The sequence below is a fragment of the Kitasatospora sp. NPDC048298 genome, from assembly GCF_043201465.1.
Classification (GTDB): Bacteria; Actinomycetota; Actinomycetes; order Streptomycetales; family Streptomycetaceae; genus Kitasatospora.
In genome coordinates, this window is the sequence record NZ_JBICYZ010000032.1 from 1 (window position 1) to 100,731 (window position 100,731).

Genomic DNA, 100,731 nt, shown 5'->3' on the forward strand with positions numbered 1-100,731 from the left:
AAACGCTCGGCTGGGAAACCCCAGCCGAGCGCCTGGCTAAACTCCTCGCGGCCTAGACAACCGACCACGTGTTGCAACGACCACTAGAAACCACCGGGACGGAGCGGGCCCTTCGTGCGTTTCAGCCGGGTCGGCGGTCGACTACCGCCGGTGCGGCGTCAGTTCTTCCAGCGCGGCTTGCGGTCGTCGCGGTCGAAGCCACCCGAACGGCGGTCGTCGCGGTCACGGCCGCCACCGAAGCCGCCACGGTCGCCGCCGAAGGAACGGCCACCGCGGTCGGACTGCGGACGGCCGCCGGAGCGGTGGTCGTCGCGGCGCGAGAACGGACGGCTGCTGCCGCCGCGCTCGTCGCGGTCCCGGCCGAAGGACGGGCGGTCGCCGAAGGAGCGGGCCGGACGGTCGCCGCCGAAGGAACGGCCGCCGCGGTCGTCGCGGTCACGGCCGCCACCGAAGCCACCACGGTCGCCGCCACGGTCACCGCCGAAGGAACGGCCGCCGCGGTCGTCACGGTCACGGCCGGCGCCGAAGCCGCCACGGTCACGGTTGAAGCCACCGCGGTCGCCGCCGAAGGAACGGCCGCCGCGGTCGTCACGGTCACGGCCGGCGCCGAAGCCGCCACGGTCACGGTCACGGTTGAAGCCACCGCGGTCGCGGTCGAAACCACCGGAGCGACGGTCGTCGCGGTCACGGTCACGGCCGCCACCGAAGCCACCGGAACGGCGGTCATCGCGGTCACGGTCACGGCCGCCACCGAAGCCACCGGAACGGCGGTCGTCACGGTCACGGTCACGGTCCCGGTCACGACCGAAGGCCGGGCGCTCGCTGCGCGCCTCGCGGTACGACGGGGCGCGGTCCTCGGCCTGCGGCGCGGCGGCCTCGGCGGCGGCCGGAGCGGCCTCGGTCTGCTCACCGGACTCGGCCTCGGCCTCGGCGGCCGGCTCGTCCTCGATGCCCAGCTCGGCCCGCTCGCGCGCCGCACGGGCGGCCAGACGGTCGGCCTCCTCGCGAAGCTCGTTGGCGCGGCGCTGCGCGCGCTCCAGCTGGCGGGTCATGTCGGCGAGCTCGCGCTCGGCGGCACCGGCGATGTTGGCGGCGCTCTCGGCCTGGACCTCGGTCAGCGAGCGGGCGCCGGTGATCTTGGCGACCTCCGCGTCGAAGGCGTGGTCCAGGATGTGGCGCGAGGCGTCGACGCCCGCGTCCTCCATCAGGCGGAAGACGCCGCGGCGCTGGTGCGGCAGCACCAGGGTGACGACGGCGCCGGAGCGGCCGGCCCGGGCGGTGCGGCCGGAGCGGTGCAGGTAGTCCTTGTGGTCGCCGGCCGGGTCCACGTTCAGGACCAGGTCGATGCCGTCGACGTGGATGCCGCGGGCGGCGACGTCGGTGGCGACGACGACGTTGGTGTAGCCGTCCTTGAAGTCGCCGAGGACGCGGGTGCGGGCGCCCTGGGTCATGCCACCGTGCAGCGCGTCGGCCTTCACGCCGGCCTCGATCAGCTGCTCGGCGACGCGGTCGGCGCCCATCTGGGTGCGGACGAAGATGATCGTGCGGCCCTTGCGGGCGGCGATCGCGTTGGTGATCGGCGCCTTGTCCTTGGGCTTCACCACGAGGATGTGGTGGGTCATCGTGGTGACGGCGCCGGCCGACGGGTCGACCTCGTGGGTGACCGGGTTCTTCAGGTAGCGCTTGACCAGGGTGTCGATCTCGTTCTCCAGGGTGGCGGAGAACAGCAGGCGCTGGCCGCCGGCCGGCACCTTGTCGAGGATCTCGGTGACCTCGGGCAGGAAGCCCATGTCGGCCATCTGGTCGGCCTCGTCGAGCACGACGGTCTTGACGTCGTCCAGCTTGGCGGAGCCGCGGTTCAGCAGGTCGCGCAGACGGCCGGGGGTGGCGACGAGGATGTCGACGCCGCGCTCCAGCGCGTAGATCTGGTTCGACATCGAGGTGCCGCCGCAGACGACCTTGAGGCGCAGGCCGAGCACCGAGCCGAACGGCTCCAGGGCGTCGGCGACCTGCATGGCCAACTCACGGGTCGGGACCAGGATCAGGCCGCGCGGGTGCTTCGGCTTGGTGCGCTCGCCGTCGGCGAGGCGGGTCAGCAGCGGCAGACCGAAGCTGAGGGTCTTGCCGGAGCCGGTGCGGCCGCGGCCCAGCACGTCCTTGCCGGCCAGGGCGTCCGGGATGGTCGCGGCCTGGATCGGGAACGGGGTGGTGACGCCGCGCTTGGCGAGGGCGCGCACGACGTCGTCGTGCAGGCCCAGGTCGCCGAAGGTGACGGTCGGCTCGGCGGCCGCCTCCTCGGTGGCCTCCACGGCCTCGGCGATCACCTCGTCCGCGGCGGTGTCGAGGGTGTCGGTGGTGTCGGTGACATCGGCGGCGGCCTCGTTCGCGGGCATGGCGAAGCGGGCGTCGTCAACGAGAGACATGCAAAACCTTCCGGAAGTGGCACGCGCCAAAGTCCGGGGTTCTGTTTCACAACCGCCTCTATGCGGTCAGCCACGGATCGCCGGAACGCGCCAAGGGCGCCAGATGGGAGTAGGGCGCCAGTCAAATGGATCAAACGAACGATCTACCACCATAGACGAGCCTGGGGATCGGAGGCAAACGCCCTGCTCAATCCGCTATTGCCCGACCACGCGAGGGCTCGGGGCCGAGGAACCGGAGCTGCCGGAGGACGGGTCCGGAGCCGGCGGGACGGTCGCGGCGGGCGAGCTGTGCTCGGGCGCGGGAGTGCCGGACGGGCGGTTGCTGGGGGTGGACGAGGGCGACCCGGCCGAACCGCCGCCGGAACGGCCCTCGCCGGTGCCGCCCGCCCCGCCGGTACCACCGGAGCCCGCCGAACCGCCGGACCCGCCGACGCCACCGCCCGGATGCGGCACGGGACTTGTGTTCGCACCGCCCGCCGCACCGCCGCCCGCACCGCCGTCGGGAGCGCCCGGCCCCGGCACCGGGACCACCCCGGCCCCCGCGCCGTTCGACCCCGGCGCCGAGTCGCCGGGCGCCGTGGCGGTGGCCCCGTTCGACCCGGCGTCGCCCTGGACGCCCCCCGGCCGCTCGGGGTGGCCCGAGGCCCCGCCGGCACGCCCCGCCCCCGGGGAGGCCGAGGGCCCGCCCGTCGCCCCCGGCCGGACCGCCGGACCGGCCTGCCCGACCGGCGCCACGCCGTGCTTCTCCTCCGCGGCCGGGCCGACCGACATGCACCCCGTCAGCCCGAGCCCGGCCATCGTCAGCAGCGCCGCCGCCCGTACCGCGCGCGAGCGCGGGACCGCCGCCGCCCGCCCCGGAGCCGTACGGGCGGCGGCCAGCCGCACCCGCACCGCCCGTACCGCCCGCACCGTCCGCGCCGCCCGCACCGAAGCCACTGAGGTCCCTCTCTACCGCCCCACCCGGGCCGCCCACTCGCGCGCGGCCGCTTTCGGTGCCCAACGCGCGCCCGGCCCGGCGGGACACGGGCAGCGGGCAAGCTCGCCCGGCGGAGGCGGTGCGGGGCGCGCCCTCCGACGCCCGCTTCGGCTCCCTCTCCGGCGCCCGCGCCGCCGCCCGCCTCGGCGCCCGCTCCGGCGCCCGGTCAGCCCCAGAGCGCCGAGGCCAGCTCCGCGCCCGCGAACACCGCGGCCAGCCCCGCCGCCACGCTGCCGGCCACGTTGGCCAGCGCGTACCGCCCGGCGCCGGTCTCGGCCAGCCGCAGGGTCTCGTACGAGAAGGTCGAGTAGGTGGTCAGCGCCCCGCAGAGCCCCGTCCCCAGCAGCAGCTGGACCTGCGAGGAGGCCGCGCCCGCCGCCACCGCGCCGGTCACCAGCCCGAGGATCAGGCAGCCGACCACGTTCACCGTGAACGTGCCCCACGGGAACACCGAGTCGTGCCGGGACTGCACCGCCCGGTCGGTCAGGTACCGCAGCGGCGCGCCGACCACCGCGCCCGCCACCACCAGCAGCCAGTTCACTCGGCCGTCTCCCCCGGCCCCGCCGTCCCCCCGCGGCCCGAGCCCCTGCCCGGGTCCCGGCCCGGCTCCCGGCCCGCGTAGGTGACCACCTCGCAGCGGTCCAGCAGCACCAGGCCCTCCGCCACCATCCCGTCCAACTGCGGCAGGAACGCCCGCACCCGCTCCTCCTCGTCCACGATCACCACCGCCACCGGCAGGTCCTCGCTCAGCGACAGCAGCCGCGTGGTGTGCACCAGCGACGACGCCCCGAACCCCTCGATCCCCCGGAACACGCTCGCCCCGGCCAGCCCGGCCGCCCTGGCCCGGTGCACGATCTCGCTGTACAGCGGGCGGTGGTGCCACCGGTCGCTCTCCCCGACCAGCACCGTCAGCCGCAGCGCGGGCCCGCCCAGCCGGCTCACCGCGCACCCCGCCCGGCCCCGCGGCGGACCGCCCGGTGGATCAGACGCCGGGTCAGCCCGGCCGCCGCCCACACCGCCACCAGCGCGCCCACCAGCGTCAGCCCGAGGTACGCCAGGGCCGGCCCGGGCCGGCCGCCCTCCAGCAGCCGGCGGATGTCCACCGCGTACGTCGAGAAGGTGGTGAACCCGCCCAGCACGCCGGTGCCGAAGAACGGCCGCACCAGCGGATGCGGCTGGCGCCCCTCGGTGATCACCACCAGGAACACCCCGATCACCGCGCAGCCCACCACGTTGACCAGCAGCGTCGTCCACGGGAAGGCCGTCGGCCCGGTCTGCCGGCCGAGCCCGGCCGCGTACCGCGCGGTCGCCCCGATCGCCCCGCCCGCGGCGACCACCGCCACCGCCCGCCCCTGCCCGCGCAGCACCGGCGGCCGACCGGGACGGCGGCCGGTGCGGGCCCGCGCCACGGCGTCGTCCACGGCGCCCTCCGAGGTCGTCATAGCCCCATCAAACACCGGGCTCCGCCACCTGGCACACCGTCATCCGACACCGGACAATGATCCGGTGGAGATGACCCGGGAAGAGTTCGAAACGCTGGTCAGTGACGCCCTCGACCAGATCCCCCCGCAGCTCGCGGCCATGATGGACAACGTCGCGGTCTTCGTCGAGGACGAACCCGACCCGGGCGACCCGGAACTCCTCGGCCTCTACGAGGGCACCCCGCTCACCGAGCGCGGCGAGTGGTACGCGGGCGTGCTGCCCGACCGCATCCTGATCTACCGCGGCCCCACCCTGCGCCACTGCGAGACCCGCGAGCAGGTGGTCGAGGAGGTCCGCACCACGGTCATCCACGAGGTCGCCCACCACTTCGGTTTCGACGACCACGAGCTCGACGAACTCGGCTGGTCCTGACCCCGCCGCGGACCCCGCCACGGACCCGCACCCCCACCCGGGCGAAACCCGTTTTGGCGATCCGCCCCACATCCCATATGCTTCTCGACGTCCCCGAACGCTGGAAACAGCGGGACAGGCCGCAAGCCCTCATCGTCTAGTGGCCCAGGACGCCGCCCTTTCAAGGCGGTAGCACGGGTTCGAATCCCGTTGGGGGCACGCAGTACACGTAGTAAAGTGCAGTACGCAAGACCGCAAGACCCTGAGTGGTTCGCCACTTCTAGGTCCCGTGGAGCAGTTGGTTAGCTCGCCACCCTGTCAAGGTGGAGGTCGCGGGTTCAAGTCCCGTCGGGATCGCTCGTCTCGCAAGAGACGGTGCAGTACGGCCAGGTAGCTCAGTTGGTACGAGCGTCCGCCTGAAAAGCGGAAGGTCGCCGGTTCGACCCCGGCCCTGGCCACAACCGGGAAGCCCCCGTAGCGAATTCGCTACGGGGGCTTCGTCGTTCACGCTCCTCGTCACCGCCTCACGGGTGACGAGGGCGAGCAGGTGGGCCTGAAGGCTGTTCCTGAGTGGCGGAGCGGTGCCGAGCAGGTGGTCGACGCCCTGCCGCGGGCGTCCGCCACCACCCCGGCCCTCGACCGGCTCCGGACGCCGGCCGGGCCGCGCGTCGCCCGTGGAGGCCCGCCCGGTGGGCGGCTCAGGAGGTCCGGAGCCAGAGCTCGGTGGTGCGCTCCACCGAGCCGTCCGCCTTGTAGTAGGTGACGGCCGCCGCGTCGGTGCCCGGCTTCGCGGCGAGGGCGTAGAAGCGGAACGGGGAGTCCCCGACCGTGACCGCTACCGCCTCGGTGGTGCCGCCGGTCTTCCAGGCGACCACGACCTTCGCGACCTCGGCCTGGACCCCCTCGATCACCACCGCGGGGACGCCCGCGTCGTCGTGGAGGCCGAGCGAGGCCCCCCCGACGGCGGCCGGGAACCCGCCCGGGGCGGACACCGCGGGCAGGGCGTCGTCCGCCTGCCGCTTGCCGTCCACGGTGTAGTAGTAGTTCACCCGGTCGATGCGCGGGTCCCAGTTGATGTCGATGTCCTTCTGGGTGACCGGCTTCGCCTTCGGATCGGTTTCGTGCCGTTCCGCCTGGATCAGCCGGGCCTGCTTGGCGAAGTCCTCCTTGCTGGAGGGGGCGGGCCACAGCGCGGCCCAGGCCTGCCAGGTGTGGCCGTTCGCCGCGCCCTCGGCGAGCTTGACCCGGACGGGGGTGAACGGGTCCCGGGTCGCGGGCACGCCCGCCGCCGAAGGAGCGGCCGAAACGGTGGCCGGAGCGCCCGGGGAGCCGGGGGCGGCCGCCGCGGTGACCGAGGCCGAAGCCACCGCCACGGTCGAGACCGCCTGCCGGCCGCGCTCGCCGAGCACCGCCGTCCCCCCGGCGATGCCCGCGACCAGCACCGCCGCCGCCCCGGCGGTCAGCAGCCGCCGCCGTCGCAGCCGCCGCCGGCCGCCGGCGATCAGCCGGTCGTACGGCACCGCGCCGGTCTCGACGCTCCCGGCCAGTTCGCCCAGCGCCCGTACCGTCGCCGGCTCGTCGCCGCCCTGCGCGTCCCCGGGCAGGTACCCGTCGCTCATCTTGTCCCTCCGATGCTCGTCAGTCCGATGAGTGAGGAGGCCCCGCGGAGTTTGGCCAGTCCTCTGGCGGCCTGGCTCTTCACCGTCCCGACCGTGCAGCCCATCGCCGCCGCGGTCTGGGTCTCGCTGAGGTCCTCCCAGTACCGCAGCACCACGGCCTGGCGCTGGCGCGGCGGCAGGGTGTCGAGCGCGGCGAGCAGCACGGCCCGGTCGTCGGGGTCGGCGCCGGCCGGCGCGGGCCGGTCCGGGAACGCGGTGACCGGGTACTCGACCAGCCGCCGCCGGAACCGTCTGGCGTGCTCGTTGAAGACGATCCGGCGCACGTAGGCGTACGGGTCGTCGGCGGCACGCACCCTGTTCCAGGCCGCGTACGCCCGTTCCAGTGCCTGCTGGACCAGGTCCTCGGCGCCGTGGCGGTCCCCCGCGAGCAGGTACGCCGTCCTGAGCAGCCGTGACCACGCGCTGCCGACGAACGCCCGGAACTCCTCGTCCCGGGCGGTCTTGTGGGCTCCCATGAGCACCTCCTCACCCTCCCGGAGCCCGGGACGGCCGTGGACCGTTGCCCGTCGTTCGCGATTCGTCGCCGACGGCTGTGACACTGGAGGGGCTCGAAAACCGAGGTGCGCTCCGCCGTGCCTCCTTGCGAACCTAGAGGGATGCCCGCAGTGAGTTCTCCCGCAGTCCAGTCCGCCGCCGTACCCGCCGAGGGACCCGGAATCGGCGAGCTGGCCGTCCGTCTGCCCGAGCTGACCCTGCGCGACCAGGTGCGGATCGGGCGCCGGCTGGAGGGGGCCCGTCGGGTCCGCAAGCCCGAGGCCCGGCAGAAGATCGCCACCGAGATCGCCGCCGACATCGACCGCGCCGAGCTGGTCGTCGAGCGCCGCCGGCAGGCCGTCCCGAAGATCGGCTATCCCGCCGAACTCCCGGTCAGCCAGAAGAAGGACGAGATCCTGGCCGCGATCCGGGACCACCAGGTGGTGATCGTCGCGGGCGAGACCGGTTCCGGCAAGACGACCCAGATCCCGAAGATCTGCCTGGAGCTCGGCCGTGGCGTGCGCGGCCTGGTCGGCCACACCCAGCCGCGCCGGATCGCCGCCCGCACGGTGGCCGAGCGGGTCGCGGAGGAGCTGGACAGTCCGCTGGGCGAGGCGGTCGGCTGGAAGGTCCGGTTCACCGACCAGGTCGGCCAGGACACCCTGGTCAAGCTGATGACGGACGGCATCCTGCTCGCGGAGATCCAGACCGACCGCGACCTGCACCAGTACGACACCCTGATCATCGACGAGGCGCACGAGCGCAGCCTCAACATCGACTTCATCCTCGGCTACGTCAAGCAGCTGCTCCCCCGCCGGCCCGACCTCAAGGTCGTGATCACCTCGGCGACCATCGACCCGGAGCGCTTCGCCCGGCACTTCGGCGACGCCCCGATCGTCGAGGTCTCCGGGCGCACCTACCCGGTCGAGGTCCGTTACCGGCCGCTCGTCGAGGACGGGGCCGAGGAGGACGAGGACACCACCGACGCCGACCGCGACCGGGACCAGGTCCAGGCGATCTGCGACGCCGCCGAGGAGCTCCAGGCCGAGGGCCCCGGCGACATCCTGGTCTTCCTCTCCGGCGAGCGCGAGATCCGCGACACCGCCGACGCCCTCGGCAAGCTGAAGCTGAAGAACACCGAGATCCTGCCGCTGTACGCCCGGCTCAGCTCGGCCGAGCAGCACAAGGTCTTCCAGCGCTCGCGCAGCCGCCGGATCGTGCTGGCCACCAACGTGGCCGAGACCTCGCTGACCGTCCCCGGCATCAAGTACGTGATCGACCCGGGCACCGCCCGCATCTCCCGCTACAGCCACCGCACCAAGGTGCAGCGGCTGCCGATCGAGGCGATCAGCCAGGCCAGCGCCAACCAGCGCAAGGGCCGCTGCGGCCGCACCTCGGACGGCATCTGCATCCGGCTCTACTCGGAGGAGGACTTCCTCTCCCGCCCCGAGTTCACCGACGCCGAGATCCTGCGCACCAACCTGGCCTCGGTGATCCTCCAGATGACCGCGGCCGGCCTCGGCGACATCGCCGCCTTCCCGTTCCTGGACCCGCCGGACTCGCGCAACATCAAGGACGGCGTCCACCTGCTGCACGAGCTGGGGGCGCTCGACCCGGACGAGAAGGACCCGCGCAAGCGCCTGACCCAGCTGGGCCGCAAGCTCGCCCAGCTCCCGGTGGACCCGCGGATGGCCCGCATGGTGCTGGAGGCGGACCGCAACGGCTGCGTCCGCGACGTCATGGTGATCGCCGCCGCCCTCTCCATCCAGGACCCGCGCGAGCGCCCGGCCGAGAAGCGCCAGGCCGCCGACGAGCGGCACCGCCGGTTCAACTCCGAGACCTCCGACTTCCTCTCCTACCTGGCGATGTGGCGCTACGTCCGGGAGCAGCAGCGGGAGCTCTCCTCCTCGGCGTTCCGCCGGATGTGCAAGGCGGAGTTCCTCAACTACCTGCGGATACGGGAGTGGCAGGACATCTACGTCCAGCTGCGCACCGTCGCCAAGCAGTTGGGCGTCGCGATCGAGGAGCCGCACCCGGACGCCGAGCCGGACGCCGACCGGATCCACCAGTCGCTGCTGGCCGGCCTGCTCTCCCACATCGGCCTGTACGACGTGGAGAAGCGCGAGTACGGCGGCGCGCGCGGCGCCCGCTTCGCGGTCTTCCCCGGCTCCGGCCTGTTCAAGAAGCCGCCGCGCTGGGTGATGTCGGCGGAGCTGGTGGAGACCTCCCGGCTGTGGGCGCGGATCAACGCGAAGATCGAGCCGGAGTGGGTCGAGCCGCTGGCCGGCCACCTGATCAAGCGCAGCTACAGCGAGCCGCACTGGGAGAAGAAGGCCGGCGCCGTGCTGGCGTACGAGAAGGTGACCCTCTACGGGATGCCGGTCGTCGCCCAGCGCAAGGTCAACTACGGGCGGATCGACCCGGAGCTCTGCCGCGAGCTGTTCATCCGCAACGCGCTGGTCGAGGGTGACTGGGAGACCCACCACCGGTTCTTCGCGGAGAACCGCAGGCTGCTCGGCGAGGTCGAGGAGCTGGAGAACCGGGCCCGCCGCCGGGACATCCTGGTGGACGACCAGACCCTGTTCGACTTCTACGACGCCCGGCTGCCCGAGGACGTCGTCTCCACCCGGCACTTCGACTCCTGGTGGAAGAAGGCCCGGCACGAGCAGCCGGACCTGCTGAACTTCGAGAAGTCGATGCTGATCAACGACGCCGCGGACGGCGTCACCGAGGCCGACTACCCGGACCACTGGCAGCAGGGCAAGCTCCGCTTCAGGCTGACCTACCAGTTCGAGCCGGGCAGCGACGCGGACGGCGTGACGGTGCACATCCCGCTGCCGGTGCTCAACCAGGTCACCGCGGAGGGCTTCGACTGGCAGATCCCCGGTCTGCGGGAGGAGCTGGTCACCGCGTACATCAAGTCGCTGCCGAAGGCGCTCCGGCGCAACTTCGTCCCCGCGCCGGACTTCGCCAGGGCGGCGCTGCGTGCCGTGAGGGACCGCCGGACTGATGGCACGTTCGGCTCCGCCGAGGGGCTCCTCCCGGCCCTGGAGCACGCCCTGAAGCGCCTGACGGCGGTCACCGTGCCCCCGGAGGCCTGGGACGACGAACGGGTGCCCGAGCACCTCAAGGTGACCTTCCGGGTGGTGGACGGCAAGCGCCGGCTCGCCGAGTCCAAGGACCTGGAGGAGCTGCGGCTGAAGCTCAAGCCCAAGCTCAAGGAGACGCTCTCCTCGGCCGCTTCCGGCCAGGGCATCGAGCAGAGCGGGCTGACCGCCTGGCCGGCCTCCCTGCCGGTGCTCCAGCGCACCTTCGAGCAGCGCTCGCGCGGCCACTCGATGCGCGCCTACCCGGCCCTGGTGGACGAGGGCCAGTCGGTCGCCGTGAAGCTGTTCGACACCACGCAGGCGCAGGCCCAGTCGATGTGGGAGGGGACGCGGCGGCTGCTGATGCTGACCACCAACTCCCCGGCCAAGTCGATCCAGGGCCGGCTGGGCAACCAGGCGAAGCTGGCGCTCTCGCACAGCCCGCACGGCTCCATCGGCGCCCTGTTCGAGGACGTCGTGGCGGCGGCGACGGACCGGCTGATGACCCTGGCCGGCGGCCCGGCCTGGGACGAGGCGGCGTTCGGCAAGCTGCACGACAAGGTGCGCGCTGACCTGTACGAGCTGTCCGCGGACACCACGCTGAAGACGGCCACCGCGCTGATCGCCTTCCACAAGGCCTCGACCCGGCTGAAGACGGTGAGCAGCCCGGTGCTGCTGAACGCGGTGAACGACATCCGGCTGCACCTGGCCTCGCTGGTGCACCCGGGCTTCGTGACCGCCACCGGCTGGCAGCGGCTGCCGGACCTCAAGCGCTACCTGCTGGCGGTGGACCGCCGCCTGGAGGCGCTGCCCAACCACCCGCAGCGGGACGCCCAGCAGCTGCTGAAGGTGCAGCAGGTGCAGCAGGCGTACGGGGAGCTGCTGGCGGCCGTCCCGGCCGGGCACCAGCCCTCCGCGGAGGTGCGGGCGATCCGCTGGATGATCGAGGAGCTGCGGGTCAGCTTCTTCGCCCAGTCGCTGGGCACGCCGAGCCCGGTCTCGGAGAAGCGGATCGTGAAGGCGATGGAGGCGGCTCGGGCGACGCTCTGACCCGGGCGGTGCCGCGGCCTTCCCGGGCCGCGGCCGTGAGCTGCGGGTGGGCCTTCAGGAGCCAGTTCGACCTGGGGGCCCACCATGGGCTACAGTCTGTCTTGTTCGCAGCGCGGCAAGCGAGTGAACGAGATCAGGAAAACCTGGTCCCGTGGAGCAGTTGGTTAGCTCGCCACCCTGTCAAGGTGGAGGTCGCGGGTTCAAGTCCCGTCGGGATCGCCGCAACGCGAGAGGCCCGGAACCGTTCAGGTTCCGGGCCTCTCGCGTTTTACTTCTCGGCCCCTTACCCCGGCCAGGTCTAGACCACAAGTGACTGACGGTGTGACAGTCGTCACGGAACCCCCTCCGGAGCCGGCCCTCCGAAGCCCCCTCCAGAACCTCGCTAATTTAATATGTAAAATTGTACAGGTATTCACTGTAAATCCCCCCCACCCCAGGCGCATCAAATCGTTATCCGGAGTTCAACATTCCGACCACTTGACCGACGCCGAACACCCGCGCGCGGGTACGACAAAGGGGCCGCTTACCGGACCCGGCGGAGTCCGGTAAGCGGCCCCTTTAAAGAGCCTTTGGCCTATCAGGCCTCAGTGCGCTGGGCGGGAATCCCAGCAAGCAGAGCGCGCACCTCCGCCTCACGGTAACGGCGGTGACCGCCGAGCGTGCGAATCGACGTCAGCTTGCCCGCCTTGGCCCAGCGGGTGACCGTCTTCGGGTCCACGCGGAACATGGTGGCAACCTCTGCCGGCGTCAGCAGCGGCTCAGCATCAGGGGTACGAGCGGTCATGAGCGGCCTCCTCGGGAGAACCGAACCAGGGCGGTTCTATCCTTCAAATTCTGCACCTTGGCCCGCGATGCCCGAAATGGCATAGACGGGCCGAGTCGGTTATAGGACGAACGGCTTGTCCTGGTGTCTACAACTACACCATCCGTCCAGCCCTATCGACCAAACCGCCAAAATTGACCCCTCACGGGTTCAAGGCCGACGGATGGCGATGGACCACCCCATAGCGGACAGTCACATAGCAATGACATCCGGTTACGAAGGGACCAGACCCTCCGTTTCCCCGCAAAGCACGCATCGACTCCAGAACCACCCAAAAGTGGGCACGCTCACGTGAAGTTGGGCTGGTTGTCCCATTTTTGCACATAGGGGTAAGTTCGCGTCAACGGTGAGTAGTGTCACGTTCGACAGCTATTGACCCGAACCAGGACCTTGGTCATCACCCCTGCAGTGCCAAGGACTCTTACAGTCATACACGCGCGGTCGGACGTCAGTTCGCGTGCCGAAGTGCCAGCACCCGACGCCAGCGCACCGTCAGTTCCCCGTACACGCGCAGTGCCTCGGCCGTGTCCCCCGCCCGCAGCGCGCGCAGCCCCTCCTCCAGTTCCCCCGCCGAACGGTCCGCCAACAACCTTTCCGGACCCAGCAGATGCACCAGGCCCCCGTAGTCCAGCTCCACCAGCGAACGCGGGTGGAACTCCTCCAGCCAGCGCCCGACCCGCTCGGCCCCCCGCACCAGCTCCCCGTCCGGCACCGCCTCGCGCAGCGCCCGGAAGGCCCGTGCCACCCGCCGCCGCGCCTGCGCCATCGGCACCAGGTAGAACAGCGCCGCGGGCCGGCCCCCGTGCTCCCCTCCCCCTTCCCCCACCCCTTCCTTCCCGCCCGGCGGACCGTCCACGCCCCCGTCCGCCGCCGCGCCCGCCGCCGCGCCCCCGCCCGGCACGAAGCAGCGGTCCTCGTCCCCGAACGGCAGGAACCAGCGCACCGGCACCTCCCAGCGGCTGGTCAGGATCCACGGCCGGGCGTCCGGGTGCTCGGCCCGCCAGCGCTCCCGGTCCGCCTCGGCGGCCGCCCGGGCCACCGGCGGCAGCGCGGTGTCCAGCAGCGCCACCGGCGCCCCGGCCCGCAGCTCCTCCAGCGCCTGCCAGCTGCGCAGCCTGGTCGCCCACGGGCAGACGTACAGCACGCCGTCCACCACCCGCAGGTACGCCCGCCCGCTCTCCCGCTCGGGCAGCGCCCGGGGCGTGCGGGCGGCCAGCCCGACGAGCGCCTCCCGCTGCTCCTCCAGCACCGCCGCCGCGACCGGCTGGGCCGGCTCCGCGGCGTCCGGCCCGTGCTCCGCCGCAAAGGCCTGCCAGCGCGCCCGCTCGGGCTCCGGATAGGCGGCCAGCGGCTCGTAGACCCGCAGGTGGGCGGCGTAGGGCGGCTGTACGGAAGTACGTACGACGGTCACGTCCTGCATGGTCGCACGCGCCGCCCGACCGGGGGAGAGCGCGCCCCCGAACCGTTCGCGTCCGCACCCGCGTACCACTTCCCGTCTCACCCCTCGGACGACCGGCCCCAGCTCGGACAAGACAGCGGATCGACGGCGTCCTCGCGGCTACGCTTCGCCCTAGGCGCCCGCACCACAGCAGCGGGCCTTCATTACTGGAGTCACCACAGTGACCGACGTACAGACCCCCGCCACGCACCCCGCACCCGGCGTGCTCAGCAGGATCTTCCGTACCGAACAGGACGGCGCCCCCGGCGACGGTCACGAGCAGGTCGTCCTCTGCCACGACCGCAGCTCGGGCCTGAAGGCGATCATCGCCATCCACTCGACCGCCCTGGGCCCGGCCCTCGGCGGCACCCGCTTCTTCCCGTACGCCTCCGAGGAGGCGGCGCTGGAGGACGCGCTCAACCTGTCCCGCGGGATGTCCTACAAGAACGCGCTGGCCGGACTGGACCTCGGCGGCGGCAAGGCCGTCATCATCGGCGACCCGAACAAGGACAAGAACGAGGCGATGCTCCGGGCCTACGGCCGCTTCGTCGAGTCCCTGCGCGGCCGCTACATCACCGCCTGCGACGTGGGCACCTACGTCCAGGACATGGACGTCATCGCCCGCGAGACCGAGTTCGTGACCGGCCGCTCGCCGGAGCATGGCGGCGCCGGCGACTCGTCCATCCTGACCGCCTTCGGCGTCTTCCAGGGCATGCGCGCCACCGCCCAGGCCCGCTGGGGCCAGCCGACCCTGCGCGGCAAGCGGGTCGGCGTCGCGGGCGTCGGCAAGGTCGGCCACTACCTGGTCGGCCACCTGGTCGCGGACGGTGCCACCGTCGTCGTCACCGACCCCTTCGAGGCCGCGGTCAACCGCGTGCGCGCCGCCCACCCCGAGGTGGAGGTGGTCGCCGACACCGCCGCTCTGCTGCAGGCCAAGCTGGACGTCTACGCCCCCTGCGCCCTCGGCGGCGCGCTGACCGACGACACGGTCGCCGCACTGGGCGAGTTCGGCACCTCGATCGTCTGCGGCGCGGCCAACAACCAGCTGGCCCACCCGGGCGTCGAGAAGGACCTGGCCGACCGCGGCATCCTCTACGCGCCGGACTACCTGGTGAACTCCGGCGGCGTCATCCAGGTCGCCGACGAGATCGACGGCTTCAACTTCGAGCGGGCCAAGAACAAGGCCACGAAGATCTTCGACACCACCCTGGAGATCTTCACCCGGGCCACCGCCGACGGCGTCCCGCCGGCCGTCGCCGCCGACCGCCTGGCCGAGAAGCGGATGCGCGAGATCAGCGCCCTGCGCACGGTGCTGCTGCCGAGCGCCCGCCGCGCCTGATCGGGCCGGCGACCGACCGCGTGACGCGCGGGGGGCAGTCACCACGGCCCCCCGCGCATCACGATGTGGAACCGGATTCTCACTTCTCCGCCCGAACGGGTGATCCGAGGCCCCCTCAGGGGGGATAATCAGTCCTGGAACGACGGACCTCAGACACCTCCGGACAGCGCGAAAATCGCCACAAAACCTCCCTTGACCTGGAAAGACCTCGTCTCGGGTGCGGTCGGTGCGCGCCACGTCACACCGACGACGTACCGTCCAGCGGCGGAAACAGGTACCGTTAATGCTCCAAGGGACGGCTTCTCCCATTCGGGCAGGCGCCGGTCCTGATCATGAACACGTGTCAGACTCGGGGCCGTGAGCCCCATCGTTGAGGGGGTCGACCCATGGGGCGCGGCCGGGCCAAGGCCAAGCAGACGAAGGTCGCCCGCGAGCTGAAGTACAACAGCGGCGGGTTCGACGCTAACCGTCTGTCCAACGAGCTGGGCGTATCGCCGTCCACCTCTTCGATCGAGCCGGAGCCGATCGAGGAAGTGGAGGACGACGACCCCTACGCGGAGTACGCCGCCCGCTACGCCGACCTCGACGACGAGGACGACAGCGGGCCGGGCGCCGGGCCGTCGCAGGCCTCCCGCCGCTCGTAACCACAGCTTTCCCGCAGGCCGGTCCGGACGCCCAGGGCGCCGGGCCGGTCTTCGGCGTTCCCTCGTCCGGGACCGGCCCCTGTCCCCCGGTGGCCCCCACCGCATGCGAGAGGGCCCCTCCGGTGCTCCGGAGGGGCCCTCTCGTCGTCACGTGGCGGGTCAGCTCGCCCGGAAGCCCTCGTAGGCGTTGTAGAGGGCCGCGCCGTCCTCGTGCTCGTCGGTGCGCTCGACGATGTCGCCGAGCAGCCAGGACTCCACGCCGCGGTCCTCCAGGATCGACAGCACGACGTCCACCGAGTGCGGCGGGACGACCGCGACCATGCCGACGCCCATGTTCAGCGTCTTCTCGATCTCCAGGGTGGCCACCCGGCCGACCTCGGCGACGGTCTGGAAGACCGGCAGCGGGGTCCAGGTGCCGCGGTCCAGGCGGGCGTGCAGGCCGGCCGGGATGACCCGGGCCAGGTTGGCCGCCAGGCCGCCGCCGGTGACGTGCGAGAAGGCGTGCACCTCGGTGGCGCGGGTGAGCGCCAGGCAGTCCAGCGAGTAGATCCGGGTCGGCTCCAGCAGCTCCTCACCGAGGGTGCGGCCGAACTCCTCGACCTTGCGGTCCAGCTTCCAGCCGGCCTCGTTCAGCAGCACGTGGCGGACCAGCGAGTAGCCGTTGGAGTGCAGGCCGGAGGCGGCCATCGCGATCACCACGTCGCCGGCCCGGACCCGGTCCGCGCCGAGCAGCGCGTCGGCCTCCACCACGCCGGTGCCGGCGCCCGCGACGTCGTACTCGTCCGGGCCCAGCAGGCCGGGGTGCTCGGCGGTCTCGCCACCGACCAGGGCGCAGCCGGCCAGCGCGCAGCCCTCGGCGATGCCCTTGACGATCGCGGCGACCCGCTCCGGGACGACCTTGCCGACGCAGATGTAGTCGGTCATGAACAGCGGCTCGGCGCCGCACACGACCAGGTCGTCGACGACCATGCCGACCAGGTCGTGGCCGATGGTGTCGTGCTTGTCCATGGCGGCGGCGATGGCCACCTTGGTCCCCACGCCGTCGGTGGCCGAGGCCAGCAGCGGCCGCTCGTAGTTCTTGAAGGCGGACGCGTCGAAGAGGCCGGCGAAGCCGCCGAGACCGCCGACCACCTCGGGGCGGTTGGCCTTCTTCACCCACTGCTTCATGAGCTCGACGGCGCGGTCGCCCGCCTCGATGTCGACACCGGCGGCGGCGTAGGTGGCGCCGTTCTGGTTGCTGGTCACTGCGTGCGGCCCTCTCGGGTCAGGTGGGGGTGGTTCTTCGGAACAGCAGGGGGTGGAACAGCGGTGGGGCCCCGGTTCGCGGGACCCCACCGTCGATTCGTTACGGCCGGCGCAGCGCGTCGGCCGCGCCCGCCCCGCCGAGCAGCGACTGGACGCCGTCCAGGTCGCTGCCGCTGGTCGGCTTGCCGCGGACGGCGGGCTGCGCCTGGCCGCCCTTGATCTCGGCCTCCAGCAGGAGCTTGCCGAGGAGCGCCGGGTCCGGCAGCTCCATCGGGTACTCGCCGTCGAAGCAGGCCCGGCAGAGCTTGTCCTTGGGCTGCTTGGTGGCCTCGATCATGCCGTCGATCGAGATGTAGGCGAGCGAGTCCGCGCCGAGGGTGCGGCCGATCTCCTCGATGGTCATGCCGTTGGCGATCAGCTCCGCGCGGGTGGCGAAGTCGATGCCGAAGAAGCAGGGCCACTTCACCGGCGGCGAGGAGATCCGGATGTGGACCTCGGCGGCGCCCGCCTCGCGCAGCATCTTCACCAGGGCGCGCTGGGTGTTGCCGCGCACGATCGAGTCGTCCACGACCACCAGGCGCTTGCCGGCGATGACCTCGCGCAGCGGGTTGAGCTTGAGCCGGATGCCGAGCTGACGGATGGTCTGGCTGGGCTGGATGAAGGTGCGGCCCACGTAGGCGTTCTTCACCAGGCCGGAGCCGTACGGGATGCCGCTGGCCTCGGCGTAGCCGATCGCGGCGGGGGTGCCGGACTCGGGCGTCGCTATCACCAGGTCGGCCTCGACGGGCGCCTCCTTCGCCAGCCGGCGGCCCATCTCCACGCGGGAGAGGTGCACGTTGCGGCCGGAGATGGAGGTGTCGGGGCGGGCCAGGTAGACGTACTCGAACACGCAGCCCTTGGGCTTGGCCTCGGCGAACCGGGAGCTGCGCATGCCGTTCTCGTCGATGGCGATGAGCTCGCCGGGCTCGACCTCGCGGATGAAGGACGCGCCGCAGATGTCCAGCGCCGCCGTCTCGGAGGCGACCACCCAGCCGCGCTCCAGCCGGCCGAGCACCAGCGGGCGGATGCCCTGCGGGTCGCGGGCGGCGTAGAGGGTGTGCTCGTCCATGAAGACGAGCGAGAAGGCGCCCTTGACCTTGGGCAGCACGACCTTGGCCGTCTCCTCGATGGAGAGGTCCGGGTGGCCGGCGAGCAGGGCCGTCACCAGGTCGGTGTCGTTGGTCGCGGCGGTCCGGCCGGAGCGCGAGACGTGCTCCTCGCCGGGCAGCTCGGCGACCATGGCCGCCAGTTCGGCGGTGTTCACCAGGTTTCCGTTGTGCCCGAGGGCCAGCGAACCGTTGACGGTCGCCCGGAAGGTCGGCTGGGCGTTCTCCCAGACCGAGGAACCGGTGGTCGAGTAGCGGGCGTGTCCGACGGCGATATGCCCGTGCAACGACCCCAGCGAGGCCTCGTCGAAGACCTGGGAGACGAGTCCCATGTCCTTGAAGACGAGAATCTGGGAGCCGTTGCTCACTGCGATGCCCGCGGATTCCTGACCGCGGTGCTGCAGGGCGTAAAGGCCGAAGAACGTGAGCTTGGCGACCTCCTCGCCGGGAGCCCAGACACCGAAGACGCCACAAGCGTCCTGGGGGCCTTTCTCACCGGGAAGAAGATCGTGGTTGAGTCTTCCGTCACCACGTGGCACGTCTTCGAGTCTAGGGCAGTTGACCAGGGCTTCCGGACCCCGGGACTGGGGGTTTGTCCGCCGACCCGGAGTTAACGCGCGTAGACAAAACCCCTTACAGGTCCGGGATTTCGGGTGGGGGGAATTCCGGCGGGTGGCGGTTGGCCTTGTGGTTCGCGCCTGTTGGGAAGTTCGGTGCGTGCGGCGGAGGGGTTCGGGGCACGGAGGAACGTGAGCCTGCTCACCCGGGCTTCCCCCGCCGGTCGCCTGCCGGTCACGTCTCCTTCGCCGGTGCCGTCACGCCGCCGGCAGCAGCAGGCCCCAGGCCCCCGGGTGCACCGTCCAGGTCCGGGCCCGGACCGGGCCGACCGGGTGGCCGTCGGCCTCGTAGCCGAAGCCGCGCCCGACCACCGAGACGCTCGCCGCCCGGGCGCGCACCAGGTCGCCGGAGGCGGCGACCACCACCTCCATCTCGCCCGTCCCGTCCGAGGCGCCGGACGGGAGCGTGACCTGGACCAGCCGGACCGGCCGGTGGACGTCGGCGAGCAGCCGGCCGTCGGCCTCGACCCGGACCCGGGAGCTGTGGTCGGCGCCGTCCGGGGTGAGCACGTTCGCCTGCTCGGCCGCAGCCAGTTTCGCCCATAGCGAACGCCACCCGCCCGTACGGCCCACCGGCCGGCGCGTGCCCCCGCCGGTGATCCGGACCCCGCCCAGGGCCACCCCGCCACCGTCGTCCACCAACAGGTCCAGCCGGCGCGGCGCGCCCGACAGCACCGCCCGCGCGGCCCGGACAGGCTCCCCCGGCACCCCGAGCGCGCGGGCCGCGACCAGCTCCTCCGAGCGCCCGACCGGAACCATCCCCACCGGTTCGGCACCCAGCTCACGCTGGCGATGCAGGGCCTGGAGCACCCTCTGCAACGCGAGGTCGGAACCGATCACGACCGGTCGCCTCCGACCCCGGTGCGAAAGCACCCGGTCGAGCTCGGACGGGTTCTCCGGAAAGGCCACCTTGGCGTCCGCACCCCCGCAGAGCACATCCTTCGCGATCCGCACCGACTCGCCGTCGGTCTGCCGGGCCACCGGGTCGAGGAGCAGCAGGAGCGGCTCCGGGCCGCCGCTAGCAGGCGTGGACAGGGACGACACGACCGGTCCTTCCTCAGGTAATCTCTCGGTGCAAGAGCCCCTTGCGCCATTGCGCCAGGGGCTTCGTCTATCTCGGGGCAGACTGCGGCCTACGCAGGATGCCCCAACCGGAAGGGGTGTACGCCTGTGCCGGCACTCGTGCTCGTTGGCGCTCAGTGGGGAGACGAGGGCAAGGGGAAGGCCACCGACCTCCTCGGCGGTTCCGTCGACTACGTGGTCCGCTACCAGGGCGGCAACAACGCCGGTCACACGGTGGTCATCGGCGACCAGAAGTACGCCCTGCACCTGCTCCCTTCCGGAATCCTCAGCCCGAACGTCACGCCGGTCATCGGCAACGGCGTCGTGATCGACCCGGCCGTGCTGCTCTCCGAGCTGGCCGGCCTGAACGAGCGCGGCATCGACACCTCGAAGCTGCTGATCTCGGGCAACGCCCACCTGATCACGCCGTACCACCGCACCCTGGACAAGGTCACCGAGCGCTTCCTCGGCAAGCGCCGGATCGGCACCACCGGCCGCGGCATCGGCCCGACCTACGCGGACAAGATCAACCGCGTCGGCATCCGGGTCCAGGACCTGTTCGACGAGTCGATCCTGCGCCAGAAGATCGAGGCGGCGCTGCACGACAAGAACCAGGTCCTGGTCAAGCTGTACAACCGCCGCACCATCCCGGCCGACCTCGTGGTCGAGGAGTACCTGGGCTACGCGGAGAAGATCAAGCCCTTCCTCTCCGACACCACCCTCGTCCTGGACCAGGCGCTGAAGGCGGACAAGGTCGTCCTGCTGGAGGGCGGCCAGGGCACCCTGCTCGACGTCGACCACGGCACGTACCCCTTCGTGACCTCGTCGAACCCGACGGCGGGCGGCGCCTGCACCGGCGCCGGCATCGGCCCGACCAAGATCGACCGGGTCATCGGCATCCTCAAGGCCTACACCACCCGCGTCGGCTCCGGCCCGTTCCCGACCGAGCTGCTCGACGAGGACGGCGAGGCGCTGCGCCGGATCGGTGGCGAGCGCGGTGTCACCACCGGCCGCGACCGCCGCTGCGGCTGGTTCGACGCCGTCATCGCGCGCTACGCGACCCGGGTCAACGGCCTCACCGACTTCTTCCTCACCAAGCTGGACGTGCTGACCGGCTGGGAGCAGATCCCGGTCTGCGTCGCGTACGAGATCGACGGCAAGCGGGTCGAGGAGCTCCCCTACAACCAGTCGGACTTCCACCACGCCAAGCCGATCTACGAGACGCTGCCGGGCTGGACCGAGGACATCAGCAAGGCGAAGTCCTTCGCCGAGCTGCCGAAGAACGCCCAGGCGTACGTGAAGGCGCTGGAGGAGATGTCGGGCGCCCCGATCTCGGCCATCGGCGTCGGCCCGGGCCGCGACGAGACGATCCAGATCAACTCGTTCATCTGAGCCCGAGCATCCGAGCCCGAGCGCTTCGAGGGCCCCGCAGGACGCACCGTCCTGCGGGGCCCTTTGCTTCGCCCATCCCCCCAGTTTTGCACTAGTTCAAACATCTATTGCCTCTAGTGCAGAGCCGGGCTACTTTTGGATCATGACCGCGAAGCTGCCCTCACCCGTCGTCCTCACCGGCCGCCACATCCGCCTGGAGCCCCTGGAGCGCCGCCACCTCGCCGACCTCTGGGCCGCCGTCGGCTCCGAGCCCGAGGTCTGGCGCTGGACCATGCACCTCCCGCCGGCCTCGGAGGAGGAGCTCGGCGCGATCATCGACACCCGGATCGCGGAGGCGGCCGCGGGCGAGTCGGTGAACTTCGCCGCCGTCGACCTCGCGACCGGCCGGGCCGTCGGCGCCACCGGCTACCACGACTTCACCGCACAGGACGAGTTCGTGGAGATCGGCGGCACCTGGTACGCCCGCTCGGTCTGGCGCACGGCGGTCAACACCGAGGCCAAGCTGCTGCTGCTCGGCCACGCCTTCGAGGACCTCGGCATGGGCCGCGTCTTCTGGAAGACCGACGCCCGCAACGAGCGCTCCCGCACGGCGATCCAGCGCCTCGGCGCCCAGTACGAGGGGACCTTCCGCCGCCACCGCCGGCGCCCCGACGGCACCTGGCGGGACAGCGCCTACTTCTCGATGCTCGCCGACGAGTGGCCGGCGGCCGAGTCCCGTCTGACCGAACGGCTCTCCCGGGGCTGAGGCGCGGTCCGGCGCCGGGCCGCGACCCGGCGGCCCGGCCCGCAGCGGCTACTTCCGCTTGCCCCGGGCGGCATGGGCCGCGGCCAACTCGCGTTTCGCCGCGCGGAGTTCACAGGGCTGGATGTTCACCAGCCAGACCAGCCAGCCGACGAACAGGACGGCGAGCAGGAGCGCCGACAATCCGGCGACGAGAAGCGCATTCACCGGGACGCGGAAAAGCGCTGGGGAGGGTGGGGCCGGCGGGGAAGGCCTGGTGGCGAGGGGAGGGGCATGGCAGTCTCCGGTCGGTGATTTCGGGCGCCGCGACCATGCATCTGGTGTGTCATGACGGCCGGTCGAGGGCCGATTGACGACTGTTTAGACGGCAACAAGTCAGCGAGTGACACGGATGACCATAGGGTCAAGGTGCCAGAGTTGCTACCGAGCGCGAGGACGTTCACTCCATCGTGGGGTATCCCCCGTTTCAGTAGCTAGGGCCCTGTGTGCGCGGCACACTTCACCGGAAGCATCGACGCCAGCCGCGACCCGGAGAAGAGAGTCATGCCACCCCGCTTGTCGCCGACCGTGCGCCAGCAGCGCCTCGGGATCGAGTTGCGCAGGATGCGCGAACGCGTGGGCGTCACGCCCAAGAGCCTGGCCGCCACCATCGGCACCGACCTGCCCAAGATCTCCCAGATGGAGAACGGGAAGTCGGGGATCAGCGCCGAGCGGCTCCGGATCTGGGCCCGCACCTGCGAATGCGAGGACGGCCCTTATCTGGAAGCCCTGCTGGCGATGACGCAGGACCGGCGCAAGTACTGGTGGGACGGCTACCGCGGCCGGCTGCCGAACGCGATCATCGACATCGCGGAGATGGAACACCACGCGGCCTCCCTGTCCATCCTGAACAGCACCTTCATCCCCGGACTGCTGCAGACCCCGGAGTACGCCGCCGCGGTGTTCGAGCGGCTGCCCCCGCAGTACCGGCAGGAGGCGGAGGTCCGGAAGGCGTTCCGGATCCGGCGCCAGCAGATCTTCGTCGACCACCCGAAGCCGTACAGCGCGTTCCTGCACGAGTCCGCGCTGCGCATGCAGTTCGGCGGTCCGGACGTGCTGCGCGGCCAGTTGCGGAGCCTGCTGGCGAATTCCGAGAGGCCCGGGGTGGAGATCCGGGTGATCCCCTTCAGCGTGCCCACCTACACCGGCTCCGGGGAGAGCCTGTACCTCGCCCGCGGTCCCGTCCCGGAACTCGACACCGTCCAGATCGATCTCTCCCACGGGCCCACATTCGTGCACAACCAGGTCGAACTGGCCTCCTACCGCCGGATCAAGGAGGAGACCGCGGCGATCGCGCTCGGACCGGACGAGTCCCGGGACTTCATCCGGGCCTTGCTGAAAGACTTCGCATGAGTGGCTGGCGCAAGGCCTCGGCCAGCGGTGAGAGCACCGACTGCGTCGAGGTCAGGTCGGCGGGCGAGCTGGTGGAGATCCGCGAGTCGGACCGGCCCGAGGTCGTCGTACGGACCACCCCGCGCAAGTGGGCCGCCTTCGTCCGCGGGGTGAAGTCCGGGGAGTTCGACCGGTACGGCGACTTCACCCGGCCCTGACGTCCGGGCCCGGCGCCCGACGAGGGCTAGGCTTGCAGCCCACAGTGGATCCCTGCGCCTGGCACGGCACTCCGGGTGGGGGTGCGCGTGCGGGAGAAATCGGAGCATCCGAGGATGGCTCGGCACCTGATCACCAGCGCCCTTCCGTACATCAACGGGATCAAGCACCTGGGCAACATGGTCGGGTCCATGCTCCCGGCGGACGTCTACGCCCGCTACCTGCGCCGGCGCGGGCACGAGGTGCTGTTCATCTGCGCCACCGACGAGCACGGCACGCCCGCCGAACTCGCCGCCCAGGAGGCCGGGTTGCCCGTCGCCGAGTTCTGCGCCCGGGCGCACGACGCGCAGCGGGCGGTGTACGACGGCTTCGGGCTCTCCTTCGACCACTTCGGCCGCAGCTCCTCCCCGCAGAACCGGGAGATCACCCAGGAGATCGCCCGCGAACTCCAGCGCAACGGCTTCATCGAGGAGCGCGCGATCCGCCAGGTGTACTCCAACGCCGACGACCGCTTCCTGCCGGACCGCTACATCGTCGGCACCTGCCCGCACTGCGGCTACGACAAGGCCCGCGGCGACCAGTGCGAGAACTGCACCCGGGTGCTGGACCCGACCGACCTGCTGGAGCCGCGCTCGGCGATCAGCGGCAGCTCCGACCTGGAGGTCCGGGAGACCCGCCACCTGTTCCTGCTCCAGTCCAAACTCACCGAGGAGGTCGAGGACTGGGTCGCCGGCCACGCCGACGACTGGCCGGTGCTGGCCTCCTCGATCGCCCGCAAGTGGCTGACCGAGGGCCTCCAGGACCGCTCGATCACCCGCGACCTGGAGTGGGGCGTCCCGGTGCCGGCCGACGTGTGGCCCGAACTGGCCGCCGAGGGCAAGGTGTTCTACGTCTGGTTCGACGCCCCGATCGAGTACATCGGCGCCACCAAGGAGTGGGCGGACGCGGCCCCGGCCGGGCAGCTGCGGGACTGGAAGTCCTGGTGGTACGAGGCCGACGAGACCGTCCGGTACACCGAGTTCATGGGCAAGGACAACGTCCCGTTCCACACCGTGATGTTCCCGGCCACCCTGCTCGGCTCACGCCGCCCGTGGAAGAAGGTCGACTACGTCAAGGCCTTCAACTGGCTGACGTACTACGGCGGGAAGTTCTCCACCAGCCAGCGGCGCGGCGTCTTCGGCAACGACGCCCTGGACCTGCTGCCCGCCGACTACTGGCGCTACTTCATGATGGCGCAGGCACCCGAGTCGGACGACTCCAGCTTCACCTGGGACCTGTTCGCCTCGGTGGTCAACAAGGACCTCGCCGACACCCTCGGCAACTTCGTCAACCGGGTGCTCTCCTTCAGCCGCAAGCGCTTCGGCGACGACGTCCCCGGCGGGCACGCGCCGGGCGAGGCCGAGCAGCGCCTCGGCGAGCAGATCGCCGGCCTGCTCGCCGAGTACGAGGCCCAGCTGGACGCGCTCAACTTCCGCAAGGCGGCGCAGGCCCTGCGCGCGCTGTGGAGCGCGGGCAACGCGTACCTGGACGAGAAGGCGCCCTGGCTCCAGGTGAAGACCGACCCGGACGCGGCGGCGCTGACCCTGCGCACCGCGATGAACCTGATCCACCTGTACGCGGTGGTCTCCGAGCCGTTCGTCCCGACCACGGCCGCGGCGATGCGCGGGGCCTTCGCGCTGCCCGAGGACTCGCCGGCCGCCACCCGCGACTGGATCGCCCCGGAGGAGGCCCGGGCGCTCGACCTGGTGCCGGCCGGGACGGCGTTCACGGTGCCGCCGGTGCTGTTCGCCAAGGTCACGGAGGACGACCTGGCGGCCTGGACGGAGCGCTTCGGCGGCTCGGCGGGGTAGCGGACGCACGGTGGCGGGGCCCGGGACCTCCATCGCGGGCCCCGCCGCCGTCATGCCCCCGCCGTCTCCCCGGCCACCCAGGCGAGGTAACCCGGGCTGCCGCCCGTCACCGGCACGGCGATCAGCTCGGGCGTCTCGTAGGAGTGCCGCCCGGCCACGAACGCGCCCAGCCGGTCCACGAGTTCGGCCCTGGTCTTGAGATCGATCCGCCACTCCCCGGCGTCCTGCACCTCGCCGTCCCACCAGTACACCGACCGTACGGGGTACACCTGGGCGCAGGCCGCCAGCCGCTCCCGCACCACGGCGGACGCCAGGGCCCTGGCCTGCTCCTCGCTCTCGTGGGTCGTGGTCACCACGACGAAGCGCTGCTCGCTCGCTGCCATGCCCCGACGGTACCCGGGCCGCAATCCCGTTGCCCGGCCCGTGGACGGTTGCCACGATCACCCGATGACGACCTTCACCAGCCACGACGGCACCCGGCTCCGCTTCCGGGTCCTCGGCGAGGGCGAGCCGCTACTCGTCCTCGCCGGCGGCGCGATGCGCGACTCCGCGTACCTCGGCGACCTCGGCGGCCTCTCCGCGCACCGCGCCCTGCACGTCCTCGACCTGCGTGGAACGGGCCGGTCGGAGCACCCGGCCGACCCGACGAGCTACCGGGTGGACCGGCAGGTGGCGGACGTCGAGGCCTTCCGGGCGCACCTCGGGCTCGACCGGGTGGACGTCCTCGCCCACTCCGCCGGCTGCTCGCTCGCCGTCCTGTACGCGCTGCGCCACCCACGAGGAGTGGTACCCGGCCGCCCGGGCCGCCGTCCGCACCGCCTTCGCCGGGGGCGCCGCCGACGCGGACGACCTGGCGCCGCTCTTCCACGGCGACTGGAACGCCGTCGCCCGCGCCCACGAAGCCACCCGCGCCGCCCAGAGCCACCCGGCGGCCGCCGTCGTGTACCACGGCGGCGGCTACGAACCCGCTGCCGTTCGCGCCGCCGTCGCCGAACTCGCCTCCCCCGCACTGTTGTTGGCCGGCGCGTACGACCCCGACCCGCGGCCCGGGGCAGTCCGCGCCACGGCCGCGCTGTTCCGCCACGCCCGTACCGCCGTCCAGCCCGCCGCCGGCCACTACCCGTGGCTGGACGACCCGGCCGTGTTCCGCCGGACGGTGGCCGACTTCCTCACCCGCTGACGCCGCGGGCCGGACGGGCCCGCGGCCGGCGGGTCAGTCCCGGCGGGCCGTGTGGACGGTCATCGCGGAGAGGTAGAAGGCGTCCGGGCGGTGCAGGATGCCGGTCGGGGCGTCCTCGGCGAGCAGGGCCTCCAGGGTGGCCCGGTCCTCGGCGTCGAGCTGCTCGGCGAGCTGGTCGTACCGCCGGGTCAGCTGGGTGTGCAGGTAGCCGCGCACCGGTCCGGCGAGCGGGGCCGGGCGGTCGACCAGGAAGGTGCGGGTCCCGGTCGGGGTCAGCCCGGCCCGCCGCAGCATGGCCGGCCAGTCCTCGATCTCCCGGGTGCTGTCGGGCAGTTCGGCCCGCATGGTGCTGAAGCCGTCCTCGTGCGCGGCGTCCATCCGGGCCTGGAAGCCGGGCCGGCCGAGGCCGAAGTCGCGCGGCAGGTAGCGCGCCGACAGGCCGCTCTCGGCGACGGCGAGCAGACCGCCCGGCCGCAGCACCCCGGCGAGCGAGGTGAGCGCGGCCTGCTGGTCACCCAGGTGGTGGATGGCGTTGCCGGACCAGATCAGGTCGGCCTCGCCGAGCTTGCCGAACTCGGCGGGCAGGTCGGCCTGTCGGGTGCCGAGCCGGCCGCCGGAGCGGGTCCGGGCGCGCTCCAGCAGGGCGGCCGACTGGTCGACGGCCACCACCTCGGCCGCCGGGAAGACCTCCGCCAGCAGTCCGGCGATCACCCCCGGGCCGCTGCCGACGTCGAGGACCCGCCGCACCCCGCCCTCCCCGTGCAGGCCGAGCAGCCACCGGCCGGCCTCGGTGACGGCGTCGGCCCGCAGGTCGGCCTCCAGCTCCAGGTGCGCGGCGAGCGCGTCCCAGTCGAAGTCGGCGGCGGGGACGTGCCCGTGGGCGTGGCCGTGGCCGTGGGAGTGCCCGTGCGAGTGGGCGTGGTCGTGCTGGTGCGCTGACATCCGGATTCTCCGATCGTGGGTTGACGAAAGCTTCCCCGCTCAGGCGGGCAGGGCGGCACCGGACGCGCGGTACCGCCGCACCGCCCGGTCGACCTCCTCCGCCACGAGGTCGTGGTCGAGCGCGAAGGCGGCCGCCGCGCCGGGACCGGTGCCGAGCACCCCGAGCGGCCGGTCGCGGACCTCCCAGGCGTGGCAGTACGGGCAGTGCGGCACGTCGCGGCCCACCGCTCGACCAGGCCCGGCAGCTCCGGCGCCGACCACCACCGCGTCGTAGCGCTCGCTCCTCCCGATCCCGGCCGTCTCGCCCACGGCGCTCACCTCCACCGCCAGGCTGCGGCCCGCCTCACGGAACCGGCAAGCTTTCTTGCTGCCTCGGCAAACCCCGACCTCAGCGAACCCCGACCTCGGCGAACCCCGACCTCAGCGCACCCCGGCCGACCCACCTGTCCGCCGCCAGTACGACCGGGCGGCCACCACCAGCGCGACCCCGTACCCGGCGAACCCGCACATCCCGACCCAGCCGACCTCCAACGCGCTCTGCTCACTGGCGAAGGCGCCCAGCCTGATCCGCGTCACCCCGGCGGTGCACAGCGTCAGGTAGCCGATCCCAACCACCCCGTACGGCGCCAGCGTGGCCGCGCCCAGCAGGGCCGGGGTGAGCGGCAGCCAGCGCGGCACCCGGCGGCCGCGCAGCGGCAGCGTCCAGCGCGGGAAGACCTGCCCCCACGGCCGGACCAGCCCCCAGAGCAGGAACACCCCGAGCAGCGCCAGCAGCATCGTGCCGTCGAGCCCCCAGCGCTCCAGGGTGAGCCAGAGCCCGGAGGATCCGTTGCGCACGTAGTCGGCGTACATCCGGTCGCCGCCGACTCCGGCGAAGGAACCGCCGAGCGCCCAGACCAGCTTCATCAGCACGTACGGCGCGAACGCCAGGGTCCCCGCCCAGGCGGCGAGTTGGACGAGCGGCGGAGCCGCCGTGGGAGCGGGAACGGCCCGACCGCCCCGACCACCGCGGGCTCCGGGCCGCAGCCCCAGGGCGGTGCGGGCCAGCAGCACCGCGCCCACCGCCGCCAGGGCGCGCTCCACCGAGTCGGGGACGCTGTCCACCGACTGGCCGAACAGCAGCGTCACCCCGTCCATCAGCAGACCCCAGGCCCCCACCGCGGCCACCCCGCACAGCGCCCACAGCAGCCGCCGGAACCATCGGAGCCGGAGCACCGGCCGCCGCCGCACCACCGCCAGGCCGGCGGCGGCCGAGGCCACCCCCACTCCGGCCACCACCCACCCCGACCGCCCCGCCCCGAACAGCTCCGTCCCGCTCAGCGCGCACCCCAGCCCGAACCCGGCGGACCCGAGGCCCCAGCCGGTCATCGCCCACCCGTTTCTCACCATGCCTCCAGGCTCGCCCGCGCCGCCCGCACCGCCCCTCCCCCGGCGCGGTGATCCGGCTCCCCCACCCGGGGGAACCGGGCGGCCCCCGAAGCGCGACACGATGCTCCACGGCGCGAGACAGTGGCGCCATGAAGACCATCACGCAGCGCGAACTCGCGGCGCGGTCCAGGGCCGTACTCGATGACGTCGAAGCCGGCGAGATCTACCGCATCACCCGCGACGGTGCGGAGATCGCCGAGATCCGGCCGATCGGCAACCGCCGACGCTTCATTCCCGTGGCGGAGCTCCAACGCAGGTGACGGAGCGCTCCCGCGGTCGATGCCGCGCGGATGCGGGCCGAGGCCGACGCCTTCCACGGCGACGAGGACCGAGTCAGCGGCGACCCCTGGGGGCGCGCGTGAACGGACGGCACCGGCCCGGCCGGCTCGACGCCCACACGGCGACCGGTCTTCCTCGGCTCCCACCGGTCGAGGCCGCCGTGGCTTCCGTCCTGCCGGCCGAGTTCTCCCAGGACGTCGCCACGGCCGAGGCCCCGGTACGGACAGCGGCCGGGACCCGACGGCCGGCGGGCGTGGAGGCGGGGTGCGCCGCTCTCCCGGCCGACCGTGAGGCCGCCCGGTCGCGGCGGCCTCGGCGGCCGGGCAAGCCCGGGCTCACCCCCTCGGCGCGGCGAAGCAGTGGACGGTGACGGTCCGCCCGGAGGCCCACCGCTGGTCGCCACCGCCGAGGTGGGTCCAGCCGAGGCGGCGGTAGAGGGCCACCGCGGCGGTGTCGGTGGCGAGCACGTCGAGCACCGGGTGCAGGCCGAGCGCCCGCGCGTGCGCCACGGCGCAGGCCAGCAGCCGGGCGCCGATGAGGCGGCCGCGCGCCCCGGGGGCGACGTACAGCCGGCCGATCACGGTGGCGAGTTCCGGGCGGCCGCCGGTGCGGTGGCTCCACAGGGCGGGGGCGAGGTCGCCCGGGGCGCTGCGGGCGACGCCCACGTGGCCGACGAGCCGGCCGTCCGACTCGGCGACCCAGGCGGCCAGCAGGCCGTCCGGGGTCAGCCAGACGGCGGGGCGGTCGGGCCAGTCGGCGGGGTAGCCGTCGGCGGCGTGGACGTCGGCCAGCACCCGGACGCAGTCGGCGAGGTCGTCGGCGCGGCGCGGTCGGACCACCACCCCCGCCCCGGCCTGCCGTGGGTCGGACGCGACGACGGTGGCGCGTTCTTCTAGGTCTGCCATGCCGGTACGTTACCGGCCGGGCCTCACCGTCGCAGCAGGTCGACGACCCCGGACAGGTCCTCCTCGCCGCTGCCGATCTCCAGTCGACGCTCCATCAACCGGAAGTACGGCTCGATCAGTTCGGGGCTCACCCCCTGCTCCTCGGCGGTGCGCAGCATGGTCCCCTTGGCGGCCACCTGCATCGCCAGGCTGGACACCACGCCCTTGGTGTAGTCGCCGCTCTCCAGCTGTTCCGCGGTCGTGCCCACCGAGTGGGACATCGCGGAGATCCAGCCGCCCAGCAGCGGCGCCAGCTCGCTCGGGGCCACGGACTCGCCCCGGATCAGCGCGAAGGCGTGCGCGACCCCGGCGAACATCCCGTACATCCCGCTGAGCAGCGCCACGTCGTACAGCGCCGCGTGCCCGGCGTCCGCGCCCACGTACCGGGTGCCGGCCGGGGCGGTGAGGGTGTCCCGGTGCTCCTCGAACAGCTCGGCCGAGCCACCGTAGAACACGTACCCGCCGGCGGTCGGGACGCCGATCATCGGCGGGACGGCCATGATCGCGCCGTCCAGGTAGCGGGCGCCGTGCCGCTCGGCCCAGGCGGCGCGCAGGCGGGACTGCCCGGGGGTGTTGGTGACCAGGTTGACCAGGTCCCTGCCGGTCAGGTCGGCGCCGTCCAGCGCCTCCAGCACGGAGTCGTCGTCGAGCAGGCAGACGACGACCAGCCGGTTCGCGGCGACGGCCTCCGCGGCGGTGGCGGCGACGGTGGCACCGCGGGCGGCGAGCGCTTCGGCGCGGGCGGCGGTGCGGTTCCAGACGGTCAGCGGGTGCCCGGCGGCGAGCCAGGCCTCGGCCAGCGCGGTGCCCATCGCACCGAGGCCGAGCAGGGTGAGCGGGGTCTTCGACGGGTCGTCAGCGGGGTTGGTTGCCATGGCAGTCAGCCTCCGTGCGACCCCGGGAAACGATCAAGTACGCACTTCGAAGTGGGCGGTTACCCTGGGGTGAGCATCGAGCTCGCGGGGACCGGGAGGGGTGGGCATGGCGATCGTGCCGAGGCCGGGGGCGCACGTCTGCGGGACGGACGCCGCGATGGACGTGATCGCCGGCCGGTGGAAGGTGTCGATCCTCTGGGCCCTGGGCGAACGCCCGCGCTGCCGCTTCGGCGAGCTGCGCCGACTGCTGCCGGGCATCACCGAGAAGGTGCTGGCCGCGCACCTGCGCGAGATGGAGGCGGACGGCATCGTGCACCGGGAGGCGTACGAGGAGGTGCCGCCGCGGGTCGAGTACGAGCTGACCGAGGCGGGGCGCCGGCTCAACACGGCGCTGGGGCCGCTGGGGGACTGGGGGGAGCAGCACCTCCTGGGCAGGGCGCCGCACCCGGCGTAGCGCCCCCGAACGCCCGGCCCGGCCCGGCCGCCGAACGCCCGGCCCGGCACCCTAGGGCCCGGCCCGGCGCCCGGAGCGGCCGTCAGGCGATCGCGGCCGACACCACCGCCGCCACCGCGATGTTGCAGGCGGCGGAGACCCACACCGCCGGGTGCGGCTCCGGCTCGACCAGGATCGCGCCGAGCTTGCCCGGCGTCAGCAGGTCCACCAGCCAGAACGCGACGGCCATCAGCACCAGCCCGAGCAGGCCGTAACAGGCCGTCGAGACCAGGCCCTTGGCGAAGTCGGCGTAGGTGTACATGATCGCGGTGAAGACGATGCCGCCGATGCCGAGCAGCGCGGAGCTGAGCAGGACGGCGGCGTTGCGGTTGCGCTCGACCCAGATCTGGTGGCCGAGCCTGCCGGGCGTCAGCAGGTCGACCAGGCCGATGCCGAGGAGCAGCAGCACCACGCCGAGGGCGCCGTAGGCGGCCGCCGCGCCGAGCCCGTGCAGGATGTCGTTCATCGTGGTTCCAGCCCCCGGTCCGCTCACGCCGTGCCCCTCGACCGTGCCGGTCAGGGCCCCCGACCGGCACGGTCAAGGGTTGGCAAAAGATACCCCACCCGGGTGAGGGGCGGACCGGGATCCGGAAACCGGGGACGGGTCAGTCCTCCTCCCGCACCAGGTGGTCGACGCAGGCCGCGACGGCCAGCAGCAGACCGGTGTCGGCGCCGTCGGCGATCTCCACCCCGTAGGTGTCCCGGATCCGGAACCACTTGCGGCTGATCCTGGCCAGCTCGTCGCCGTGCTGGTTCTCGATCCGGTAGTCCTTGTCGATCAGGTTGCCGTGGATCTTCAGCTCGCCGCCGGAGGCCAGCTCCACCAGGTACTTGTCCCGGAACGGGGTGAACAGCTTCTCCCGGACGGTGGCGACCACCTCGCCGTCGGCGTCCTCGATCTTCATCGCGTCGCGGACGGTGAGCATCTTCTCCTTCACCACCGCGACCACCCGCCCGTGCGCGTCCTTCAGTTCGAAGGTGTCCCGCAGCCGCAGCACCTTGCCGTCCACCAGGTACGCCTTGTGGCCCCGGTCGTCCTCGATCCAGTAGTCCTCGCCGACCGCGAACAGCTTCTCCCTGACCAGATACCGCACCGTACGACCTCCTCCGTGTCGACGTCCGTTGACGTCGTCCCATTCGACCCCGGGCCCCCGGCCGCGGAAAAGCACCGCCACGGGGACACCGGCCGGAAACCGCGTCGCGCGGCGGCCCCCGATCCCCTTCAATACCGCCATGCACCCCGACCTCACCACCGCCGAACTGCGCAGCGAGCGCCTCGACCTGCTGCCGATCGCCCCCGCGCACGCCGAGGAGCTGGCGGCCGCGCTCGCCGACCCGGCCCTGCACACCCACACCGGCGGCCGCCCGGCCACCGTCGAGGAGCAGCGCGCCCGCTGCGCGCGGCTCGCCGCGGGCTCCCCCGACCCGGCCGAGGCCTGGGGCAACTGGGTACTGCGGCTGCGCGCCGACGGCGCCCTCACCGGCTACGTGCAGACCACCGTCCGCCCCGACGAGGCCGAACTCGCCTGGGTGGTCGGCGCCCCCTGGCAGCGCCGCGGCCTGGCCACCGAGGCCGCCCGCGCCCTGCTCGCCCACCTCGCCGCCGCCGGCGTCCCCACCGCCGTCGCCCACATCCACCCCGACCACCACGCCTCCGCCGGGGTCGCCCGCGCCCTCGGCCTGCACCCCACCGCCCGCACCCAGGACGGCGAGACCCGCTGGCAGGCCGACCTCACCCGGAATGCGGGCCCCCGCCGTGCGGTTTGATTGACGCATGGCATCTCGTGCACGTGTACGCGCCCCCGAACTCGTCGGGGCAGGCGGTTGGCTGAACACCGGCGGCAAGGAGCTCACCCTCGCCGACTTCCGCGGCAAGATCACCATTCTGGACTTCTGGACCTTCTGCTGCATCAACTGTCTGCACGTCCTGGACGAGCTGCGGGAGCTGGAGGAGAAGCACCGCGACACCGTGGTGATCGTCGGGGTGCACTCGCCGAAGTTCGTGCACGAGGCCGACCACGCGGCCGTCGTGGACGCCGTCGCCCGCTACGAGGTGCACCACCCCGTGCTGGACGACCCGGCGCTGGCCACCTGGAAGCAGTACGCGGTACGGGCCTGGCCGACGCTGGTGGTGATCGACCCGGAGGGCTATGTGGTCGCCCAGCACGCCGGCGAGGGCCACGCCCACGCGCTCGCCCGGCTGGTCGAGGAGCTGGAGGCCGAGCACGCCGCGAAGGGCACGCTGCGCCGCGGCGACGGCCCGTACGTGGCGCCGGAGCCGACCGCCGGGGACCTCAAGTTCCCGGGCAAGGCGCTCCGGCTGCCGAACAGCCACTTCCTGGTCGCCGACTCCGGCCACCACTCGCTGGTCGAGCTGGCCGAGGACGGCGAGACGGTGGTGCGCCGGATCGGCGACGGGCGGCGCGGTCTGGTGGACGGCGACGGCACGGACGGTGCCGGCCCGCGGTTCAGCGAGCCGCAGGGCCTCGCACTGCTGCCGGAGGGCTCGGAGTACGACGTGGTCGTCGCCGACACGGTCAACCACGCCCTGCGCGGCGTCCGGCTCGCCGACGGCCTGGTGACCACCCTGGCCGGCACCGGCCGGCAGTGGTGGCAGGGCTCGGCCACCGAGGGCCCGGCCCGCGAGGTGGACCTCTCCTCGCCGTGGGACGTCGCCTGGTTCGACGGCCGGGTGTGGATCGCGATGGCCGGCGTGCACCAGCTGTGGTCGTACGACCCGGCCGCCGGCACGGTCGCGGTCGCGGCCGGCACCACCAACGAGGGCCTGGTGGACGGGCCCGTCACCGAGGCCTGGTTCGCCCAGCCGTCCGGCCTCGCGGTCTCGGCGGACGGCGAGCGGCTCTGGGTGGCGGACTCCGAGACCTCCGCGCTGCGCTGGGTTTCACGTGAAACACGAACGGTCCACACCGCCGTCGGCACCGGCCTGTTCGACTTCGGCCACCGCGACGGCGCGGCCGACCAGGCGCTGTTCCAGCACCCGCTGGGCGTCACCGTGCTGCCGGACGGCTCGGTGGCCGTCGCCGACACCTACAACCACGCGCTGCGCCGCTACGACCCGGCGAGCGGCGAGGTCAAAACGCTGGCCACCGACCTGCGCGAGCCCTCCGGCGCGGTGCTGGTGGACGGCGACGTGGTGGTGGTCGAGTCGGCCCGGCACCGGCTGACCAGGCTGCGGCTGCCGGAGGAGGCGGTGCGGGTCGAGTCGGTGGCGCACCGCACCCAGCGCGCGGCCACCGAGGTCGCCCCGGGCGCCTTCCGGCTGGACGTGGTCTTCGAGGCGCCGAACGGCCAGAAGCTGGACGAGCGCTACGGCCCGTCCACCCGGCTGCTGGTCAGCGCGACCCCGCCCGAGCTGCTGGTCTCCGGAGCCGGCGCGGACAGCGACCTCTCCCGCGAGCTGGTGCTCTCCGCCGAGGTCGCCGAGGGCGTGCTGCACGTCTCGGCGATGGCCGCCTCCTGCGACGACGACCCGGAGATCGAGTACCCGGCCTGCCACGTGCACCAGCAGGACTGGGGCGTGCCGGTGAAGCTGGTCGCCGACGGCGCCCGCCGCCTCCCGCTGGTCCTGGCCGGGATGGAGTAGACCCCCGGAGTACACGGAGCGGAGCAAGCGGGAAGGGGCCCGGCGAACGAACGCCGGGCCCCTTCCGCGAACCGTGCTCAGCCCTCCAGGAAGGCCTTGAGCGCGCTCGCCAGCAGGTACGGGTCCTCCGCCCCGCACAGCTCGCGCGCCGAGTGCATGGAGAGCGCCGCGATGCCGCAGTCCACCGTCCTGATGCCCAGCCGCGCCGCCGTGATCGGGCCGATCGTCGTGCCGCAGGGCATGGCGTTGTTGGAGACGAAGGTCTGCCACGGCACGCCCGCCTTCTCACAGGCGGCCGCGAACACCGCCCGGCCGACGCCGTCGGTCGCGTAGCGGTTGTTGACGTTGACCTTGAGGATCGGCCCGCCGTTCGGCATCGGGTGGTGGCCCGGCTCGTGCCGCTCGCTGTAGTTCGGGTGGACGGCGTGGCCCATGTCCGAGGAGAGGCAGACGGTGCCGGCGAGCGCCCGGGCCCGGTCCTCGGTGGTGCCGCCGCGCGCGTGGATCGTCCGGTCCAGCACGTTGCCGAGCAGCGGGCTCTGCGCGCCGGTGTCGGACTCGCTGCCGGTCTCCTCGTGGTCGAAGGCGGCCAGCACCGGGATGTACGGCAGCCGGGCGGCGCCGTCGGCGGTGGCGACCGCGGCGAGCGCGGCGGTCGCCGCGTGCACCGAGAGCAGGTTGTCCAGGCGCGGGGCGGCCAGCAGCTCGCGGTCGCGGCCCAGGTAGGAGGCGGGCTGGACGTCGTGGGTCATGAGGTCCCAGCCGACCACGTCGGCGGCGGCCAGGCCGGCCCGCTCGGCGACGTAGGAGATCAGCGCGCCCTCGTCGACCGGGCCGAGGCCCCAGATCGGGGTGAGGTGGCGCTGCTTGTCGAGCTTCATGCCCTCGTTGACCTGGCGGTCCAGGTGGATGGCGAGCTGCGGCACGCGCAGCAGCGGCTCGTCCAGCTGGACCAGTCGGGCGGTGCCGTCCTTGAGCGCGAGCCGGCCGGACAGGCCGAGGTCGCGGTCCAGCCAGGTGTTCAGCGGGACGCCGCCGTAGATCTCCACGGCGACCTGCCGCCAGCCCTCCGAACCGGTGTCCGGGACCGGCTTGACCCGCAGGTTGGGCGAGTCGGTGTGGGTGCCGACGATCCGGAACGGCGTCTCGGGGCCCGCTCCCTCCGGCAGGTACCAGGCGATCAGCGCGCCCCCGCGGATCAGGTAGCGCCCGCCGGCCGCGGTGTCCCACGCGTCCGTCTCGGCGACCTGCCGGAAGCCCGCCTTCTCCAGCCGCTCGGCGGCGCTCGCCACCGCGTGGTACGGAGACGGCGAGGTGCCGAGGAACGCGATCAGGTCGTCGCTGTGCGTCCGGTCGAAGAATGCCTGGCGGGCGGCGGTCGACATACTGCTCCTGGGTCGAGTGAGGGCCGAAGCCGGATGGGGAGTCGACTTCGCACCTGAGCATATGCCCGTACACAGACAGGGCATTCGGAACACCTCGTTCGAGATGTGCCCCGGACGTGTCCGCGAACCGCCCTGCGGGACCGGGGGGTTCCGCCCCGGGGCACCACGGCACGTCAGCGGCTCGACGCCGCGGCACGTCGGCACCACGACGCCGAAGCACCACGGCACCTCGGCACCGACACACCGAAGGGCCCGGTGGCAGCCGGGCCCTTCGGTGTGAGGGTGTGTCAGGCGGTCCGGTCAGGAACCGAGGCTCAGAAGGCCTCCTCCGCCAGCTCCATGATCTCGTTGTCGATGCCCTCGGCGATCAGGCGCTGCGGGGCGACGGTCGGCAGGACGTTCTTGGCGAAGAAGCGGGCCGCCGCGACCTTGCCCTGGTAGAAGGGGACGTCCTTCTCCGAGGCGCCGGCCTCCAGCTTGGCCAGGGCCACCGCGGCCTGGCGCAGCAGCAGCCAGCCGACCACGACGTCGCCGGAGACCATCAGCAGGCGGGTGGTGTTGAGGCCCACCTTGTACATGTTCTTGACGTCCTGCTCGACCGAGGAGAGGTCGGCCAGGAGCTTGCCGATGATGGCCTCGAGGTCGCCCGCGGCCTTGGCGAGCAGGTCGCGCTCGGCGGCCAGGGCGTCGCCGCCGGCGGCGGAGCCGATGAACTTCTGGATCTGCTCGGACAGCGCGGTGAGCGCCTGGCCGCCGTCCTTGACGATCTTGCGGAAGAAGAAGTCCTGGCCCTGGATCGCGGTGGTGCCCTCGTACAGGGTGTCGATCTTGGCGTCCCGGATGTACTGCTCGATCGGGTACTCCTGCAGGTAGCCGGAGCCACCGAAGGTCTGCAGGGACTGGGCGAGCTGCTCGTAGGACTTCTCCGAGCCGTAGCCCTTGACGATCGGCAGCAGCAGGTCGTTGAGGCGCTCGGCGGCCTCGTCGCGCTCGCCGCGCAGCTTGGCGGCCATCATGTCGTCCTGGGTGGACGCGGTGAACAGCACCAGCGCGCGCATGCCCTCGGCGTAGGCCTTCTGGGTCAGCAGCGAGCGGCGCACGTCCGGGTGGTGGGTGATGGTGACGCGCGGGGCGGTCTTGTCCAGGAACTGCGAGATGTCGGCGCCCTGCACGCGCTCCTTGGCGTACTCCAGGGCGTTCAGGTAGCCGGTGGAGAGGGTGGCGATGGCCTTCGTGCCGACCATCATCCGGGCGAACTCGATGATCTTGAACATCTGGCGGATGCCGTCGACCTTCTCGCCGAGCAGCCAGCCCTTGGCCGGGTGCTTGGCACCGAAGGTCATCTCGCAGGTGTTCGAGGCCTTGAGGCCCATCTTGTGCTCGACGTTGGTGGCGTAGACGCCGTTGCGCTCGCCCAGCTCGCCGGTCTCCCAGTCGAAGTCGAACTTGGGGACGATGAACAGGCCCAGGCCCTTGGTGCCGGGCTTGCCGCCCTCGGGGCGGGCCAGCACCATGTGGACGATGTTCTCGGACATGTCGTGCTCGCCCGAGGTGATGAAGCGCTTCACGCCCTCGATGTGCCAGGAGCCGTCCTCCTGCTGGATCGCCTTGGTGCGGCCGGCGCCCACGTCGGAGCCCGCGTCGGGCTCGGTGAGGACCATGGTGGAGCCCCACAGGCGGTCGGTCATCCGCTGGGCGACCGCGAGCTGCTCCTCGGTGCCCTCCTCGGCGATGACGCCGGCGAAGGCCGGGCCGGAGGAGTACATCCAGATGGCCGGGTTGGAGCCCAGGATCTGCTCGGCGAAGGCCCAGATCAGCGAGTTCGGGGTGACCTGGCCACCGATCGACTCCGGGATGCCCAGACGCCACCACTCGGCGTCCATGAAGGTCTGGTAGCTCTTCTTGAAGGTGGCCGGGATCGGCGCGGTGCTGGTCTCCGGGTCGAAGACCGGCGGGTTGCGGTCGGTGTCGGTGAAGGACGCCGCCAGGTCGTTCTCGGCGAGGCGCGAGATCTCGCTGAGGATGTTCTTCGCGGTCTCGACGTCCATGTCCGCGAACGGTCCGGTGCCGTACACCTGCTCGCGGCCGAACACCTCGAAGAGGTTGAACTCCACGTCCCGCAGGTTGGACTTGTAGTGACCCATGGCCGTTATCTCCGGTTCGTCGCTTCCGGGAGACCGCCGCTTCCGGCGTCCCGTACCCACCAGTAGGCATCATGATGCTACCCAGCGGTAACTTGGGCAAGCCCCCGCCGGGGAATCCGCCGCTATGAACGTGGTCACGTCCCACAGCCGGGACGGCCACTCCTTGTCAGGATCGGCGCCAGCGGAGGAGGGTGCGCGACCGCTAGCCTGTCCGTGTGTACGGATATGACCAGAACACATACCCGGGCGACCCCTACCAGCAGCAGGCGGGACCGCAACAGGGCATGAACGGCATGCCCGGACCGGACGCCTACGGCGGGCAGGCGCAGGCCCCCCAGCAGTCCCTGTACCCCGAACCCTCGCCGCCCTCACTCGCGGACGCCGTGCGGGCCTTCACCACCGGCTCGATGGCGGTCGAGGACTTCCAGGCGATCTTCATCACCTCGAAGGTGCACTGCCCCCGCGGCGACCGCCCCGGCTTCCTGGCGCTGCACAACACCCCGACGCCGGTGATCCCGATGTTCAGCTCGCTGAAGGAGCTGCGCCGCTACGCCGGCAAGGACTCCAAGCACTTCACCGTCACCGGCGCCGAGGTCCTGGACCTGCTGCCGACCGGCTACGGCTTCGCGCTGGACATGGAGGGCGAGCACCGGATGGTGTTCGACGCCAAGGCCGTCGAGCAGATGGTCGACTTCACGATGCGCCGGATGTACGGCTGACCCATCCTGGACGAGGAGCCCCGCGCTCCTTTGTCACCACATAGTTCAACATTCAACTTGCTTGTTGTTGAGAATTGAACTAACCTCGTGCACGTAGGCCAGACACCCCCCGAAGGAGGCCGACATGCCCGCCGTGACCGTCGACAACCCGCTGACCCTCCCGCGCGTCACCACGCCGGACGCCGCCGTCACGAGCGCCCGGCCGGTCCTCACCGTGGCGACCGCCCCCGAGGGCTTCGAAGGCGAGGGCTTCCCCGTCCGCCGCGCCTTCGCCAAGATCAACCAGAAGTACCTCGACCCGTTCATCATGATGGACCAGATGGGCGAGGTGGACTACGCGGCCGGCGAGCCCAAGGGCACCCCCTGGCACCCGCACCGCGGCTTCGAGACCGTCACCTACATCATTGACGGAACGTTCATCCACCAGGACTCGCACGGCGGCGGTGGCACCATCACCGACGGCGACACCCAGTGGATGACGGCCGGCTCCGGCCTGCTGCACATCGAGAGCCCGCCGGAGTCGCTGGTGATGTCCGGCGGCCTCTTCCACGGCCTCCAGCTGTGGGTGAACCTGCCCGCCTCGGACAAGATGATCGCCCCGAAGTACCAGGACATCCGCGGCGGCAACGTCAAGCTCCTCAGCACCGAGGACGGCGGCGCGCTGCTCCGGGTGATCGCGGGCGAGCTCGACGGCCACCAGGGCCCCGGCACCACCTTCACCCCGATCACCATGATCCACGCCTCGATCAGCCCCGGCGCCCGGATCACCCTGCCCTGGCGCTCCGACTTCAACGCCCTCGCCTACGGCCTCGCCGGCAGCGGCTCGGCGGGCGCGGAGCGGCGCCCCTTCCACCGGGGCCAGGCCGTCGTCTTCGGCGACGGCGACTCGATCACCATCCGCGCCGACGAGAAGCAGGACTCCCGCGACAACAACTTCGAGGTGGTCCTGCTCGGCGGGCTCCCGATCCGCGAGCCCGTCGCCCACTACGGCCCGTTCGTGATGAACAGCCACCGCGAACTCCAGCAGGCCATGGAGGACTTCCAGGCCGGCCGGCTCGGCACCATCCCCGCTTCCGGTCACTGAGGGCTCCGGAGCCGGAACGGGGGGGGGGGGGGGGGGGGGGGGGGGGGGGGGGCGGGCCCCGCCCCCCCCCCCCCCCCCCCGCCCCACCCACCAGCCTGCCCGCCGGAGCGCACCCGTAAATCCGGTGCGCCCGCCGGCCCCCACCCCCGCGGCGGCACAGGGGGGCCGCGGGCCCCGGACCCGGGGCGGGCCCGCGGGGGCCACCTGCGGCCGCTCCGCCGTTCCCGCCGTCCCCCGCTACAGCAGCGCGTAGAGGGCCGAGGCGTCGTCGTGCGTCTTGCCCCGCGGCCAGCGCGCGCAGTCGGCGTCCGCCCGCTCCACCGCCCTGACCTGGGCGATCAGCTCGCCCGGCCCCGACTCGGCGAGCAGTCGCAGTGCGTCGCCCCAACTGCCGAGACCGAAGCGCTCGGTGTAGCGCGAGGCGCCGTCGGTGAGGGCCGCCAGCGCGTGCAGCCGGTCCAGCCGCACGAAGCCGGTCTCGGCGTGCTCGGCCGCCCGCGGGCTGGCGGCGGCGATCCACGGGCCGTTGCCCCGGTTGCGGGCGGCGCGCACGGCCAGCGCGTACTCCAGGTGCAGCGCGGCCCGCTCGGCCGAGCCGGGGACGGTCTCCCAGACCTGGCGGCGCAGCTCCTCCCCGCCGGGGAAGCGCTGGTTGTCCCCGATCACCCTCGGCGGACCGTCCTTGAACTCCAGCACCAGCAGGGAGTCGCCGAGCACCAGGTACTCCAGCGCCTCGCCGTGCCGCCGGGCCGCGACGACCATCGCGGCGGGGGTGTTGGCGTGGGCCAGGTCGCAGCGGCCGCCGTGCAGCGCGGCCGTCTCCACGATGGCGTCGGCCAGGCACTCGGCGATCGAGCGGTCCGCCCGGTCGGTGAGCCGGGCGAGCAGGTGCACGCCCAGCCGGCGCACGTACCAGGCCGTCCCGTGCCGGCACCCGGACTCCAGGCCGGCCGGCGAACTCGCGCCGTCCAGCAGGACCAGCGCCTCCGGCGAGGCCGCCGCGAAGTCCTCGCTCTCGCGGTCGGGCCGCCGTGCTTCCCCTGCGAGCTGTAGCTGCATCCCGACAGTGTGGCCGCCACCCCCGGTCCGCGCCCAGACCCGTGCGCCGGTGTGGCGCGGTCCGGGGCGCGGCGCCCGGTGGCAGCCGGGGCGATTCGGCCATACCGTCGGACAGTGACCGGACGATTCGGCCAATCGGAGCGGGCCGGGTTCGGGATCACCTTCGGGGGTCCGGGCCGCCCGCGACTGACGAGGAGCGGAAGATGTTCTGGGAGTTCATCGTGTTGCTGGCCGCCTCGCTCGGCTTCCCGACCGCCGCCCTGTTCTACCTGATCGGCGGGCCGCGCTTCCCCGACGAGCGGCGCGGCCCCGACACCGCCCGACACGCGGGCACCGGGGCCACCGGCTCTTCCCGGACCTCCTGAGGGGCAGCGCGCCGTTCCGGCTCACCCTGGCGGCCCCGGCGGCGTCCCTAACGCTCCGCCAGGACGCTCTCGAGGAGCGCCGCCTGCGCCAGCAGCCGCTCGTCCCCGCCCTCCGCACCGACCACCTGGAGCCCCAGCGGCAGCCCCCGCGCGGTCCGCCCGGCCGGCAGGCTGAGCGCCGGCCGCCCGAGGAAGCTCCACGGCAGCGACATCACCGCGTCCCCGGTGCTGTGCAGGCCCTCCGGCGCCCCGCCGGTGGCCGAGGGCGCCAGCCACAGGTCCACCCCGGCCGCCGCACCCGCCGCGGCCACCCGCTCGCCCAGCTCCTCCCGGAACCGCAGCCCGGCCGCCCGGTCCTCGGCCGCGACGCCCTGCCCGGTCCGGATGCTCGCCACCGTCTCCGGCCGGTAGAGCCCCCCGAAGCGGGCGAACCAGTCGGCGTGGCTGCGGGCCAGCTCGAAGCGGTTGACCGCCTGCAACTGCCGGGCGATCCCTGCGAAGTCCGGGAACAGCTCGACCCGGCGCACCGTGAACCCGGCCCGCACCAGCCGCGCCAGCCGCTCCTCGAAGGCGCGCAGCGCGGCCGGTTCGGCGTGCTCCAGGTACGTCCCGTCCGGCACCCCGAGCACGGGCGCGGACGGCGCCGCGGGCTCCGCGCGCCAGCCGTCGCAGAGCAGCGGGGCCACCAGGGCCACGCCCGCCAGGTCGGCGGTGAACGTCCCGAGGGTGTCGAGGCTCGGCGCGTTCGGGATCACCCCGGTGACCGGGATCCGCCCGTACGTCGGCCGGAAGCCCACCACCCCGCAGTACGCGGCCGGGCGGATCACCGAGCCGACGGTCTGGGTGCCGATCGCCAGCGGCACCAGCCCGGCCGCGACCGCCGCCGCCGAGCCGCTGCTGGAGCCGCCCGGGGTGTGCCCCGGATGGTGCGGGTTGCGGGTCGGGCCCGGGGCGCTCGCGGCGAACTCGGCGGTCACCGTCTTGCCCGCGACCAGCGCCCCCGCTGCCCGCAGCCGGTCCACCACCGCGGCCTGCGGCCCGGCCAGCACCCCGGGCGGCAGCGCCGAACCGCCGTGCGTGGGCAGCCCGTCCACGTGCACGATGTCCTTGACCCCGACCGCCACCCCGTACAGCGGTGGCCGCCCGCCCGGCTCCGGGTACCGCTCGGCCAGCTCCCGCGCCTGCGACCGCAGCCGCCCGTACCGCCCGGGCTCCGGCACGAACGCGTGGATCATCGGGTCCACCCGCTCGACCAGCGCGCACAACCGGTCGACGTACTCGGGAAGTTCGGGCACACCGGCGCGCAGTCCGGCGGCCTCGTCGGTCAACGGCCGCGGCCGGACGAGGGGTTCCTCCATGCCGGTCACAGTAGACGGCCTCACGCGACCGGCCTCACTCGTGGTGTTCGGCCGCCAAGTACGGTGCCTCGCGCAGGAAGTACGCCCCGCAGGTGTGGCAGCACAGCTCCGTGGTCTTCCCCCAGTCCACCGCCTCCCGCACCCGCGCGCCCGGATCGAGTTCGCGCCCGCACATCGCGACGCTCTCCTCGCCCCGGACCACGTGCCACAGCCGCACCCCCGCGGCCGCACCGCCCTCGCCGTACTCAGCCCGCATCTGGTGCCTCATGCCCCCATCGTCCGGCCCGCCCCCACCCCCGGCAACCGCAGGCCGGGGGCCACGCTCCGGGCTCCGCGCCGACGCCCGCCCGTCCTCAGGACGCCGCGCGCAGCAGGGCGCCGTCCTGCCACTTGAGGATCTTGTCGAAGCTGACGATCGCGCCGCGCAGGGGGTGGTTGCGGAGCTGGACGTGGTCGGTGAGGGCGTGGATGAGGAAGAGGCCCCGGCCGGATTCGGCGGTGAGGTCGGGGAGCGTGTCCAGGTCGACCGGGCGCAGCGTGGGGGCGCTGGGGCGGAACGGCAGGACGTGGGTGTCGTACGGGTGGCCGTCGCGGCGGGGGCGGTGGGCGGCGAGGACGCGGACCGGGACGGTGGCGCGGCCGCGGCGGGTGCGCCGGGCCGCCCGGCCGGCCCCCGCCGGGCGGGCCTCGGCCGGGGCCGCCGGGCGGCGGGCGGGCGCGGCGGGCACCGCGGGGGTGGGCAGGCCGGGCCCGGAGTCGGTGACCTCGATCCGCAGCCGGTCGCCGCAGATCGAGGCGGTGACCTGGAAACCGTCGTCGGGCCGCCCGGTGGCGCCGTGCTCGACGGCGTTGGCGCAGGCCTCGGTGAGGGCGACGCCGAGGTCGTCCGCGATCTGCGGGTCGACGCCCGCGGTCGCCATCGCACCGAGCAGGATGCGCCGGGCCAGCGGAACGCTGGCCGGGTCGCGCTTGAGGTGCAGAGTCCACCAGATGTCCACGGGAGGTCCCTCCTGGCTGCGGCTCCACATACAACTAGGTATCTCCGGGCGTTTCGCGGGTGAACCGTGCCCGGGGCCCGCTACCGCCCGTTCGGCGGATGGACCGGGGGACGTGGTCTGTGCCGGGCGACGCGTACGCCCCTGCGCACGCCGCGGCCGAAAGGGGCATTCGTAGGGATTTCCCACCCTGCCCCTGTCAGCGGCGTACGCAATGAGAGGATGGCCCGGCCATGACTGCCCTCGCCGCCGCCCCGCTCCCGGGCGCCCCCGGACCGGCTCAGCCGGTGGGGTCCGCCGCCTGGGACCTGCGGCTTGCCCGGGCGGTCCCGTTCGCGCTGGTGTGCACCCTGATCGCGGCCGCCGGGCACTCCCTGGCGGGCGGCGGGAACGTGCCGCCGACGGCGCTGGCGCTGGGCTTCGCCGCGGTGCTGGCGTTCGCGGCGGTCTGCGGCGGGCGGGAGCGTTCGCTGGCGGCCATCGCCGGGGCGCTCGGCGCCGGGCAGCTCGGGCTGCACTTCCTCTTCCACGGCTTCGACGGCGCCATGTCCGGCATGCACCACGGCGGTGCCGGTCCGCTGACCGTGCCGCAGGTGGCCGGCCGGCTGATCTGCAACGAGGCGAGGCCCGGCACGCTGGTCGGCCTGCCCGGCAGCCCCTCCCCGGAGCAGCTGGTCTCCTCCGCGGGCCTGGACCCGCACGCGTTCGCCACCGCGCCCTGGTGGCAGGCCGGGCTGTTCGGCATGACGCCGTCGATGCTGGTCGGGCACCTGGGCGCCGCGCTGGTCGCAGGCTGGTGGCTGCGGCGCGGCGAGGCGGCGCTGTGGCGGCTGCTGCGGGTGGCCGCCGCGGCTGCCCGGGAGCACTGGGCGGCGCCGCTGCGCACGGCGTTCGCGCTGGTGGCCGCGCTGCTGCGCGGTCTGTTCGGCGAGGCCGGCCCGGCCCGCCGGTTCGGTGCCCGGGACGGGGAGAGCCCGCTCCCGGCGGGTGCCGTGCTGCGGCACAGCGTGGTGCGGCGCGGCCCGCCGTGCGGGGCCCTCGCGTACTGACCCGACGTTCCTGGCGCCCCGTGCGGGCCGGGTTCGCGGCGTGCGCACCGTCCGGCCGTTCCCCCGACCACCGGGGCGGCCCGAGGCTCTGCCCCCACCTCCCCACGCGCGGCCCCGCGGCACGGCTCACGTCCGTCGCCCGGTTCCGGCCGCCGCCGAGCTCCGATCGGAGACCCGCATCATGCGTTCCCTTCCCACCCGCCGTCTCGCCGCCGTCGCCCTCACCGCCGCCGCCTCCGTGGTGGCGCTGGCCGGCCCCGCCTTCGCGCACGTCACCGTGAACCCGGGCTCGGCCACCCAGGGCGGCTACACGGCCGTCGACTTCCGGGTGCCGAACGAGAGCGACACCGCGAGCACCGTGAAGCTGGAGGTCAACCTCCCGCTGGACCACCCGCTGGCCTCGGTCCGGACCCTGCCGCTGCCGGGCTGGACCGCCACCGTCGAGAAGGCCAAGCTCGACAAGCCGATCAAGGTGCACGGCAACGACGTCACCGAGGCCGTCTCCAAGATCACCTGGACCGCCGACGCCGGCACCAAGATCGCCCCCGGCCAGTTCCAGGAGTTCCGGGTCTCGCTCGGCCCGCTGCCGACCGACACCGAGAGCATGGAGTTCAAGACCCTCCAGACCTACGACAACGGCGACGTCGCCCGTTGGATCGACGAGTCCAAGGAGGGCCAGCCCGAGCCGGCCAAGCCCGCGCCCGTCCTGAAGCTCACCAAGGCCGCCGGGGGCGACGGCCACGGCGTCACCGCCACCCCCGCCGCGGGCGCCCACGGGGACAGCTCCGACCAGGCCGCCTCCGCCGACGCCAAGTCCAGCGACTCCACCGCCCGCACCCTGGGCGTGGTCGGCATCGTGGTCGGCGTGATCGGCACCGCCGTCGGCGTGCTCGGCCTGCGCCGCAAGAGCGGCGGCTCCGCCTCCTGACCCACCGCGCCGGGGGGGGGGGGGGGGGCCGGCCCCCGCCGCGGGCGCCCGCCGGCCCCCCCCCCCCCCCCGCGGGGCCGCGGGGGGGCGGGGGGGGGGGGGGGTCGGGCGGGCGGGGGGGGGGGGGGGGGGCCCGCCCCCCCCGGGGGGGCCCCCCCCCCCCCCCCCCCCCGCGCCGGGGGGCCCCCCCCCCCCCCGGGGGGGGCCCCCCCCCCGGCCGTCCACCGCGCACGATCGGAACCCGCATGTCCCGCACCACCCGCACCACCCGCCTGGCCGGCGCGGCCGCCCTCGCGCTGGCCGCCGCCCTGACCCTCTCCGCCTGCGGGTCCTCCGGCGGCGGGGACTCCACCGCCGCCAAGGTCACCCGGCAGAAGGAGGACACCCCGTACCAGGGCACCAAGCTCGCCAAGAACTTCGAGAAGCCGGACCTCCAGCTGACCGACACCTCCGGCCAGCCCTTCGACCTGCGTCAGCAGACCAACGGCAAGGCCACCCTGCTGTTCTTCGGCTACACCAGCTGCCCGGACGTCTGCCCGACCACCATGGGCGACATCGGCGTCGCGATGAAGGCGCTCCCGGCGGAGGACCGGCAGAAGCTCAACGTCGTCTTCGTCTCCACCGACCCGCAGCGCGACACCCCCAAGGTGCTGCGCACCTGGCTGGACTCGATGGGCAGCGACTTCATAGGCCTCACCGGGGACCTGGCCAAGGTGAAGACCGCCGCCAAGTCGCTCGGCATCATGATCGAGGACCCGGTGGTCAACGGGGACGGCACCGTCACCTCCACCCACGGCGCGCAGGTGCTGGCCTTCCTCCCCTCGGACGACAAGGCGCACGTGCTCTACATGAGCGGCACCGAGGAGAAGACCTACGAGCACGACCTGCCGCTGCTCGCCAAGGGGGTCGCGGCGTGAGCCCGGTCCAGACCGGAACCAGCCGGTTCCGCCGCAGTGCCCTGCTCGGCGCCGTCGTCGCGACCGCCCTGGGCGGCGGCGTGATCCTGGCCGCGTGCGGAACGGGCGGCCAGGACGGCGCCTCCGCCGGCCCGGCCAGGATCAGCGTCGCCGACGAGTACATCCCGCTGCCGCCGACCGGCGGCATGGCGGCCGGCTACCTGACCGTCCGCAACGACGGCGGGAAGGACCAGCTGCTCAAGGTGACCAGCCCGGCCGCCGAGTCGGTCACCATGCACCGCTCCACCGCGTCGACCATGGAGCAGGTGGACAGCCTGGACGTCCCCGCGCACGGCGCCCTGCAGCTCGCCCGCGGCGGCAACCACCTCATGATCATGGGGTGGCAGAAGGCCCCCGCCCTCGGCGACGAGCTGGAACTCGACCTCACCTTCGCCAAGTCCGGCACCATCTCCGTCAAGGTGCCGGTCAAGGAGCTCACCTACCGACCCGGCCAGAGTTAAGGGGACCGCCAGCATGCAGTCGGCCGGCCTGGAGAAGGCCACCCACCGCCGGATCGCCGGGGTGCTCGGAGTGCTCGGCGCGTTGCTCGCGCTGATGCTCGCGGGCGCCGGGCCGGCCTCCGCGCACGCCACCCTGGATTCCACCGACCCGTCGCAGAACTCGGTGGTCGGGACCGCCCCGCGGGCGGTGACGCTGACCTTCAGCGAGTCCGTCTCGCTCTCCGGCGACTCCGTGCGGGTGCTCGACCCGGCGGGCAAGGCCGTGGACACCGGCAACCCGGCGCACGCCGACGGCAAGGGCAACACCGCCCGGGTCGGGCTGCAGGACGGGCTCGCCAACGGCACGTACACGGTGGCCTGGCGGGCCGTCTCGGACGACTCGCACCCGGTCGGCGGGGCGTTCACCTTCTCCATCGGCGCCCCCTCGGACACCACGGTGTCGGCCACCGCGTTCCAGGGCGCCGAGGCCGACGGCCTGGTCGCCGCCCTGTACGGCACCGGGCGCGCCGTCGCGTACACCGCCTTCGCGCTGTTGGTCGGCGTCGCTGCCTTCGTGCTGATCTGCTGGCCGGCCGGCACCGCCCGGCCCCGGGTGCAGCGGCTGCTGATGACCGGCTGGACGGCGCTGCTGGTCTCCACCGTCGCGGTACTGATGCTGCGCGGCCCCTACGAGCGCGGCACGGGGGTCGGGCAGGCCTTCGACCTGTCGCTGATGCGCGCCACGCTGGACGAGCGGATCGGCACCGGGCTGGCCGCCCGGCTGCTGCTGCTCGCGGCGGGCGGGGTGTTCCTGTCACTCCTGGTCGGGCAGTTGGGGCAGGCGCCGCGGCCGGTCGTGCCCAAGCCGCGGGACGAGGACGGGAACGGCACCACCGCCGAGGGCTCCGCCGCCGCCGAGGACGACGCCGAGGCCGCCGAGCTGCGCGAGCTGGAGCGCCGGGCCGCTGAACGGCCGCAGCGCGAGGTCCGGCTGGGCCTCGGCGTGGCCGGACTGGTGCTGACGGTCGCCCTCGCGGCGACCTGGGTCGGCGCCGACCACGCCTCGGTGGGCATCCAGGTCTGGCTGGCCCTGCCGCTCGGCATCCTGCACCTGATCGCCATGGCGCTCTGGCTGGGCGGGCTGGCCGCGCTGCTGGTCGCGCTGCGCGAGGGCGTCGGCGTCGAGGTGGTGGACCGCTTCTCGAAGATCGCCTTCGGCTCGGTGGCCGTGCTGGCCGTGACCGGGATCTACCAGTCCTGGCGGGGCCTGGGCAGCTGGAGCGCGCTGACCGGCACCGAGTACGGGCGGCTGCTGCTGGTGAAGAGCGGCTGCGTGGTCGCGATGCTCGGCGTCGCCTGGATGTCCCGCACCTGGCTGGCCAGGCTGCGCTCGGCCCCGGCCGAGGCGGAGGAGGTCGCGCCGGTCGAACTGCCGGAGCCGGTCGCCGTGGCGGCGAACGGGGAGGACCCGGTCCGGCAGGCGCAGCTGGAGCGCCAGCTGGCCGCCCGGCAGAGCGCCGGACGCGACCGCGGGCTGACCCCGACCCGGGCCGGGCTGCGCCGCTCGGTGCTGGTCGAGGCGCTGGTCGCGGTGGCGGTGCTGGTGGTCACCACGATGCTCACCAACTCCCCGCCCGGACGGGTCGCGGACGAGATCAAGGCCCGGGCGGCCGGCGCCGCGGTGGCCGGCGGGCCCGGGGCGGCGGCGCAGACCGAGCCGGGCCGCACCGTCGAGCTCAAGCTCCCGTACGACACCAAGGGCCGGACGCCGAACGCCAAGGGCACCGCGACCGTCAGCCTCAACCCGGCCCGGACCGGGGCGAACGAGGTGCAGCTCGCGCTGGACGGCGCGGACGGCCAGCCGGTGGACGTCCCCGAGGTGCAGCTCGCCTTCACCCTGCCGGACCGCGACCTCGGCCCGCTGCCGGTCCAGCTCACCCCGGAGGGCACCGGCCGCTGGAGCGGCATCGCGCAGCTGCCGCTGGCGGGCAACTGGGTGGTGTCGGTGCAGGTCCGCTCCTCCGACATCGACCAGACCACCCCGACCCAGCAGTTCAAGATCGGGTGAGCGGGGTGACGGACGTTTCCACGGAGCACGGTCCGACGGCGGACGGCGCGACGGCGCACGAGTCGGCTTCGAACGGGTCGGCTTCGAACGGGTCGGCGGGGTCGGCGGGGTCGGCGGGCTTCACCCGGCGGGCGCTGCTCGGCACCGCCGGGGCCGGGCTGCTGGCGGGAGCCGGCGCGGGCGTCGCCGGGGCGGTCGCCCTGGACGGGCGGGGCGGCGGGACGACCGTCGCGGCGGGCCCGTCCGGCGGGGCGCTGGGCGCGGCCCGGGTGCCGTTCCGCGGCGAGCACCAGGCCGGGATCACCGACCCGGCGCAGGCCAGGGTCCAGCTGGCCGCCTTCGACCTGGCCGAGGGCGTCGGCCGGGACGGGCTGCGCACCCTGCTGCAGCGCTGGACGAGGGCGGCCGAGCGGCTGACCGCCGGGGAGCCGGCCGAGGAGTTCGACGGCCAGGTCGCGCTGGACGCCGGGCCCTGCTCGCTCACCGTCACGGTCGGCTTCGGCGCCGCGCTGTTCGACAAGGCCGGGCTGGCCGACCGCCGCCCGCCCGGGCTCGAACCGCTGCCCGCCTTCCCCGGCGACGCGCTCGACCCGGCCCGCGGCGACGGCGACCTGTTCGTCCAGATCGGCGCGGACGACGCCCTGGTCGCGGTGCACGCCCTGCGGGTGCTCCAGCGGCTGGCGGCCGGGACGGCGGCGCTGCGCTGGCATTCGGCCGGCTTCGCCCGCACCCCCGGCGCCGCCGCGCGGCCGGTGACCGGACGCAACCTGATGGGCCAGGTCGACGGCACCAACAACCCCCGGCCGGACGAGGAGGGCTTCGCCGCCAAGGTGTTCTGCGCCGCCGGCGGGGACCAGCCGGCCTGGCTGGCCGGCGGCTCGTACCTGGTGTTCCGGCGCATCCGGATGCTGCTGGACCACTGGGAGGCGCTGCCGGTGGACCGCCAGGAGCGGGTGATCGGACGGCGCAAGTCGGACGGCGCCCCGCTCGGCGCGCCCGCCGGGGCCGGTGAGCGCGCCCCGGTCGACCTCACCGCGCAGGGCCCGGACGGCACCCTGGCGATCCCCGCCGACGCGCACATCCGGGTCGCCGCCCCGGCGGCCAACGGCGGGGCGGCGATGCTGCGGCGCGGCTTCTCGTACCACGACGGGCTGCTGCCGGACGGCTCGCCGGACGCCGGGCTGCTCTTCCTCGCCTTCCAGGCCGACCCGCGCAAGGGGTTCACCCCGGTGCAGCGCAAGCTCTCCCGGGGCGACGGCCTCTCCCGCTTCCTGCGGCACGAGGCGAGCGGCCTGTACGCGCTGCCGCCGGGCCCGCCGCCCGGAGGCTACCTCGGCCAGCAGTTGTTGGAGGGGTAGTTCCCCCGGGTTCACCCGGTCCACCGCCGCGGTCCCGGCCACTGGAACGCTTTCCTGCCGGGGCCGCGGAATCGTTATGGTGACTGCTTCGGCACACCCTGACCGCGCAGCACCGAGAGCCCCGGAGGCGTCATGTCGGCCACCCGCTACACCTACCTCGGACCGGCCGGCACGTTCACCGAGGCGGCCCTGCACACCCTGCCGGAGGCGGCGACCCGGGAGCTGGTCCCGCTGTCCTCGGTGGCGCTGGCGCTGGACGCGGTGCGCGGCGGGGAGGCGGCCGGGGCGTTCGTCCCGATCGAGAACTCGGTGGAGGGCGCGGTCACCGCGACCAACGACGAACTGGCCTCCGGCGCACCGCTGATGATCTACCGTGAGGTGCTGCTGCCGATCGCCTTCGCGCTGCTGGTGCGGCCTGGCACCGAGCTGTCCGGGGTCAAGACGGTGACCAGCCACCCGGTCGCCCAGCCGCAGGTGCGGCGCTGGCTGGCGGCCAACCTGCCGGAGGCGACGTGGGAGTCGGCCGCCTCCAACGCGGACGGCGCCCGGCTGGTCGCCGAGGGCCGCTACGACGGCGCGTTCGCGGGCGAGTTCGCGGCGCCGATCTACGGGCTGGAGCCGCTGGTCAAGGAGATCGCGGACGCGAAGAGCGCGGCCACCCGGTTCGTGCTGGTCGGCCGCCCCGGGCGGGTCTCCTCGCCGACCGGCGCGGACAAGACCTCGATGGTGGTCTGGCTGCCGGACGACCACCCGGGCGCGCTGCTGGAGCTGCTGCAGGAGTTCGCGGTGCGCGGGGTCAACCTGATGCGGATCGAGTCCCGCCCGACCGGCGAGGGCATGGGCAGCTACTGCTTCCTGATCGACTGCGAGGGCCACCTGTCCGAGCGCCGGGTGAGCGAGGCGATGATGGGGCTCAAGCGGATCTGCCCGAAGGTGCGGTACCTCGGCTCCTATCCGCGCGCCGACCGGCAGGCGTCCACCCAGCGGCGGCCGGGGACCTCGGACGAGGATTTCACCTCGGCGGCGGACTGGCTCTCCCGCGCGCTCGACGGCCGCGGGGACATCTGAACGCCATCTATCGTCATTCCAGCCTTTTCCGACCGTTTTTGATCGACCCGATCGGGCGGGACGAGTGACCTCACCGTCATCCACAGGCGGCCCCCGGCCGGCGGCCGCTGTCCACAGGGGACCCCTACTGTCCACAGCCCGGAGTTATCCACAGGCCTGGGGACGAGTCGACAAACCGGTATAGCCATTGCCCGGATCCGGTCGGACCATCGGTTTGCGTTGCAGAGATGACCAATCGGACCAGAGTCACCCGGTTGCCAGCAAATCACCCGTCCGAGTGGTTCAATTCCCTCACCCGAGAAGGTTGATTGAGGTTTGAAACCTCAATTCCCTGGTTCGTTCACGCGGAAGGCAATCCTCCCCTTTGATCCACAGGTTCGGGGTTCGGCCTGTGGATAACCCTCCGGCGGAGAGTTCCCCACAGAAGTTATCCACAGGCGAGGGTGAGTTATCCCCAGGGGAAAAGCCGTACCGGTGGAGGAACGGTCTCCCGGTACGCTTGGGCCTGTGATTGACCTTCGCCTGCTCCGTGAGGACCCTGACCGAGTGCGCGCCTCGCAGCGCGTCCGTGGCGAGGACGTCGACCTGGTCGACGCCCTCCTCTCCGCCGACGAACGGCGCCGGTCCTCGGGCAGCCGCTTCGACGAACTGCGCAACGAGCAGCGGGTGCTCGGCAAGCAGGTCGCCCAGGCCAAGGGCGACGAGAAGGCCGCCCTGCTCCAGCGCACCAAGGACCTGGCCGCCGAGGTCAAGGCCGCCGACGCCGAGCAGAGCGCGGCCAAGGAGGAGGCCGACCGCCTGCTCCGCTCCCTGGCGAACCTCATCGACCCGGCCGCCCCGGTCGGCGGCGAGGAGGACTTCGTCACCCTGGAGGAGATCGGCACCCCGCGCGACTTCGCCGCCGAGGGCTTCGAGCCCCGTGACCACGTCGAGCTCGGCCAGATCCTCGGCGCGATCGACACCGAGCGCGGCGCCAAGGTCGCCGGTGCCCGCTCCTACTACCTGACCGGCGTCGGCGCGCTGCTGGAGCTCGCCCTGGTCAACATGGCGATCGCCCAGGCCACCGCGGCCGGCTTCACCCCGATGATCACCCCGACCCTGGTCCGCCCGGCCGCCATGGACGGCACCGGCTTCCTCGGTCAGGCCGCCGAGAACGTGTACCACCTCGCCGAGGACGACCGGTACCTGGTCGGCACCAGCGAGGTCCCGCTCGCGGCGTACCACATGGACGAGATCCTCGACGCCGACAAGCTGCCGCTGCGCTACGCCGGCTACTCGTCCTGCTTCCGCCGCGAGGCCGGCACCTACGGCAAGGACACCCGCGGCATCATCCGCGTCCACCAGTTCGAGAAGGTGGAGATGTTCGTCTACACCACTCCGGAGGACGCGGAGAACGAGCACCGCCGCCTGCTCCAGTGGGAGAAGGACTTCCTCAACGCCCTCGAACTGCCCTACCGGGTGATCGACGTCGCCTCCGGCGACCTCGGCGCCTCGGCCGCGCGCAAGTTCGACATCGAGGCGTGGATCCCCACCCAGGGCAAGTACCGCGAGGTCACCTCGACCTCCAACACCACCGAGTACCAGGCCCGCCGGCTCTCCATCCGGATGCGCGAGGAGGGCAAGACCCGCCCGCTGGCCACCCTGAACGGCACCCTGGTCGCCATCCCGCGCACCATCGTGGCGATCCTGGAGAACCACCAGCAGGCCGACGGCTCGGTCGTCGTGCCCGAGGCGCTGCGGCCGTTCCTCGGCGGGCGGACCGTCCTCCAGCCGGTCGGGTAACCCGGTCCGCACCACCCAGCACCACCCGCAACTCCCGGGAGACGCACGGCCCATGAGCACCACCAGCCCCAGCCCCGCCTCCCCCGGAGCCAGCGGCGGTGGCGACCTGCCCTACCGGCTGGTCGCCACCGACCTCGACGGCACCCTGCTCACCAGCGGGGAGACCGTCTCCGAGCGCACCCGCGCCGCCCTGGCCGCGGCCACCGGCGCGGGCGCGCTGCACATCATCGTCACCGGGCGCTCGGCGGTCTGGGCCCGCCCGGTCTTCGACGAGATCGGCTACACCGGGATAGCGGTCTGCGGCCAGGGCGCCCAGGTGTACGACGCCGGCGCGCACAAGCTGCTCACCTCGCTCACCCTGGACCGGCGGCTCGCCGCGATCGCGATCGAGAAGATCGAGGCCGAGACCGGCCCGCTGGCCATCGCCGCCAACCAGGACGGCCTCGACGGCCAGGTGCTGGCCGTCCCCGGCTACGAACTGCTGATCGGCTCCGACCTGCCGGTCGTCCGGGTCGAGCGCGGCGAGCTGTTCGACGCCCCGCTCAGCAAGCTGTACATCCAGCACCACGCCCTCACCGACGACGCCCTCGCCGAGGCCGCCCGCCGCGCCGCCGGCGACCTGGTCGGCGTGGTGATGGCCGGCGCCGGCGTGGTCGAACTGCTCCCGCTCGGCCTGTCCAAGGCCACCGGCCTGGCCGTCGCCGCCCGCCGCCTGGGCGTCCGCGCCGCCGACACCATCGCCTTCGGCGACATGCCCAACGACGTCCCGATGTTCGGCTGGGCCGCCCACGGCGTCGCCATGGCCAACGCCCACGAGGAACTCCTCGCCGTCGCCGACGCCGTCACCGCCAGCAACGACGAGGACGGCGTCGCCGAGGTCCTGGAGCGCCTCTACCCCCAGTAGTTGTCGGGGCCGGCGGCCCTGAGTGCAGCACGGGTGGCCGCGTCCGTCCACGGCTCCAGACTGTCGTCGGTGCCCAGGTTGATATAGAGGGCCTGGGCGTGAATCAGGTACCGGTGGTCGGTGGTCTTCCTGCCGGTCTGGGTGGCCCGGCTGACGTCCACGCCCGCGTCGCACAGTTCGGAGCCCGGCCCTTTGTTCGGGCACCAGAAGTCCCAATCAGTGCTGTACGCGGTGGAGAGGGTGTTGAGGGCCGCCTCGGCGGTCCGGGCATCCGCCATCGGTTTGACCTGGACGATCACCAGGATCTTGGCGTCGGTGTCCCGGTAGGTCCCGACGATCTGGTTCACGCAGCCGCCGTTGCTCAGCACGGTCTGGACGTTCTTGCTCATGTCGGCCGTCACGCAGCTGTGCAGCCCCCCGCTCGCCTTCTCGTAGCGCACCCCCTTGGCGTCGGTGAACGCGTCGGCGAGCAGCGCGGTGTGGGTCAGCGGGGTGCGGTCGGTCCCGGCGTCGTCGAGCGAGGCGGGGTCGAAGGCCGGGGTGCTGGGCGTGTACGTGGGCGTGTAGGTCGGCGTGTAGGTGCGCGTGGGCGTGTACGTCGGGGTGTAGGTGGGCGTGTACGAGGGGCCGGAGTCCGCCATCGGGGAGTCGGACCGGTTGTGGACGACCGCGAACACGATCGCCAGGACGACGGCCGCGAGGACCGCGGCGACGCCGATGCCGGCGGCGTACGGCGTCCTGGTCGGCACCGGCGCGCCCTGACCCCAGCTCGCGGCCGGCGCTCCCACCGTACGAACGGGGGCTGACGGGGCTGACGGTGCGTACGGGATGGACGGGGCCGCGGCCGCCGGGGTGGTGGAGGCGGTGGCGGCGGCCGCCGTGAGGTGCTCCGCCCAGAGCGCCGGGGCGGGCCGGCGGGCGGGGTCCGGGTCGAGTCCGGCCCGGGCGAGCTCGCCGAGGGCGGGGCTGAGCGCGGTCAGCGCGGCCGGGTCGACGGCGCTCTGGTCGCGGGCGAAGAGCCGTACGGCGAGCAGCGCCAGTTTGTGGGCGTCGCCCGCCGCCGTCCCGCGCTCCTCGCCGTGCGGGAGCTGCCAGTCCGGGGTCTCGACCTGGGGCAGGACGGTGGCGCCGCGCAGCCGCACGGCGTCGCAGTCGATGAGGAAGCAGGCGGCCCGGCCGCCGTCGGCTCCGGTGGCGAAGAGCAGGTTCTTCGGGGACAGGTCGCCCACGGCGATGCCGAGGCGGTGCAGCCGGGACAGCGTGGTGGCGAGGTCGGCGAGCAGTCTCAGGCGGTCGCGGTCGCTGACGGTGAGGCCGACCCGGGCGACGTAGTCGTCGTCGTTGAGCAGGAACTCCAGGGTGGCCAGCCGCCTGGTGGGCGCCGTGGCTCCGCCGAGGGCGTGCAGGTCGAAGTGGAAGCGTTCGGGGGCGGCCCCCATCAGGAAGCCGCAGGTGCGGCCCCGCTGCCGGACCAGGGTGGTGGGCCAGGCGGCCCGGTCGAGGAGCCAGCGGGCCTCGGCCGGGCCGAGTTCGGCGAGCAGGGCGACCATCGCGGTCAGCGCGTCGGTGTCGAGCCCGGGGAGGGTCTCGGGGCGGTACTCCTTGTAGGCGACGGCGTGGCCGTCGGCCCGGTCGGCCACCTCGTACACGGTGCCCTGGCCGCCCTGCCCGAGGCGGCGGAGCAGGACCAGGTCGTCGTGGTCGACGGTCCTGACGGAGCGGCCGTCCGTCATCGCTCCTCCCCGGCGGCGTGCGGCCAGACGACCAGGAGGGTCCGGTCGTCGTCGAAGGTCTCGCGGGAGAAGTCGAGCAGGTGGGCGAGCCGGAGCGGGGTGGGCGGCTCGGCGAGGGCGTCCGCGAACAGGGCGCCGACCAGGCCGTCCCCGTCGCCCAGCGGGTCGCCGAAGCCGTCGGTGCCGATCAGCAGGGCGAGTTGCGGGGTGAGCCGGACGCTGGTGCGCTCGATCGGGTCGGGCACGGTGGGCAGCGGGGTCACCTCGGTGCCGACCAGCGGGGCGTCGCCGGCGGACTTCGGGTCGAAGATCGGGTGGTAGCGGCCGTGCGGGAGGTCGAGCAGCCAGGCGCCGGAGTCGCCGATCCGGCAGAGCTCGACGACGGGGCCGGCCGGGTCGGGGTGGACCACGCCGGTGACCAGGGTGGTCGCGTACAGCCGGGAGACCTCGGCCGGGTCCGGTTCCCCGCCGCCCAGCCGCCAGCGGGCGACCTGCCGCAGCCGTCGGGCGGCGTGCCGGGCGACGTCCGGGAAGTCCACCGGGCCCGGGCTCGCGGAGAGCAGGTGGAGCGTGCGGGCGAGGGCGGCCCGGCAGGCCTCGATGGCGCCGAGTTCGGCGCTGGTCGCGGCCGAGACGCCGTCGGCGACGGCGAAGGCGACCGCACCGGTGGGCTGGTGCAGGGCGGCGCGCGCGGCGTCCTGGCGCGGACGGCCGTAGTAGCGGTGCTTGGCGCCCCGGACGGAGGCGAAGCGCACGGCCAGCGCTTTGGTGGACCAGCCGTCGCACTCGGTGTCGGGGAAGTCGTAGGCGGGCTGGCGCGGCGGCCTCGGTTCGAACTCGATCCCGGGCGTGCCCACGGCGATCCGCTGCCAGGGGACGGCGGCGGCCGGACCGGAACCCTGCTCCGGGCCGGGCGCCCGCTCCGGGCCGGGACCGCGCCGGGTCACTGCCCGACCTCGTCGATGGCGAGGACGAACTGGTCGGGCCGGTTGACCACGAGGTGGGGGTTGGCGGAGCCCAGGGCCTGACCCGAGGCGACCAGGCTGGTGGTGAGCGCGTGGAAGAACTCGCCGATGGCCCGGCCGAGGTCGATGCCGGACCGGGCCACGAAGGCGAACTCCGGGCGGGTCGCCACCGCGAGCATGGTCCGGGGCTCGGCCTCGCCGATGCCGCAGGCGATGATGTTGGGGGCGGTCGGGGTCCGCTGGTGGTCGGTGAGGAGGGCGTGCGCGTCCCGCCACTCCTCGCCGTCGGTCGGCTGGCCGTCGCTGAGCAGGAAGACCACCGGGCGGTGCACCTTGTACCCCTGGCCGCGCAGCCACCGGACGTCCTCGGGGATGCGGTCCAGCAGGTCCTCGAAGACCGCCCGGTAGACGGTCAGTCCGCGGATGACCACCTGGGGCAGCCTGGTCTCGGTCCGCATGTCGGTCACCGCGAGGCGGATCCGCACGTCGTCGGAGAAGCCGAGGACGGCCAGCCGCAGTTTCGCGGCGATCATCGGCTCGGCCCGCAGCCCCTCGCACAACGAGACCAGGCCGCCGGAGAGTTCGGCCAGGTACGGTTCCATCGAGGCCGACTCGTCGGCCAGTACGTAGGCGGGCAGCAGGACACCCTTGGTCTCGGCCACCGCACTCCCCCTTCTTGTCGGGTGGACCTCTTCCTTGCGCGGCCGGCCGACGTCCCGCGTCGGCCGGCCGACGGAGCGGCTACGGGAGCAGCGAGCGGACCGCCTCGTCCAGGTTCTGGATCTCGGCGGCCACCGCCGTGGTGGCGACGACGCCGGCCCTGGCCCGGGTGAGGAAGCGCAGCACCTGGTCCCAGCGCCGGGCCGGGGAGGCGACCTCGGCCTGGAGGTCCTCGGCGGCCTGTGCCTGGCTGCTGTCCGGTTCGCTGTCCTGGCGCAGCCGGTCGGCGAGCGCGAGCACCCGCCGGGCGAGCGCCTCCTCGTCGACCTCTCCCGCACCGGAGTTGACCGTGACCGAGGAGTTCCGGCCCGCCGCCACGGGCGAGTCGGTGAAGTGGACGGTGGCGTGGCCGCTGACGTGGAACCCGCCGGAGGTGTTCCGGTCCTCGCTCATGACTTGGCCTTCCCTCCTTCGGGGCCGCGGGGCGCCAGCATGGCGCGCACCCGGCTGCCCGCCCCGGCCGCGACCGGGGAGTTGACGAAGCTGATCCTGGCGTTGCCGGAGGTGAAGATGCCCCCGTTGTAGATGACGCTCTGGCGTTCGCGCAGTTCGGAGATGTCGACCTGGTGCTCCTCCAGGAAGTCGATCAGGCTGTCCAGGATCCGCCGCTCGACGACCTTGGTGTACATCTGGTGGTCGATCTGCTGGTAGTAGCGGTGGAACCTCGAGTCGGCCGCCAGCTGCCGGATGCTGGCCATGGAGCCGTAGTTGAAGGCGCTGTGCCGGATCTGGCGCAGCTGGTCGCCGTCCGTGAGCCGGGCCAGGAGGGGCGCGAAGGGCAGGGCCAGCACGTAACCGGTGCCGCGCACCAGCCTGCCGGGCATGCTGGTGAGGGACATCCGGGCCAGGGCGGTCAGTTGGCGCCAGGTCGGCCGGTCGAGCAGGTGGTCGACCAGGTGGTAGGCCTCCTTGACCGGGGGGAGCATCGAGGAGGCGCCCTCGACGAAGAGCACGTCCTTGGCGGGGCTGAGGCCGAACCGGACGGTGCTGGTGGTCACCACCTCGCTGCCCCAGCCGGACACCGTCGTGACCAGGTAGGGCCGGGCCCGGGCGGCGCCGTCCTCCCGCAGCCGGTCGACGAGGGCGGCCGGCAGCTCGGGGGACGGCCGCTTGGTCGGCCAGGGGAGCAGGAAGCCGCGGACGGCCGGGTCGAGGCCCAGGGACAGGTCGGCGCCGCTGACGAAGATCCGCTCGCGGACGTCGACCCCGGGCAGTCCGAGCGACTCCACCGCCCTGGTGATCTCGGCGGTCAGCTCCGCGATGGAGAACGGCAGGACGCGGTCGGCGTGCTCACCGGGCCGGTCCACCGGGATGGTGAAGTTCCAGGTGTCGAGCAGCCGCCCGTACCCGAGGAAGGGCTCGAAGCCGGAGAAGATCGTGACGTTGCCCCTGTGGTCCAGCCCGGCCAGTTCGCGCAGCTGCGCCTCCTCCTTGGGCCGGGTGGCCACCGGCGCCCGCGCGGGGTCGAACGCGGAGCGGCTCAGCCTGGGCTTGATCACGCCGAAGTAGGCGGTGAGCTGCTCGATGAGCACGACGGCCCAGGCCACCACCAGGAGCGGGACCAGGACGACCGGCAGGTCGAAGGGGAGCAGCGAGGGGTCCGACCGGGGGACGGTGTAGACGCCGGGGTAGCCGGGGAGGGGGACGGGCGCGTCCGTCTGCTCGAAGGGGTGGAGGAAGAACGAGGCGACGATGCAGGCCGCGATCAGGGCGAGCAGCACCTTGGTGGTGGTGTGCCGGGTACGGGCGGCGACGGCGTAGCGCAGCACGCAGGCCAGGTCGACGTCGGGCGAGGAGGCGACGGCCCGGCGCGGCTCGCCGAGGACGGTGTCGATGGCGCGGCGGGCGAGGGCGCTGTCCATCTGTACGGCGGCGCACAGGTAGCGGGTGGCGTCCGAGGCGCGCGGCGGCGGGCCGGGCGGGGACGCCGGACTGCCGGGGACGGGGGTCGGCGCAGGGCCGCCGGCGGCCCCGGCGGGGGTCGGGTGAAAGGTCGGGCCAGCCTGGGCGGGGGCCGGTGCGGGGGTCTTCCAGGTGCTGGTGGGGGCCCGGTGGAAGGCCGTGGCCGGGTCGGGGTCCGCACGGCACCCCGTGCAGGGCACTCCCGGAGGGTTCACCAGCCCGCAGGTCGGACAGGTCCAGGTGTCGAAGGTGCTCATGGTCGACCACCCTTCGGTGAGGGTTCGTGTGACGTAACTACCCGTTCCACGACGAAACCTGACCTGTCATCAGGTGGCGAATCCCCTGGCGCGCCGGATCCGGTCCGCCGGGGCCCGCGACCGGCGCGCCCCGCGACGCCCGGCTCGGCGCCCGACAGGCCCGCGGGGCAGTTGTAGGATGACCGGGCAAGCGGTTGTAGGATGACCGACGACCGATGGTGGCGAGATGCGGTGGGAAGGGAGGTCCGGCATGAGCGGCGGTCTGCAGGCGGCCGGGCGGCGTTCCCTGGTGGACACCGCGATCGAGCAGCTGCGGGAGCAGCTCGCGGGCGGGACGTGGCCGGTCGGGTCGCAGATCCCCACCGAGCACGAACTGGCCGAGCAGCTGGGCGTCGGACGGAACACCGTCCGGGAGGCGATCCGGGTGCTGGTGCACGCCGGAATGCTGGTCTCCCGGCAGGGTGAGGGCACGTTCGTCCGCTCCACCAGCGATCCGGCGTCCGTGCTGCGCGGCGTCCAGCGCTCCGGCATCCGGGACGTCCTGGAGGTCCGTGCGGCGCTGGAGACCGAGGGCGCCCGGCTGGCCGCGCTGCGGCACACCCCCGAGGACGTCCGGCGGATGCGCGCGGCCCTGGCCCGTGAGGCCGAGGTGTTCGCGAAGCACCCCGAGCGGGCGAGCCGCGAGGCGACCGTCGAGCACGACCTGGAGTTCCACACCGCCGTCGTCGAGGCCGCGCACAACCCCGCGCTGGCCGAGGTGTACCGCTACTTCGGTGCCTCCGTCCGCGAGGCGATGACCTCCGCCTTCGGCGACCACGACATGCCCGAGGCGGTCGTGGCGACCCACGAGGCCCTGGTCGACGCGATCGAGAGCGGCGACCCGGACCGGGCCGAGGCGGCGTGTCGTGCGCTGCTCGCCGGCCCGACCGCGGCCGTCGAGCAGCTGCTCGCGGCCATCGCGGCCCGGAAGTAGGACGGCGCGAGCCTCCCCTTCCACCGTCCGCTTCCACGCACATCCACGAAAGAACAGCACATCCATGGCCGTCACCCGTGCCCAGCAGCCGGTTGTCACCGCTCCCGCCCCGGTCCCCGTCCGCGCCCGGCTGGCCCATCCGCTCCTGCTGCTGACCGGCATCGTGCTGGTCGCGCTGAACATGCGCGCCTGCCTGGCGGCGGTCTCCCCGATGGTCGGCGAGATCCGGCAGACCTTCGGCCTGTCCGCCACCGTGGGCGGGCTGATCACCACCGTCCCGGTGCTCTTCCAGGGCGTCGGCGCCCCGCTCACCCCCCGGCTGACCCGCCGCTTCGGCGCCGAGCGGGTGGTGCTCGGCGCGGTGCTGGTGCTCGGCGCGGGCGTGCTGCTGCGGGTGCTGCCCTCGGTGGCGGCCCTGTACGCGGGCTGCGTGGTCATCGGCGTGGCCATCGCGGTGCTGAACGTGTCGATGCCCGGTCTGGTCAAGCGCGAGTTCCCGGACCGCGCGGCCGCCATGACCGGCGTCTACTCGACCACCATGCTGATCGGCGCCACGCTCGCGGCCGGCACCTCCGTCCCGCTGGAGCACGCGCTCGGCGGCGGCTGGCGGGCCTCGCTCGGGGCCTGGTCGCTGCTCGCGCTGATCGCGGCGGTGGCCTGGCTGCCGCAGGTGCTGCGCGCCCGCCAGGAACGGCAGCAGGAGCAGCAGCGGGGGACGCCGGCCGCGGCCGCCGCGGCCGCCAAGCCGATCGAGGGCATCTGGAAGTCCCCGCTGGCCTGGCAGATCAGCCTCTTCATGGGCATCTCGTCGCTGCTGGTGTACACCCTGGTCGCCTGGATGCCGACCATCCTGGCCGAGCACGGCATGGACCGCGGGCAGGCCGGTCTGGTCTTCGCCTTCTCCAACCTGGTGCAGGTGGCGGGCGCCTTCCTGGTGCCGCTGATGGCCGGCCGGATGACCAGCCAGCGCGCGCTGGCGGTGGCCATGGTCGCGCTGAACGGGACGGGCATCGCCCTGCTGCTGGTCGCGCCGGTCTCCGCGGCGTGGGTGTCGGCGACCATCCTGGGTGTGGCCCAGGGCGGTTCGCTGGGCCTGGGCCTGGCGTTCATCGTGCTGCGCACCCGCACCGCGGCCGGTGCCGCCCAGCTGAGCGGGATGTCGCAGGCGATCGGGTACCTGGTCGCGGCGGCCGGCCCGGTCGGCGCGGGCGCGCTGCGCCAGCTGACCGGCGGCTGGGAGACCCCGCTGGTGCTGATGCTGGTGCTGGTCGTGGTGGTCGGCACGGCCGGCTGGGGCGCGGGCCGCAACCGGACGCTCTGAACCTCCGAGCAGAACGGCGGTGGGCCCGGACACCTGAGGGTGTCCGGGCCCACCGCCGTTCGGGGCTCAGCGCTGTACCGGGTCCGGTACGGCGCTCACTCCTCGCCGGCGAGCGTCATCCCGGCCAGCTTCACCGAGGCGAACACCGTCGCCGCGACGGTGACCACCAGCAGCAGCGGTACGGCCGCGCCGAGCGAGACGTCGGCGCTGATCGCGTTCTGTCCGGCGACCGCCTCGGCCACCGAGCGGCCCCACTGCTGGATGCTCAGCGTCCGGGCGCCCTCGACGAAGTTCCCGATCGTCGACTCCCAGATCAGGGCGTACGCCAGCCCGGCCACCACGGCGTGCCGGGTGACGACGCCGAGCAGCAGGAACACCGCGCTGTACACGGCCCCGGCGACCAGCACCGCCACGGTGTAGCCGAGCGCCACGCCGTCCTGGGTGCCGACCAGCAGCAGCCCGGCCAGCAGCGTCGGGACGACCGAGAACAGCCAGGTGACGCCGATCGCGACGACCAGTTTGGTGGTGACGATCCGCCACCGGGGCAGCGGCTTGGCGAGCAGGTAGACGATCGAGCCGTCGTCGATCTCGTTGGCGATCACCCCGGTGCCGACCACCAGCCCGAGGATCGGGACCAGGGTGCCGAGGCCGAGGGCGCCGATGATGTTGTCGGCCGTGTCGTGCGGGTCGGCGCTGGAGACGCTCGCGACGGCCGAGACGACCAGCAGCAGGGCGGGGACCACCAGCAGCAGCAGGCCGCGGCGACGGCCCAGCAGCCCGCGCAGGGTCAGCCTGGCGACGGTGGGGTTCATGGTCGGTCGGCCCCTTCCTGGGCAACAACGGTCCTGGCAGCGGCGCTCACGCGGAGACCAGGTACGAGAAGACGCTCTCCAGCGATTCGTCCGCCGGGGAGACGGTGTACAGCCGGATGCCGGCCTCCCGGGCGACCCTGGGCAGCAGGGTGGTGAAGCCCTGGAAGTTCACCGCTTCGATCCGCAGCGCCCGCTCCCGCTCGTCCACCTCGATGCCGGTGGTGGAGCCGTCGGCGATCAGCGCGGCGGCGAGCCGGCGGTCGTCGCTGGAGCGGACCAGGTAGCGGTGCGGGCGGTCGGTCATCAGCCGGCGGATCTTGCGGAAGTCGCCCGAGGCGGCGTGCCGTCCGGCGACCACCACCTCGATGTGCCGGGCCAGCTGCTCGACCTCCTCCAGGATGTGGGAGGAGAACAGCACCGTCCGGCCGTCCGCGCCGAAGCGGCGCAGCAGGTCCATCAGCTGGAGCCGCTGGCGCGGGTCCATGCCGTTGAAGGGCTCGTCGAGCAGCAGCACGGACGGGTCGTGGACCAGGGCGGAGGCCATCTTGACCCGCTGCTTCATGCCCTTGGAGTAGGTTCCGGTGCGGCGGTCCTTGGCGTAGTCCATCTCCACCAGGTCCAGTGCCCGGCGGGCGGCGGCGCCCGGCTGGGGCAGGCCGTGCAGTTCGGCGTTGGCGAGGACGAACTCCCAGCCGGTCAGGTAGTCGTACATCGACTCCCGCTCGGGCACCAGGCCGATCTGCCGGTACACCTGCTGGTTGCGCCAGATCGGCGCGCCGTCCAGGGTGACGGAGCCGCTGGAGGGGGCCAGGAAGCCGCTCATCATGTGGATGAGCGTGGACTTGCCCGCCCCGTTGGGCCCGAGCAGGCCGGTGATTCCGGGGCCGATGGCCATGGTGATGTCGTTGACCGCGACCACGTTCCCGAACCAGCGGGAGACCTTGTCGATGCTGATGGTGGCCATGCCGCCCTCTCAGACGTTCCGATAGCGGCGCAGCAGCAGCCGGTACGAGCCGACCACCATGGCCGCCGCGACGAGCGCGAACACCGCCAGACCGAGGCCGCCCGGCGCGTGCCGGCGGTCGAGTCCGTCGCCGAGCCCGAACAGCTCGTTGACCAGGGACTCCACCAGTTCGGTGGGCGAGATCAGGGACACCCACTGCGCGGCGTCGGAGTCGGTCGTGCCGGTGTGGCTGATCCCGACCACGGCGGCGCCCAGTGCGGCACTGACCGCCAGGTAGCCCATGATGGCGGCCACCCCGAAGCCCCGGCGCGGGGTCGCGGCCGCGATCACCACGGCCACCGAGGTCGGCACCAGGGCGTACAGCAGGGCCGCGACCAGGCCGTACAGGAAGTGCCCGGTGTTGTGCGCGAAGTCCATCCCGCCGAGCAGCGCGCCGATGTACAGCACCAGCAGCGGGGCCGCCATGAGCAGCAGTTGGGCGCAGACCATGGCGCCGAACTTGGCCCGGACGTAGTCGGTGCGGGTGATCGGGCGGGAGAAGTAGAGCGGGACGGTCTGGTAGCGCAGGTCCCGGGAGAACAGCACCGGCGCCTGGGAGGCGAGGAAGACCGAGACCACCAGGCTGAGCATGGAGAGGTAGCCCGCGTACTCGACCGGCAGTTCGTCGCGCTTCATCACGACCGACAGCGCCACCATGATCAGCGCGGGCACGGTGATCACGCCCAGCACCAGCATCGGCAGCACCTTGGACTTGCCGGAGCGGCCGAGCCCGTACGCGGCGCGCAGGCTCTGGGTGAAGAGCGCGCGGGTGGCGTAGGAGCGGCCGAGCCGGGGGCCGGTGTAGCCGCGGTAGCCGATGTCGTGGATGACGCCGGTGTCGGTGGACCTGGCCTCAGGAGGCAGCGACATCGTCCGTTCCTCCCTTGCTCTGCTCGGTGTCCTCGTTCCGCTCGGCGCCCCCGGAGTCGGTGAAGAGCTCGGCGACCCGGTGCCGGCGCTGCTCCAACCGGACCAGGCCGAGGCCCAGTTCGGCGACGGCGTCGCGGATGGTGTCGTACGTCGACTCGTCGGCCAGCCGGACGAGCAGCTGGTGCGAGCCCTCGGACTGGACGGACAGGCCCGCCGCGGCGAGCCGCTCGCGGACCTCCGGGCCCGGCTCCCGCCGGTGGTCCTGCGGGAAGTCGCCGACCTCGACCGCGAGGACGGCCGTCGCCCCGGTGAAGGAGGCCGTGGAGGAGGAGCGCAGCAGCTTGCCGCCGTCGATCACGACCAGGTGGTCGCAGGTCCGCTCCAGCTCGCCCAGCAGGTGGGTGGTGACCAGCACCGAGATGCCGAAGTCGGTGTGCACCCGGCGGATCAGCGCCAGCATCTCGTCCCGGCCGGCCGGGTCGAGGCCGTTGGTCGGCTCGTCCAGCAGTACCAGCTTCGGGTCGTGCACCAGCGCCTGGGCGAGCTTGACCCGCTGCTTCATGCCGGTCGAGTAGCCGCCCATCGGGCGGTACCGCTCCTCGTACAGGCCGACGTGCCGCAGGGTGTCCGCGGTGCGCTCACGGGCCGCGGTGGCGGGCAGGCCGGCCATCCGGGCCATGTGCACCACGAACTCGGTCGCGGAGACGTCCGGTGGCAGGCAGTCGTGCTCGGGCATGTAGCCGACCTGGGCGCGGATCTCGGAGCCCCGGGTGGCGACGTCCAGGCCGAGGACCTCGCCCCGGCCGGAGGTCGCCGGGGCGAGCCCGAGCAGGATCTTGATCAGAGTGGACTTGCCCGCGCCGTTGGCCCCGACCAGCCCGACCACCCCCGGCCGCACCTCGACGGTGAGCTGGTCGAGGGCGGTGACGCGGGGGAACCTCTTGGTGAGGCCGTCCGTCGTGATGACAGCTGTGGACACGGACACAACGTAACGGTCTTGTGCGGTACGGGTCATGAGCTGGAATGACGAGGCCGTCTGCTGCTGCGGTATGACGTCGGCCCCCCTCACCCCTAGGGGTTCGGCACAGGCGGAACCGCCTGTACCCTTTGTCGAACTCTTGACGTACTTGCCGAGTTCTTTGCCGACGGGGGTGCCGGAACAGCGTGCCGGCACGGAGGGGAAGCGATCGACATGTCTGATCGGGCGACCGCGTTCGACCGGATGATGAACCCTTGGGCCTACGACGCCGACGGGAACCTGACCGCCCAGGCCCGCGCCCAGGAGACGGCCCGCACCCAGCTCAACTCGGCCGCGGCGGCGGGCGGAGGAGGCGGCGGAGGCGGAGGCTTCAGCGCCGACCCCGACGCGCTCACCACCGCCGGGAACAACTCCGACCAGATCCACGCCCGCCTCAACACCGACGGCCGGGGCGCCGACGAGGCCACCGCCAAGGTCTCCACCTCACTCGCCAACTGGAGCACCGGAAAGGCCGCGGCGGGCGCCGCCGGCACCTGGGACCAGTGCGTCGCCGCGCTCGGCGGCACCATCGGACAGACCACCCAGGCGCTGCGCGCCACCGCCGGCAACTACCGCCAGAACGAGTCGGCCACGCAGGCCGGCTTCACCGGCTGAGAGGAGTCCCGTCATGGTCGACTTCCACGAACTCAGCACCGCCGACTTCGGCGTGCTGGACTCCGCCGCCACCGCCTGGACCACCGTCGCCCAGAAGCTCCACTCGCTGGACAGCGACTGGGACAGCACGGTGATAGCCAAGGTCAACTCGGCCTGCTGGAGCGGCCCTTCGGCCGACCAGGCCCGCCCCGGCCTGCAGCGCACCAACGAGCAGCTGACCGCCGCCGTCACCGAGGCGAACGCCTTCGCCTCGATCTTCACGGAGGCGTCGACCGAGTTCAAGGCCGCCAAGGCCAAGCTGGACAAGGCCGTCGCGGCCGCCCGGACGGCCGGCCTGACCGTCACCGACAACGGCACCGTGAGCTGGCCCCCGGCCGACAACGCCACCCGCCACGACTACGAGGCCATGCGGGACTACCAGCGGGAGTGGGGCGACAAGGCCGAAGCCGCCCGCAAGGAGATCGACGCCGCCGTCGCCGAGGCCACCGCCGCCGACGAGCGGATCGCCTACGCACTGCGCGCCGACAGCATGACCGACCAGCAGAAGTCCTTCAACGGCAAGGCCATCGGCGGCGGCCCCGAGGCGGACGGCAAGCGCGCCGCCCAGCTCGCCGCCCGGGGCGGGGACATCACCGAGCCCGAACTCACCGAGCTGAACTCGCTGTTGGCCTCGCACGGCAACGACCCGAAGTTCGCCACCAAGTTCTACCAGGACCTCGGCCCGGACGGCCTGATCAAGTCCTGGAACGGCATGGTCGGCGACCCGGCGCACCCCTGGGACGCCAAGGACCCGCGCTGGAAGGCCTACGAGCAGCTCCAGAAGAACCTCGGGCTCAGCCTGGCCACCGCCACCCGCACCACCAACGAGCCGCACCTGTCCGACGAGTGGGCCGCCGCCCTGCGCAAGGCCGGCTCCCAGCCGGTCTGGGACAAGCCGTACCGGGCCTCCGGCCTGGACTACGTGCCGTACGGCTACCAGGTGCTCTCCGGCATCCTGATGAACGGGAACTACGACGCCCACTTCATCAACCCGATCGCCGAGCACGTCACCCAGCTCGACACCCAGGACCGGTACTGGCCGGCCCCGATGCCCGGATCCAAGATCCACGGCTTCAACCTGACCGGCGGCGACGAGGCCGGCTCCGGCTTCCGCCCCACCACCGCCATCCTGGAGGCGCTCGCGCACAGCCCGGAGGCGTCCACCAAGTTCTTCACCGAGCAGCCGACCGCGTACAACCAGGACGGCACGGTCAACCAGGGCGGCAAGCCCAAGCCCGCCGACTACTTCACCTACTACTCCCACGACAAGGACTGGATCCCCGACACCACCTCGCGGGACTCCAAGGTGTGGGACGCGAGCAAGCAGGCCGGCCCGGCCGCCTTCGGCCGCGCCCTGGAGGCCGCCACCACCGGCCACCCGTACGACGAGCCGGGCCCGATCCCGCCGGCCAAGCACACCTCCGAGCAGGCCGACCTGATGAACCGGGTCGTGGACACCTTCGGCCGGCACGGCGGCGACGGCGCGCTGGACGACATCAAGGGCGACGGCAAGCTCGCCGCGATGCGCGGCAGCCTCGGACACATGACCGCCGAGTACATCGGGGACGTGCAGAACTCGCTCTCCCACGGGCACGACCTGCCGGTCAACGGCTCCCCGGCCACCCTCAACGCCTCGTCCGTGGCCGGCCTGCTCGACGCCCTCGGGCGCGACCCGGACGCCTACGGCGCGGTGGCGAACGCCAACCAGGCGTACACCACCGCACTCATCCGCGGCCACCTGGACAGCGGGCAGACCGACTTCGCCCGGCTGGAGTCGGACATCAAGCACAACGCGGAGTCCGGCGGCGTCGTCAGCGGCTACCTCAACCAGGCCCGGATCGACGAGGTGCAGAACCAGCACGCCGTCTCCGACAAGGAGTTCAACGACGCGCTGGAGAAGAACGTCGGCTACGGCAAGGACGCCTTCAACGCCGTCATCGGCAGCGTGACCGAAAAGATCCCGCTCGGCGGCGAGATCGCCGGCGCGCTGGTCGACGAGATCGCCGACAGCGTGATCGAGGCCAACAAGCACGACACCACCGAGGACGGCCGCCAGGAGAGCCGCGACCACACCGCCGACGCCGAGGGCCGGGTGGCCAAGGGGGCCGACCAGGCGGTCCGGGACGCCGGCGACGGCACCGGGATCTCCCGCCAGGACCTCGACCGGCTCGCCAACAGCGCCCGGGACAGCGCGCTCCAGGGCATGGCGCGCGGGACGGCGAACAACAGCAGCACCAACGCGAAGGGCGACGCGTGAGCGGGCTCCCTGGCCGGTGGGCCGGGCGCCTGCACGATCCGCTGCTGCTGCCCGCCGTGCTGGTCGTGGCGGTGGCGGCCGCCGGCTTCGTCGGCTACCGGGACTGGCAGGGCCACCACCCGGCCGAGTCCGCCGGCCGGTCGGCCCAGCTCTGCCACCTGCCCACCGGCCCCGACACCCCGCTCGGGCGGCTGCTGCCGGACGGCGACCAGGACTCCGAGGAGCGGACGAAGTCCGTCGTCGGCGACGACCCGCGGACCTGCGTCATCCGGATCGACGGGCGCACCGTGCTCACCCTGACGTCGGTCGGCCGCCGGGGCGAGCTCGCCCTGGGCACCGAGGCCGCCAAGCGGCCGGACGCGCGCACCTTCGAGGTCGCCGGCCTCGGCGCCTCGTGGCCGGGCGGCGCCGCCGCGGCCGCGGGCTGCCTGACCGGGAAGCACGATCGGTACGACTACTTCGAGCTGGAGATCGTCGCCGGGGAGGCCGTCCGCACCCCCGGCGGCTCCGCCGACGGCGTCCGGGCCGACCTCGAACAGCTCGCCCGGGCCGCGCTGGTGGAGACGAGGAAGGAACAGTGCTCATGAGGCACCCCCGGGCCCTGACCGCCGGCGGGGCCGCGCTGCTGCTCGGCGGCGGCCTGCTCGGCTGGCACCTGTACCTCGACCACACGTCCTACCGACCGCCGGCCGTCACCCTGTCGCACGGCGAGTGCCGGGGCCTGCTCGACGACCCGGACGTCGCCAGGGTGCTGGGCGGCGCTCCCCGGGTCTACGTGCAGACGGACTACCGGACGGCGGACGAGACCAACCCGGCCTCCGTACGGTGCTCGGTCAACGGCGAGGACGGACGGCTGCTGACCGCCGAAGCGTCGTTCGGCGTCGTGCTGCCCGGCGGCGACAGCGCCGGGGCGGTCGACTTCGAATGCACCCTGGACGGCAAGCGCACGGGCTACCGGGCCGTCGTCACGCTCACCGGCAAGGACGGCAAGGCCGTCGCGGACGGACCGGGCCGGGCGCGGATGGGCAGGATCGCCGGTGGCTTCGCCGAGCGCGCCGCCGGGAAGCAGCTCGGCTGCGCGGGCGGTGCCGAACGGCTCCAGGTGATGTGAGCCGCCCGGCACCGCCCCTGGCGCGCGTCAGCTGTGGGCGCGCTCCCACAGCTCGGTGACCTTGCCGGAGGCGTCGAGCGCCACCTTGTAGTCGCCGACGCCCGAGCAGGGGTAGGAGCCCTTGACGTTGGTCGGATCGGCGAGGCACTCGTTGACGTGCTTCACCAGGTCGGCCACGGCGACGTCCTTCGGCGGGGCCAGCACCGAGCTCAGGTGGCCCTTGGCGGTGGGCGCGATCGGGGCGCTCTTGTCCGCGCCCACCGGCTCGAAGACGACGTCGTTCACGCCGCAGGCGTCCTTGGTCTCCTTGTAGACCAGGGTCGTCGCGCTGGTGCCCTTCACCGGGTACACCCACTTCTGCCCGGCGGGCAGCGGCTCGTGGGTGCAGAAGCCCTCCGGCTCGTCGGAGGGCTTCGCGCTCTGCGCGGGCTTGCCGGTCGGGGCGGGCTTGCCGCTCGCCGCCGGGGCGGAGCCGGCGCCGGTCGGGGCCGCGGTGGCCGGGGCGGCGCCGGCGCCGGTCGGAGCGGTGGTCACCGCGGTCGACCCGCCTCCCGCGCCCTGGTCCGAGTTGTCCGGGCCGCAGGCGGCCAGTCCGAACGCCGCGGCGGCGACCAGGGCGGTGGCGAGCAGTTTCCCGGAGCTGGAAGAAGGCATGACGAAGAACCCCCCGTTGTGACGCATGATCAGTTGTCCTGTGCGGCGGACAGACTAGCGCCCCGGCCCGACACCGTCCCCGACGGCGGCGCTCAGCCCAGCTGGGCCAGCCCCTCGGTGGCGATCCGCTCGAAGACCGCGAGGTCGTTCTCGAAGATCGAGTCGGGGATCGGCCAGTGGATCACCAGCTCGGTGACGCCCAACTCCCGGTAGGTGCCCGCCCAGTCGACGAAGGCGTCCACCGACTGCAGCGGCTTCTCCGCCGTCGAGCCCTGGAGCAGCACCTTCTCCAGCGTCCCGGCGTCCCGTCCGACGGCCTCGCACGCCGCCGTCAGCTTCTCGATCTGCCGCGCGACCACACCGGGCGCCTCCGCGACGGGCACGTCCGCCGGGCCCTTCGGGTCGCCGTACGTCACCCAGCCCTGCCCGTACTCCGCCGCCAGCTTCAGCCCGCGCGGCCCGGTCGCCGCCACGTAGAACGGCACCCGCGGGGTCTGCACGCAGCCGGGGACGTTCCGCGCCTCGACCGCCGAGTAGTACGCGCCCTCCCGGGTGGTGGCGTCGTTGCGCAGCAGTTCGTCCAGCAGCGGCAGGAACTCCCCGAGCCGCTCCGCCCGCTCCCGCGGCGACCACGCCTCCTGCCCCAGCGCCGTCGCGTCGAAGCCCGTCCCGCCGGCCCCGATCCCCAGCGTGAACCGCCCGCCGGACACGTCGTCCAGCGTGATCAGCTCCTTCGCCAGCGTCACCGGGTGCCGGAAGTTCGGCGACGTGACGAGGGTGCCGAGGCGCAGCCGCTCGGTGGCGCAGGCCGCCGCCGTCAGCGTCGGCAGCGAGCCGAACCACGGCTCGTCCTGGAAGGAGCGCCAGCTCAGGTGGTCGTAGGTGTACGCGGCGTGGAAGCCGAGCTCCTCGGCCCGCCGCCAGATCTTCTGCCCTTCGCTCCACCGGTGGACGGGGAGGATCACGGTGCTCAGTCGCATGGCGACGACCCTACGGCAGTGAACCGTCGTCATCGTCGACGCGGATTCAACGCCGCAGCCAGCTCAGCAGGGTCGTCGCCGTGAACACCGCGCCCGACGCCAGACAGACCGCGCGCGGGGTCAGCCACCCGGGGCCTGCCAGGGGCCGGGACTGCGGGACCGGAGCCAGTAGCGCGTCCGCGAAGGCCTGGGCGGTCGGCGGTCGGTCCGCCGGCTCGACGGACATCGCGGTCCGTAGCAACAGGGAGACGTTCGGCGGGAGCTCCGCTCCGGCCGGGAGCGCCGGCAGCGTCGAGGCGGTCGGCTGGTCGGTCATCAGGGCCGTGGCGCGTCCGCCCGGGCCGAACGGCTTCTGCCCGGTCAGCAGCTCGTAGGCCACGACGGCCAACGCGTACACGTCGGCCCTCCCGTCGAACCCGCCGGTCTGGAAGGCCTGTTCCGGTGCCATGTACGCGGGCGTGCCCGTGGTCACCGTCAGCCCGGACGCGTCGGCCAGGTTCTTCGCGCTGCCCAGATCCGCCACCAGCACCGCGGCGGGCGCGGGGCCGTCGGCGAGCAGCAGGTTGGACGGCTTGACGTCGCGGTGCACCACGCCCGCCTCGTGCAGGACCTGGACCGCGTAGCCCGCCTCCGCGGCCAGCCGCAGCGCCTCCTGCGGGTCGCACTGCCCGACCCGGTCCGCCAGGGTGCCGCCGCGTACATAGTCCATGACGAAGTAGGGCCGGTCCTCCTGCACCCCGACGTCGTGCACCCGGACCACCCGCGGGCTGGCGATCCGGCGCAGCAGCCTCGCCTCCGCCAGGAACCGCTCGCGCACATCGGCGTTGGCGGCCCAGTTCTCGGCCAGCACCTTCACCGCGACCTCGGTGTCGAGCTCCGGATCGTAGGCCTTCCAGACCGTCGCGAAGGAGCCGGCTCCGAGCCGCTCCAGGAGGAGGTAACGGCCGAGCTTGCGCATGTGGCAGCATTCTGCCGGAGTCGGGGGGAGCGCGGAACTCCCGTTCGACGGACGGGATGCCGGACGGGACGGAACGGGGGGATCCGGGTGTTCGAGGATGGCGAGCTGGAAGGGCTCGTGACGGCTGCTCAGGCGGGGGAGCCGGGGTCGAGGGAGTACCTGCTGGCCAAGCTGCGGCCGGCGGTGCTGCGCCGCTGCTCGCGCTTCCTGCCCCACCACGCCGACGCGGAGGAGGCCGCGCAGGACGCGCTGCTGTCCATCAGCACGCACCTGCACGAGTACGGCGGCCGCGGCTCCTTCCTGGGCTGGGTGACGGTGATCGCCTCCAACGCCGCCCGGTCCACCTACCGCTCGATGCGCCGGCGCGCCGAGGACAGCCACGCCGACCTCCCCGAGTCCGTCGACCCGCGCACCACCAGCGTCATCGCCGGGACCCGGCTCGACCTGATGGAGGCGCTGGCCGCGCTGGAGCGGCGGCACCCCACCCTGGTGGAGGCCTTCGTGCTGCGCGACCTGGGCGACCTGACCTACGTCCAGGTGGCCGAGGAGCTGGACGTTCCGTTGGGCACGGTCAAGGACCGGATCCACCAGGCCCGCCGCTTCATGCGCGAGCGTCTGGTCACCGGTCTGTGAACGACGGTCCCGCGGCGGGCCGCGGCCGCGTCGCCGTCCGGCGCCGGTCCGCCGTCGCCGCCCTGGTGGCCGCGGCCGCGCTCGGGCTGGCGACCGGCCGCTTCGTCCTGCCGCCGCCCCCCGGCGCCACCACGCACCCGGCAGCGCGGGCGGGTACCGCGGCCGACGGGGCGTCCCAGGGCGCGTCCGCTCCCGCGACGCCCGGCGTGTCCGTCCCGACGCCCGAGTCCTCGGCCTCCGGCTCCGGCTCCGCCTCGCCGACCGGTGCGACCGGTGCGACCGGGCCGATGACGACCGCGAACCTCCTGGGACCCGCGGCGTTCGACCCGGACGTCGACCCCGGGCGGATCCACGTCACCGACCGGTACGGCGACGGTGCCTACGCCAACGCGGCCTGCTCCGGCGAGAAGACCCTCACGCAGACCCTGGGCGGGCCCGGTGCCCACTTCCGCGGACTGATGACCAGCCCCCGCACCGTCCCGGAAGACCCCACGTGGACCGCCGCCGGCATCGCCGACCAGGTCGCCCGCGAGGTCGCCGCCGAGGCCCGGAGCCCTTCCCTGGCGCAGAACGCCGCCGACCGCCTGCTGCTGGAGGAGGTGCCCTGCCAGGAGGCGACGCCAGGGCACTGGGTCTACGGCAGGACCACGACGGTGCGGCTCGCCCCGGACGTCACCGCGAGCTGGATGGGCAGCTACCAGGGAGACCTCAACACCACCGGTACGGCGCCCGAGGGCAAGGAGCCCTGCGGCGGCATCGCCGTGCTGCGCAGCGGCACCCACTACGCGGTGCTGGAGGTCCACGCCTGCCTGGGGACGGCCGCGATGGACCGCGTCGTCAGGACCGCTCTGTCACAGCTGTGAAACAGCCGGTCGGGGCTCCAACTTTCCCTTCTCCGGCGGCATCTCCCCGGTTGTACGAGGACGCAGCAGGCGTCCCGACCAGCAGGGGGACCAGATGACCGAGAACCAGACCGTCCAGCAGAAGTCCGTTCGCCGCAACCGGGTCGCCGCCGCGGCCTGCGTCGCCGCCGCGCTGATCGCGGTCGGCGTCGTCGGCACCCAGTCGGCCACCGCGGACGGGGCCACGCCCAACGCCGCGCGCCCGACCGCGGTCGCGGTCGCCGCGCCCGGACTCGGCTCCGCCGACCTCGTCCAGAGCGAGGACTTCCGGCAGGGCCTGAACCCGGTCGGCGCGACCGTTTCGCTGACCGGACGCGAGGGGCTGTCCGCGTGCTCCGGCGAGGAGACGATGCGCGGCCTGACCAAGGGCACGGCCACCGGGTACGCGTCCGTGGCCTGGACCTTCGACACCCCCGGCCGACTGGCCGAGTCGGCCGCGAGCGCCCCCACCGGGACCGAGGCCGCCACCTGGGAGCAGCAGCTCGTCGCACTCGTCCAGGAGTGCCAGGACGAGCCCGCCGGCCACTGGTACTACGGCGCGGCCCACACCCTGACCACCAACGGCGGCACCGCCCGCTGGTACCTGGCCTACAACGGCGACGGCACCGTCAGCGGCGGGGCCGCCGTCCTGCGCAGCGGCACCAAGGTCGCCATCGTCGAGCTCACCGGCCGGCCCACCGACGCCCCGGCCTACGTCGAAGGCATCGTCACCGCGGCACTGAACCGCCTCAACTCCTGAACGGCGGCCCCGCTCCGCCCGCGCCGGCGGGCGGAGCGGGCCCCGGGCATCGAAGCGGCTCACTTGCCCGGGTTCCCCCGGGCCCCGGTCCGCCGGAACTGCGGAGGTCGAGCCGGTCCGTGGTGTCCGAGCGCGGGCGCGCTCGGCGCCCCGGTCAGCCCCGGCTGCTCGCGAAGGGGTCGACGTTGAGGTCGCCGCAGACGCTGAGGGTGCCGTTGTCGACGCCGCCGGTCACGGCCACCTGCACCTGCTGGGTGGTGTTCGGCAGGATGATCGAGACCTTGGAGCCGGTCACCGAGCACACGTAACGGCCGGAGGCGGTGGCCTGGCCGTTCACGTCGCTGTAGAGCAGATCCGCGGTGGCCTGGGCTCCCGGGGCCAGCGTCACCGGGGTGTTCGGGCCGCCGTCGTGACGCACGGCGTCGATCGCGGAGGACTTGCCCTGGTCGTCGGCGAGTTGGACGCCGGGGAAGCCGCTGAGGGTGCAGCTGCGCCCGGAGGTGTTGACCGCGCGGATGATCGCCGTGGCGGGCTGCTGCTCGGAGGCGTGGGACGTGGGGCCGGTCACGCTGAGCTTCACGTCGGCGGGGGTGCAGCTCTTGGAGCCCGCGGCGGTGCCGGAACCGCCGGAACCGCCGCCCGTCGTCGCACTCGCCGCGCCTGAGGACGCGCCGGCGCCCGAACTCGCCGCGGCCGTCGTTCCGGACGCGGCCGGGGCCGGGGCCGAGGGCGCGGAGCCCGCCGCCGAGGGCGCGGAGCCCGCCGCCTCCGAACCGGCGCCGGGCCCGTCGCAGGCGGTCAGCGCGAGGCCGGCGGTCAGGGCTACGGCGGCGGTGGCGATCAGGCGTGCTGCGGTGCGCATGTGTGTTTCCCCCCGAGGCAGGGCTTCCCTGCCGTATCCGTGTCGCTCGTGTTCGTAAACCTTCCTCACCAGTTGTATCGGGCGGAGATCCACAGCTCCATGCGTCGGCTGTCACAGCCGTGCCACAGCGGTGCGGCGGCGGAGCGTGCGCGCGGTGGAGGCCCGGTGAACACGGGGATCGGCGCGGTCGGGTGCCCGGTCGCGTGCCCCCGCCCCCACGCGGGAGCGGTCACGCGTGTCCGTGACCCGGACCGCGCCCCCGCGAAGACGTGGCTGGGCGGCGGTCCGGCGGTTCGGCAGAGTTCCTCGTGCCGGCAGACGACACTGCGGCGAACCCAACCGAGACCGAGGGAGAACGCCATGAGCGAGATCACGAACACCGAGCTGCTCCGCGTCGACGCGATCGTGCAGGACCTGGTGGAGCTCGACGCCACCGAGTACGGGACCGAGGCCCTGTCGATGACCCAGGCCACCTTCTCCGACTACAGCTGAGTCCGGCCGCGGGGGGGGGGGGGGGGGGGGGGGGGGGGCGCCCCCCCCCCCCCCCCCCCCCCCGGGCTCCGGCCGGGACGACCGCGGCCGGCGCCGGACGACAGGCGACGAAGAGAGGTGCGATCGATGCCGGTCCGCTCGGACCCCCACCCGGTGGTGGAGCGCTTCGCCCGCGTGCGTGCGGCCGCGGCGGCCCGTTACGGGCCCGACTCGCAGGCCGTCACCTTCCTGCTGTACGAGGAACTGATCTCGATGCGGACGCTGCTCGCCGGGGATCCCGGCTGTGCTCCCGCGCGAGACCGGATCGACGAACTGGTCCCCGACATCCAGAGCCGGTACGACACGGCCGGGGCCGTCGAGCCGGCGCAGGTGTACCACCGGACGGTGTCCGTGGACCCGACGGTGATCGAGTTCGACCGTGGCTTCTTCGAGCTGCGGTACCGGCGCGCCCTGCGGGACCTGGGCCGGCGGGCCGTTCGGATCCGGGACCGCGACCAGGCGCTCGCGCTGCTCACCGCCGGGGCCTGCTACCTCTACGCGGTCGACGACGAGGGTGACCTGTGGGTGTGGCCACAGCCCCACCGGCTAGCGGACGTGATGTTCGGCTGGGCGCCGGGCCGACCCGCCGAGGGGCCCCGCGTCGTGCACCCCATGCTCGTCCCCGACCGGCTCAGGGTCAGGGCCGCCGGCGAACTGGTGGTGGTGGGGTCGCCGGAACGCGTCTTCGTCACCGCCAACCTGAAGTCCGGACACTTCCGGCCGCCGCGCGCGTGCGCTGCGGAGATCCGCCGGGCCGCGACGAGCGCCCTGGAGCTGACCAGTCCCGTCGACGTCGACGTGTTCACCATGCCGCAACCGACGGTCACCCCGACCTGTTGAAAGCCGACGGTCACCCCGACCTGTTGAAAGGTGAGTCAACCGATGGAGACGGCATCGGCGGCCACGCCCCTGCGCGACGACGACATCCACATCGGCGTGGAGCACGAGTGCAAGTGGCAGCTCCCGCCGGCCGCCACGGCGGATCCGGCGGCCTTCGTCGAGGCGGCGGTGTTCGCCGAGCTCGTCGACGCGGCCGCCGAGCCGCAGGACCACCTGCAGTCGGCGCTGTACCTCGACGACGCCTCCGGCAGCCTCGCCCGCGCCGGCCACTCCCTGAGCATCGTCGTCAACAGCGGTGCCCCGTCCGGGACCTGTGTCGTCGTCCTCAAGCAGACGATCCACCGCCGGGGCTGGCGCGACGGCCTCGAAGTGCGCCAGCGCGTACCGCACCGGGAGGTCGGCTCCCGCATCCAGGACGGCTCGCTGCTGCCCGTCGTCCACGCGAGGGGGCTCGGCCTGGTCGCCGGGGCCCTGCGGCCGGCCGGTGTCGCCGTCCAGCGGAGGTACAAGTGGCACGGGCGCACCGCCGACGGCACGGAGGTCTGCTGCAGCCTGGACCACGTCGAGTTCGGCGACCCGGCGACCCCCCGCGCCGAGCGCCGCAGCTACGACTGCGTCGAGGTCGAGGTCAACTCCTCGCTCCCGGCCGTACTGGCCGGCCTGGACCGGCTGGCCCGCCGACTGGACGTACGGCTCGGCGTGCCCCGGGACCGCACCAGCAAGTCCCAGCGTGCCTGGGAGGCCGAGCGGAACGGCCGGGCCGGTGGGTAGTGCCGCCCGCCCCGCGCGGCTGGGCGGCGCCTTCCTGCTGATCTGGTCCGGGCGGTCGCTGTCGCTGCTGGGCGGCTACGTCCAGTACCTGGCGCTCCCGCTGTGGATCCGGCAGGTCTCCGGGTCCACCGTCGCCGGGCTGCTCGCCCTCGGGATGAACTTCGTGCCCCAGATCGTCTGCGCGCCCTTCGCGGGCGTGCTCGCCGACCGGTTCGACCGCCGCCGCCTGGTGATCGCCGTCGACCTCGCCGCCTTCGCGGTGGCGGCTTCGCTGGCCCTGAGCGTCGACCCGCACCGGCTGGGCTGGGTCTACCCGCACCTCGCCGTGCTCCAGGTGCTCTCGGCGCTGAGCGTCCCCGCGTTCATGAGCATGCTCCCCGACGTGGTGCCCAGCGGTCGTCTGCTCGCCGCGAACTCCCTGCTCAACGCGTCGGCCGGAGCGGCCGTGACCGTCGGACCGCTGCTCGGCACCGCACTGCTGGCGCACTCCTCGATCACCGTGGTCGTGTGGATCAACGCGCTGTCCTACCTGGTGGCGGCCGGGTGCATGCTGCCGAGGACACCCGGCGCCGCCCACGCCGACGCACCCGCGCACGGCCGGGTCCGCACGCAGCTGTGGCAGGGCCTGACCGCGGTCCGCACCGACCCGGTGCTCCGGTCGACCGTTGCCGCCGAGGCGCCCTGGAACCTGTGCTTCGGGGCGGCGAGCGAGCTGGTCCTGATGCACTTCGGCGCGTCCGCGCTCGAACACGCCCCCGGGCTGTTCGGGCTCGGCGCCGGTCTGGGCAGCCTCTCGGTGACCCTGGTGCTCGCCCGGGTCCGCCGCGACGTGCCGGCCGCGTCCCTGTTCACGGTCGCGGTGCTCGGCACCGCGCCGGTGGCCCTCGCGGTGGCCTGGCTCGCGGCCGGCGGCGACACCTGGCGCGTGGTGCTCGCCGGACTGCTCCTGGGCGTGCACGCGTACCTGATCGTGATCGGGCCGACCATGCACTGCCAGCAGCGTCCGGACCAGCGGTTCCGGGGGCGGGTCACCGCCGTCCGCCGCGCCTGGAAGGCGGTGTGGCAGCTCGCCGGCCTCGGCGCCGCGGCGCTGCTGACCCAGTGGGTACCGGTGCCGGCGGTGGTGGCCTGCGGCGGTGTCCTGGCGACCGCGGCCGCGACCCCGTGGGCGTGGCGGGCGCTGCGGGCCGACCGCCCGCACCGGCCGGCGGCCACGGCCGCGCCGGTGCCGGCGCCGACCGGGGGAGGCGCCCGGTGACCGCCGTCCCGCCGGGCACGGCCACCGTCGTCCGCGCCGGTGACCCGGCCGTCCCCCGCCCCGGCGGCTCGGTCCTGGTGGACCTCCCGGCCGGGCACCTCGACGACCCGCCGGGCCGGGCGGGCCTGGCCGCGCTGCTCGCCGCCGTGCTGAACGAACCGCGGTGCGGCGGCGCCGCGGCGCGCGCCGCCGTCGAGGGCTGGCGCACCCGGCACCACCTGGACGACCACAGCTCGTCGTTCGCGTACTGGTCGCACCGGCCCGCCGCTCTGGCCTCGGTCGTCGACGACCTGCGGCGCACCCGGCTGCCCGCCGGAGCCGCGGGGGAAGAGCTCCTCGCGCGACTCCGGGCGCGCGTGGTGGCGGCGGCCGAGGGGCACGGTGCGCCCCTGCTGGTCCTGGTCAGGCGTCAGCTGGAACGGGCCTCCTGGGGAGCCCTCCCGCACGACCGGATCACCACCCGGGACACCGTGGCCGAGGTGACGCCCGCCGAGCTGGCCCGGTCGGTCGACCTGCTGGTGGACCGGGCGCGGGTGCACGACGCCACCACGGCGCCGGACCGCGACGGCGGGGCGCCGCACGGGACGCCGCAAGGGGCGGTACGGGGAGCGGCACGCCGCGCCGACGGCGACGCACCCTCGTGGCACGGCGGACTCGACACCGACGTGCGGGCCGACAGCGACGCGCGGGTCGCCGTCCGCCTCCCCGTGCAGGACCCGCCGCCCGGGGTCCTCGAACTCCTGGTGGAGGTGCTGGGCAACGGCACGGACGGCCGGCTCCACCACGAGCTGCGCCACCGCAACCACCTGGCCTACGGGTTCACCGCCGCCTGCTCGCGGCAGCACGGCCGCGCCTCGATCGACGCCACCGCCACGGTGGCACCACAGCACGCCGCGGCGGCGGTGCGCGTGCTGGTGGAGGCCCTGCGCCGGCTGGCGGAAGGCGTCGGTCCCGAGGAGACGGCCTCGGCGCGGTGGAGGTACCGGGCCGGGCTGCTCGCCGAATCCGACGGCCCGTTCGGTCCCGCCGACGAACTCCGCCGGCACGTGCTCGGTCGATCCGGCACCGGCGAGCGGCTGGCGGCGGTGGCGGACCTCGACGTCCTGCCCGGGCCGTCCTTCGCCCCGCTCCCCCCTGCGGTCGCGGCGGTCGGCCCCTTCGACGAGCGACACCGACGGCAACTCGCCGCAGCGTACGAGGAGATCCGGTGAACGACACGGAAGCGGTCCCCGCGGCACGGGGCACCGTCCTCGGCTCCGGCGGGCTCCACGTCGAGTGGGAGGCCCTGCCGTGGGCCCACTCGGTCGGCGCCGCCCTCGTGGTGGGCTGCGGCTCCCGCGACGACCCGGCGGGCCGCGAGGGCACCGCCCACCTGGCCGAACACCTCCAGGTGCTGGCCGACCCGGCCGCCGGAGCCGGGGGCGTCCCCCTGGACGCCGTGACCGGCGTCGACCGGACCACGTTCCGGGGCACCGGCGACCCGGACGACGCGGGACGGCTGGTGCGCCGCCTCCTCGACATCGCGTCCGGGCGCGGGCCCCGCACCGCCCCGGACGTCTTCGAGGGCGAACGGAACGCCGTGCTCCTGGAGACCCGCCGCATGGACCACCGGCCCATGCTGCGGCTCGGGCCGGCGCTCGCCGCCGCGGCGGCCGACGAACCGGGTCTGGACGCCGTCGGCCGCACCACCACACGGTCCGTCGGCCGGATCACTCCGGCCGACGTGCGCGGTGTGGTCGAGCGGGGGTACCCGGGCGCCGGCGCCCGGCTCTTCCTGGCCGGTCCGCCCGGCGCCGCCGACGGCGTACGGGCGGCCCTCGACCGCCACCGACCGACCTGCGCGCCTCCCCGGGGATCCGGCGGCGACACCACCGTGCCGCGCCGCCCGGCGGAGCCCGGCGGGCACCTCCCGCTCGACGGTCTCGACGGCCTGGTGGCCGTCACGCTGCTGCGCCCGCGCGACACCCCGTCACTCACCCTCGACGCCCTCCTGGACCCCCGGGGGCCGGTCGTGGGCCACCCGGCCGAGGACGGCCCGCGGCCGATCGGCCGCACCGTCGTCGAAGGCCGGTCCGAGCGCGTCGACATGGTCGTCTGGCGCGCCGAGGACATCGCCGTCCCGCTCGAACGACGCCTGGCACAGCTGGTCGCGGGCGACTGGCGGGCGCCCCTGGCGGCGCTCACCGGGCGGCTGCGCGACGCCCGCGCGTCCGCCCGGCACTGGCAGCTGGCCACACCCCTCGGCCGGGTCGGCGACGCGGCCGACCGGTACGCCCTCCCGGGGCGTCCGTGCGGCCCGCGGCGGATCGCGCTGTGGCGGGTCACCGGCGGAACCCCCGAGTGCCTGGCCCGCCACCCACTCCCCTGACCTCATCGGACACCTCGTCCCCAGCCGTATCGGAGCAACCCATGGAGTTCCCCAGCGCCTTCGACGCCCGCGGGCTGCGACTGCGCCCCTACCGGGACTCGGACGTACCGGCCCTGGTGGCCAACGGCAACGACCCCGAGACCCTGCGCTTCATGTCCGGCACCCCGGGCGTCATCACCACCGGGACGATGCGCTCCTGGGTCGGCGCGTCGGCGGAGCGGGCCCGGCAGAACCCCGACCGGCTCGGTTACGCCGTCGCCGACCCGGCCGACGACGCCCTGCTGGCCGGTGCCGTCGTCCACGTCACCCGCCGCCGCTCCAGCGCCGAACTGGGCTTCTGGGTCGCCCCGACCGCCCGCGGCCGCGGCGTGGCGACGGCGCTCACCCGGGCGCTGACCGACCTGTGCTTCGCGCACGGCCTGCAGCGGGCCGAGATGTTCATCAGGGGGGAGAACGTCCGCAGCCAGCGGGTGGCGCTGGCCGCCGGCTTCCGGCGGGAGGGGGAACTCCGCGGTGTCCTGCCGGGCGTCGGCACCGAGCGGCACGACGCCGGTCTCTGGTCCCGGCTGCCGGCCGACGGCGACACCCGCACCCCGCGGCTGCTGCCGGACCTTCCGGAGGGCGGGCTGACCGACGCGGTGGTCACCCTGCGCCCGGTCGGCCCGGACGATGCCGCCGCCCTCGCCGCGCTGCGGGGCCACGCCGGAGGTCCGGACACGCCGCCGGACCGGGACGACCTCGCCCGGCACTGCGCCCACGCGCCGGCCCGTTGGCTGGCCGGCGAGTGCGCGGAGGTGCTCGTGGTGGGCGCAACGGGCGAGGTGGCGGCCGAACTGACGCTGGAGTACCAGGATCCCGGGGCCGGCCGCGCCGAACTGCGGGCCGTCCTCGCCCGGGGTGAGACGGCTCCGGAGCTCGCGGCGCGGGGCGTCGGGCTGCTGGCGCGCTGGGCGTTCGGCGTCGGCATCGAGCTGCTGGCCGCCAACGAGGCACCCCACCACACCCGGCTGCAGGGTGTCCTCACCCGGGCCGGGTTCCGCCGTCAGGTGCTCCTCGCCGCCCGGCCGGACACGGGTGCGCTCCCGCCCCCCGGTGCCGACGCCCCGCGACCGGTCGTACCGCGCACCGTGCTCCTGGCCTGAGGCCCCCTCGTGCGGCGGTCATCCGTTCCCCGGACCACGCCGGGGGCCTCAGGGAGCGGTGGCCAGCTCGGTCGGCGCCCCGTCCGGCAGCCCCCGGGCGGCGGCGCGGAACCCGGCCTGGAACCGGCTCTCGGCGCCCAGATCCTCCATGATGTCGGCGATGTGACGGCGGGCGGTCCGCAGCGACATGCCCAGACGGCGGGCCACCGCTTCGTCCTTCAGGCCGGCGGCGAGCAGCCGGACGATCGTCTCGTCGATCTCCCGGGAGACCCATTCCAGCTGTCGGCCGACGGCCGTGGTGAACGGCGTGGCCCGCTCCCAGGTCTGCTCGAAGATCTCGCACAGATAGGCCACGATGGACGGCTCACGGATCACGACCGCCCCCCAACTTCCGTCCTGGGCCGGGATGAAGGCCATCTCGCGGTCGAAGACGATCAGGCGGCCGAACAGCTCGTGCGCCGTGCGGTACTCCCCGCCCAGCGCGGCGGCCGCGGCGACGTACGCCTGGCTGGGACCGTTGAAGCGGGCGGTGTGGTGGTAGAGGGTGCGGAGCCGGATGCCGCGTTCCAGCATCGCCCGGTCACGGACCAGCGCCTCCTCCATCGCCTCGGAGGCCCGGGAGCCCCCGCCCGGCTGGCTGGTCAGGACCTCCGTGCGGCAGTGCTCCGACGCCTGGTTGAGGGCGTCGCGCACGAGCTGGACGTTCGCCAGGACCTCCACCGCCCCGGAACGCGAGCAGTGCCGGTCATAGGACGGCGCGAACCGGTTCAACTCCCGCTGGATGTCGACCAGTTGCCGCTGACGCTCGCGGATCTGCGCCTCCATGGGCGCGGTGAGCCGGGCCGAGGCCGTCCCGGGTGCCACCGCGGAGATCCCGGACGGCCCGTCCGGACTGCCCTGGAGCAGTCGGACCCGCAGCAGGCGGGCGATGGCGGCGGCGGCGCTCTCCCGGCTGATCCCGGCGGCCGCGGCGATGGCGGCCGTGTCGGCGGCCCCGTGCTCCAGCACCCAGCCGTAGACGGCTATGTCGGAGTCCTGCAGTTCCTGGACGTCGTCCAGGGTGTCGTTCGGTCCCAATGGCCTTGCCCCCCACCGGTCTGCCGGGCCCTTCGGAGAGCCGTACGGTTCACCCGATCAGCCTAGACACCAGGGGGCGCGCGGCACGTAGGCGCGCCGGGCGGGCCGCCGCTGGTCAGGGCCCGGATGCCCGCGGTGGATCCGGGGCGAACCACCGTCAGCGGGCCGCCGTCCCGCCCGGCACGGGCTCCTCGCGAACGGACCGCACCCGGCGGCGCCTCCTCTTGTCACGAAGAGTCCCTTATGCGGCCTGGCGTCTTGCTGCCAGGTGGTTTCCTGACGGGGCGTTCGTCCTCGCACGGTGCCGGGGACGGGGCAGTCTGGTGCTCGTCCGCAACCGGCGGCCCCGGCCGACAGGTCCGGGAGAGAACAGGAGAACCACCATGGCGCGATCGCCCCTGCCCGTCCGACTCGCAGTGGCCGCCGGACTGCTCGTCCTCTGCGCGGCCGCCCCGGCCGCCGCGGCGACGCCGGGCCAGGGCACGGTCTCCTCCACCGCCCGGGCGACCGCCGTCGAGAGCCACGCCCACGAGGTCCAGCAGGGCTCGACCGACCCCGAGTGCCCCTGGTGCGAGGACACCTCCTGGGGCGGCTGACCCGGCCAGGCTCCGACCGTTCGCGCGCGTCCGCCCGATCCGACCCCAGGAGACCGCAATGGCCCACGTCACCGACTCGCCGCACGCCTTCACCCCCCGGGAGCAGCAGGTGCTGGTCCTCCTGTCGGGAGGGGAGACCTATCGGGGCATCGCCCGCCGACTGGGCATAAGCGAGCACACCGTCGACACGTACCTGCGGCACCTGCGGACGAAGACCGGGACGGCCAACCGCACCCAGCTGGCCGTGCTCGCCGCGCAGCTGGGCTACCGGCCGGAGCCGGCCGCGGTCGGGCCCCGCCTCTCCGCGCCGCTCCGGCCCCGGGCCTGAGCGCCGTCCCGGGCACGGGCGCCGCACCGGACCGAACCGGACCGGACGGCAGCGGGCCGCGGCGGGTGCCGGCGCTACGGGTGCGGGCGGGTGCGCTGGGCGGGGAGGGACGGGGCCGAGGTGCGGCGGGCGAGTTCGGCGAGGGTGTGGAAGAGGACGTCGCCGAGCAGGACCGGGTCGCGCGAGGCGTCGGAGGCCCGCGGGTCGTGGGCGTCGGGGCGGGCGGTCGGGGGCGGCTGGTCGCGGAGCTGGCGTGTGGGCATGGCTCTTCCTGCCGACGGGGTGGCCGTGGGCAGTCATGCCCGCCGTGGCCGGACGGGCACCCGGGGGGCGGGCGGATCGGCCGGAAACGGCGCATGAAGGGCTTGATCACGGTCGGGGCGGGCGGCGGCCGCGGGCACGGGCCGGTGACCCGTCCGCGCCGATGGGCGAAGATGGACCGGTGACCGCACCCCGTACCGCACCCCGCCTCATCGCCACCGACCTGGACGGCACCCTGCTCTGCTCCGGTGGCACCGTCACCGACCGCACCGCCGCGGCCCTGGCGGCGGCCGAGGCGGCCGGGGTGCAGGTGGTGTTCGTGACCGGGCGGCCGCCGCGCTGGATGCAGCAGGTGAGCCCGCACATCGGCGGCCACGGGGTGGCGATCTGCTCGAACGGCGGCGCGGTGGTGGACGTGCGGCGCGGCGAGCTGCTGGAGACCTTCCCGCTGCCGGTGGAGACCACCCTGGCGGTGGTCGAGGCGCTGCGGGCCAAGCTGCCGGGCACCGCGTTCGCCTTCGAGTACCCGGGCGGCTGGGCCCGCGAGGCCGGGTACGCGGTGCCGATGTGGGGCGACCAGCTGGAGGTCGAGGTCGGGACGGCGGAGGAGCTGCTGGGGGCCGGCGGGCCGGTCCGGGGCCTGTTCAAGCTGCTGGCCAAGCACCCGGACCTCGAGCCGGACAAGTTCCTCGCCGAGGCCCGGGACGCGGCCGGGCACCTGGCCGAGATCACCCGCTCCGCGGCGATCCCGCTGCTGGAGATCAGCGCGCCCGGCGTCACCAAGGCCAGCACGCTGGCCCGCTGGTGCGCCGGGCGCGGGATCGACCGGAGCGAGGTGGTGGCCTTCGGCGACATGCCGAACGACCTGGAGATGCTGGCCTGGGCCGGCACCGCGTACGCCGTCGCCAACGCGCACCCGCAGGTGCTGGCGGCGGTGCCGCTGCACACCGTGAGCAACGAGCAGGACGGCGTCGCGGCGGTGCTGGAGCAGCTCCTCGGCCTGGCGGATCCGCCCCGAACCGGCCCCGAACCGGCCTAGCCGAAGCGGCCGTTGACGTAGTCCGAGGTCCGCTGGTCGGCCGGGCTGCCGAAGATCTGCCCGGTCGGCCCGGCCTCGACGATCCGCCCCGGGGTGTCGTGGGTGGCCAGGAAGAACGCGCAGGTCTGCGAGACGCGCTGGGCCTGCTGCATGTTGTGGGTGACGATCACGATGGTGAGCCGCCCGCGCAGCTCCGCGATGGTCTCCTCGACCCGTCGGGTGGAGGTCGGGTCGAGCGCGGAGCACGGCTCGTCCATCAGCAGGATGTCCGGCGAGACGGCCAACGACCGTGCGATGCACAGGCGTTGCTGCTGGCCGCCGGAGAGCGCCCCGCCCGGGGTGTGCAGCCGGGTGGACACCTCGTCCCAGAGCCCGGCCCGGCGCAGGCTGGTCTCCACCAGGTGCTGGCGCTCCTCCTTGGACACCTTGATCCCGGCCAGCTTGAGCCCGCTGGAGACGTTGTCCTGGATGGACATCGCCGGGAACGGGTTGGGCCGCTGGAACACCATGCCGATCCGGCGCCGCACCTCGGCGGGCCGGCGGCCGGGGCGGTAGACGTCGTCGCCCTCCAGCAGCACCTCGCCGGAGAGGGCGGCGCCGCGCACCATCTCGTGCATCCGATTGAGGATCCGCAGGTAGGTGGACTTGCCGCAGCCGGACGGGCCGATCAGCGCGGTGACCTCGCCGGCCGGCATCGCCAGCGAGACCCGCTCCAGCACCTTGCGGCTGCCGAACCAGGCGGAGACGTCCCTGGTCTCCAGTCCGGCGAGCGGCTCGCCGTCGGCGTGGGCGCCGGGGTGGGCGCCGGCGTGTTCCCGGCCGGCGTACGGGACGGGGGCGACCGGGGGGAGGGTGATCGTGTCGGCGACCGGGTCGGTCGCCTGGGTGTCGGTCAGTGGTGCGTCGGTCATCGGAACGGTCCTCCGGGCGCGCGTCAGTAGAGGTTGGGCAGCAGGGCGGCGGCGTTCTCGTAGACCGCCCAGAGCAGCGCGCCGACCACCGGCGCGAAGCTCAGGTACGCGGCCGAGCGCCGCCAGTACCGGGCCAGCACCAGGGCGCCGGCCACCGCGCCGAGCAGGCCGAGCGACCACAGCTGGAGCGTGGCCAGCGCGCCCTTGTCCGCGGCCAGCGCCTTGTCGTACGGGACGGTCGCGGGCCGGCGGCCGGGGTTCTGCTCCGGGTCGCCGTCCAGCCGGGCGCCGATCAGCACGGTGGAGCCGGGGATCCAGTCGGAGTCGCCGGTGACCAGCACCAGCCGGTTGCGGGCCTGGTCGACGATCGGGTGGTCGCCGTCGCCGTACGCGTTGACGGTGTAGGTGAACTTGCCCTGGCCGGTGGTGGCTTCGATCTTGTCGCCGACCCGCAGCTTGGACAGCTCGGCGAACGGCGCGCCGAAGGTGGCGCCGCGGCCGAAGACCACGGCGGCCCCGCGCTGGCCGGGCAGCGCGGTGTCCCGGCGGTGGCCGGGGCCGCGCATCAGGTCCCGGCCGGTGGTGCCCTCGACCACCACGGCCTGGTGCAGGCCGATCGCCGGGATGTCCAGCAGCGCCACCGGGTCGCCGTCGGCGGCCGCGCCGGTCGGGGCGACCGCCCGGGCCAGCTGGTCGCGGAAGGTCTTGTACGCGGTGGACTGGTAGTGCCGCTGCTGGATGTGCGACAGCGTGAACAGGTACCCGACGAAGCCGAGCACCAGCGCGGCCGCCAGGCTGACCGCCCAGGCGCCCTGGAGGAACCGCCGCCGCCCGGGGGAGGCGGCGGGCCGGGCCGGGGCGGCGGGCTCGACGGGGGCGGCCGGCTGCGCGGGGGCGCTCGGCGCCACCGGCTTCTCCAGCACCGGGGCCGTCACGAGGTGCCGCCCGAACCGTTGCGGCGGCGCAGCAGCCGGCGGCCGAGCAGCGGCGGGACGAGCACCACGGCGAGCAGTTCGAGCGCGGTGAGCGAGGACAGCATCCAGTCCTCGGGCTTGCCGCTGACCTCGACCACGTTGGCCGCCACCTCGGTGGCGGCGCCGCCGCCGCGGCCGCGGGCGACCACCTGGCCGGTCTGCGGGTCGATCACGTCCCCGGTGCCGTCGCCGGCGCCGGGCGCGTTCGGGTCACCGCCGGCCGCGCCGCCTGCGGCGTTCGGGTCGCCGGCGCCGCCGGCCGCGTTCGGGTCCCCGGCACCACCGGTCCCGGCGCCGCCCGCACCGCCACCGGCACCACCGGTCCCGCCGGTGCCGCCGGAACCGCCCGCCGCACCACCGGAGCCGCCGGCCGCGCCGCCGGAACCGCCCGAGCCCGAACCGGTCTTGACCGGCTGACCGTTCTGCACGGTGCAGTCGATCGGGGTGCCCGCCTTGTCGCACGGGCTGGGCATCGGGGCGTTCTTGAGGACGGTCAGCTCGCCGGCCGAGTTGAAGGTCGGGTTGGCGCAGTTGGCGAGGGTGTTCGGGTCGACCGGGCTGGCGTTGCCGGGGATGTTCTTGGTCTGCAGCAGACCGCCCTTGACGAGTCCGCGCGGGATCGGCGAGTAGCCGAGGTCGTCCGCCTTGCCCTGGCCCTCGCACAGCACGTACGACAGGAAGCGGCTGAGCGCGGAGCCCTTGTCGTTGTTGAAGCGCGGCGGCGGCGGGCTGGCGGCCCCGGCCCGCGGCACGATCAGGTAGCTGTAGCTGGAGATCGGGTAGGCCCGCGGGTCGTCCATGGTGTAGACGCCGTCGAGGTTCTGCTGCAGGTAGTTCGGGTCGTTCGGCGGGGTGCCGTCGTCCACTCCGCGGATCTTGGCGGCGGTGAGCGCGACGGCGACGTTGGAGGCGGTCGGCAGCGCGTAGTAGCCGGCCTGGTTGAGCACCTTCACGACCGGCCAGTTGCTGCGCTTGGCGAAGGCGTACTCGTCGTAGCCGATGGTGCCGACGTTGGTCGGGGACTTGATGTAGCCGGCCACCACGTCGGAGCCGTTCTGCGCGGTCATCCGGCCGGAGGGCGGGAAGAACTCGGTGTAGTCACCGCAGCTCACCCCGTTGACGGAGGCGCAGTAGGCGTCCCACTGGTCCTTGTGGGTGTGCTCCATCCAGCGGGTGAACTGCGCGGTGGCGCCGGAGCCGTCGGAGCGGACCACCGGGGTGATCGGCAGGCTGGGCAGCGCCTTGCCGTAGTCGGCGGTGATCTTCGGGTCGTTCCAGTTGGTGATCTTGCTGGTGAAGATGTCCACGATGGTCTGCGGGGACAGCCGCAGGTCGCGGACCTGCTTGCCGCCGACCACCAGGTTGTACATGAAGGTGGTGCCGCCCGCGGTGATCGGCACGTAGGAGTAGCCGTAGACCGGGTTCTCCGCGCTCCCGGTGCCGGACGACTTGCCGCCCTGCCCCACGCCGGTGTCCTGCGCGGAGCGGAACGGCACGTCCGAGGCGGTGAAGTCGTCCTGCCCGACCGACCACTGGGTGCGGCCGGCGGCAGAACCGACCGGGTTGAAGTTGATCTGGATGCCCTGCGGCGAAACGTCCTGCCGCCACTGGTCGATGGCAGGACCGGCCCAGCTGGAGCCGTCCGCGCTCAGCGAGACGGAGGCCGCGAACGCCGGGGTCTGCCCCAGCAGGGGGGAGGCTGCCGCGAGCATCAGGGACATCGTCCCCGCCAGCAGCCGGGCCACGGAGCGACTGAGGCCCCTGGACATGTGAACTCCTCTGGTACGGAGGGTGGTTGGCCTTGTCATCGATGCTTCGCCTCGGAGTGGAGGGCGTACGGACGGGCGATGCCGCCGAGGGCGGCCGCTTCCTGGCGGCGGGCCTCCCGGCTGATCAGGCGCTTCTGGGCGCGGGTCAGCTGTCCGGGACGGCGGCCGCCGAGCACGCGCGCGGTGACGAAGAGGACCAGCACGACGGCCATCAGCGTCAGGCCGCCCGCGAAGCCGCGCGCGATCATCCCGTCGTAGGGCTGCTTGACGTAGTTCCAGATGTACAGCGGCAGCGACACCTGGTGCTCGGCGAACGGGTTGCCGTTGAACTGCGAGGTGAAGCCGGAGGTCAACAGGACCGGCGAGGTCTCGCCGACGCCGCGCGCCATGCCGAGCACCACCGCCGTCACCAGGCCGGGCCGGGCGGTGGGCAGCACCACGTTCCACACCGTGCGCCACTGGCTGCCGCCGAGCGCGTAGGAGGCCTCGCGCAGGGTGCCCGGCACCAGCCGGATCACCACCTCCGCGGCCCGGGTGACGATCGGCATCATCATCACGGTGAGCGCGAGCGAGGCCGCGAAGCCGCTCTTCTCGAAGCCGAAGGTGAGGATCACGACGCCGAGGATGAACAGGCCGGCCACGATGGACGGCAGGGCCGTCATCGCCTCGACCAGGGTGCGCACCGGGCGGGCCATCCGGCCGCCGACCTCGGACATGAAGACGGCCGCCGCGATGCCCAGCGGGACGGCGAACAGCGTGGCCAGGCCCAGCTGTTCGAGCGAGCCGACGACGGCGTTCAGCGCGCCGCCCGAGGTCAGCTGATCGAGCGGGCCGGTGTGGTCCATCGACTGGGTGAAGAAGTTGAGGTGCTGGGCCGCCTGCCAGCCGCGGGTGGCGACGTAGCCGATCTGCTCGGCGATCAGCGCCACCACCAGCAGCCCGGAGCTCCAGGCGACCACGGAGATCAGCCGGTCCCGCACCATCATCGGGTGCCACTGGAGCCGGCCGAGCAGGTAGTAGCCGGCCAGGAAGAGCAGGTACCAGCAGATCAGGAAGCCGAAGACGCCGCTGAACGGCAGCACCCGCTCGTACAGCACCCAGTTCAGCGCGAGCGAGCCGACGGCCGCGCCCGCCACGGTGAGGACGTCGTCGCGGGTGACGCCGCCGATCCGGAGCTTCTTCTCCGGCTGCGGGGCCGCGGCGGGCCCGGCGGGCACCGGTTCGCCGACGGGCCCGGACGCCGCGACCGGCGGCAGGTCGAGCGTGGTCATCGGATGGTCCCTTCACTGTTCGGGTGGCGGCGCGCCCCACGGGCGGACTGACGGTTCGTCATGCTCAGTCCGCCGTCGCGGCGCCGGAGCGCGAGCGGTTGATGACGAACCCGGCCAACACGTTGACCAGCAGGGTGAGCGCGAACAGCACCAGACCGGCGGCCATCAGCGCGGAGAGCGACAGCGCGTCCGACTCGCCGAAGCGCAGCGCGATCAGCGCGGAGATCGAGTTGGCGCCGTTCTCCAGGATGTGGGTGATGGCCTTGAAGTTCGGCGAGATGATCAGCGCGACGGCGATGGTCTCGCCCATCGCCCGGCCGAAGCCCAGCATCACCGCGCCGATCACGCCGCCCTTGCCGAACGGCAGGACGACCGTGCGGACCATGCCCCAGCGAGTCGAGCCGAGCGCGTACGCGCCCTCCCGCTCGCCCTGCGGGGCCTGGGAGAAGACCTCCCGGCTGAGCGAGGTGATGATCGGAATGATCATCAGCGCGACCACCACCCCCGCGATGAAGGTCGACGAGGTGTACGAGGTGCCGATGTCCCCGGTGCGCACCTTGAGGAAGGGGATGTACTCCCCCAGGTGGTTGGCCAGCCAGCGGACGAAGCCGAGGATCCGCGGCTGGAGGAAGAACAGGCCCCACAGGCCGTAGACGATGCTGGGGATCGCCGCCATCAGGTCGATCAGCGAGACCAGGGCGGCCCGCAGCCGCACCGGCGCGTACTCGGCGATGAAGATCGCGGTGCCGAGCGCCACCGGGACGGCGATGACCAGCGCGATCAGCGCGATCAGCAGGCCGTTGGGCAGGACGGCGCCGATGCCGAAGTTGTGGGCGGCGGTCTGCCACTTCTGCTCGGTCAGGAAGGACCAGCCGACGGCGCGCAGCGCGTCGGTGCCCCGCAGGATCAGGAAGAAGGCGATCAGTCCCATGATCGCGAAGACCGAGAGGCCGGCCAGCCGCAGCGCGCCGCGGAAGACCCGGTCGCCCGGGGTCGCGGGGGCGGTGATGGTGCGCGGCACGTCCTGGTCGGGCCCGTGGTCGGGTTGGCGTGATGCCCCGGCGTACGGTGCCGCGGGCTCGGCGGCGGATGTCATGGTGTGCTCTCCGTGCTCGGGAACGGGCGTGCTCGGTGAGGGACCGGGGCGCTGCCTCGGCGGGAGGGAAAGCGCTCGGCGGGGCCGGAACGGCGGCCCCGCCGAGCGCGGTTTCCTACTTGCGGCGCAGCCGCGACCACTGGGCGCGGGCGCCGGCCAGGGCCTTCGCCCCGGCCGGGGTGCCGCCGAGGAACAGCGCGGCCGGTCCACCGACCAGCAGCACCAGGCCGGCGATCAGCGCGACGGGCAGCAGCAGCCGGGCGGTGCCGGGACGGTCGGGCACCGGGGTGCCGACCGGGGCCGCGGCGATCGCGTTGCCGGAGGGCGCGGCGCTCGCGCCGGGCTTGGCACCGCCGGGCGCCGCGGCGCCGCCGGCCGTGCCGGTCCCGGTGGAACCGGTGCCGGTGGAGCCACTGCCGGTCGAGCCACTGCCGGACAGGCCGCCGGAGGAGCCGCTGGTGCCGCCGGAGTTGCCGTCCGCGGTGGTGCCGCCGGAGCCGCTCACCGGGGTGGTGCCCTCGCCCGTGCCGCCGGAGCCGGAGGAACCGTTTCCGCTCTCCGGGGTGCCCGGCTCGCCGCCGGCCGGAGGGGCGGTCTGGTTGCCGGGAAGCTTGCCGTCCTGGGCGGCGACGTGCTCCACGGCCTCCTGGGCCTGCTGCCGCTGGGCACCGGTCAGGGCGAGGTAGCCCTGGGCGAGCTGGCCCGGCGCGAAGCCGTAGGTCTGGCCGTCGGTGGTCACGGTCTTGAGGAACCGCGAGATCGAGGCGGCCTTCTCGGCGGGCAGCCCGCCGGTCGGCACCATCGCGTACTGCACGGTGGTCAGCGGGTACGCCCGCTGGTCACGCGAGAACGCGGTGTCCGGCGCGCCGTAGGGCAGCTGCTGGACCCCGGTGGCGGCGTCGGTCGGCATGTCGGCGACGGCGGACTGGAAGCCGGCCGTACCGGGCGACACGAAGGAGCCGGCCGGGTTGAGCAGCGAGGCCTCGGGCAGCGAGAAGGCCTTGGCCTGGGCGGTGTCCATGATGGCGAGCAGGGAACGCACGCCCGGAATCTGCGCGGGACAGGGCTTGTGGCTGCCGTCGGACTCGGCGTTCGGCTGCTGACAGTTCGGCTGGTACTGCATCAGGTTGCGTGTCACCCGGCCGAGACCGTCGATGGAGGGGTTCCACTCGTACTGCTTCCAGTGCTGGAAGTCCACGCCCGCGCTGCCCTGCGCGGGCCCGGAGAAGTCCTGGGCCTGGAACGCCTCCGCCGGATAGCCGGCGAACTTCGGCTTCAGGTAGAAGCTGTCGACGTGCATGCCCCACGGGTCGGGCTCACCGTCGAGGAAGCGGCTCGCGTCCGGATCGGCGGCGAACCACGAGGTCAGCTGGTGGGTGAAGTCGGTGGTGCCACCGGGGACGCCGGGGTAGATCGTCAGCGTTCCGCCGCAGCTCGTCGGCCAGTGGATCCCGTTGGCCGCGGTCTCCGGGTTCAGTTGCTTGAACTCGGGATCGGTGAAGAGGCAGGTCGGGTTGCCGGCCACGGAGGGGATGTTCGAACCCGGCGAGGCGTAGGACTGGGTGAGCAGTTTGGCCACCAGCCGGGCGTTCAGCTTCATGTCGCGGATCTGCCGGCCGGTGTTCGGGTCGTCGATCAGGTACGTGACCGAGATGCCCGTCGTGGCCAGCGGAGCGTAGACGTACGGCCTCGGCGGCGGCGACGCGTCGGGCCGCGCCGTCAGCGCGATCTCCGTCGTGCTGCTGCCTCCCAGGAACGCGGCGCGGGCCTGCGGCTCGCCGCCGGCGGGGACGTAGCCCACGGTCATCGGCGAGTCGCCCAGGCACAGGCCGGCCCGCCACTGCTGCATGGCCCGGTTGGCCATCTCCAGACCGGCGGCGCCGAAGGCCTGGTTGCTCGCCGCGCAGGAGTCCGCCGTGGGGGCGAAGGAGAGCGGGATCACGGTCTTGTGCTGCCAGGCGCACTGCTCGCTGGTCCGGTTGCCCGTCTTCCAGTTCTGGTTGCCGGGGACCATGATCCCGTCGGCGGCGGTGTAGCCGTCCGGGTCGGTGTCCAGGTCGTGGAACTCGCAGTCGGCCTTGCCGTCGAGGACCTGGTAGAGGTCCAGCGGGTCGCCGCCGTAGTTCGGCTCGACCACCAGGGAACAGGGGTGGGTCGCGTCACAGCCGAGCGTGGCGCTCTCCTTGGAGCTCCACACCTCAACCGAGGCGGTGCCCGATCCGTCCGGGCCGGTGGCGGCGATCACCTGGTTGGTGGGCCACTCCGGCGTCTCCGTACGCGTCGGCCGGGGCGGCTGCTCGAAGCCCTTCGTGGGATCGCCGCCGTAGAGGGTACTGCCGTAACAGTCCGTCACCGACGGGTCGGTACCGCGGCACTGGTAGATCCGCACCGCGTAGAGGATGTGGGTCGACAGCGGCTGTGCTGTCGGGGCCGGAGCGTTGGAGCCCAGGTAGACCGTCGGGGTGAAACCGCTCCAGGAAACCTGGAGGACCTGGTTGGTCAGGTTGGTCGTCTGGGAGACGGTCACACTGCCCGCCTGGCCGTACGTCTTGGTGGCCGGAATCCAGACCTTCGGGCCCGGGACCGTCACGGCCGAGTCGGCGTGCGCCTGCGGCGCCGCACCCAACCCGATCGGAATCACGGCGAGCGCCGCCACCACGGCCTTGACGAGCGCCAGGGCCGGCAGTCGACGGCGCCACCTCCCTCGGCCTCTCGGGTCGGGTACGCGGTTTCTCATGGCGAGGCCTCCGGGAGATGCGGGCCGCCGAGGGAGGCGGCGCGAGGGCGTCGATCGCGCTGGGGACGGATTGTTCCGTGCGTACTATTCGGCCAGCCGGACATGGCGGGATCCGGTCGGCCAGATGTACGAGACCACAACGCGACGACTCCGTACCGGAGTTGGGAACTCCGCAAGTGGCGGGCCCACGCCGAGGCGCGGGCCCGCCGACCTGCGGTTCGGTACCGGACGGTCCGGTACCCGACGGCTCAGTGCGCCGGCGTGTAGGACAGCGCGAGCTTGCCGATCTTCTGGCCGGCGGTGAAGTAGCCGGTACCGAGCTTGGTGTCGAGGTACTGCGCACCCGCCGCGTCCACCTCGAAGCTGGAGGAGGCCAGGTTCTGGGTGAGACCGTTGCGGGTGATCACGTTGTCGCCGGACGGGTCGAGCAGCGGGACCGGGGTGGTCGAGCCGTTCGGCACCGCGGTGAAGTAGCCGTTGTCGACCGAGAAGTCGAGCTGCTTGAAGGTCACGCTCTTGCCGGTCGTGAGGTTCAGGAAGAGCAGGCCGCCGCCGAACTGCACGTCGCCGTAGAAGGACGGGATGTTCGCGGCGCCGCCGGTCACCGGGAGCGTCACGGTGAGGCCCGCGGTCTGGTCGAACGCCGGGTTCGCGGGCTGGAGCGGGATGATCACGATGCCGTTGAGCGCGGCGTTCGTCAGGAAGTCGACATCCGTCGTGATCACGGCCTGGCCGGCGGCCGGGGTGGTGGCGGTGTCGGCGACGGCGGCACCGCTGACGGCGGTCAGGGAGAGGACGACGGCGGCACCGGTCGCGGCCAGGCGGGCGCTGATGCGGGACATGCTGGACTCCTTGGGAGAGGGAGAGGTGATGTGCTGGTGGTGCGGTTCGTGGAAGCTCAGGAGTGGGTGGAGCTGCGGGTCGTCTCGTCGCCGGTGCCCACAACGTCGACGGCACCCGGGGTGACACCGCCCGCCGGGTCGGCGAGTGCGGTGCCGGTCGCCGTCATCGCCGTCGACGCGGTACCGACGAGGGCGCTGCCCGGCCTCGTCGCGGCCCTGCGCATCAACGGAACTGCCTCGTCACGCCGTCGTCGAAGGTGGCCCGGCGGCCGCGGGGCGAGGCCCCGCGGCCGCCGGTGTGGTGCGGGGTGGATCAGGAGTGGGTGACGGAGCCGCAGGCGAAAGCGGACAGCGGCAGGAAGCCGAAGCTCTTGAGGTCGTTGGCACCGTTGGTGCAGAGCCAGCCGTTCTTGCCGAAGATGGCGCGCAGGGTGGCGTTCGAGGTCCACTCGCTGTCACGGAAGACGTTGTAGACCACGCGGGAGTAGGGGGTGGCCGCGAAGGCGGCGCTGATCGTCTTGGCGGTGGTGTCCACCGGGGCGACGTTGTCCACGTTGCGGATGGTCAGCGGGCCCTGGACGTCGGCGCCGCTGCCCTTGCCGTAGTAGACCTGGCCGATGTAGTGGGCGACGGAGTAGGGCACCAGCGCGTTGACGTCGGCCAGCGCCGGGTCGCTGCCCTGGTTCTCCTGGGTGCCGCTGACGACGCAGGCACCCGGGGTGACCGCGACGCCGCCACCGATGGTGGTCAGGAAGAAGGCGCGCGTGCCGGAGTCGGCCTGCGGCAGGAAGGGCTTGATGGTGGCGTTCGGCAGCGACGCGTCGATGTCGTGCCAGTTGGTGACCGCGCAGGTGTAGATGGCCTTCAGGTTCGCGGTGCTCAGGTTCGCCGGGGCGTTGCCGGTGGCCGGGGCGGCCCAGGCGACGGCGTCCTTGGCCAGGCTCACGAAGTCGTCGGTGGTCGGGTCGGTCGGCTGCGGGCCGCGCGAGGAGCGGGCGAAGTCCACCGTGGTGTTGGTGTAGGTGGTCAGCGCCTTGATGCCGGCACCGGAACCGTTCGGGCGGGCGATCGCGGCGGAACCGGCCTTCGGGGTGATGGTGGTGCCGACCGGGGTCGCGTCCCAGCTGTAGACGCGGGGGGCGTTCGGGTCGGTCAGCGACGCGTTGTAGTCGGCGGCGAGCTGGTTCACGACCGACTGGGTGGTGTCCGAGCCGGTGCCCACGAAGTCGATGACGCGGGGGGTCACGCCGGCGGCCGGGTCGGCGACGGCGGTGCCGCCCGCGACGGTCGCGATGGAGGTCGCCAGGGCGGCGACGGTGAGCAGCTTGGCAGCGGTCTTACGCATGTTCCTCTTCCTCCGGGGGAGAGACGTACATCGCGTGAACCCGCACTCCGTTGGGGAGTTCGGGGCCGTGTGGCCGCGTCCGCTGCGGCCTCGCCGGCAGTGCCGATCCTGTCCGGCGGGGAGGTTCCGCCGGAAGAGAGGTCGACTCCGGCCGGGGAATGTCGACTCATCGGTTCAGCGAGGTTTAGCCACTGGTCAGCGTGCACGTGACAGGGGCACCACCGGGCCTCGGCACCGGGTCGACGTTCTTCTGCAGGAGGCTGCTCGGGGTGTTGCCGGAAACCTCCCCTTCACCGGAACAGCACGGAGGGAGATCCGATGCGGGGGCATCGCCTCCGGGAACGCCGAGATGGCGGCCCGTCGAGCGACGGGCCGCCATGGATTCGGACACCTACAGCGGCCGGCGACCATCCCGTCCGGACCGCCGCAACTCCTGCCCCACCCACTGCAGTCCGGCCAGGAACCCGTCGATCCCCGCCTGGCACTGGTCCCGCCGCAGGTACCCGCGCGCGCTGCGGGCGACCGGAACGGCGTCGGCCGCCCCCGGCCGGGTGCTGCGCACCGGCAGGTAGGCGGCCCAGACCCACTGACGCCCTTCGGACTGGCCGACCGAACATCGCAGCGCTGCCCGTTCGATCAGCAACTCCCGCACGGAATCGGCGAGTTCCTCCTCACTGCGATAGGTCCGCACGCCGACCCCGAGCGGCCGCCCGTTGGCGGCCCGCAACGCCCAGCCGAGACAGCGGTCGCCCGCCGGCACGATCAGCAGCCGCGGACCGCGCCGCTCAGCGGCCATCGGTGCGTCTCGACGTCACGGCGGGCTCCGGCAGTTCGCGCGGCGGCTGCTTGGAGAGCAGCACCACGAACCTCCGGAAGGCGTTCTGGCAGGTCGCGTACCGCTCGTACGCGCGGCTGGACCGCACCTCGGGGAGAGCGCGCGAGCCCGGGACGACCCAGATCCAGCCGATGCCCTCCCGTACGTGGGTGATCCGCGCGGTGAGCCCGGCCGCCGTGGCGCGCAGGCCGTCGAAGCCCCGCTCGGCCTCGCCCGCCGTCTCGAACGCGGCCGGGGTGATCGCGACCACCCGACCGTTGGACGCCTTCAGTTGCCAGCGGTAGCGCCCGTCCGCCGCCCGTTCGGCGCGGAACCCTCCTCGACTTGCCCCTGCTGCGGTGTGACCGCGGCCGGCAGCGTTCACTGCCCCCTCCGTCCGGTTGCCCTCCGGATTCCCCTCCGAGCGGGAGCAAAGCTATGTGTGCACACGGAGGCCCCGAAAGCCCAGAACGTTCACAACTTGCGCTGTTGGCCGGGAAGTTCTCTCTCGTTTAACTTTCACTCGTATCGGTCCGGGGACCGATCGGGAGCCGTCCGGAAGTCGATCGGAAAGCGACCGGGAAGCGGTCGGGAAGCGGTTGGAAGTCGGCCTGGAACCATCAGAGTCGGGCTGTCCAGCGCACCATCGTCCCCTTCCGGTACGGCCCGCTCTCGTGCCACGCGTCACCGCCGAGCGCCTCGGCACGCCGGGCGAGGTTGAGCAGGCCGCTGCGCCGCCCGCCCTTCGGGATGCCCACCCCGTCGTCGGTCACCGTGAGCAGCACACCGGGCCGCCCGCCCCGCTCCAGCGACTCCGGGTCACCGCCCATCGGGCGGCCGTCCTCGCCCAGGTGGGTGGTCGCGTCGATCTCCACGCCGACCCGGGAGGCGCGCGCGTGCCGGGCCGTGTTGGAGAGCATCTCGCGCAGGGCGGCCAGCAGTTGACGTCCGGTCTTCTCCCCCAGCAGGCTCTCCACCGGCCCGACGAAGCTCACCGAGGGTTTGAAGCCGAGCGCCGCCGCGGCCTGGCTGGCCTCCCGCAGCACCCGGGTGCGCAGGGTGTCCGGGGCGTCGCCGTGGTTGTCGTGCTGGAGGGCGTAGATGGTGGTGCGGACCTCCTGGATGGTGGCGTCCAGCTCGTCCACCGCCTTGCCGATGCCGACCTTCACCTCGGGGACGACCGCCCGGCGGGCGGCGCTCTCCAGCATCATCCCGGTGGCGAACAGCCGTTGGATCACCAGGTCGTGCAGGTCGCGGGCGATCCGGTCGCGGTCCTGGAAGACGGCCAGCCGCTGCTGGTCGCGCTGCCCCTCGGCGAGCCGCAGGGCCAGCGCGGCCTGCGAGGCGAAGGTCTCGGCGAGCTGCTTCTCGCTGTCGGTGAACGGCACCGCGCCGCAGGGGCGCCAGACGCAGAGCCCGCCGAGCACCCGGCCCGCGGCGACCATCGGCACGGCCATGGACGGGCCGAAGCGGCGGGCGAGCCGGATCACCACGGTCGGGTCGCTGGACATGTCGTCCAGGTAGACGCTCTCCCCCGCGAGCAGCCGGGCCGCGAAGCTCTCCTTGGGCAGCAGTTCGCCGCGGACGTACTCGGCCAGCTCGCCGGAGGCGTGCGCGACCCGCATCTGCCCGTCGTCCTCGCCGCTGCCCTCGGGGCCGGTGGGCAGCAGGATCATGCCGAGCGCGGCGTCCGCCAGCTCCCGCACCTGCTCGGCCGCGACGGTCAGCGCGGTCTCCGCCTGCTCGGCGGAGAGCAGGGCGGTGGTGACGGCGGCGGCGCCGGCGATCCAGCGTTCCCGGCGGCGGCCCTCCTCGTACAGCCGGGAGTTCTCGATGGCCACGCCGGCCGCGGCGGCGAGGGCGTGCACCACCTGTTCGTCCTCGGGGGTGAAGGCGCCGCCGCCCTTCTTCTCGGTGAGGTAGAGGTTGCCGAACACCTCCGCGCGGACCCGGATCGGCACGCCCAGGAAGGTCCTCATCTGCGGGTGTCGCGGAGGGAACCCGGAGGAACGCGGGTCGGCGCCGAGGTCGGTCAGCCGCAGCGGCTCGGGACGGTCGATGAGCGCGCCGAGGATGCCCCGGCCGGTGGGCAGTTCGCCGATCTCGGCGGCGGTCTCGTCGTCGACCCCGACGTGGATGAAGTCGGCCAGGCCGGTGCCGCCGGGGGCGATCACGCCGAGCGCCGCGTACCGGGCGTCGACCAGTTCGGCCGCCCCCATGGCGATCCGGTGCAGGGTGGCGTGCAGGTCCAGCCCGGCCCCGATGGAGACCACCGCCTCCAGCAGCCGCTGCATCCGGTCGGTGACCGCGGCGGCCGACTGCAGGCGCTCGGCGACCTCGGTGACCAGGGTGTCCAGCCCGAGCGAGGCGATCTCGGGCACCCGATGGGGCGTCGGCTCGGCAGTGGCCTCGGGAAGGTCCGGCGTGGGGTCCATGGAGAAAGCCTAGTTTGTACGCTTTTCAGCCGAAGGACGGCGCGACGACCGGCCGACGACCGGCCGACGGGCGCGCTGCCCAACAGCCGGCCCGACTAGGGCATGTATTTGGTCGTGATCAATGGGCCCTGGTGAGGTCCTTGATCCAAATCATCGCGCCGCGGAGGTGAAGGCCGGCGAGGTAGCTTTC

98 protein-coding genes, 4 tRNA genes and 1 pseudogene are annotated in these 100,731 nt (G+C 73.4%); 49 read left to right on the forward strand and 54 right to left on the reverse strand.

Annotated elements, in window-relative coordinates; genetic code table 11:
• Positions 1–158: 158 nt before the first annotated feature.
• The 5 genes from ACGF0D_RS23090 to crcB (ACGF0D_RS23110) all read right to left on the reverse strand — a co-directional run bounded on the left by ACGF0D_RS23090 (position 159) and on the right by crcB (ACGF0D_RS23110) (position 4,841).
• Positions 159–2,423 (reverse strand): DEAD/DEAH box helicase, encoded by a 2,265-nt coding sequence (locus ACGF0D_RS23090; protein ID WP_392919052.1) that lies wholly within the window; start codon positions 2,421–2,423, stop codon positions 159–161.
• A 195-nt stretch (positions 2,424–2,618) separates the two neighbouring features.
• The gene (locus ACGF0D_RS23095) at positions 2,619–3,359 is read right to left on the reverse strand and encodes a hypothetical protein (RefSeq protein ID WP_392919054.1); all 741 of its coding nucleotides are present in this window, start codon (positions 3,357–3,359) and stop codon (positions 2,619–2,621) included.
• Positions 3,360–3,565: 206 nt separating this feature from the next.
• Complete coding sequence (gene crcB / locus ACGF0D_RS23100) at positions 3,566–3,940, reverse strand: fluoride efflux transporter CrcB (RefSeq protein WP_392919057.1); 375 nt, start codon at positions 3,938–3,940, stop codon at positions 3,566–3,568.
• A complete protein-coding gene (locus ACGF0D_RS23105; protein WP_392881803.1) occupies positions 3,937–4,341 on the reverse strand; it encodes a DUF190 domain-containing protein in 405 nt (134 codons plus the stop codon). The genes crcB (ACGF0D_RS23100) and ACGF0D_RS23105 overlap by 4 nt, the downstream gene beginning before the upstream one ends.
• Positions 4,338–4,841 (reverse strand): fluoride efflux transporter CrcB, encoded by a 504-nt coding sequence (gene crcB, locus ACGF0D_RS23110; RefSeq protein ID WP_392919059.1) that lies wholly within the window; start codon positions 4,839–4,841, stop codon positions 4,338–4,340. The genes ACGF0D_RS23105 and crcB (ACGF0D_RS23110) overlap by 4 nt, the downstream gene beginning before the upstream one ends.
• A 70-nt stretch (positions 4,842–4,911) precedes the next feature.
• Between crcB (ACGF0D_RS23110) and ACGF0D_RS23115 the strand changes: the two genes are divergently transcribed.
• The 4 genes from ACGF0D_RS23115 to ACGF0D_RS23130 all read left to right on the forward strand — a co-directional run bounded on the left by ACGF0D_RS23115 (position 4,912) and on the right by ACGF0D_RS23130 (position 5,690).
• On the forward strand, positions 4,912–5,253 hold the full coding sequence (locus tag ACGF0D_RS23115; protein WP_360257883.1) for a metallopeptidase family protein: 342 nt from the start codon (positions 4,912–4,914) through the stop codon (positions 5,251–5,253).
• Between the two features lie 125 nt (positions 5,254–5,378).
• Positions 5,379–5,451 (forward strand) — tRNA-Glu (locus ACGF0D_RS23120).
• A gap of 64 nt (positions 5,452–5,515) precedes the next feature.
• Positions 5,516–5,589: transfer RNA gene (locus ACGF0D_RS23125), tRNA-Asp, on the forward strand.
• A gap of 27 nt (positions 5,590–5,616) precedes the next feature.
• Positions 5,617–5,690 (forward strand) — tRNA-Phe (locus ACGF0D_RS23130).
• Positions 5,691–5,930: 240 nt separating this feature from the next.
• Here the strand turns inward: ACGF0D_RS23130 and ACGF0D_RS23135 are convergent.
• Together ACGF0D_RS23135 and ACGF0D_RS23140 are read right to left on the reverse strand one after the other, a co-directional pair.
• A complete protein-coding gene (locus ACGF0D_RS23135) occupies positions 5,931–6,851 on the reverse strand; it encodes a hypothetical protein (protein WP_392919062.1) in 921 nt (306 codons plus the stop codon).
• The gene (locus tag ACGF0D_RS23140) at positions 6,848–7,366 is read right to left on the reverse strand and encodes a SigE family RNA polymerase sigma factor (protein WP_392881781.1); all 519 of its coding nucleotides are present in this window, start codon (positions 7,364–7,366) and stop codon (positions 6,848–6,850) included. Before ACGF0D_RS23140 ends, ACGF0D_RS23135 begins: the two co-directional genes overlap by 4 nt.
• 141 nt (positions 7,367–7,507) lie before the next feature.
• On the opposite strand from ACGF0D_RS23140, the gene hrpA reads away from it, so the two are divergent.
• Entirely contained in the window at positions 7,508–11,521 is a 4,014-nt protein-coding gene (hrpA, locus tag ACGF0D_RS23145) for an ATP-dependent RNA helicase HrpA (RefSeq protein WP_392881779.1), read from the forward strand.
• A gap of 145 nt (positions 11,522–11,666) precedes the next feature.
• A tRNA-Asp gene (locus ACGF0D_RS23150) sits at positions 11,667–11,740 on the forward strand.
• 358 nt (positions 11,741–12,098) lie between these two features.
• On the opposite strand, the gene bldC is transcribed toward ACGF0D_RS23150, so the two are convergent.
• Together bldC and ACGF0D_RS23160 are read right to left on the reverse strand one after the other, a co-directional pair.
• Complete coding sequence (gene bldC, locus ACGF0D_RS23155; protein ID WP_014137253.1) at positions 12,099–12,305, reverse strand: developmental transcriptional regulator BldC; 207 nt, start codon at positions 12,303–12,305, stop codon at positions 12,099–12,101.
• A 487-nt stretch (positions 12,306–12,792) separates the two neighbouring features.
• Positions 12,793–13,764: a hypothetical protein gene (locus tag ACGF0D_RS23160; protein ID WP_392919065.1), complete on the reverse strand. Its 972-nt coding sequence runs from the start codon at positions 13,762–13,764 to the stop codon at positions 12,793–12,795.
• Between the two features lie 199 nt (positions 13,765–13,963).
• Between ACGF0D_RS23160 and ACGF0D_RS23165 the strand changes: the two genes are divergently transcribed.
• Both ACGF0D_RS23165 and ACGF0D_RS23170 read left to right on the forward strand, forming a co-directional pair.
• The gene (locus ACGF0D_RS23165; protein ID WP_392881775.1) at positions 13,964–15,121 is read left to right on the forward strand and encodes a Glu/Leu/Phe/Val dehydrogenase dimerization domain-containing protein; all 1,158 of its coding nucleotides are present in this window, start codon (positions 13,964–13,966) and stop codon (positions 15,119–15,121) included.
• Positions 15,122–15,507: 386 nt separating this feature from the next.
• Positions 15,508–15,765: a DUF3073 domain-containing protein gene (locus ACGF0D_RS23170; protein WP_392881772.1), complete on the forward strand. Its 258-nt coding sequence runs from the start codon at positions 15,508–15,510 to the stop codon at positions 15,763–15,765.
• A gap of 159 nt (positions 15,766–15,924) precedes the next feature.
• Here ACGF0D_RS23170 and purM read toward each other — a convergent pair whose 3' ends face one another.
• The 3 genes from purM to ACGF0D_RS23185 form a co-directional block, all read right to left on the reverse strand.
• Positions 15,925–17,010 (reverse strand): phosphoribosylformylglycinamidine cyclo-ligase, encoded by a 1,086-nt coding sequence (gene purM / locus ACGF0D_RS23175; protein WP_392881770.1) that lies wholly within the window; start codon positions 17,008–17,010, stop codon positions 15,925–15,927.
• A 100-nt stretch (positions 17,011–17,110) separates the two neighbouring features.
• Entirely contained in the window at positions 17,111–18,694 is a 1,584-nt protein-coding gene (gene purF, locus ACGF0D_RS23180; protein WP_392881767.1) for an amidophosphoribosyltransferase, read from the reverse strand.
• A 276-nt stretch (positions 18,695–18,970) separates the two neighbouring features.
• A complete protein-coding gene (locus ACGF0D_RS23185) occupies positions 18,971–19,816 on the reverse strand; it encodes a diacylglycerol kinase (protein WP_392881765.1) in 846 nt (281 codons plus the stop codon).
• Between the two features lie 126 nt (positions 19,817–19,942).
• Here ACGF0D_RS23185 and ACGF0D_RS23190 point away from each other — a divergent pair, with 126 nt between their 5' ends.
• On the forward strand, positions 19,943–21,226 hold the full coding sequence (locus ACGF0D_RS23190) for an adenylosuccinate synthase (RefSeq protein ID WP_392881763.1): 1,284 nt from the start codon (positions 19,943–19,945) through the stop codon (positions 21,224–21,226).
• Between the two features lie 142 nt (positions 21,227–21,368).
• Complete coding sequence (locus ACGF0D_RS23195; RefSeq protein ID WP_392919067.1) at positions 21,369–21,971, forward strand: GNAT family N-acetyltransferase; 603 nt, start codon at positions 21,369–21,371, stop codon at positions 21,969–21,971.
• A 48-nt stretch (positions 21,972–22,019) separates the two neighbouring features.
• On the opposite strand, the gene ACGF0D_RS23200 is transcribed toward ACGF0D_RS23195, so the two are convergent.
• Positions 22,020–22,151, reverse strand: coding sequence for a hypothetical protein (locus tag ACGF0D_RS23200; protein ID WP_392881759.1), 132 nt, complete (start codon positions 22,149–22,151; stop codon positions 22,020–22,022).
• Between the two features lie 360 nt (positions 22,152–22,511).
• Between ACGF0D_RS23200 and ACGF0D_RS23205 the strand changes: the two genes are divergently transcribed.
• The 3 genes from ACGF0D_RS23205 to metG all read left to right on the forward strand — a co-directional run bounded on the left by ACGF0D_RS23205 (position 22,512) and on the right by metG (position 25,405).
• Complete coding sequence (locus ACGF0D_RS23205; RefSeq protein ID WP_392919070.1) at positions 22,512–23,360, forward strand: helix-turn-helix domain-containing protein; 849 nt, start codon at positions 22,512–22,514, stop codon at positions 23,358–23,360.
• A complete protein-coding gene (locus ACGF0D_RS23210) occupies positions 23,357–23,557 on the forward strand; it encodes a DUF397 domain-containing protein (protein ID WP_392881754.1) in 201 nt (66 codons plus the stop codon). The genes ACGF0D_RS23205 and ACGF0D_RS23210 overlap by 4 nt, the downstream gene beginning before the upstream one ends.
• A 114-nt stretch (positions 23,558–23,671) precedes the next feature.
• Positions 23,672–25,405, forward strand: coding sequence for a methionine--tRNA ligase (metG, locus tag ACGF0D_RS23215; RefSeq protein ID WP_392919072.1), 1,734 nt, complete (start codon positions 23,672–23,674; stop codon positions 25,403–25,405).
• A gap of 50 nt (positions 25,406–25,455) precedes the next feature.
• Here the strand turns inward: metG and cutA are convergent, their stop codons facing one another.
• Entirely contained in the window at positions 25,456–25,788 is a 333-nt protein-coding gene (gene cutA / locus ACGF0D_RS23220; protein ID WP_392919075.1) for a divalent-cation tolerance protein CutA, read from the reverse strand.
• Positions 25,789–25,942: 154 nt separating this feature from the next.
• Here cutA and ACGF0D_RS23225 point away from each other — a divergent pair.
• Positions 25,943–26,128 (forward strand): annotated as a pseudogene (locus ACGF0D_RS23225) (alpha/beta fold hydrolase); the annotation flags it as partial.
• 490 nt (positions 26,129–26,618) lie between these two features.
• Here ACGF0D_RS23225 and ACGF0D_RS23230 read toward each other — a convergent pair.
• The 3 genes from ACGF0D_RS23230 to ACGF0D_RS23240 form a co-directional block, all read right to left on the reverse strand.
• Positions 26,619–27,527: a class I SAM-dependent methyltransferase gene (locus tag ACGF0D_RS23230; RefSeq protein WP_392881746.1), complete on the reverse strand. Its 909-nt coding sequence runs from the start codon at positions 27,525–27,527 to the stop codon at positions 26,619–26,621.
• A 39-nt stretch (positions 27,528–27,566) separates the two neighbouring features.
• Positions 27,567–27,836 (reverse strand): hypothetical protein, encoded by a 270-nt coding sequence (locus ACGF0D_RS23235; protein WP_392881744.1) that lies wholly within the window; start codon positions 27,834–27,836, stop codon positions 27,567–27,569.
• 111 nt (positions 27,837–27,947) lie between these two features.
• Complete coding sequence (locus ACGF0D_RS23240; protein WP_392919078.1) at positions 27,948–28,916, reverse strand: hypothetical protein; 969 nt, start codon at positions 28,914–28,916, stop codon at positions 27,948–27,950.
• 128 nt (positions 28,917–29,044) lie between these two features.
• On the opposite strand from ACGF0D_RS23240, the gene ACGF0D_RS23245 reads away from it, so the two are divergent.
• Positions 29,045–29,215, forward strand: a complete 171-nt coding sequence (locus ACGF0D_RS23245) for a type II toxin-antitoxin system Phd/YefM family antitoxin (RefSeq protein ID WP_392919080.1) — start codon at positions 29,045–29,047, stop codon at positions 29,213–29,215.
• A gap of 354 nt (positions 29,216–29,569) precedes the next feature.
• On the opposite strand, the gene ACGF0D_RS23250 is transcribed toward ACGF0D_RS23245, so the two are convergent.
• Complete coding sequence (locus ACGF0D_RS23250; RefSeq protein WP_392881737.1) at positions 29,570–30,139, reverse strand: GNAT family N-acetyltransferase; 570 nt, start codon at positions 30,137–30,139, stop codon at positions 29,570–29,572.
• A 23-nt stretch (positions 30,140–30,162) separates the two neighbouring features.
• Positions 30,163–31,053 carry an NAD(P)-dependent oxidoreductase gene (locus tag ACGF0D_RS23255; protein WP_392919083.1) on the reverse strand — a complete coding sequence of 297 codons (891 nt, stop codon included), beginning with the start codon at positions 31,051–31,053 and terminating at the stop codon, positions 30,163–30,165.
• Positions 31,054–31,159: 106 nt separating this feature from the next.
• On the opposite strand from ACGF0D_RS23255, the gene ACGF0D_RS23260 reads away from it, so the two are divergent.
• Positions 31,160–31,507, forward strand: coding sequence for a winged helix-turn-helix transcriptional regulator (locus ACGF0D_RS23260; protein WP_392881732.1), 348 nt, complete (start codon positions 31,160–31,162; stop codon positions 31,505–31,507).
• A gap of 82 nt (positions 31,508–31,589) precedes the next feature.
• Here the strand turns inward: ACGF0D_RS23260 and ACGF0D_RS23265 are convergent, their stop codons facing one another.
• The gene (locus ACGF0D_RS23265; RefSeq protein ID WP_392881730.1) at positions 31,590–32,012 is read right to left on the reverse strand and encodes a DUF350 domain-containing protein; all 423 of its coding nucleotides are present in this window, start codon (positions 32,010–32,012) and stop codon (positions 31,590–31,592) included.
• A gap of 139 nt (positions 32,013–32,151) precedes the next feature.
• The gene (locus ACGF0D_RS23270) at positions 32,152–32,640 is read right to left on the reverse strand and encodes an LURP-one-related/scramblase family protein (RefSeq protein WP_392881727.1); all 489 of its coding nucleotides are present in this window, start codon (positions 32,638–32,640) and stop codon (positions 32,152–32,154) included.
• Between the two features lie 139 nt (positions 32,641–32,779).
• Here ACGF0D_RS23270 and ACGF0D_RS23275 point away from each other — a divergent pair, with 139 nt between their 5' ends.
• Positions 32,780–33,313, forward strand: a complete 534-nt coding sequence (locus tag ACGF0D_RS23275) for a GNAT family N-acetyltransferase (protein WP_392919085.1) — start codon at positions 32,780–32,782, stop codon at positions 33,311–33,313.
• Between the two features lie 7 nt (positions 33,314–33,320).
• The gene (locus tag ACGF0D_RS23280; RefSeq protein ID WP_392919088.1) at positions 33,321–35,150 is read left to right on the forward strand and encodes an NHL domain-containing thioredoxin family protein; all 1,830 of its coding nucleotides are present in this window, start codon (positions 33,321–33,323) and stop codon (positions 35,148–35,150) included.
• Between the two features lie 77 nt (positions 35,151–35,227).
• Here the strand turns inward: ACGF0D_RS23280 and ACGF0D_RS23285 are convergent, their stop codons facing one another.
• Complete coding sequence (locus ACGF0D_RS23285) at positions 35,228–36,535, reverse strand: M18 family aminopeptidase (protein WP_392881707.1); 1,308 nt, start codon at positions 36,533–36,535, stop codon at positions 35,228–35,230.
• 314 nt (positions 36,536–36,849) lie between these two features.
• Positions 36,850–38,679: an acyl-CoA dehydrogenase gene (locus ACGF0D_RS23290; RefSeq protein WP_392919091.1), complete on the reverse strand. Its 1,830-nt coding sequence runs from the start codon at positions 38,677–38,679 to the stop codon at positions 36,850–36,852.
• A gap of 215 nt (positions 38,680–38,894) precedes the next feature.
• On the opposite strand from ACGF0D_RS23290, the gene ACGF0D_RS23295 reads away from it, so the two are divergent.
• Positions 38,895–39,398 carry an SseB family protein gene (locus tag ACGF0D_RS23295; protein WP_392881702.1) on the forward strand — a complete coding sequence of 168 codons (504 nt, stop codon included), beginning with the start codon at positions 38,895–38,897 and terminating at the stop codon, positions 39,396–39,398.
• Between the two features lie 124 nt (positions 39,399–39,522).
• Complete coding sequence (locus tag ACGF0D_RS23300) at positions 39,523–40,482, forward strand: pirin family protein (RefSeq protein ID WP_392919094.1); 960 nt, start codon at positions 39,523–39,525, stop codon at positions 40,480–40,482.
• A gap of 237 nt (positions 40,483–40,719) precedes the next feature.
• On the opposite strand, the gene ACGF0D_RS23305 is transcribed toward ACGF0D_RS23300, so the two are convergent.
• Positions 40,720–41,541 carry an integrase gene (locus ACGF0D_RS23305; protein WP_392881698.1) on the reverse strand — a complete coding sequence of 274 codons (822 nt, stop codon included), beginning with the start codon at positions 41,539–41,541 and terminating at the stop codon, positions 40,720–40,722.
• 203 nt (positions 41,542–41,744) lie between these two features.
• Here ACGF0D_RS23305 and ACGF0D_RS23310 point away from each other — a divergent pair, with 203 nt between their 5' ends.
• Positions 41,745–41,906 (forward strand): hypothetical protein, encoded by a 162-nt coding sequence (locus tag ACGF0D_RS23310; RefSeq protein ID WP_392881695.1) that lies wholly within the window; start codon positions 41,745–41,747, stop codon positions 41,904–41,906.
• Between the two features lie 47 nt (positions 41,907–41,953).
• On the opposite strand, the gene ACGF0D_RS23315 is transcribed toward ACGF0D_RS23310, so the two are convergent.
• The 3 genes from ACGF0D_RS23315 to ACGF0D_RS23325 all read right to left on the reverse strand — a co-directional run bounded on the left by ACGF0D_RS23315 (position 41,954) and on the right by ACGF0D_RS23325 (position 44,262).
• On the reverse strand, positions 41,954–43,264 hold the full coding sequence (locus ACGF0D_RS23315) for an amidase (RefSeq protein ID WP_392919097.1): 1,311 nt from the start codon (positions 43,262–43,264) through the stop codon (positions 41,954–41,956).
• Positions 43,265–43,298: 34 nt separating this feature from the next.
• Complete coding sequence (locus tag ACGF0D_RS23320; protein WP_392881690.1) at positions 43,299–43,532, reverse strand: hypothetical protein; 234 nt, start codon at positions 43,530–43,532, stop codon at positions 43,299–43,301.
• A gap of 85 nt (positions 43,533–43,617) precedes the next feature.
• Positions 43,618–44,262, reverse strand: a complete 645-nt coding sequence (locus ACGF0D_RS23325) for an ATP-binding protein (RefSeq protein WP_392919100.1) — start codon at positions 44,260–44,262, stop codon at positions 43,618–43,620.
• Positions 44,263–44,492: 230 nt separating this feature from the next.
• Between ACGF0D_RS23325 and ACGF0D_RS23330 the strand changes: the two genes are divergently transcribed.
• The 9 genes from ACGF0D_RS23330 to ACGF0D_RS23370 all read left to right on the forward strand — a co-directional run bounded on the left by ACGF0D_RS23330 (position 44,493) and on the right by ACGF0D_RS23370 (position 54,812).
• Positions 44,493–45,308: a hypothetical protein gene (locus tag ACGF0D_RS23330; RefSeq protein WP_392919103.1), complete on the forward strand. Its 816-nt coding sequence runs from the start codon at positions 44,493–44,495 to the stop codon at positions 45,306–45,308.
• 181 nt (positions 45,309–45,489) lie between these two features.
• The gene (locus ACGF0D_RS23335) at positions 45,490–46,236 is read left to right on the forward strand and encodes a YcnI family protein (protein ID WP_392919106.1); all 747 of its coding nucleotides are present in this window, start codon (positions 45,490–45,492) and stop codon (positions 46,234–46,236) included.
• A gap of 245 nt (positions 46,237–46,481) precedes the next feature.
• Positions 46,482–47,153, forward strand: coding sequence for an SCO family protein (locus ACGF0D_RS23340; RefSeq protein WP_392919109.1), 672 nt, complete (start codon positions 46,482–46,484; stop codon positions 47,151–47,153).
• Positions 47,150–47,653 (forward strand): copper chaperone PCu(A)C, encoded by a 504-nt coding sequence (locus tag ACGF0D_RS23345; RefSeq protein ID WP_392881679.1) that lies wholly within the window; start codon positions 47,150–47,152, stop codon positions 47,651–47,653. Before ACGF0D_RS23340 ends, ACGF0D_RS23345 begins: the two co-directional genes overlap by 4 nt.
• Positions 47,654–47,666: 13 nt before the next feature.
• Positions 47,667–49,700 carry a FixH family protein gene (locus ACGF0D_RS23350; RefSeq protein ID WP_392919111.1) on the forward strand — a complete coding sequence of 678 codons (2,034 nt, stop codon included), beginning with the start codon at positions 47,667–47,669 and terminating at the stop codon, positions 49,698–49,700.
• Between the two features lie 5 nt (positions 49,701–49,705).
• Positions 49,706–51,058: an iron uptake transporter deferrochelatase/peroxidase subunit gene (efeB, locus tag ACGF0D_RS23355; protein WP_392919113.1), complete on the forward strand. Its 1,353-nt coding sequence runs from the start codon at positions 49,706–49,708 to the stop codon at positions 51,056–51,058.
• 132 nt (positions 51,059–51,190) lie between these two features.
• Positions 51,191–52,126 (forward strand): prephenate dehydratase, encoded by a 936-nt coding sequence (gene pheA, locus ACGF0D_RS23360; RefSeq protein ID WP_392881673.1) that lies wholly within the window; start codon positions 51,191–51,193, stop codon positions 52,124–52,126.
• 507 nt (positions 52,127–52,633) lie between these two features.
• A complete protein-coding gene (gene serS, locus ACGF0D_RS23365; RefSeq protein ID WP_392881670.1) occupies positions 52,634–53,908 on the forward strand; it encodes a serine--tRNA ligase in 1,275 nt (424 codons plus the stop codon).
• 52 nt (positions 53,909–53,960) lie between these two features.
• The gene (locus ACGF0D_RS23370; protein ID WP_392919116.1) at positions 53,961–54,812 is read left to right on the forward strand and encodes an HAD family hydrolase; all 852 of its coding nucleotides are present in this window, start codon (positions 53,961–53,963) and stop codon (positions 54,810–54,812) included.
• Here the strand turns inward: ACGF0D_RS23370 and ACGF0D_RS23375 are convergent.
• The 5 genes from ACGF0D_RS23375 to ACGF0D_RS23395 all read right to left on the reverse strand — a co-directional run bounded on the left by ACGF0D_RS23375 (position 54,800) and on the right by ACGF0D_RS23395 (position 60,389).
• Positions 54,800–56,545, reverse strand: coding sequence for a lipopolysaccharide kinase InaA family protein (locus ACGF0D_RS23375; RefSeq protein WP_392919118.1), 1,746 nt, complete (start codon positions 56,543–56,545; stop codon positions 54,800–54,802). The genes ACGF0D_RS23370 and ACGF0D_RS23375 overlap by 13 nt on opposite strands.
• Entirely contained in the window at positions 56,542–57,492 is a 951-nt protein-coding gene (locus ACGF0D_RS23380) for a protein phosphatase 2C domain-containing protein (protein ID WP_392919121.1), read from the reverse strand. Before ACGF0D_RS23380 ends, ACGF0D_RS23375 begins: the two co-directional genes overlap by 4 nt.
• Positions 57,489–58,172 carry a hypothetical protein gene (locus ACGF0D_RS23385; protein ID WP_392881660.1) on the reverse strand — a complete coding sequence of 228 codons (684 nt, stop codon included), beginning with the start codon at positions 58,170–58,172 and terminating at the stop codon, positions 57,489–57,491. The genes ACGF0D_RS23380 and ACGF0D_RS23385 overlap by 4 nt, the downstream gene beginning before the upstream one ends.
• A 79-nt stretch (positions 58,173–58,251) precedes the next feature.
• The gene (locus tag ACGF0D_RS23390; protein ID WP_392881658.1) at positions 58,252–58,623 is read right to left on the reverse strand and encodes a hypothetical protein; all 372 of its coding nucleotides are present in this window, start codon (positions 58,621–58,623) and stop codon (positions 58,252–58,254) included.
• The gene (locus ACGF0D_RS23395) at positions 58,620–60,389 is read right to left on the reverse strand and encodes a hypothetical protein (RefSeq protein WP_392919123.1); all 1,770 of its coding nucleotides are present in this window, start codon (positions 60,387–60,389) and stop codon (positions 58,620–58,622) included. The genes ACGF0D_RS23390 and ACGF0D_RS23395 overlap by 4 nt, the downstream gene beginning before the upstream one ends.
• A 250-nt stretch (positions 60,390–60,639) precedes the next feature.
• Between ACGF0D_RS23395 and ACGF0D_RS23400 the strand changes: the two genes are divergently transcribed.
• Positions 60,640–61,362 (forward strand): FadR/GntR family transcriptional regulator, encoded by a 723-nt coding sequence (locus ACGF0D_RS23400; protein WP_392919126.1) that lies wholly within the window; start codon positions 60,640–60,642, stop codon positions 61,360–61,362.
• 64 nt (positions 61,363–61,426) lie between these two features.
• Positions 61,427–62,683 (forward strand): CynX/NimT family MFS transporter, encoded by a 1,257-nt coding sequence (locus ACGF0D_RS23405; RefSeq protein ID WP_392881650.1) that lies wholly within the window; start codon positions 61,427–61,429, stop codon positions 62,681–62,683.
• Between the two features lie 95 nt (positions 62,684–62,778).
• Here the strand turns inward: ACGF0D_RS23405 and ACGF0D_RS23410 are convergent, their stop codons facing one another.
• From ACGF0D_RS23410 to ACGF0D_RS23425, 4 genes are read right to left on the reverse strand one after another with little or no spacing between them, the layout of a single operon-like run.
• Positions 62,779–63,495 (reverse strand): ABC transporter permease, encoded by a 717-nt coding sequence (locus ACGF0D_RS23410; RefSeq protein ID WP_392881648.1) that lies wholly within the window; start codon positions 63,493–63,495, stop codon positions 62,779–62,781.
• A gap of 46 nt (positions 63,496–63,541) precedes the next feature.
• Entirely contained in the window at positions 63,542–64,459 is a 918-nt protein-coding gene (locus tag ACGF0D_RS23415) for an ABC transporter ATP-binding protein (RefSeq protein WP_392881646.1), read from the reverse strand.
• Between the two features lie 9 nt (positions 64,460–64,468).
• On the reverse strand, positions 64,469–65,368 hold the full coding sequence (locus ACGF0D_RS23420) for an ABC transporter permease (RefSeq protein ID WP_392919129.1): 900 nt from the start codon (positions 65,366–65,368) through the stop codon (positions 64,469–64,471).
• Entirely contained in the window at positions 65,352–66,383 is a 1,032-nt protein-coding gene (locus ACGF0D_RS23425) for an ABC transporter ATP-binding protein (protein WP_392919132.1), read from the reverse strand. The genes ACGF0D_RS23420 and ACGF0D_RS23425 overlap by 17 nt, the downstream gene beginning before the upstream one ends.
• 177 nt (positions 66,384–66,560) lie before the next feature.
• Here ACGF0D_RS23425 and ACGF0D_RS23430 point away from each other — a divergent pair, with 177 nt between their 5' ends.
• The 4 genes from ACGF0D_RS23430 to ACGF0D_RS23445 are packed head-to-tail and all read left to right on the forward strand — an operon-like array spanning position 66,561 to position 70,408.
• Entirely contained in the window at positions 66,561–67,001 is a 441-nt protein-coding gene (locus ACGF0D_RS23430) for a hypothetical protein (RefSeq protein WP_392881638.1), read from the forward strand.
• A 13-nt stretch (positions 67,002–67,014) separates the two neighbouring features.
• Entirely contained in the window at positions 67,015–69,297 is a 2,283-nt protein-coding gene (locus tag ACGF0D_RS23435; protein WP_392919135.1) for a hypothetical protein, read from the forward strand.
• On the forward strand, positions 69,294–69,884 hold the full coding sequence (locus tag ACGF0D_RS23440) for a hypothetical protein (protein WP_392919137.1): 591 nt from the start codon (positions 69,294–69,296) through the stop codon (positions 69,882–69,884). The genes ACGF0D_RS23435 and ACGF0D_RS23440 overlap by 4 nt, the downstream gene beginning before the upstream one ends.
• A complete protein-coding gene (locus ACGF0D_RS23445; protein WP_392919140.1) occupies positions 69,881–70,408 on the forward strand; it encodes a hypothetical protein in 528 nt (175 codons plus the stop codon). Before ACGF0D_RS23440 ends, ACGF0D_RS23445 begins: the two co-directional genes overlap by 4 nt.
• Before the next feature lie 27 nt (positions 70,409–70,435).
• Here ACGF0D_RS23445 and ACGF0D_RS23450 read toward each other — a convergent pair whose 3' ends face one another.
• The 3 genes from ACGF0D_RS23450 to ACGF0D_RS23460 form a co-directional block, all read right to left on the reverse strand.
• Entirely contained in the window at positions 70,436–71,062 is a 627-nt protein-coding gene (locus tag ACGF0D_RS23450) for a hypothetical protein (RefSeq protein ID WP_392919141.1), read from the reverse strand.
• 92 nt (positions 71,063–71,154) lie between these two features.
• Entirely contained in the window at positions 71,155–72,042 is an 888-nt protein-coding gene (locus ACGF0D_RS23455) for an LLM class flavin-dependent oxidoreductase (RefSeq protein ID WP_392881626.1), read from the reverse strand.
• Positions 72,043–72,088: 46 nt separating this feature from the next.
• On the reverse strand, positions 72,089–73,000 hold the full coding sequence (locus tag ACGF0D_RS23460) for a serine/threonine-protein kinase (protein WP_392919144.1): 912 nt from the start codon (positions 72,998–73,000) through the stop codon (positions 72,089–72,091).
• Positions 73,001–73,117: 117 nt separating this feature from the next.
• On the opposite strand from ACGF0D_RS23460, the gene ACGF0D_RS23465 reads away from it, so the two are divergent.
• The 3 genes from ACGF0D_RS23465 to ACGF0D_RS23475 all read left to right on the forward strand — a co-directional run bounded on the left by ACGF0D_RS23465 (position 73,118) and on the right by ACGF0D_RS23475 (position 75,274).
• Positions 73,118–73,633, forward strand: a complete 516-nt coding sequence (locus ACGF0D_RS23465; RefSeq protein ID WP_392919146.1) for an RNA polymerase sigma factor — start codon at positions 73,118–73,120, stop codon at positions 73,631–73,633.
• Entirely contained in the window at positions 73,630–74,496 is an 867-nt protein-coding gene (locus ACGF0D_RS23470; RefSeq protein WP_392919149.1) for a hypothetical protein, read from the forward strand. The genes ACGF0D_RS23465 and ACGF0D_RS23470 overlap by 4 nt, the downstream gene beginning before the upstream one ends.
• A gap of 94 nt (positions 74,497–74,590) precedes the next feature.
• Positions 74,591–75,274, forward strand: coding sequence for a hypothetical protein (locus tag ACGF0D_RS23475; protein ID WP_392919152.1), 684 nt, complete (start codon positions 74,591–74,593; stop codon positions 75,272–75,274).
• 154 nt (positions 75,275–75,428) lie between these two features.
• On the opposite strand, the gene ACGF0D_RS23480 is transcribed toward ACGF0D_RS23475, so the two are convergent.
• The gene (locus tag ACGF0D_RS23480; protein WP_392919155.1) at positions 75,429–76,136 is read right to left on the reverse strand and encodes a DUF4232 domain-containing protein; all 708 of its coding nucleotides are present in this window, start codon (positions 76,134–76,136) and stop codon (positions 75,429–75,431) included.
• 360 nt (positions 76,137–76,496) lie between these two features.
• Here ACGF0D_RS23480 and ACGF0D_RS23485 point away from each other — a divergent pair, with 360 nt between their 5' ends.
• The 7 genes from ACGF0D_RS23485 (at position 76,497) to ACGF0D_RS23515 (ending at position 83,046) form a co-directional block, all read left to right on the forward strand.
• Positions 76,497–76,628: a hypothetical protein gene (locus ACGF0D_RS23485; RefSeq protein ID WP_392881613.1), complete on the forward strand. Its 132-nt coding sequence runs from the start codon at positions 76,497–76,499 to the stop codon at positions 76,626–76,628.
• Between the two features lie 126 nt (positions 76,629–76,754).
• The gene (locus tag ACGF0D_RS23490; protein WP_392919158.1) at positions 76,755–77,507 is read left to right on the forward strand and encodes a hypothetical protein; all 753 of its coding nucleotides are present in this window, start codon (positions 76,755–76,757) and stop codon (positions 77,505–77,507) included.
• A gap of 42 nt (positions 77,508–77,549) precedes the next feature.
• Entirely contained in the window at positions 77,550–78,278 is a 729-nt protein-coding gene (locus ACGF0D_RS23495; RefSeq protein ID WP_392881608.1) for a hypothetical protein, read from the forward strand.
• A complete protein-coding gene (locus ACGF0D_RS23500) occupies positions 78,271–79,536 on the forward strand; it encodes an MFS transporter (protein WP_392919161.1) in 1,266 nt (421 codons plus the stop codon). The genes ACGF0D_RS23495 and ACGF0D_RS23500 overlap by 8 nt, the downstream gene beginning before the upstream one ends.
• Positions 79,533–80,747 carry an insulinase family protein gene (locus ACGF0D_RS23505; protein WP_392919164.1) on the forward strand — a complete coding sequence of 405 codons (1,215 nt, stop codon included), beginning with the start codon at positions 79,533–79,535 and terminating at the stop codon, positions 80,745–80,747. Before ACGF0D_RS23500 ends, ACGF0D_RS23505 begins: the two co-directional genes overlap by 4 nt.
• A complete protein-coding gene (locus ACGF0D_RS23510) occupies positions 80,744–81,904 on the forward strand; it encodes an insulinase family protein (protein WP_392919166.1) in 1,161 nt (386 codons plus the stop codon). The genes ACGF0D_RS23505 and ACGF0D_RS23510 overlap by 4 nt, the downstream gene beginning before the upstream one ends.
• Before the next feature lie 41 nt (positions 81,905–81,945).
• Positions 81,946–83,046: a GNAT family N-acetyltransferase gene (locus ACGF0D_RS23515; protein ID WP_392919169.1), complete on the forward strand. Its 1,101-nt coding sequence runs from the start codon at positions 81,946–81,948 to the stop codon at positions 83,044–83,046.
• Positions 83,047–83,094: 48 nt separating this feature from the next.
• On the opposite strand, the gene ACGF0D_RS23520 is transcribed toward ACGF0D_RS23515, so the two are convergent.
• On the reverse strand, positions 83,095–84,123 hold the full coding sequence (locus tag ACGF0D_RS23520; protein WP_392881597.1) for a LuxR C-terminal-related transcriptional regulator: 1,029 nt from the start codon (positions 84,121–84,123) through the stop codon (positions 83,095–83,097).
• A 383-nt stretch (positions 84,124–84,506) separates the two neighbouring features.
• On the opposite strand from ACGF0D_RS23520, the gene ACGF0D_RS23525 reads away from it, so the two are divergent.
• Positions 84,507–84,719 carry a hypothetical protein gene (locus ACGF0D_RS23525; RefSeq protein WP_392881594.1) on the forward strand — a complete coding sequence of 71 codons (213 nt, stop codon included), beginning with the start codon at positions 84,507–84,509 and terminating at the stop codon, positions 84,717–84,719.
• A gap of 58 nt (positions 84,720–84,777) precedes the next feature.
• Positions 84,778–85,047: a response regulator transcription factor gene (locus tag ACGF0D_RS23530; protein ID WP_392881592.1), complete on the forward strand. Its 270-nt coding sequence runs from the start codon at positions 84,778–84,780 to the stop codon at positions 85,045–85,047.
• Positions 85,048–85,121: 74 nt separating this feature from the next.
• Here ACGF0D_RS23530 and ACGF0D_RS23535 read toward each other — a convergent pair whose 3' ends face one another.
• A complete protein-coding gene (locus ACGF0D_RS23535) occupies positions 85,122–85,310 on the reverse strand; it encodes a hypothetical protein (protein ID WP_392881589.1) in 189 nt (62 codons plus the stop codon).
• A 161-nt stretch (positions 85,311–85,471) separates the two neighbouring features.
• Between ACGF0D_RS23535 and ACGF0D_RS23540 the strand changes: the two genes are divergently transcribed.
• On the forward strand, positions 85,472–86,347 hold the full coding sequence (locus ACGF0D_RS23540) for an HAD family hydrolase (RefSeq protein WP_392919172.1): 876 nt from the start codon (positions 85,472–85,474) through the stop codon (positions 86,345–86,347).
• Here the strand turns inward: ACGF0D_RS23540 and ACGF0D_RS23545 are convergent.
• The 12 genes from ACGF0D_RS23545 to ACGF0D_RS23600 form a co-directional block, all read right to left on the reverse strand.
• Complete coding sequence (locus ACGF0D_RS23545) at positions 86,344–87,258, reverse strand: phosphate ABC transporter ATP-binding protein (protein ID WP_392881585.1); 915 nt, start codon at positions 87,256–87,258, stop codon at positions 86,344–86,346. The two genes, ACGF0D_RS23540 and ACGF0D_RS23545, sit on opposite strands and share 4 nt — an antisense overlap.
• A gap of 23 nt (positions 87,259–87,281) precedes the next feature.
• Positions 87,282–88,193, reverse strand: a complete 912-nt coding sequence (locus tag ACGF0D_RS23550) for a sortase (RefSeq protein WP_392881583.1) — start codon at positions 88,191–88,193, stop codon at positions 87,282–87,284.
• Positions 88,190–90,001 carry a phosphate ABC transporter substrate-binding protein PstS gene (locus ACGF0D_RS23555; protein ID WP_392881581.1) on the reverse strand — a complete coding sequence of 604 codons (1,812 nt, stop codon included), beginning with the start codon at positions 89,999–90,001 and terminating at the stop codon, positions 88,190–88,192. The genes ACGF0D_RS23550 and ACGF0D_RS23555 overlap by 4 nt, the downstream gene beginning before the upstream one ends.
• 35 nt (positions 90,002–90,036) lie before the next feature.
• Positions 90,037–91,272, reverse strand: coding sequence for a phosphate ABC transporter permease PstA (gene pstA / locus ACGF0D_RS23560; RefSeq protein WP_392881578.1), 1,236 nt, complete (start codon positions 91,270–91,272; stop codon positions 90,037–90,039).
• 64 nt (positions 91,273–91,336) lie between these two features.
• Entirely contained in the window at positions 91,337–92,368 is a 1,032-nt protein-coding gene (gene pstC / locus ACGF0D_RS23565; RefSeq protein WP_392919175.1) for a phosphate ABC transporter permease subunit PstC, read from the reverse strand.
• A 115-nt stretch (positions 92,369–92,483) separates the two neighbouring features.
• On the reverse strand, positions 92,484–95,105 hold the full coding sequence (locus ACGF0D_RS23570; protein WP_392919177.1) for a hypothetical protein: 2,622 nt from the start codon (positions 95,103–95,105) through the stop codon (positions 92,484–92,486).
• A 248-nt stretch (positions 95,106–95,353) separates the two neighbouring features.
• Positions 95,354–95,947: a hypothetical protein gene (locus tag ACGF0D_RS23575; protein ID WP_392881571.1), complete on the reverse strand. Its 594-nt coding sequence runs from the start codon at positions 95,945–95,947 to the stop codon at positions 95,354–95,356.
• A 56-nt stretch (positions 95,948–96,003) separates the two neighbouring features.
• The gene (locus ACGF0D_RS23580) at positions 96,004–96,171 is read right to left on the reverse strand and encodes a hypothetical protein (protein ID WP_392881568.1); all 168 of its coding nucleotides are present in this window, start codon (positions 96,169–96,171) and stop codon (positions 96,004–96,006) included.
• An 89-nt stretch (positions 96,172–96,260) separates the two neighbouring features.
• Positions 96,261–97,292, reverse strand: coding sequence for a PstS family phosphate ABC transporter substrate-binding protein (locus ACGF0D_RS23585; RefSeq protein ID WP_392881566.1), 1,032 nt, complete (start codon positions 97,290–97,292; stop codon positions 96,261–96,263).
• A gap of 391 nt (positions 97,293–97,683) precedes the next feature.
• Entirely contained in the window at positions 97,684–98,088 is a 405-nt protein-coding gene (locus ACGF0D_RS23590) for a hypothetical protein (RefSeq protein WP_392881564.1), read from the reverse strand.
• Positions 98,078–98,491, reverse strand: coding sequence for a hypothetical protein (locus ACGF0D_RS23595; RefSeq protein ID WP_392919178.1), 414 nt, complete (start codon positions 98,489–98,491; stop codon positions 98,078–98,080). The genes ACGF0D_RS23590 and ACGF0D_RS23595 overlap by 11 nt, the downstream gene beginning before the upstream one ends.
• A 235-nt stretch (positions 98,492–98,726) precedes the next feature.
• Positions 98,727–100,400: a GAF domain-containing protein gene (locus ACGF0D_RS23600; protein ID WP_392919180.1), complete on the reverse strand. Its 1,674-nt coding sequence runs from the start codon at positions 100,398–100,400 to the stop codon at positions 98,727–98,729.
• Positions 100,401–100,731: the final 331 nt, after the last annotated feature.

Coding starts and splice junctions, on each gene's coding strand:
- ACGF0D_RS23090 (WP_392919052.1), bottom strand. CDS start 2,423: ATGTCTCTCGTTGACGACGCCCGCTTCGCCATGCCCGCGAACGAGGCC.
- crcB (WP_392919059.1), bottom strand. CDS start 4,841: ATGACGACCTCGGAGGGCGCCGTGGACGACGCCGTGGCGCGGGCCCGC.
- ACGF0D_RS23115 (WP_360257883.1), top strand. CDS start 4,912: ATGACCCGGGAAGAGTTCGAAACGCTGGTCAGTGACGCCCTCGACCAG.
- ACGF0D_RS23135 (WP_392919062.1), bottom strand. CDS start 6,851: ATGAGCGACGGGTACCTGCCCGGGGACGCGCAGGGCGGCGACGAGCCG.
- ACGF0D_RS23140 (WP_392881781.1), bottom strand. CDS start 7,366: ATGGGAGCCCACAAGACCGCCCGGGACGAGGAGTTCCGGGCGTTCGTC.
- hrpA (WP_392881779.1), top strand. CDS start 7,508: ATGCCCGCAGTGAGTTCTCCCGCAGTCCAGTCCGCCGCCGTACCCGCC.
- bldC (WP_014137253.1), bottom strand. CDS start 12,305: ATGACCGCTCGTACCCCTGATGCTGAGCCGCTGCTGACGCCGGCAGAG.
- ACGF0D_RS23160 (WP_392919065.1), bottom strand. CDS start 13,764: ATGCAGGACGTGACCGTCGTACGTACTTCCGTACAGCCGCCCTACGCC.
- ACGF0D_RS23170 (WP_392881772.1), top strand. CDS start 15,508: ATGGGGCGCGGCCGGGCCAAGGCCAAGCAGACGAAGGTCGCCCGCGAG.
- ACGF0D_RS23195 (WP_392919067.1), top strand. CDS start 21,369: ATGACCGCGAAGCTGCCCTCACCCGTCGTCCTCACCGGCCGCCACATC.
- ACGF0D_RS23205 (WP_392919070.1), top strand. CDS start 22,512: ATGCCACCCCGCTTGTCGCCGACCGTGCGCCAGCAGCGCCTCGGGATC.
- ACGF0D_RS23210 (WP_392881754.1), top strand. CDS start 23,357: ATGAGTGGCTGGCGCAAGGCCTCGGCCAGCGGTGAGAGCACCGACTGC.
- metG (WP_392919072.1), top strand. CDS start 23,672: ATGGCTCGGCACCTGATCACCAGCGCCCTTCCGTACATCAACGGGATC.
- cutA (WP_392919075.1), bottom strand. CDS start 25,788: ATGGCAGCGAGCGAGCAGCGCTTCGTCGTGGTGACCACGACCCACGAG.
- ACGF0D_RS23230 (WP_392881746.1), bottom strand. CDS start 27,527: ATGTCAGCGCACCAGCACGACCACGCCCACTCGCACGGGCACTCCCAC.
- ACGF0D_RS23240 (WP_392919078.1), bottom strand. CDS start 28,916: ATGGTGAGAAACGGGTGGGCGATGACCGGCTGGGGCCTCGGGTCCGCC.
- ACGF0D_RS23245 (WP_392919080.1), top strand. CDS start 29,045: ATGAAGACCATCACGCAGCGCGAACTCGCGGCGCGGTCCAGGGCCGTA.
- ACGF0D_RS23250 (WP_392881737.1), bottom strand. CDS start 30,139: ATGGCAGACCTAGAAGAACGCGCCACCGTCGTCGCGTCCGACCCACGG.
- ACGF0D_RS23255 (WP_392919083.1), bottom strand. CDS start 31,053: ATGGCAACCAACCCCGCTGACGACCCGTCGAAGACCCCGCTCACCCTG.
- ACGF0D_RS23260 (WP_392881732.1), top strand. CDS start 31,160: ATGGCGATCGTGCCGAGGCCGGGGGCGCACGTCTGCGGGACGGACGCC.
- ACGF0D_RS23265 (WP_392881730.1), bottom strand. CDS start 32,012: ATGAACGACATCCTGCACGGGCTCGGCGCGGCGGCCGCCTACGGCGCC.
- ACGF0D_RS23275 (WP_392919085.1), top strand. CDS start 32,780: ATGCACCCCGACCTCACCACCGCCGAACTGCGCAGCGAGCGCCTCGAC.
- ACGF0D_RS23280 (WP_392919088.1), top strand. CDS start 33,321: ATGGCATCTCGTGCACGTGTACGCGCCCCCGAACTCGTCGGGGCAGGC.
- ACGF0D_RS23285 (WP_392881707.1), bottom strand. CDS start 36,535: ATGTCGACCGCCGCCCGCCAGGCATTCTTCGACCGGACGCACAGCGAC.
- ACGF0D_RS23290 (WP_392919091.1), bottom strand. CDS start 38,679: ATGGGTCACTACAAGTCCAACCTGCGGGACGTGGAGTTCAACCTCTTC.
- ACGF0D_RS23300 (WP_392919094.1), top strand. CDS start 39,523: ATGCCCGCCGTGACCGTCGACAACCCGCTGACCCTCCCGCGCGTCACC.
- ACGF0D_RS23305 (WP_392881698.1), bottom strand. CDS start 41,541: ATGCAGCTACAGCTCGCAGGGGAAGCACGGCGGCCCGACCGCGAGAGC.
- ACGF0D_RS23310 (WP_392881695.1), top strand. CDS start 41,745: ATGTTCTGGGAGTTCATCGTGTTGCTGGCCGCCTCGCTCGGCTTCCCG.
- ACGF0D_RS23315 (WP_392919097.1), bottom strand. CDS start 43,264: ATGGAGGAACCCCTCGTCCGGCCGCGGCCGTTGACCGACGAGGCCGCC.
- ACGF0D_RS23320 (WP_392881690.1), bottom strand. CDS start 43,532: ATGAGGCACCAGATGCGGGCTGAGTACGGCGAGGGCGGTGCGGCCGCG.
- ACGF0D_RS23330 (WP_392919103.1), top strand. CDS start 44,493: ATGACTGCCCTCGCCGCCGCCCCGCTCCCGGGCGCCCCCGGACCGGCT.
- ACGF0D_RS23335 (WP_392919106.1), top strand. CDS start 45,490: ATGCGTTCCCTTCCCACCCGCCGTCTCGCCGCCGTCGCCCTCACCGCC.
- ACGF0D_RS23340 (WP_392919109.1), top strand. CDS start 46,482: ATGTCCCGCACCACCCGCACCACCCGCCTGGCCGGCGCGGCCGCCCTC.
- ACGF0D_RS23350 (WP_392919111.1), top strand. CDS start 47,667: ATGCAGTCGGCCGGCCTGGAGAAGGCCACCCACCGCCGGATCGCCGGG.
- pheA (WP_392881673.1), top strand. CDS start 51,191: ATGTCGGCCACCCGCTACACCTACCTCGGACCGGCCGGCACGTTCACC.
- ACGF0D_RS23370 (WP_392919116.1), top strand. CDS start 53,961: ATGAGCACCACCAGCCCCAGCCCCGCCTCCCCCGGAGCCAGCGGCGGT.
- ACGF0D_RS23375 (WP_392919118.1), bottom strand. CDS start 56,545: ATGACGGACGGCCGCTCCGTCAGGACCGTCGACCACGACGACCTGGTC.
- ACGF0D_RS23390 (WP_392881658.1), bottom strand. CDS start 58,623: ATGAGCGAGGACCGGAACACCTCCGGCGGGTTCCACGTCAGCGGCCAC.
- ACGF0D_RS23395 (WP_392919123.1), bottom strand. CDS start 60,389: ATGAGCACCTTCGACACCTGGACCTGTCCGACCTGCGGGCTGGTGAAC.
- ACGF0D_RS23400 (WP_392919126.1), top strand. CDS start 60,640: ATGAGCGGCGGTCTGCAGGCGGCCGGGCGGCGTTCCCTGGTGGACACC.
- ACGF0D_RS23405 (WP_392881650.1), top strand. CDS start 61,427: ATGGCCGTCACCCGTGCCCAGCAGCCGGTTGTCACCGCTCCCGCCCCG.
- ACGF0D_RS23410 (WP_392881648.1), bottom strand. CDS start 63,495: ATGAACCCCACCGTCGCCAGGCTGACCCTGCGCGGGCTGCTGGGCCGT.
- ACGF0D_RS23415 (WP_392881646.1), bottom strand. CDS start 64,459: ATGGCCACCATCAGCATCGACAAGGTCTCCCGCTGGTTCGGGAACGTG.
- ACGF0D_RS23420 (WP_392919129.1), bottom strand. CDS start 65,368: ATGTCGCTGCCTCCTGAGGCCAGGTCCACCGACACCGGCGTCATCCAC.
- ACGF0D_RS23425 (WP_392919132.1), bottom strand. CDS start 66,383: ATGACCCGTACCGCACAAGACCGTTACGTTGTGTCCGTGTCCACAGCT.
- ACGF0D_RS23430 (WP_392881638.1), top strand. CDS start 66,561: ATGTCTGATCGGGCGACCGCGTTCGACCGGATGATGAACCCTTGGGCC.
- ACGF0D_RS23435 (WP_392919135.1), top strand. CDS start 67,015: ATGGTCGACTTCCACGAACTCAGCACCGCCGACTTCGGCGTGCTGGAC.
- ACGF0D_RS23445 (WP_392919140.1), top strand. CDS start 69,881: ATGAGGCACCCCCGGGCCCTGACCGCCGGCGGGGCCGCGCTGCTGCTC.
- ACGF0D_RS23450 (WP_392919141.1), bottom strand. CDS start 71,062: ATGCCTTCTTCCAGCTCCGGGAAACTGCTCGCCACCGCCCTGGTCGCC.
- ACGF0D_RS23455 (WP_392881626.1), bottom strand. CDS start 72,042: ATGCGACTGAGCACCGTGATCCTCCCCGTCCACCGGTGGAGCGAAGGG.
- ACGF0D_RS23460 (WP_392919144.1), bottom strand. CDS start 73,000: ATGCGCAAGCTCGGCCGTTACCTCCTCCTGGAGCGGCTCGGAGCCGGC.
- ACGF0D_RS23475 (WP_392919152.1), top strand. CDS start 74,591: ATGACCGAGAACCAGACCGTCCAGCAGAAGTCCGTTCGCCGCAACCGG.
- ACGF0D_RS23480 (WP_392919155.1), bottom strand. CDS start 76,136: ATGCGCACCGCAGCACGCCTGATCGCCACCGCCGCCGTAGCCCTGACC.
- ACGF0D_RS23485 (WP_392881613.1), top strand. CDS start 76,497: ATGAGCGAGATCACGAACACCGAGCTGCTCCGCGTCGACGCGATCGTG.
- ACGF0D_RS23490 (WP_392919158.1), top strand. CDS start 76,755: ATGCCGGTCCGCTCGGACCCCCACCCGGTGGTGGAGCGCTTCGCCCGC.
- ACGF0D_RS23495 (WP_392881608.1), top strand. CDS start 77,550: ATGGAGACGGCATCGGCGGCCACGCCCCTGCGCGACGACGACATCCAC.
- ACGF0D_RS23515 (WP_392919169.1), top strand. CDS start 81,946: ATGGAGTTCCCCAGCGCCTTCGACGCCCGCGGGCTGCGACTGCGCCCC.
- ACGF0D_RS23525 (WP_392881594.1), top strand. CDS start 84,507: ATGGCGCGATCGCCCCTGCCCGTCCGACTCGCAGTGGCCGCCGGACTG.
- ACGF0D_RS23530 (WP_392881592.1), top strand. CDS start 84,778: ATGGCCCACGTCACCGACTCGCCGCACGCCTTCACCCCCCGGGAGCAG.
- ACGF0D_RS23535 (WP_392881589.1), bottom strand. CDS start 85,310: ATGCCCACACGCCAGCTCCGCGACCAGCCGCCCCCGACCGCCCGCCCC.
- ACGF0D_RS23540 (WP_392919172.1), top strand. CDS start 85,472: ATGGGCGAAGATGGACCGGTGACCGCACCCCGTACCGCACCCCGCCTC.
- ACGF0D_RS23545 (WP_392881585.1), bottom strand. CDS start 87,258: ATGACCGACGCACCACTGACCGACACCCAGGCGACCGACCCGGTCGCC.
- ACGF0D_RS23555 (WP_392881581.1), bottom strand. CDS start 90,001: ATGTCCAGGGGCCTCAGTCGCTCCGTGGCCCGGCTGCTGGCGGGGACG.
- pstA (WP_392881578.1), bottom strand. CDS start 91,272: ATGACCACGCTCGACCTGCCGCCGGTCGCGGCGTCCGGGCCCGTCGGC.
- pstC (WP_392919175.1), bottom strand. CDS start 92,368: ATGACATCCGCCGCCGAGCCCGCGGCACCGTACGCCGGGGCATCACGC.
- ACGF0D_RS23570 (WP_392919177.1), bottom strand. CDS start 95,105: ATGAGAAACCGCGTACCCGACCCGAGAGGCCGAGGGAGGTGGCGCCGT.
- ACGF0D_RS23575 (WP_392881571.1), bottom strand. CDS start 95,947: ATGTCCCGCATCAGCGCCCGCCTGGCCGCGACCGGTGCCGCCGTCGTC.
- ACGF0D_RS23580 (WP_392881568.1), bottom strand. CDS start 96,171: ATGCGCAGGGCCGCGACGAGGCCGGGCAGCGCCCTCGTCGGTACCGCG.
- ACGF0D_RS23585 (WP_392881566.1), bottom strand. CDS start 97,292: ATGCGTAAGACCGCTGCCAAGCTGCTCACCGTCGCCGCCCTGGCGACC.
- ACGF0D_RS23590 (WP_392881564.1), bottom strand. CDS start 98,088: ATGGCCGCTGAGCGGCGCGGTCCGCGGCTGCTGATCGTGCCGGCGGGC.
- ACGF0D_RS23600 (WP_392919180.1), bottom strand. CDS start 100,400: ATGCAGCGGCTGCTGGAGGCGGTGGTCTCCATCGGGGCCGGGCTGGAC.